General features: G+C 71.1%; 94 protein-coding genes and 4 pseudogenes (2 of these 98 cut by a window edge). 44 read left to right on the top strand and 54 right to left on the bottom strand.

Features of this window, described 5'->3' with window-relative positions; translation table 11 throughout:
• Together ACFY0P_RS33525 and ACFY0P_RS33520 are read left to right on the top strand one after the other, a co-directional pair.
• Nucleotides 1-286 carry the final stretch of a trans-aconitate methyltransferase gene (locus tag ACFY0P_RS33525; RefSeq protein ID WP_388921611.1) on the top strand. 737 nt of this gene lie to the left of the window's left edge, so 286 of the gene's 1,023 nt are visible here — the last part of the coding sequence; its start codon lies off the left edge, out of view; the stop codon is at nucleotides 284-286.
• Nucleotides 283-1,164, top strand: a pseudogene (locus tag ACFY0P_RS33520) (YbhN family protein); the annotation flags it as partial. The gene ACFY0P_RS33525 and the pseudogene ACFY0P_RS33520, both read left to right, overlap by 4 nt.
• Nucleotides 1,165-1,262: 98 nt before the next feature.
• Here the strand turns inward: ACFY0P_RS33520 and ACFY0P_RS33515 are convergent.
• The gene (locus ACFY0P_RS33515) at nucleotides 1,263-2,021 is read right to left on the bottom strand and encodes a creatininase family protein (protein WP_388921608.1); all 759 of its coding nucleotides are present in this window, start codon (nucleotides 2,019-2,021) and stop codon (nucleotides 1,263-1,265) included.
• A gap of 38 nt (nucleotides 2,022-2,059) precedes the next feature.
• Here ACFY0P_RS33515 and ribA point away from each other — a divergent pair, with 38 nt between their 5' ends.
• On the top strand, nucleotides 2,060-2,719 hold the full coding sequence (ribA, locus tag ACFY0P_RS33510; RefSeq protein WP_351500323.1) for a GTP cyclohydrolase II: 660 nt from the start codon (nucleotides 2,060-2,062) through the stop codon (nucleotides 2,717-2,719).
• A 166-nt stretch (nucleotides 2,720-2,885) separates the two neighbouring features.
• Nucleotides 2,886-3,340 (top strand): annotated as a pseudogene (locus tag ACFY0P_RS33505) (NAD(P)/FAD-dependent oxidoreductase); the annotation flags it as partial.
• Between the two features lie 142 nt (nucleotides 3,341-3,482).
• Here the strand turns inward: ACFY0P_RS33505 and ACFY0P_RS33500 are convergent.
• Nucleotides 3,483-4,706, bottom strand: a complete 1,224-nt coding sequence (locus tag ACFY0P_RS33500; protein WP_388921604.1) for a serine hydrolase domain-containing protein — start codon at nucleotides 4,704-4,706, stop codon at nucleotides 3,483-3,485.
• Nucleotides 4,707-5,177: 471 nt separating this feature from the next.
• On the opposite strand from ACFY0P_RS33500, the gene ACFY0P_RS33495 reads away from it, so the two are divergent.
• The 3 genes from ACFY0P_RS33495 to ACFY0P_RS33485 all read left to right on the top strand — a co-directional run bounded on the left by ACFY0P_RS33495 (nucleotide 5,178) and on the right by ACFY0P_RS33485 (nucleotide 6,517).
• Nucleotides 5,178-5,603, top strand: a complete 426-nt coding sequence (locus ACFY0P_RS33495) for a PPOX class F420-dependent oxidoreductase (protein ID WP_388921601.1) — start codon at nucleotides 5,178-5,180, stop codon at nucleotides 5,601-5,603.
• Nucleotides 5,604-5,719: 116 nt separating this feature from the next.
• Nucleotides 5,720-6,130 (top strand): VOC family protein, encoded by a 411-nt coding sequence (locus ACFY0P_RS33490; protein WP_388921598.1) that lies wholly within the window; start codon nucleotides 5,720-5,722, stop codon nucleotides 6,128-6,130.
• Nucleotides 6,131-6,175: 45 nt separating this feature from the next.
• Entirely contained in the window at nucleotides 6,176-6,517 is a 342-nt protein-coding gene (locus ACFY0P_RS33485) for a VOC family protein (protein WP_388921595.1), read from the top strand.
• Here ACFY0P_RS33485 and ACFY0P_RS33480 read toward each other — a convergent pair.
• From ACFY0P_RS33480 to ACFY0P_RS33470, 3 genes are all read right to left on the bottom strand, one after another.
• On the bottom strand, nucleotides 6,414-7,628 hold the full coding sequence (locus ACFY0P_RS33480) for a glycosyltransferase (RefSeq protein WP_388921592.1): 1,215 nt from the start codon (nucleotides 7,626-7,628) through the stop codon (nucleotides 6,414-6,416). The two genes, ACFY0P_RS33485 and ACFY0P_RS33480, sit on opposite strands and share 104 nt — an antisense overlap.
• Nucleotides 7,629-7,703: 75 nt before the next feature.
• Nucleotides 7,704-9,026 (bottom strand): nucleotide sugar dehydrogenase, encoded by a 1,323-nt coding sequence (locus ACFY0P_RS33475; RefSeq protein ID WP_388921589.1) that lies wholly within the window; start codon nucleotides 9,024-9,026, stop codon nucleotides 7,704-7,706.
• Nucleotides 9,027-9,115: 89 nt separating this feature from the next.
• A complete protein-coding gene (locus ACFY0P_RS33470; protein ID WP_388921586.1) occupies nucleotides 9,116-10,591 on the bottom strand; it encodes a glycosyltransferase family 4 protein in 1,476 nt (491 codons plus the stop codon).
• 38 nt (nucleotides 10,592-10,629) lie between these two features.
• On the opposite strand from ACFY0P_RS33470, the gene wecB reads away from it, so the two are divergent.
• From wecB to ACFY0P_RS33450, 4 genes are read left to right on the top strand one after another with little or no spacing between them, the layout of a single operon-like run.
• On the top strand, nucleotides 10,630-11,739 hold the full coding sequence (wecB, locus tag ACFY0P_RS33465; protein WP_388921583.1) for a non-hydrolyzing UDP-N-acetylglucosamine 2-epimerase: 1,110 nt from the start codon (nucleotides 10,630-10,632) through the stop codon (nucleotides 11,737-11,739).
• Nucleotides 11,736-12,386: a class I SAM-dependent methyltransferase gene (locus ACFY0P_RS33460; RefSeq protein WP_388921580.1), complete on the top strand. Its 651-nt coding sequence runs from the start codon at nucleotides 11,736-11,738 to the stop codon at nucleotides 12,384-12,386. Before wecB ends, ACFY0P_RS33460 begins: the two co-directional genes overlap by 4 nt.
• A complete protein-coding gene (locus ACFY0P_RS33455; RefSeq protein WP_388921577.1) occupies nucleotides 12,386-14,200 on the top strand; it encodes a hypothetical protein in 1,815 nt (604 codons plus the stop codon). Before ACFY0P_RS33460 ends, ACFY0P_RS33455 begins: the two co-directional genes overlap by 1 nt.
• A complete protein-coding gene (locus ACFY0P_RS33450; protein WP_388921574.1) occupies nucleotides 14,197-16,383 on the top strand; it encodes a glycosyltransferase in 2,187 nt (728 codons plus the stop codon). Before ACFY0P_RS33455 ends, ACFY0P_RS33450 begins: the two co-directional genes overlap by 4 nt.
• Nucleotides 16,384-16,425: 42 nt before the next feature.
• Here the strand turns inward: ACFY0P_RS33450 and ACFY0P_RS33445 are convergent, their stop codons facing one another.
• The 3 genes from ACFY0P_RS33445 to ACFY0P_RS33435 all read right to left on the bottom strand — a co-directional run bounded on the left by ACFY0P_RS33445 (nucleotide 16,426) and on the right by ACFY0P_RS33435 (nucleotide 19,919).
• Entirely contained in the window at nucleotides 16,426-17,427 is a 1,002-nt protein-coding gene (locus tag ACFY0P_RS33445) for an acyl-CoA desaturase (RefSeq protein WP_388921571.1), read from the bottom strand.
• Between the two features lie 245 nt (nucleotides 17,428-17,672).
• A complete protein-coding gene (locus ACFY0P_RS33440) occupies nucleotides 17,673-19,034 on the bottom strand; it encodes an MFS transporter (RefSeq protein ID WP_388921568.1) in 1,362 nt (453 codons plus the stop codon).
• A gap of 219 nt (nucleotides 19,035-19,253) precedes the next feature.
• Nucleotides 19,254-19,919 carry a TetR/AcrR family transcriptional regulator gene (locus ACFY0P_RS33435; protein ID WP_388921565.1) on the bottom strand — a complete coding sequence of 222 codons (666 nt, stop codon included), beginning with the start codon at nucleotides 19,917-19,919 and terminating at the stop codon, nucleotides 19,254-19,256.
• A gap of 162 nt (nucleotides 19,920-20,081) precedes the next feature.
• Here ACFY0P_RS33435 and ACFY0P_RS33430 point away from each other — a divergent pair, with 162 nt between their 5' ends.
• The 3 genes from ACFY0P_RS33430 (at nucleotide 20,082) to ACFY0P_RS33420 (ending at nucleotide 24,940) form a co-directional block, all read left to right on the top strand.
• Nucleotides 20,082-20,963, top strand: a complete 882-nt coding sequence (locus ACFY0P_RS33430) for a shikimate dehydrogenase (RefSeq protein WP_388921562.1) — start codon at nucleotides 20,082-20,084, stop codon at nucleotides 20,961-20,963.
• A gap of 109 nt (nucleotides 20,964-21,072) precedes the next feature.
• Nucleotides 21,073-22,890 carry a TIM barrel protein gene (locus tag ACFY0P_RS33425; RefSeq protein ID WP_388921559.1) on the top strand — a complete coding sequence of 606 codons (1,818 nt, stop codon included), beginning with the start codon at nucleotides 21,073-21,075 and terminating at the stop codon, nucleotides 22,888-22,890.
• A 175-nt stretch (nucleotides 22,891-23,065) separates the two neighbouring features.
• Nucleotides 23,066-24,940 (top strand): ArnT family glycosyltransferase, encoded by a 1,875-nt coding sequence (locus tag ACFY0P_RS33420; RefSeq protein ID WP_388921556.1) that lies wholly within the window; start codon nucleotides 23,066-23,068, stop codon nucleotides 24,938-24,940.
• A 55-nt stretch (nucleotides 24,941-24,995) separates the two neighbouring features.
• Here ACFY0P_RS33420 and ACFY0P_RS33415 read toward each other — a convergent pair whose 3' ends face one another.
• The 13 genes from ACFY0P_RS33415 to tkt form a co-directional block, all read right to left on the bottom strand.
• Nucleotides 24,996-27,887, bottom strand: coding sequence for a glycoside hydrolase family 2 TIM barrel-domain containing protein (locus tag ACFY0P_RS33415; protein WP_388921553.1), 2,892 nt, complete (start codon nucleotides 27,885-27,887; stop codon nucleotides 24,996-24,998).
• 36 nt (nucleotides 27,888-27,923) lie between these two features.
• Nucleotides 27,924-28,790: a carbohydrate ABC transporter permease gene (locus ACFY0P_RS33410; protein WP_388921550.1), complete on the bottom strand. Its 867-nt coding sequence runs from the start codon at nucleotides 28,788-28,790 to the stop codon at nucleotides 27,924-27,926.
• Nucleotides 28,787-29,752: a carbohydrate ABC transporter permease gene (locus ACFY0P_RS33405; protein ID WP_388921547.1), complete on the bottom strand. Its 966-nt coding sequence runs from the start codon at nucleotides 29,750-29,752 to the stop codon at nucleotides 28,787-28,789. The genes ACFY0P_RS33410 and ACFY0P_RS33405 overlap by 4 nt, the downstream gene beginning before the upstream one ends.
• Before the next feature lie 20 nt (nucleotides 29,753-29,772).
• Complete coding sequence (locus tag ACFY0P_RS33400) at nucleotides 29,773-31,038, bottom strand: ABC transporter substrate-binding protein (protein ID WP_388921544.1); 1,266 nt, start codon at nucleotides 31,036-31,038, stop codon at nucleotides 29,773-29,775.
• A 249-nt stretch (nucleotides 31,039-31,287) separates the two neighbouring features.
• Nucleotides 31,288-33,132, bottom strand: a complete 1,845-nt coding sequence (locus tag ACFY0P_RS33395) for a glycoside hydrolase (RefSeq protein ID WP_388921541.1) — start codon at nucleotides 33,130-33,132, stop codon at nucleotides 31,288-31,290.
• An 11-nt stretch (nucleotides 33,133-33,143) separates the two neighbouring features.
• Entirely contained in the window at nucleotides 33,144-34,388 is a 1,245-nt protein-coding gene (locus ACFY0P_RS33390; protein WP_388921538.1) for an ROK family protein, read from the bottom strand.
• Between the two features lie 216 nt (nucleotides 34,389-34,604).
• Nucleotides 34,605-35,198: a histidine phosphatase family protein gene (locus ACFY0P_RS33385; protein WP_388921535.1), complete on the bottom strand. Its 594-nt coding sequence runs from the start codon at nucleotides 35,196-35,198 to the stop codon at nucleotides 34,605-34,607.
• 7 nt (nucleotides 35,199-35,205) lie between these two features.
• Nucleotides 35,206-36,216, bottom strand: a complete 1,011-nt coding sequence (gene gnd / locus ACFY0P_RS33380) for a phosphogluconate dehydrogenase (NAD(+)-dependent, decarboxylating) (protein WP_388921532.1) — start codon at nucleotides 36,214-36,216, stop codon at nucleotides 35,206-35,208.
• Between the two features lie 46 nt (nucleotides 36,217-36,262).
• The gene (gene pgi, locus ACFY0P_RS33375) at nucleotides 36,263-37,903 is read right to left on the bottom strand and encodes a glucose-6-phosphate isomerase (RefSeq protein WP_388921529.1); all 1,641 of its coding nucleotides are present in this window, start codon (nucleotides 37,901-37,903) and stop codon (nucleotides 36,263-36,265) included.
• On the bottom strand, nucleotides 37,896-38,831 hold the full coding sequence (opcA, locus tag ACFY0P_RS33370) for a glucose-6-phosphate dehydrogenase assembly protein OpcA (RefSeq protein ID WP_388921526.1): 936 nt from the start codon (nucleotides 38,829-38,831) through the stop codon (nucleotides 37,896-37,898). Before opcA ends, pgi begins: the two co-directional genes overlap by 8 nt.
• On the bottom strand, nucleotides 38,828-40,396 hold the full coding sequence (zwf, locus tag ACFY0P_RS33365; RefSeq protein WP_388921523.1) for a glucose-6-phosphate dehydrogenase: 1,569 nt from the start codon (nucleotides 40,394-40,396) through the stop codon (nucleotides 38,828-38,830). The genes opcA and zwf overlap by 4 nt, the downstream gene beginning before the upstream one ends.
• Entirely contained in the window at nucleotides 40,396-41,538 is a 1,143-nt protein-coding gene (gene tal / locus ACFY0P_RS33360; protein ID WP_388921520.1) for a transaldolase, read from the bottom strand. Before tal ends, zwf begins: the two co-directional genes overlap by 1 nt.
• Nucleotides 41,539-41,570: 32 nt before the next feature.
• The gene (gene tkt / locus ACFY0P_RS33355) at nucleotides 41,571-43,661 is read right to left on the bottom strand and encodes a transketolase (protein WP_388921518.1); all 2,091 of its coding nucleotides are present in this window, start codon (nucleotides 43,659-43,661) and stop codon (nucleotides 41,571-41,573) included.
• A gap of 145 nt (nucleotides 43,662-43,806) precedes the next feature.
• Between tkt and ACFY0P_RS33350 the strand changes: the two genes are divergently transcribed.
• Nucleotides 43,807-44,703 carry a helix-turn-helix domain-containing protein gene (locus ACFY0P_RS33350; RefSeq protein WP_388921515.1) on the top strand — a complete coding sequence of 299 codons (897 nt, stop codon included), beginning with the start codon at nucleotides 43,807-43,809 and terminating at the stop codon, nucleotides 44,701-44,703.
• Nucleotides 44,704-45,073: 370 nt separating this feature from the next.
• Here the strand turns inward: ACFY0P_RS33350 and ACFY0P_RS33345 are convergent, their stop codons facing one another.
• Entirely contained in the window at nucleotides 45,074-46,027 is a 954-nt protein-coding gene (locus ACFY0P_RS33345) for an alpha/beta hydrolase (protein WP_388921512.1), read from the bottom strand.
• A gap of 48 nt (nucleotides 46,028-46,075) precedes the next feature.
• Here ACFY0P_RS33345 and ACFY0P_RS33340 point away from each other — a divergent pair, with 48 nt between their 5' ends.
• A complete protein-coding gene (locus tag ACFY0P_RS33340; RefSeq protein ID WP_388921509.1) occupies nucleotides 46,076-46,468 on the top strand; it encodes a MerR family transcriptional regulator in 393 nt (130 codons plus the stop codon).
• A gap of 248 nt (nucleotides 46,469-46,716) precedes the next feature.
• Here ACFY0P_RS33340 and ACFY0P_RS33335 read toward each other — a convergent pair whose 3' ends face one another.
• Both ACFY0P_RS33335 and ACFY0P_RS33330 read right to left on the bottom strand, forming a co-directional pair.
• Complete coding sequence (locus ACFY0P_RS33335) at nucleotides 46,717-48,126, bottom strand: glycoside hydrolase family 16 protein (RefSeq protein WP_388921506.1); 1,410 nt, start codon at nucleotides 48,124-48,126, stop codon at nucleotides 46,717-46,719.
• A 187-nt stretch (nucleotides 48,127-48,313) separates the two neighbouring features.
• On the bottom strand, nucleotides 48,314-49,561 hold the full coding sequence (locus ACFY0P_RS33330) for an Ig-like domain-containing protein (RefSeq protein WP_388921503.1): 1,248 nt from the start codon (nucleotides 49,559-49,561) through the stop codon (nucleotides 48,314-48,316).
• A gap of 319 nt (nucleotides 49,562-49,880) precedes the next feature.
• Between ACFY0P_RS33330 and ACFY0P_RS33325 the strand changes: the two genes are divergently transcribed.
• Nucleotides 49,881-52,550, top strand: a complete 2,670-nt coding sequence (locus ACFY0P_RS33325) for an FAD/NAD(P)-binding protein (RefSeq protein ID WP_388921500.1) — start codon at nucleotides 49,881-49,883, stop codon at nucleotides 52,548-52,550.
• Nucleotides 52,551-52,990: 440 nt separating this feature from the next.
• Nucleotides 52,991-53,182: pseudogene (locus ACFY0P_RS33320) on the top strand (Tat pathway signal sequence domain protein); the annotation flags it as partial.
• 188 nt (nucleotides 53,183-53,370) lie between these two features.
• Here the strand turns inward: ACFY0P_RS33320 and ACFY0P_RS33315 are convergent.
• The 3 genes from ACFY0P_RS33315 to ACFY0P_RS33305 are packed head-to-tail and all read right to left on the bottom strand — an operon-like array spanning nucleotide 53,371 to nucleotide 55,898.
• Complete coding sequence (locus tag ACFY0P_RS33315; RefSeq protein ID WP_388921497.1) at nucleotides 53,371-54,699, bottom strand: lanthionine synthetase LanC family protein; 1,329 nt, start codon at nucleotides 54,697-54,699, stop codon at nucleotides 53,371-53,373.
• Between the two features lie 9 nt (nucleotides 54,700-54,708).
• Nucleotides 54,709-55,482 carry an IclR family transcriptional regulator gene (locus tag ACFY0P_RS33310; RefSeq protein ID WP_388921494.1) on the bottom strand — a complete coding sequence of 258 codons (774 nt, stop codon included), beginning with the start codon at nucleotides 55,480-55,482 and terminating at the stop codon, nucleotides 54,709-54,711.
• On the bottom strand, nucleotides 55,479-55,898 hold the full coding sequence (locus tag ACFY0P_RS33305; RefSeq protein WP_388921691.1) for a MarR family winged helix-turn-helix transcriptional regulator: 420 nt from the start codon (nucleotides 55,896-55,898) through the stop codon (nucleotides 55,479-55,481). The genes ACFY0P_RS33310 and ACFY0P_RS33305 overlap by 4 nt, the downstream gene beginning before the upstream one ends.
• A 228-nt stretch (nucleotides 55,899-56,126) precedes the next feature.
• Between ACFY0P_RS33305 and ACFY0P_RS33300 the strand changes: the two genes are divergently transcribed.
• Genes ACFY0P_RS33300 through ACFY0P_RS33285 form a run of 4 tightly spaced genes read left to right on the top strand, consistent with a single transcriptional unit; the run spans nucleotide 56,127 to nucleotide 59,904 of the window.
• On the top strand, nucleotides 56,127-57,044 hold the full coding sequence (locus tag ACFY0P_RS33300; RefSeq protein ID WP_388921491.1) for an SDR family NAD(P)-dependent oxidoreductase: 918 nt from the start codon (nucleotides 56,127-56,129) through the stop codon (nucleotides 57,042-57,044).
• Nucleotides 57,044-57,919 carry an amidohydrolase family protein gene (locus tag ACFY0P_RS33295; protein ID WP_388921488.1) on the top strand — a complete coding sequence of 292 codons (876 nt, stop codon included), beginning with the start codon at nucleotides 57,044-57,046 and terminating at the stop codon, nucleotides 57,917-57,919. Before ACFY0P_RS33300 ends, ACFY0P_RS33295 begins: the two co-directional genes overlap by 1 nt.
• A 10-nt stretch (nucleotides 57,920-57,929) precedes the next feature.
• Complete coding sequence (locus tag ACFY0P_RS33290) at nucleotides 57,930-59,438, top strand: long-chain fatty acid--CoA ligase (protein WP_388921485.1); 1,509 nt, start codon at nucleotides 57,930-57,932, stop codon at nucleotides 59,436-59,438.
• Between the two features lie 10 nt (nucleotides 59,439-59,448).
• Nucleotides 59,449-59,904 (top strand): MaoC family dehydratase, encoded by a 456-nt coding sequence (locus ACFY0P_RS33285; protein WP_388921482.1) that lies wholly within the window; start codon nucleotides 59,449-59,451, stop codon nucleotides 59,902-59,904.
• Between the two features lie 106 nt (nucleotides 59,905-60,010).
• On the opposite strand, the gene ACFY0P_RS33280 is transcribed toward ACFY0P_RS33285, so the two are convergent.
• The 8 genes from ACFY0P_RS33280 to ACFY0P_RS33245 form a co-directional block, all read right to left on the bottom strand.
• On the bottom strand, nucleotides 60,011-61,678 hold the full coding sequence (locus ACFY0P_RS33280) for a PHP domain-containing protein (protein ID WP_388921479.1): 1,668 nt from the start codon (nucleotides 61,676-61,678) through the stop codon (nucleotides 60,011-60,013).
• 23 nt (nucleotides 61,679-61,701) lie between these two features.
• Complete coding sequence (locus ACFY0P_RS33275) at nucleotides 61,702-63,534, bottom strand: LamG-like jellyroll fold domain-containing protein (protein ID WP_388921476.1); 1,833 nt, start codon at nucleotides 63,532-63,534, stop codon at nucleotides 61,702-61,704.
• Between the two features lie 78 nt (nucleotides 63,535-63,612).
• Entirely contained in the window at nucleotides 63,613-66,609 is a 2,997-nt protein-coding gene (locus tag ACFY0P_RS33270) for a glycoside hydrolase family 2 TIM barrel-domain containing protein (RefSeq protein ID WP_388921473.1), read from the bottom strand.
• A gap of 17 nt (nucleotides 66,610-66,626) precedes the next feature.
• Complete coding sequence (locus ACFY0P_RS33265) at nucleotides 66,627-67,541, bottom strand: alkaline phosphatase family protein (RefSeq protein WP_388921688.1); 915 nt, start codon at nucleotides 67,539-67,541, stop codon at nucleotides 66,627-66,629.
• 139 nt (nucleotides 67,542-67,680) lie between these two features.
• On the bottom strand, nucleotides 67,681-68,550 hold the full coding sequence (locus ACFY0P_RS33260; protein ID WP_388921470.1) for a carbohydrate ABC transporter permease: 870 nt from the start codon (nucleotides 68,548-68,550) through the stop codon (nucleotides 67,681-67,683).
• Nucleotides 68,547-69,521 carry a carbohydrate ABC transporter permease gene (locus tag ACFY0P_RS33255; protein WP_388921685.1) on the bottom strand — a complete coding sequence of 325 codons (975 nt, stop codon included), beginning with the start codon at nucleotides 69,519-69,521 and terminating at the stop codon, nucleotides 68,547-68,549. Before ACFY0P_RS33255 ends, ACFY0P_RS33260 begins: the two co-directional genes overlap by 4 nt.
• 34 nt (nucleotides 69,522-69,555) lie before the next feature.
• A complete protein-coding gene (locus ACFY0P_RS33250) occupies nucleotides 69,556-70,833 on the bottom strand; it encodes an extracellular solute-binding protein (RefSeq protein ID WP_388921467.1) in 1,278 nt (425 codons plus the stop codon).
• Between the two features lie 133 nt (nucleotides 70,834-70,966).
• Complete coding sequence (locus ACFY0P_RS33245) at nucleotides 70,967-71,986, bottom strand: carbohydrate kinase family protein (protein WP_388921464.1); 1,020 nt, start codon at nucleotides 71,984-71,986, stop codon at nucleotides 70,967-70,969.
• Nucleotides 71,987-72,114: 128 nt separating this feature from the next.
• Between ACFY0P_RS33245 and ACFY0P_RS33240 the strand changes: the two genes are divergently transcribed.
• The 5 genes from ACFY0P_RS33240 (at nucleotide 72,115) to ACFY0P_RS33220 (ending at nucleotide 79,632) form a co-directional block, all read left to right on the top strand.
• The gene (locus ACFY0P_RS33240; protein WP_388921462.1) at nucleotides 72,115-72,879 is read left to right on the top strand and encodes a DeoR/GlpR family DNA-binding transcription regulator; all 765 of its coding nucleotides are present in this window, start codon (nucleotides 72,115-72,117) and stop codon (nucleotides 72,877-72,879) included.
• The gene (locus ACFY0P_RS33235; RefSeq protein ID WP_388921459.1) at nucleotides 72,876-74,216 is read left to right on the top strand and encodes a 6-phospho-beta-glucosidase; all 1,341 of its coding nucleotides are present in this window, start codon (nucleotides 72,876-72,878) and stop codon (nucleotides 74,214-74,216) included. Before ACFY0P_RS33240 ends, ACFY0P_RS33235 begins: the two co-directional genes overlap by 4 nt.
• Before the next feature lie 46 nt (nucleotides 74,217-74,262).
• A complete protein-coding gene (locus ACFY0P_RS33230) occupies nucleotides 74,263-77,307 on the top strand; it encodes an alpha-mannosidase (RefSeq protein WP_388921456.1) in 3,045 nt (1,014 codons plus the stop codon).
• 4 nt (nucleotides 77,308-77,311) lie between these two features.
• A complete protein-coding gene (locus ACFY0P_RS33225) occupies nucleotides 77,312-78,562 on the top strand; it encodes an alpha-L-fucosidase (protein ID WP_388921453.1) in 1,251 nt (416 codons plus the stop codon).
• Nucleotides 78,563-78,753: 191 nt separating this feature from the next.
• Nucleotides 78,754-79,632 (top strand): sulfotransferase family protein, encoded by an 879-nt coding sequence (locus ACFY0P_RS33220; protein ID WP_388921450.1) that lies wholly within the window; start codon nucleotides 78,754-78,756, stop codon nucleotides 79,630-79,632.
• A 40-nt stretch (nucleotides 79,633-79,672) separates the two neighbouring features.
• On the opposite strand, the gene ACFY0P_RS33215 is transcribed toward ACFY0P_RS33220, so the two are convergent.
• A complete protein-coding gene (locus ACFY0P_RS33215; RefSeq protein ID WP_388921447.1) occupies nucleotides 79,673-81,352 on the bottom strand; it encodes a carbohydrate binding domain-containing protein in 1,680 nt (559 codons plus the stop codon).
• Nucleotides 81,353-81,574: 222 nt separating this feature from the next.
• Nucleotides 81,575-82,696: an ATP-grasp domain-containing protein gene (locus ACFY0P_RS33210; protein WP_388921443.1), complete on the bottom strand. Its 1,122-nt coding sequence runs from the start codon at nucleotides 82,694-82,696 to the stop codon at nucleotides 81,575-81,577.
• Between the two features lie 358 nt (nucleotides 82,697-83,054).
• On the opposite strand from ACFY0P_RS33210, the gene ACFY0P_RS33205 reads away from it, so the two are divergent.
• Nucleotides 83,055-83,960, top strand: a complete 906-nt coding sequence (locus ACFY0P_RS33205) for a metallophosphoesterase family protein (RefSeq protein ID WP_388921440.1) — start codon at nucleotides 83,055-83,057, stop codon at nucleotides 83,958-83,960.
• Nucleotides 83,908-84,588, top strand: a complete 681-nt coding sequence (locus ACFY0P_RS33200; protein ID WP_388921437.1) for a 4'-phosphopantetheinyl transferase — start codon at nucleotides 83,908-83,910, stop codon at nucleotides 84,586-84,588. The genes ACFY0P_RS33205 and ACFY0P_RS33200 overlap by 53 nt, the downstream gene beginning before the upstream one ends.
• A gap of 14 nt (nucleotides 84,589-84,602) precedes the next feature.
• Here ACFY0P_RS33200 and ACFY0P_RS33195 read toward each other — a convergent pair whose 3' ends face one another.
• Nucleotides 84,603-84,830 carry a hypothetical protein gene (locus tag ACFY0P_RS33195; protein WP_382720123.1) on the bottom strand — a complete coding sequence of 76 codons (228 nt, stop codon included), beginning with the start codon at nucleotides 84,828-84,830 and terminating at the stop codon, nucleotides 84,603-84,605.
• 254 nt (nucleotides 84,831-85,084) lie between these two features.
• Here ACFY0P_RS33195 and ACFY0P_RS33190 point away from each other — a divergent pair, with 254 nt between their 5' ends.
• Nucleotides 85,085-86,095, top strand: a complete 1,011-nt coding sequence (locus ACFY0P_RS33190) for an alpha/beta fold hydrolase (protein WP_388921682.1) — start codon at nucleotides 85,085-85,087, stop codon at nucleotides 86,093-86,095.
• Nucleotides 86,096-86,109: 14 nt separating this feature from the next.
• Here ACFY0P_RS33190 and ACFY0P_RS33185 read toward each other — a convergent pair whose 3' ends face one another.
• Both ACFY0P_RS33185 and ACFY0P_RS33180 read right to left on the bottom strand, forming a co-directional pair.
• A complete protein-coding gene (locus ACFY0P_RS33185) occupies nucleotides 86,110-86,673 on the bottom strand; it encodes a M48 family metalloprotease (RefSeq protein WP_388921679.1) in 564 nt (187 codons plus the stop codon).
• A gap of 46 nt (nucleotides 86,674-86,719) precedes the next feature.
• Nucleotides 86,720-87,376, bottom strand: coding sequence for a helix-turn-helix domain-containing protein (locus ACFY0P_RS33180; RefSeq protein WP_388921434.1), 657 nt, complete (start codon nucleotides 87,374-87,376; stop codon nucleotides 86,720-86,722).
• A gap of 251 nt (nucleotides 87,377-87,627) precedes the next feature.
• Between ACFY0P_RS33180 and ACFY0P_RS33175 the strand changes: the two genes are divergently transcribed.
• A complete protein-coding gene (locus tag ACFY0P_RS33175) occupies nucleotides 87,628-88,296 on the top strand; it encodes a hypothetical protein (RefSeq protein WP_388921431.1) in 669 nt (222 codons plus the stop codon).
• Between the two features lie 90 nt (nucleotides 88,297-88,386).
• Here ACFY0P_RS33175 and ACFY0P_RS33170 read toward each other — a convergent pair whose 3' ends face one another.
• Nucleotides 88,387-89,166 carry a cache domain-containing protein gene (locus ACFY0P_RS33170; protein ID WP_388921428.1) on the bottom strand — a complete coding sequence of 260 codons (780 nt, stop codon included), beginning with the start codon at nucleotides 89,164-89,166 and terminating at the stop codon, nucleotides 88,387-88,389.
• A 38-nt stretch (nucleotides 89,167-89,204) separates the two neighbouring features.
• A complete protein-coding gene (locus ACFY0P_RS33165; RefSeq protein WP_388921425.1) occupies nucleotides 89,205-89,945 on the bottom strand; it encodes a FadR/GntR family transcriptional regulator in 741 nt (246 codons plus the stop codon).
• A gap of 123 nt (nucleotides 89,946-90,068) precedes the next feature.
• On the opposite strand from ACFY0P_RS33165, the gene ACFY0P_RS33160 reads away from it, so the two are divergent.
• The 10 genes from ACFY0P_RS33160 to ACFY0P_RS33115 all read left to right on the top strand — a co-directional run bounded on the left by ACFY0P_RS33160 (nucleotide 90,069) and on the right by ACFY0P_RS33115 (nucleotide 102,317).
• Complete coding sequence (locus tag ACFY0P_RS33160; protein WP_388921422.1) at nucleotides 90,069-91,100, top strand: ABC transporter ATP-binding protein; 1,032 nt, start codon at nucleotides 90,069-90,071, stop codon at nucleotides 91,098-91,100.
• Between the two features lie 51 nt (nucleotides 91,101-91,151).
• Nucleotides 91,152-92,345 (top strand): ABC transporter substrate-binding protein, encoded by a 1,194-nt coding sequence (locus ACFY0P_RS33155; RefSeq protein WP_388921419.1) that lies wholly within the window; start codon nucleotides 91,152-91,154, stop codon nucleotides 92,343-92,345.
• 3 nt (nucleotides 92,346-92,348) lie between these two features.
• Entirely contained in the window at nucleotides 92,349-93,212 is an 864-nt protein-coding gene (locus ACFY0P_RS33150) for an ABC transporter permease (protein ID WP_351716685.1), read from the top strand.
• Between the two features lie 28 nt (nucleotides 93,213-93,240).
• A complete protein-coding gene (locus ACFY0P_RS33145) occupies nucleotides 93,241-94,056 on the top strand; it encodes an ABC transporter permease (RefSeq protein WP_388921676.1) in 816 nt (271 codons plus the stop codon).
• 58 nt (nucleotides 94,057-94,114) lie between these two features.
• On the top strand, nucleotides 94,115-95,110 hold the full coding sequence (locus ACFY0P_RS33140; RefSeq protein ID WP_351496220.1) for a LacI family DNA-binding transcriptional regulator: 996 nt from the start codon (nucleotides 94,115-94,117) through the stop codon (nucleotides 95,108-95,110).
• Between the two features lie 141 nt (nucleotides 95,111-95,251).
• Nucleotides 95,252-96,604 carry an ABC transporter substrate-binding protein gene (locus ACFY0P_RS33135; RefSeq protein ID WP_388921415.1) on the top strand — a complete coding sequence of 451 codons (1,353 nt, stop codon included), beginning with the start codon at nucleotides 95,252-95,254 and terminating at the stop codon, nucleotides 96,602-96,604.
• A gap of 5 nt (nucleotides 96,605-96,609) precedes the next feature.
• On the top strand, nucleotides 96,610-97,566 hold the full coding sequence (locus ACFY0P_RS33130) for a carbohydrate ABC transporter permease (RefSeq protein WP_388921412.1): 957 nt from the start codon (nucleotides 96,610-96,612) through the stop codon (nucleotides 97,564-97,566).
• Nucleotides 97,563-98,444 carry a carbohydrate ABC transporter permease gene (locus ACFY0P_RS33125; protein WP_388921409.1) on the top strand — a complete coding sequence of 294 codons (882 nt, stop codon included), beginning with the start codon at nucleotides 97,563-97,565 and terminating at the stop codon, nucleotides 98,442-98,444. The genes ACFY0P_RS33130 and ACFY0P_RS33125 overlap by 4 nt, the downstream gene beginning before the upstream one ends.
• A gap of 32 nt (nucleotides 98,445-98,476) precedes the next feature.
• Nucleotides 98,477-100,084, top strand: a complete 1,608-nt coding sequence (locus tag ACFY0P_RS33120) for a glycoside hydrolase family 13 protein (RefSeq protein WP_388921406.1) — start codon at nucleotides 98,477-98,479, stop codon at nucleotides 100,082-100,084.
• Between the two features lie 88 nt (nucleotides 100,085-100,172).
• Nucleotides 100,173-102,317, top strand: a complete 2,145-nt coding sequence (locus ACFY0P_RS33115) for a discoidin domain-containing protein (protein ID WP_388921402.1) — start codon at nucleotides 100,173-100,175, stop codon at nucleotides 102,315-102,317.
• Here ACFY0P_RS33115 and ACFY0P_RS33110 read toward each other — a convergent pair.
• Genes ACFY0P_RS33110 through ACFY0P_RS33095 form a run of 4 tightly spaced genes read right to left on the bottom strand, consistent with a single transcriptional unit; the run spans nucleotide 102,286 to nucleotide 105,649 of the window.
• The gene (locus ACFY0P_RS33110; protein WP_388921399.1) at nucleotides 102,286-103,104 is read right to left on the bottom strand and encodes an ABC transporter ATP-binding protein; all 819 of its coding nucleotides are present in this window, start codon (nucleotides 103,102-103,104) and stop codon (nucleotides 102,286-102,288) included. The genes ACFY0P_RS33115 and ACFY0P_RS33110 overlap by 32 nt on opposite strands.
• 24 nt (nucleotides 103,105-103,128) lie before the next feature.
• Nucleotides 103,129-103,905 carry an ABC transporter permease gene (locus ACFY0P_RS33105; protein ID WP_388921396.1) on the bottom strand — a complete coding sequence of 259 codons (777 nt, stop codon included), beginning with the start codon at nucleotides 103,903-103,905 and terminating at the stop codon, nucleotides 103,129-103,131.
• Nucleotides 103,902-104,675: an ABC transporter permease gene (locus ACFY0P_RS33100; RefSeq protein WP_388921673.1), complete on the bottom strand. Its 774-nt coding sequence runs from the start codon at nucleotides 104,673-104,675 to the stop codon at nucleotides 103,902-103,904. The genes ACFY0P_RS33105 and ACFY0P_RS33100 overlap by 4 nt, the downstream gene beginning before the upstream one ends.
• Before the next feature lie 8 nt (nucleotides 104,676-104,683).
• The gene (locus ACFY0P_RS33095; protein ID WP_388921393.1) at nucleotides 104,684-105,649 is read right to left on the bottom strand and encodes an ABC transporter substrate-binding protein; all 966 of its coding nucleotides are present in this window, start codon (nucleotides 105,647-105,649) and stop codon (nucleotides 104,684-104,686) included.
• A 197-nt stretch (nucleotides 105,650-105,846) separates the two neighbouring features.
• On the opposite strand from ACFY0P_RS33095, the gene ACFY0P_RS33090 reads away from it, so the two are divergent.
• On the top strand, nucleotides 105,847-106,572 hold the full coding sequence (locus ACFY0P_RS33090) for a helix-turn-helix domain-containing protein (protein ID WP_388921390.1): 726 nt from the start codon (nucleotides 105,847-105,849) through the stop codon (nucleotides 106,570-106,572).
• On the opposite strand, the gene ACFY0P_RS33085 is transcribed toward ACFY0P_RS33090, so the two are convergent.
• The 4 genes from ACFY0P_RS33085 to ACFY0P_RS33070 all read right to left on the bottom strand — a co-directional run bounded on the left by ACFY0P_RS33085 (nucleotide 106,523) and on the right by ACFY0P_RS33070 (nucleotide 109,452).
• Complete coding sequence (locus ACFY0P_RS33085) at nucleotides 106,523-107,461, bottom strand: PDR/VanB family oxidoreductase (RefSeq protein ID WP_388921387.1); 939 nt, start codon at nucleotides 107,459-107,461, stop codon at nucleotides 106,523-106,525. The genes ACFY0P_RS33090 and ACFY0P_RS33085 overlap by 50 nt on opposite strands.
• Nucleotides 107,458-107,664 (bottom strand): hypothetical protein, encoded by a 207-nt coding sequence (locus ACFY0P_RS33080; protein ID WP_388921384.1) that lies wholly within the window; start codon nucleotides 107,662-107,664, stop codon nucleotides 107,458-107,460. Before ACFY0P_RS33080 ends, ACFY0P_RS33085 begins: the two co-directional genes overlap by 4 nt.
• The gene (locus ACFY0P_RS33075; protein WP_388921381.1) at nucleotides 107,661-108,725 is read right to left on the bottom strand and encodes a Rieske 2Fe-2S domain-containing protein; all 1,065 of its coding nucleotides are present in this window, start codon (nucleotides 108,723-108,725) and stop codon (nucleotides 107,661-107,663) included. The genes ACFY0P_RS33080 and ACFY0P_RS33075 overlap by 4 nt, the downstream gene beginning before the upstream one ends.
• A gap of 541 nt (nucleotides 108,726-109,266) precedes the next feature.
• Nucleotides 109,267-109,452 (bottom strand): hypothetical protein, encoded by a 186-nt coding sequence (locus tag ACFY0P_RS33070; protein WP_388921378.1) that lies wholly within the window; start codon nucleotides 109,450-109,452, stop codon nucleotides 109,267-109,269.
• Nucleotides 109,453-109,695: 243 nt separating this feature from the next.
• On the opposite strand from ACFY0P_RS33070, the gene ACFY0P_RS33065 reads away from it, so the two are divergent.
• On the top strand, nucleotides 109,696-109,893 hold the full coding sequence (locus ACFY0P_RS33065; protein ID WP_388921375.1) for a hypothetical protein: 198 nt from the start codon (nucleotides 109,696-109,698) through the stop codon (nucleotides 109,891-109,893).
• Between the two features lie 305 nt (nucleotides 109,894-110,198).
• A pseudogene (locus ACFY0P_RS33060) lies at nucleotides 110,199-110,329 on the top strand (IS30 family transposase); the annotation flags it as partial.
• Between the two features lie 410 nt (nucleotides 110,330-110,739).
• Here the strand turns inward: ACFY0P_RS33060 and ACFY0P_RS33055 are convergent.
• The 4 genes from ACFY0P_RS33055 to ACFY0P_RS33040 form a co-directional block, all read right to left on the bottom strand.
• A complete protein-coding gene (locus tag ACFY0P_RS33055; protein ID WP_388921372.1) occupies nucleotides 110,740-111,603 on the bottom strand; it encodes a class I SAM-dependent methyltransferase in 864 nt (287 codons plus the stop codon).
• Between the two features lie 98 nt (nucleotides 111,604-111,701).
• Nucleotides 111,702-112,532, bottom strand: coding sequence for an oxidoreductase (locus ACFY0P_RS33050; protein WP_388921370.1), 831 nt, complete (start codon nucleotides 112,530-112,532; stop codon nucleotides 111,702-111,704).
• 15 nt (nucleotides 112,533-112,547) lie between these two features.
• Entirely contained in the window at nucleotides 112,548-113,426 is an 879-nt protein-coding gene (locus ACFY0P_RS33045; RefSeq protein ID WP_388921367.1) for an NmrA family NAD(P)-binding protein, read from the bottom strand.
• A 131-nt stretch (nucleotides 113,427-113,557) separates the two neighbouring features.
• Nucleotides 113,558-114,353, bottom strand: partial view of an MFS transporter gene (locus ACFY0P_RS33040; RefSeq protein WP_388921364.1) — the 3' portion only. 635 nt of this gene lie beyond the right edge of the window; only the last 796 of its 1,431 coding nucleotides appear in the window; the start codon falls outside the window, past its right edge; its stop codon occupies nucleotides 113,558-113,560.

Here is a 114,353-nt window from a genome sequence, read left to right as displayed (position 1 = left end):
CGGCCCGGACTCCGTCACCGCCGCCTGCGAGGCGTTCTCCGACCGGGGCGCCACCGTCAAGGTGCACCCCAGCGCCTGGCGGCTCGGCCCCGACGAGAAGGCGCTCACCGAGCAGTGGCTGCGCGGCTGGGTCGGCGCGGCCGTCGAGGAGCGCCCCGAACTGGCCGAGCGCGCCGACGCCTATCTGGCCGAGCGGCTCGCCGCCAACGCGGCCGGTGAACTGCGGGTCGTCGTGCACCACAGTGACCTGCTCGCGCTCGCCCGGCCGACCGGAGGCACCTCATGAGCACCCCGACCCTGGTCCGGGAGACCGTGTCCGTCGCCCGGCCGGCCGTGCCCCGGCGCCTCAACCTCCGCGCCGTCCGCACCCACCTGGGCACGGTCGCAGGAGCCACCATCATCGCGGTGCTTCTCTGGCGGCTCGGCACCGGCGTCTTCCTCGACGGACTGCGCCGGATCGACACCCCGACGCTGGTCGCCGGCCTGGCGATCGGCGCGGTCACGACCGTACTGAGCGCCTGGCGCTGGCAGTTGGTGGCCCGCAGCCTCGGCCTCAGGCTGCCGCTCGGGCCCGCCGTCGGCGACTACTACCGGGCGCTGTTCCTGAACGCGGCGCTGCCCGGCGGGGTGCTCGGCGACGTGCACCGGGCGGTCCGGCACGGGCAGAGCGAGGGCGACATCGGGCGCGGGGTCCGCGCCGTCGTCCTCGAACGCACCGCGGGGCAGATCGCGTTGACGGTGTTCGGCGCGGGTGCGCTGCTGATCCTGCCCTCGCCGGTCCGCGACGAGGTGCGCAGCTTCGCCCCGCTGGCGGCGGCCGGGCTGGCCGGCGCGTGCGCGATCGTGGTCGCCCTCCGCATGAACAAGGCCCCGGGCAAGCGCGCCGGCGCCCTGCGCGCCACCCTCGGCGAGGCCCGCCGCGCGCTGCTGTCGCGGCGGAACGCGCCGGGCGTCGCGCTGTCCTCGGCGGCCATCCTCGCCGGGCACGTCGGGATGTTCGTGGTGGCCGCCCGGGTCGCAGGATCGGCCGCCTCCGTGGCGGCCCTCGTCCCGATCTCCGTCCTCGCCCTGGTCGCGATGGGCCTGCCGCTGAACGTCGGCGGCTGGGGCCCCCGGGAGGGCGTCACCGCCTGGGCGTTCGCCGCGGCCGGCCTCGGCGCGGACAGCGGGCTCGCCACCGCCGTCGTCTACGGCGTGCTCAGCTTCGTGGCGGCCCTGCCCGGTCTGGTGGTCCTGGTCGTCCGCTGGTACGCCGGACTGCGCTACTCCCGCCCGGCGGCGAGCAGTTCGAAAATCACGCCGAAGGAATCCGCGAGGCTCGACAGGAGCTCCTTCCCCTTTTCCGCCGACCCCAGGGAAGGGCGGCCGATGACGCCCGACTCGGTATAGGCGGACATTCCCAGGGTGAGGAGATGGCGACGGTCGTCAGCGGTGAAATCGGCAGACTCGTATCCAGGGCGGACCAATTCGGGATGAGCGTGCAGCAGAATGGAGGTCTCGATTTCTCCGGCATGCATGTCGGAGAGCGCCGAGGTCTCCACCCCGGCCCGCACCAGGGCTGCCTCCCAGTCCTCAGCGGCCGGGTACAGCGCCAGCCGCTCGCCCCGAGCGGACGCCTCCTGCACGACGTTGCCCAGCACGTAGTTGCCCCCGTGGCCGTTGACCACGACCAGCGCCTCGACGCCCGAGCGGCGCAGCGAGGCGGCGATGTCGTTCACCACCGCGTGCAGTGTCACCGCGGAGATGCTGACGGTCCCCGGCCAGGCCGCGTGCTCGTGCGAGCAGGAGACCGTCACCGGGGGGAGGAGGTGCACCGGGTACGCGGCGGCGATCTCCCGGGCGACGGCACAGGCGACGAGGGTGTCCGTCGCGAGCGGGAGGTAGGGGCCGTGCTGTTCGAAGCTCCCCACGGGAAGGACGGCGACCTGTGTTGAAACGCCCGCCCCCCTGGTCCGTACCTCTTCCGTGGTGTCCGTCGGCAACAAGCCGTACGCCGCCGCACGCGCGCCCGAACCACTCATCTTTTCACGGCCTTTCGTCTCTGCTTAGGAATCAGATCATGACAGAAAACATCGGCGTACTCGGCACAAAGTCCCCACGGCGTTCGGGCGTGGAACGCGTCGTGAATGCACCGCTGCCCACCGTGTACGGGAAATTCCAGGCGATCGGCTACCTGGACCACGACCGCGGTGACGAGCAAGTCGCCCTGGTCTACGGGGACATCGACAGCGACCGGGTGCTGACCCGGCTGCACTCCGAGTGCCTGACCGGGGACGCGTTCGGCTCCCAGCACTGCGAGTGCGGCGACCAGCTGGCCGCCGCACTGCGCGCGGTCGTCACCGAGGGCAGTGGCATCGTCGTCTACCTGCGGGGTCACGAGGGCCGCGGCATCGGCCTGCTCGCCAAGCTGCGGGCGATGGCCCTGCAGGCGGAGGGCCTCGACACGGTCGAGGCGAACCTCGCGCTCGGCCTGCCCGTGGACGCCCGCGACTACGGCGTCGCCGCCGGCATCCTGAGCGACCTCGGGGTGCGTTCGGTACGCCTGATGTCCAACAACCCGCGCAAACGCGAGTCCCTGGTACGGCACGGCATCGAGGTCGCCGAAACGGTCCCGCTGCTGATCGAGCCGTGCGAGAACAACATCACCTACCTGCGCACCAAGCGCGAGCGCCTCGACCACGTGCTGCCCCACCTGGACGCGGTGGCGCACTGGTCCTGAGGTACCGGGTAGGAACCCGCGGTGGTACCGCGCATCGGTACGGACCGGAATCTCTCCACCTCGAGGAGGTCGCCTCCTTCGAGGTCGGTGTCCGGCCGCCTGGAAAGACGTGCCAGGCCGGATGCTCACCTCGAAGGAGGCGGCAGGTTCCCCGCCGATCACCGCGCAATCGGTCCCGGGGCTGCCGCCGACGCTCCCCATGACGATCGACTTCACCACGAGCCTGTACTTCCACGCCGAGGGTCCCGGCCTGCTGCTCGGCATGTCGGACCCCGACGAACGCCGGGCTTCGCCACCGACACCACGACCGCCGGCTCCCCGCGCCTGTACGCGGCGATGGAACGCCGCGCCCCGGCCCTGCTGGACCTGCGCCGCACCGGCGGCTGGGCGGGCCTGTACGAGAACACCCCCGACCACAACGCCCTGATCGGCGAGGCGCCCTCGGTCTCCTGGTTCCTGTACGTCACCGGGTTCTCCGGCCACGGCTTCCTGCAGGCACCGGCGGTCGGCGAGGTGATCCGCGACCTGTACCTGGGCCGCGCGCCGCTCCTGGACGTCCGCCCGCTCGGCGCCGGCCGGTTCGCGGCCGACGCCCCCCGCCCGGAGGCCAACCTGGTCTGACCGGGCACCCGGTCGGGATCGCCCGGTCCAAAGTCGCCCGGTCCAAAGTCGCCCGGTCCAAAGTCGCCCGGTCCAAAGTCGCCCGGTCCGGGGTCGCTCGGCCCGGGGTCGCTCAGTCCGGGGTCGCTCGGCCCGGGGTCGCTCAGTCCAGGATCGTCTCGTGGACCAGCCGGCGCAGCTCCGGGAAGATCTTCAGGGTCCTCGGCCGGACCTGGGTGTGGAACTGCACGGTCAGGTCGTGAGTGGGGTCGACCCAGAACGCGGTGGTGGCCGCGCCGGTCCAGCCGTAGGCGCCGGGACTGCTCGGGGAGAGGGTGCGGTCCGGGTCGATCACCACGGAGACGCCGAGGCCGAAGCCGAGCCCGTCGTTGCCGGGTTCCTGGTGGACCGGGGCGCCGTAGGTCCGCAGATCGACCCCGCCGGGCAGGTGGTTGGTGGAGAGCAGCCCGACCGAGGCGGGGGACAGCAGCCGGACGCCGTCCAGTTCGCCGCCCCGGCGCAGCATCTCCATGAAACGGTGGTAGTCGTACGCCGTCGCCGCGAGGCCGCCGCTGCCGGACAGGAAGCGGGGGCGGCCGCGCAACGGCAGCCCGGGGATCGCCTCGATGGCACCGCCCTCCGTCTCGCCGTACAACTCGGAGAGCCGGTCGGCCTGTTCGGGCACGATGTGCAGGCCCGCGTCCGGCATGCCGAGCGGACGGAAGATCCGGTCCGCGAAGAACTCGTCGAGCCGCTGCCCGGAGACCACCTCGACGACCCGGCTGAGCACGTTGAAGCCGACGGAGTAGTTCCACTGGGTGCCCGGCTCGAACTGGAGCGGCATCCGGGCGTACACCGCCATCGCCTCGGCCAGGTTCGCGCCCGAGGGCACCGAGAACTCCAGGCCCGCCTCGCGGTACCGGGCGTCCACGGGGTGCGTGTGGTAGAAGGCGAAGGTCAACCCGGCGGTGTGGGTGAGCAGATGGCGGATCCGGATCGGGCCGTCGGCCGGCCGGGTCACCATGTCGTCCCCCGAACCGGAGACGTGGACCCGAGGGGCGGCGAACTCCGGCAGGAAGCGGTCGACCGGGTCGTCCAGCGACAGCAGCCCGTCCTCCACGAGGAGCAGTACGGCGACCGCGGTGACCGGCTTGGTCATGGAGTAGATCCGCCAGATGGTGTCCGCCTCGACCGGCAGTCCGGCCGCGCGGTCGCGGTGACCCTGGGTGGTGAGGTGGGCGACCCGGCCGCCGCGTGCCACCGCCACCAGGTAACCGGGCAGGCGCCCTTCGTCGACGTAGTGAGCGAAGTGCTGGTCGAGGCGGTCCAGCGCCTTCACGTCCAGCCCGACCTCACCGGGGTCGACTTCCTGTCGCAGCTGTGCCATCGCTCTCCTTGGGTCGTGTCGTCCGCGGTGCGGTCCGACCTCGGACCTCATCGTCGCGCAGGAAGAGGGGAACGGTCCCGCTCATCCACGTGTGGTGTGACGGACGCTATAGAAGAGACACCGGAAAGCGGACGCGACACCGTCCCCTTCACCACACCGTGCCGGTACCCGTGTACGGCGGCCCGGACGCGTCGTACGGCGCGCCGGCCACCGCGACCGAGGGCCGGAGCGGTGCGCCGGTGCACGGCGGTTCTACAGCCGGTACATGCCCGCGATGCCCCGTGCGGACTCCGGGGCGCACCCGGGTCGGCGCGGCGGCTTGTGCGCCCGGCGCGGCCGTACCGTGCCCGGCGGCCACCCTCCGCGCACGCCCGGTTCGGTGCGGCGCGGGCGTGCGAGGGCCGAGAGGTGCGGCAAGGGCGGGAAGCGGGGGCGGGAATGCGCGGCGGACGCGCCGGGGTTCCACCTGACATGACCCAGGACGCTCTTCTGAAGCTGCTCGCCGAAGGACACGACGGGGTGCTGGTCACCCTCAAGAGCGACGGCCGTCCCCAGCTGTCCAATGTCAACCACGCCTACTACCCCGACGAGCGCACGGTGCGCGTGTCGGTCACCGACGGCCGCGCCAAGACCCGCAACCTGCGCCGCGACCCCCGCGCCTCCTACCACGTGACCAGCCCCGACCGCTGGGCCTACACGGTCGCCGAGGGCACCGCCGAGCTGTCGCCGGTCGCCGAGGACCCGTACGACGCGACCGTCGAGGAGCTCATCCGCCTCTACCGCGACGTCCGCGGCGAGCACCCCGACTGGGACGACTACCGCGCCGCGATGGTCCGCGACCGCCGGCTGGTGCTGCGACTGCGGGTGGAGCGGGCGTACGGCATTCCGCGCCCCTGACGGAAGGGGTGCGGCCGGGCCTAGGACCTGTGATCCAGGGCGATCGGCCGATGGCCGCGTGCGCGCCGGGCACCTAGGCTGCCGAGGAGGAAACGGCAGCTAGGGAAGAGGTCACGATGTCCGTCAACGGCCGCAGTCACATCCGGATCGCCCGGCCCTCCCGGGACCTGGCGGCGGCCGAGCGGTTCTGGGTGCGGGGCCTGGGGCTCGGTGTGGTGTGGCAGGCCGAGGGCGGTCCTGAACCCGGCGAGCACGACCTGCTGATGATGGGCTGGCCGGACGCCGACTGGCATCTGGAGCTGGTGCACGAGCCCGCCCGGCCCGTCGAGCCGCGGCCCACCGAGGAGGACCTGCTGGTCGTCTACGTCGACGGGCCGGTGCCGGAGGACCTGGTCGCCCGGCTGGAGGAGCACGGCGGCAAGCGGGTGCCCTCGCCGAACCCGTACTGGAACCGGTGGGGCGTCACCGTCGAGGACCCGGACGGGTACCGGCTGGTGCTCTGCGAGCGGGGCTGGTCCAACGCGTGACGGAAGGTCCTTGCCGCCCGGCCCTCCCGGGGTTAGCCTCCGCGCGTGATCAATGGGGCACATGTGGTGATCTACACGCGCGACGCCGAGGCGGACCGGACCTTCCTCCGGGACGTGCTGGGCTGGCCGCATGTCGACGCCGGACACGGCTGGCTGATCTTCCGGCTGCCGCCGGCCGAGGTGGCTTGCCATCCGGCCGACGGCGAACCCTCGCACGAACTGATGCTGATGTGCGACGACCTGGATGAGACCGTCGCCGAACTCACCGCCAAGGGCGTGGAGTTCAGCCGACCCGTCCAGGTCGCGGCCTGGGGCCGGGTGACGGGCTTCCGGTTGCCGGGCGGAGGCGAGGTCGCCTTGTACGAGCCGCGTCACCCGCGCGCCTAGTACCGGCGTCCTCCCGCACCCAGGTCTCCAGCCAGTGCGTGAACTCGGCCGCCTTGTCCGGCCAGTTGAAGTGGGTGAGGGCCGCCTCGCGGCCGCGCTGCGCCGCGGTGTGGCGCAGGATCGCGTCGCCGCTCAGCCTGCGGATCGCCTCCGCCGCCGCCCGCGGATCCTCGTACGGGACGACGATTCCGCAGCCGTGCTGCTCCACCATCTCCGCGGCCAGCGGGGTCGGCGTGGTGATGACGGGGACGCCGTGGGCCATGTACTCGACGACCTTGGTGGGCCGGGAATGGCGGTAGTTGGGCTCGTCGTGGAGGAGGGAGAGGCCGGCCAGGGCGCCCGGGAACAGGGCGAGGGCCCGGTCGTTGGGCAGGAAGCCGTGCCAGCGCAGGACGCCGTCCCGGTCGGCGGCCGTGAGCGCGTCCCGGACGTCGGGGTCGGCCGCGCCGGCCACCTCGACACGCAGGCCGGGTCCCAGGTGCCGGGCCGTCTCTATCAGGTCCAGCGCGCCACGCGCCCGTGACAGGTGCCCCACGTAGACGACCCGTTCGCTGCCCGGCGGCTCCGGCGCCTCGGTCGGGGCGGTGGTGAAGTTCGGCACCACGGGGTGGGTGCGGCGGAACCGCTCCTGGTAGGCGTCCTCGGCGAGCAGCAGCCGCAGATGACGCTCCGCCAGCCGCTCCGCCGCGCGGACGCCGAGCCGCAGCGGCGGCCGCAGCGCCCCCGGCACCCAGCGCTTCATGGCGAGCGCGGCCGCGGTGTCCTCGTGGACGTCCCAGACGACCACCGGACCGGTTCCGGACCGCCGCCAGCGGCGCAGGGTGCCGGGGAGGGTCAGCAGCAGTTCCGGGTCGTGCAGCAGGATCACGTCCGCCTCGTGGCCGCGCCGGGCCAGCAGGGTCCGGGCCGCGCCCACGGCGGCGCGGCGGCTGCGGCCCGCGGCCCGCGGCAGGTCGATGCCTTCGAGGTCCGGGCGGGGCCGTACCTCGCGGGCCGAGAACGGCGCCGCGTAGACCACGTGGTGGCCGCGGTCCCGCAACGCGCTGATCTGCCGGTGCAGGATGCGCGCGTCCTCGGGGTGGTGGACGACGGTGACGACGAGTATCCGCATCTGAGCGCCTTTCGACTCCGCGGCCCGGAGCCCTTCGACTCCGAGCCACGGAAGGGGAGTTGCTCCACAGGTCGGCTACAGCACCTCGACGCCGGGCCGGAAGATCCGTCCCCGGGTGTCGAAGAGCAGGCGGGCCTCGTCGCCGAGGGCCGGGAGGTCGTACGCGGAGTGGTCCTGGAGCAGGATCGTCAGGTCGTGCGAGCGCACCGCCGCCATGACGTCGGTGACGCGCGGCACGGCCTCCCCGTCCACGAACCAGGCCGGTACGAACGGGTCGTGGAAGGCGATCTCGGCCTCCCGCTCGCGCAGCAGCCGGGCCACCGGCACCGCCGGCGCCTCGCGCTGGTCGGCGACGTCGGGCTTGTAGGTGACGCCGAGGAGCAGCACCCGGGAGCCGTGCAGCGCGCGGCCCTCGTGGTTGAGCAGGTCCTGGGCGCGCCGGACGACGTACTCCGGCATGTGCGCGTTGATCTCCCGGGCGAGTTCCACGAACCGGAACTCGTAGCCGATCGAACGCACCTTGTAGGAGAGGTAGTTGGGGTCGATCGGGATGCAGTGTCCGCCCACCCCGGCGCTCGGCCGGAACGGCTGGAAGCCGAACGGCTTGGTGCCCGCGCAGCGGATCGCGTCCCACACGTCGACACGCAACTCGCGGCAGAGGATGGCCAGTTCGTTGACCAGCGCGATGTTGACGTGCCGGTAGGTGTTCTCAAGGAGCTTGGCCATCTCGGCCTCGCGGGTGCCCTTCGCCTGCACGACCGTGTCGACGAGCTTGCCGTAGAAGGCGGCGGCCTTCGCCGCGCACGCCGGGGTGCAGCCGCCGACCACCTTGGGCGTCTGGCGCAGCCCGTGGGTGGTGTTGCCGGGGTCGATGCGCTCCGGCGAGAAGGCCAGCGCGAAGTCGTCGCCGGCCCGCAGCCCGGACTCCTCGAGGAGCGGTTTGACGATCTCCTCGGTGGTGCCCGGATAGGTGGTCGACTCCAGGACGACGAGCCGTCCGCGGCGCAGCCGGCCCGCCACCGCCCGCGCGGCGGAGGTCACCGCGCTCAGATCGGGGCCGCCGTCCTCGCTGAGCGGGGTCGGCACACAGATCACCACGGTCTGCGCCCGGGCCAGGCACTTGTCGTCGGTGTACGCGGTGAACCCGGCCGCCCGCATCCGGGCGACCTCCTCGTCGGAGACGTCGTCCACATGGGAGTGCCCGGCGTTGAGGCCCTCCACGACCCGTGGGTCGAGGTCGAGCCCGGCCACTCTCAGACCGACCAGCGACGCCTCCCGCGCGAGCGGGAGCCCGACGTAGCCGAGCCCGATGACGGCCAGTTCGAAACTGTCGGTCTGTTCCTCATCCCCGAGCGATGCGCTCGATTCCCCGAGCGGTACGGCCTTTTCGACCTGCATAGGGATTCACTCCGCCCTCGACGGCAGCAACGGCAGACGCCGTATGGATCCGAAGGGCCCGGACGGTGAGTGGTTCCGGGCGCGGGGCCTCAGACACAACCAAGAGCGCGATACGCCTCTCGGGTCGTGGCAGCGACCCTTTTCCAGGTGCGTTCACGCGCCACCAGCGCGTGGGCGGATGCTCCCCATTCATGCCGCCGTTTTCGACTGTAGAGCAATACTTCGAGAGCTTCTGCCCAAGCCTGCGGAGATTCAGGCGGGATTAGCCGCCCGTTCACTTCGTCTTTCACCAGTTCTCGCAGGGCTGTGAGATCACTGGCCGCCACGGGAAGACCGCTCGCCATCGCTTCGACCGGCTTGAGTGGGGTGACCAGATGGCAGACCCGTTCGTCGGTGCGCGGCACCGCGAAGACGTCCAGAACGGCGTGGTAGGACCGCACTTGGCGGTGCGGCACGCGGCCGGTGAACAGGGCCGCGCCGGAGTCCAGCCCGAGCCGTCCGGCCAGCGCCTGGAGCCTGCCGCGCTCGGGCCCGTCGCCCACGATCAGCAGCCGCAGCGGGACACCCCGACGGCGCAGTTCGGCACCCGCATGGAGCAATGTGCCGATTCCCTCGTGTGGAGTAAGGCTGCTCACGGTGCCCACCACGAAGTCGTCCGCCGCGATGCCGAGCCGGGCGCGCAACTCCGCCCCGTCCGGCGGCGGCGCGAGAAAGGCGTCGTCCACCGCGTTGGGCACGATCAGGACCCGCTCCTCGGGCACCCCGCGGCCCACGATCTCGGCCTTCATCGCCGCACCCAGCGTCAGCACCAGATCGGCCCCGCGCATGCAGTACGTCTCCAGGGCGCGCCGGGCGCGGTACGACGGGTCGTCCGCGCTGCGGCCGGGCGCCTGGGTCAGCCAGGTCTCCTCCAGGAACCCCCGCACCTCGTACACCACCGGCAGCCCATAGGTCTCCCGCAGGGCCAGCGCCACCCGCCCGTTGCCGTGGTCGGTGGCCGCGTGCAGCACGGCCGGCCGCAGCCGCTCCAGCAGGCGCCCGGCCAGCTCGGCGTTGCGGGCGAGGACGGCCCCCTGGCCGTAGGGCAGCCCGTACGGCAGCAGCCGGTGCTGCGGCACCCCGTTCACGATCTGCAACGGGCGGGCGTCCAGGACGCCCTGCGCCACCGGGAACCCGATACGGGTCACCACGTGCGGATCGAGCCCGGCGGCCCGCTGGGCCTCGGCGAGGGCCTGGGTGCGCACGGTGTAGCCGGCGTGTTTGAACGGCAGCCCGTTGGTGACCAGATGGAGCACCCGGCCCGGCTCGGGCCGCACCGCCCGCCCGGCGGGCGCCGGCACCCGGGCGGCGGACGGACCGGCGGTGGGCCCGGCCGTTCGGGCCCGGACGGCGAGCTGTCTCTCGACGGGCCGCAGCCCGCGCCGCACCCGCTCCGGCAGCAGCCGTACGCCGAGCAGCGCGGCCCGGGCGGGGTCGTGCCGCAACTCGCCCCAGGCGACGGATGCGGCCAAGCTGAGTGCACGGGGGATACGACGCGGCAGGTGCCGGGACGGACGTCTGGCCATGTCGCCAAGGTAGGCCGACAGAGCGGAGAACGTACGACATGAACGGCCGCGTACTCCATGTCGTAGGGACCAGGCCGAACTTCGTGAAGGCCGCGCCCGTGGTCGCCGCCCTGCGCGCGACCGGGCACGACCAGGTCCTGGTGCACACCGGTCAGCACTACGACGAACGGATGTCGCACATCTTCTTCCGGGAGCTGGGCCTGCCCGCCCCGGACACCGACCTCGGCGTCGGCTCCGGCAGCCACGCCCGGCAGACCGCCGACCTGCTGGTGGCCCTGGAGGGCGAGCTGCTCGCCCGCGCCCCGGCCCTGGTCGTCGTCTACGGCGATGTGAACTCCACCCTGGCAGCGGCCCTGGCAGCCGCCAAGCTGGGCATCCCCGTGGCCCACGTCGAGGCGGGCCTGCGCAGCTTCGACATGGCGATGCCGGAGGAGGTCAACCGGCGCCTGGTCGACCAGCTGGCCGAGCTGCTCTTCGTCACCAGCCCGGAAGCCGTCGGCCACCTCGCCCGCGAGGGCGTCGACCCGGGCCGGGTGCACTTCGTCGGCAACCCGATGATCGACACCCTGCTCACCCATCTGGAGCATTTCGACCCGGCCGCCGCCCGCGCCGCCCACGCACTGCCCGAGCGGTACGGCGTGGTCACCCTGCACCGCCCGGCCAACGTCGACGACCCCGAGGCCGCCGCGGCCGCCGCCCGCGCCCTCACCGAGGCGGCCGGCCACCTCGACCTCGCCGTGCCCCTGCACCCGCGCGGCCGGGAGGCGCTGCGCAGGGCGGGCCTCGCCGACGCGCCCGGCATCCACCTCCTCGATCCGCTCGGCTACGTCGAGTTCATGGGCCTGGTCCGCGGGGCCGCCGCCGTGATCACCGACTCGGGCGGCGTGCAGGAGGAGACCACCGTGCTCGGCGTGCCCTGCCTGACGCTGCGCACCACGACCGAACGCCCGGTCACCGTCACCCACGGCACCAACCGCCTGGTCCGGCACAGCGAACTGGTGCCCGCCCTGCGCAAGGTGCTCGACGGGCAGACGGCGGCCGACCCCGAGGGACCACCGCTGTGGGACGGCAAGGCCGGCCCCCGGATCGCCCGCGTGCTCACCGAGTGGCTGGAACGCCATGACCACCGAGTGGCTGGAGCGCCATGACTGACGCCACCCGTACCTACACCGCCGCCCCGCTCACCTACTGGGACACCCGGCACCGCGAACGCGACGACCTCGCCTCCGGCGGCCACATCGGCCTGGACCGGCCCGGCAACGAGATCTTTTACGCGATCCGGCTCGGCCAGCTCCTCACCCTGATAGGCGACCTGTCCAGCCCCGCCTCCCCGCTGTTCGTCCTCGACGCGGGCTGCGGCAAGGGGCACTTCGCCCGCTCCCTCGCCCGCTGCGGCCACCACGTGGACGCCTTCGACGCCAGCGAGGCGGCCGTCACCCACGCGCGGGCCGAGGGCGGCGGCCCCCGCTACGCCGTCGCCGGCCTCGACGAGTGGCGCAGTCCCTGGCTCTACGACGTGGTGCTCTGCGTGGACGTCCTCTTCCACCTCCTGGACGACGCGCAGTGGTCGGCGAGCCTGCGCAACCTGGCCTCACTCGTCCGGATCACCGGCCGGCTGATCGTCACCGACGAGAACACCGACGAACCCGTCCCGCGCGGCGACTACATCCTGCACCGGCCGATCGCCGCCTACCGCGAGGAACTCGATCCCCTGGGCCTGAGCCACACCCTCTTCCGGCCCTACGGCTTCCGCGAGAACCGGGTCGGCTTCCATGTCTTCACAAGGACCCGCTGATGCGCCTGACCGATCTGCTCCACCCGCACCTGGACGACGTGACCTCGGTCGTGGACGCGACGAGCGGCGGCCTGCGTCTGGACCCCTATCTGCACCTGCCGCCCGGCGTCGAGCTGCGGCGGCACCAGGAACCCGTCGGCGAAGGGGAGCTGATGCTCCTCTGCTACGGCCCCGACCTCGCCCTGCACGGCGCCGAGGCGGACTGCCTGGCCGCACTGGAACGGATGCGGTTCGGCGGCCGCGGCCTGATCGTCTTCGGCCACCCCGGCACCGACCTGCCCTACCACCGGCTCCTCGACGCCCTGGTGGCGCACCGCTGCCAGGTGCTGCACGCCGCCTCGCTCGGCTACACCCACCTGCACGCCGGCGCGGTGTTCGCGTGCACCGAGGAACTCCTGCCGCCGCACGACTGGTTCGGCCACCCGCTGCCGGCCGACGGCTTCGCCACCGCCCTCCGGATCGCCGACGAGTACGTCCTCGCCGACTTCGTCTCCCGCTCCCAGCGGGCCCGGCTGATCGACCTGGAGCGGGCCGCCGAGGAGACCGCCCGCGCCCTGGAGACCGCCCGCGAGGACGGCCTCGCCGAACGGCTCGCCGCCGCCGTGCGGGACAAGGAGCAGCTCACCACCGCGCTGCGCCGGGCCCGGGAGCGGACCGGCTTGCTGGAGGCGAGGGTGTCGATGCTGGAGGGCTCCACCTCGCTGCGGGTCGGCAAGGCACTGGTGTCGGCGGCCCGCTCCCCGAAGCGCCGCGCGGCCCGGCTGCCGGGCGAGCTGTACGGGCTGTGGCGGCAGCGGAAGGTCAAGGGCCGCCCAGCCGGCTCACGGGCCGCCGCCTCCGCCCCCGTGGCGGAGCCGCAGACCGACGACCGCTTCCACCTCTCCCACCGCGCCCTGTCCGTGGCGCCCCGCGACCGGCTGGTGATCACCGGCGTGCTCACCGACCGCACCGCGCAGGACTTCGCGGCGGACGCGGTGGTCAGCCGGGTGCTGCCGCACGACGGGCGGGTACTGCTCGAGCGCACCGACCCGGACGTCTTCCTCGTCCAGCTGAGCGCCTGCGTGGCCCATGAAGGCCCCTGGTCGCTCACCGGCACCGGAATCGCCCCCGACCTGGACCGCGGGCTGGCCGAACTGGTCTCCCAGGCAAGGGGGCTGGGCCGTACCGCGGTGCTGTGGCGGGACGGCCCGGCGTCGTCCGCCCCGGGCCTGTCCCTGCTGCCCTGGGACACCGTCCTCGACGGCGACACCGGGACCGCGCTCTGCCGCCTCGACCCGGTCACCGACGGGCGGGACCGGCTCCGGGACGTCTTCCTGCAGGACAGCACCCGGGTCCGGCTGGCCCGGCTCGCCGCACTCACCGGCGCCACCGACCCGCTCGCCGAACGCCGGATCGCCGTCCTCGCCGCGCCCCGGGACGCCACCGACGTGGCCCGGCTCGTCGCCCAGGCGCTCGGCCAGCTGCACCGGCCGGCCGAGGTGATCGTCGCCGACCCGGCGGGCCTCGCCCTCGACGAACTCACCGCCGCCTCGGTCGCCGTACACACCGGACCGCCCACCGCGCCCTGGGTCGCCGACTGGACGGACCTGACCGAGGACCGCCCGGACACCCTCCTCCTCGACCTGCTCTGCGCCCAGGAGTTCTCGGGCGCCGACGCGGTGGGCCACACCCCTGCCGCCGACGACTACGCCTTCGTACCGGCCCTGAAACCGTTGCTCGTGCGCCGGTCCCTCCTGGACACCGGCACCCCGCCGGACACCTGGTCGCGCGCCGGGCACCGCCTGTTCGCCGTGCGTGGAAAGGAACCGTCATGACCCGCACCCTGAGGGCGCTCGTCTACGGCGACGTGGACCTCAACCTCATCGACGGCTCCGCCGTCTGGGCCCAGTCGACGGTCCAGGCACTGTCCCGCGCGGGCTGCCGGACCCGCCTCGTCCTCAAGGCCCCGGTCGAGACGGGCAGGCTGACCGACCCCCTCGCAGGCCTGCCCGGGGTCACCGTGGTGCGGCCCTACGAGGAACACCTCGTCCCCGGCCAGGGCGCACACCCCCTCTCGCCCTTCCAGGCCTCGCAGTTGCTCGCCCGGCTGGACGCGGAAGAGCCCTGCGACCTGCTGGTGCTGCGCGGCCGGCGGCTGGTGAAGCAGATCGTCGGCGACGGCGCCTTCGACGGCCGGATCTGGGCCTACCTCACCGACATCCCGCAGTCTCCGGCGGAGATGACCGAGGAGGCCCGCGCCGACCTCGCCCGCATCGCGACCGCCTCCCGGCAACTCCTCTGTCAGACCGAGGAGTTGCGCTGCTTCCTGGAGGCCTGGGTGCCGGAGGCCTGCGGCCGGTCCGTGCTCAGCCCGCCGGCGGTGCCCGAGCCGGGCTTCCCGGTCCCGAAGCGGAACGGCCTGCACGATCCGGTACGCCTCGTCTACACCGGCAAGTTCGCGCCCCGCTGGAACACCCTGCCCATGACCCGGCTGCCCGCCATGCTGGCCGAACGCGGTATCAGGACCGAACTGCACGCCGTCGGCGACAAGATCCACAAGGACCCGGGCCACCCCGGCTTCGACACCGCCATGGCGGAGGCGCTGCGCACCACCCCCGAGGTCGTCCACCACGGCGGCGTGCCGCGCGAGGAGGCCATGCGCCTCGCCGCCGACTGCGACCTCGGCCTCGGCTGGCGCGACGCCTCCCTCGACGCCAGCCTCGAACTCTCCACCAAGGTCCTGGAGTTCGGCTCCCTCGGCCTGCCCGTCGTACTCAACCGGACCCCCGCCCACGAGGCCCTGCTCGGCGCCGACTACCCCCTGTTCGTACCGGGCGGCGCCGCCCTCGCGGACGCGGCGGACGCCGTCTCCCTCGCCGTACGCGACACCGCGGTCCGGCAGCTCGCCGCCGACCGGTGCGCGGCGGCCGCCCGGGAGTACACCATGGAGGCCGCGGCGGCCCGCTGGCGCGGCCACCTCGACCGCGCCTTTCCCGCCGCGCCCGCCGCCGTCGCCACCCGGGCCCGCCCGCTGCGGGTCGGCGTCGCCGGGCACGACCTGAAGTTCCTCACCCGCCTCCTCGACCACCTGCGGGCGCTGCCCGGCCTCGACGTCCGGATCGACGCCTGGCCCGCGCTCGCCCAGCACGACGCGGCCGCCAGCCGCGAACTCGCCGCCTGGGCCGACGTGGTGGTCGTCGAGTGGTGCGGCCCGGCGGCCGTCTGGTACAGCCGCCACAAGCGGCGCGGCAGCAGGCTGATCGTGCGCCTGCACCGCTTCGAACTCGACGCCGGATACCCGCGCCAGGTCGACATCGACGCCGTCGACCGGGTGGTGTGCGTCAGCCCGCACTACGCCCGCGCCACCCGCGACCGCACCGGCTGGCCCGCCGCGAAGATCACCACGATCGGCAACTGGGTCGACGTCGACCAGCTCGACCGGCCCAAGGCACCCGGCGCCCGCCACCGGCTCGGCATGATCGGCATCGCGCCCAGCCGCAAACGCCTCGACCTCGGCCTCGACGTCCTCGAGGAACTCCGGGCCCGCGACCGGCGCTGGCACCTCTCGGTCAAGTCCAAGCCGCCGTGGGAGTACTGGTGGATCTGGAACAAGCCCGAGGAACGCGAGCACTACGACGGGATCCTGCGCCGCATGCAGACCTCACCGCTCCTCGAAGGGGCCGTCGTCTTCGACCGGTTCGGCCCCGACGTGCCCAACTGGCTGCGCCGCATCGGCCATGTGCTCTCCACCAGCGACGACGAGAGCTTCCACCTCTCCCCGGCCGAGGGCATGGCCTCCGGCGCCGTACCCGCGCTGCTGCCGTGGCCGGGCGCGGACGAGATCTACGACCGGCGCTGGATCCACGACACCCCCGAGGCGATGGCCGACGCGATCGCCGGGCTCGCCGAGCAGGAGGACTGGGAGTCCGCCGGGGCGGCGGCCCGCGAACAGGTGCGGGAGGGGTTCTCGCTGGAGCGGGTGGCGAAGGAGTGGACGGAGCTGCTGGTGTCCGGCTGAGACCCGCGTCCTTCTCGCGGGTGACGCGCTGTCAGCGGGGCGTCAGGCCGCCGACTCCTGCCGTCCGGCCGGCTCGGGCAGCAGGCGGGCGCCGAGCCGGTCCGCGCTCGGCCAGCGGACGTCGTGGGCCCAGCCCAGCTTCTCGAAGATCCGGATCAGCCGTGCCGACGGGTCTATCTGGCCCGGCAGTACACCGTGGCGCGCGCCCGTGGGATCGGCGTGGTGCGAGTTGTGCCAGCTCTCGCCGAAGGACAGCAGGGCGAGCGGCCAGAAGTTGGTGGCCTTGTCCCGGCTGGCGAACGGGCGCCTGCCCGCGACGTGGCAGACCGAGTTCACCGACCAGGTCACGTGGTGCAGCAGCGCCATCCGCATCACGCCGGCCCAGAAGAACCCGGTCAGCGCACCGGCCCAGGTGCCGGTGACGAGCCCGCCGACCAGCGCGGGGGCCAGCAGCGAGACGACGGTCAGCGGCCCGAAGAGCCGGCCGACGATCCGCAGGTCGCGGTCGGCGTCGATGTCGGGCGCGAACCTGGCCCGGTTGCTCAGCTCGCGCTTGAGCATCCAGCCGATGTGCGCGTGGAGCAGCCCCTTGAGCAGCGCGCGCGTGTCGGTTCCGAAGCGCCAGGGCGAGTGCGGGTCGCCCTCGCGGTCGGCGAAGGCGTGGTGGCGGCGGTGGTTCGCCACCCACTGCACCGGCGAGCCCTCGATCCCCAGCGAGCCCGCGACCGCCAGAGCGATGCGCAGACCCCGCTTCGCCTTGAACGAGCGGTGCGTGAAGAGGCGGTGATAGCCGACCGTGAGGCCGAAGCCGGACACGAGGTAGGCGACCACGGCCATGGTGACGTCCAGCGCCGACAGGCCCCGCCCCCACAGCAGCGGCACCGCGACGACCAGGCAGATCAGCGGGCCGACCACGAAGATCCACATCGCGACGCCCGCCGCGGCGTTCTGCGGGGCGTCGAGCAGCGGCTTGACTCCGGCCGCGGTGTCGGCGTCGCCTTCGGCGACGGTCTGTTCAGGACGGTCAGCTGTGCTCGGGCTCATCGGTTCCCCGCCGTTGCTCGAGGTTGTCGGACACGGTGCCGGACCGACCTGGAGAGGCCGCGCGCGGGAGCGGTGGAGCGTGCTCGGCGGCCTACCGCCCACGATCGCACCGAACGGCATCCCCGCAGGTCGTCGCTCATGTCCAGGGTGTGAACGGCGTGGGACCAAATCTCCTTCAGGGGGATGGCGACGGTCCGCCCGGGCGCCGGCCCGGGCGGACGTGTGCCTGCTTCCCGGCCGCGGGCTCAGGCCGTCACGGTCTCCGGCCGCGACGCCTCGCCGGGGGTGCGGGACCCGAGGTCCTCGGTGGCCACCGTGTGGGTCTCGCGGGCGGACAGCGCGGCGATCACCGGCGGCACGCACAGCGCGGCCGTGAACAGCGCCACCGCCGACCAGTCGTCGCCGCCCGGACCCGCGATCCGCGCCGCGAAGGTCACCGCGAACCCGGCGACCGCGAACCCGATCTGGGTACCGATCGCCATGCCCGACAGCCGTACCCGGGTCGAGAACATCTCGCCGTAGAAGGAGGGCCAGACCCCGTTCGCCGCGCTGTAGACGACACCGAAGGCGACGATCCCGAGAATCATGATCAGCGGGTACGAGCCGGTGGAGATCGCCCACAGGTAGCCGAACATCGCCACCGCGCTGCCCACCGCACCGATGAGGTACACCGGCCGCCGGCCGATCCGGTCCGACAGCGTCGCCCACGCCGGGATCGCGCCCAGTGCCACCAGGTTCGCCAGCGCACCCACCCACAGCATCGACGTCTTCGACATCCCGACCGAGTCGCTCGTCGCGTACGCCAGCGCCCACACCGTGAAGATCGTGCTCACCGAGGCGATCAGCGCGCCCCCGATCACCCGCAGCACGTCCGCCCAGTGGTACCGCAGCAGCGTCACCAGCGGCAGCCGTACTACACCCTCGGTCGCCGCCTGCTCGGCGAAGGCCGGGGTCTCCTGGAGTTTGCGCCGGATGAACCAGCCGGTGACGGCCACCGCGACACTCAGCCAGAACGGCACCCGCCAGCCCCAGGACATCAGCTGGTCCTCGGGCAGCTGCGAGACCAGGAGGAAGACGAGGGTGGCGATCAGCTGGCCGCCCTGGGTGCCGCTGAGGGTGAAACTGGTGAAGAAGCCGCGCCGGTTCGGCGGCGCGTGTTCCAGGCTCATGGAACTCGCGCTGGCCTGCTCACCGGCGGCCGAGATCCCCTGGAGCACCCGGCACAGCACGAGCAGCACCGGGGCGAGGCCGCCCACCTGGGCACGGGTCGGCAGACAGCCGATCAGGAACGTCGACAGGCCCATCAGCAGCAGCGTGAAGACCATGATCTTCTTGCGGCCGATCCGGTCCCCGAAGTGTCCGAGGAACAGCGCGCCGACCGGCCGGGCCGCGTACGCGACACCGAAGGTGGCCAGCGACAGCAGGGTCGCGGTGGCCGGGTCCGAATCGTCGAAGAAGATCTTCGGGAAGATCAGCGCGGCCGCGCTGCCGTAGACGAAGAAGTCGTAGTACTCCAGGGCGCTGCCGATCCAGGCGGCCAGGGCGGCCTTCCTCGGCTGGCCACCGGGTGGAACGGCGGTGGCGGCGGACTGGGCGGGGACGGACACGGCGGTGCTCCTTCGGGAAACTCCAACGTAGGCGGAGTGAGCGGCGGGGGAGAAGGCCGGTTCCCAGGGATACGGGGTCGGCGGACCAGGGGCCGGGTGCTAATTAACCCACTGGGTAGTTAGTCGCGATGGCTACGGATGTTGCGCTCGCGTTTCCCCGGTGTCAAGAGGTCGTGCCGGTCCCGTCCGGTCCCGTCCGGTGTTCGCCGCCGGGCGCGGTCAGTCCGCCGCGCGCTCCGCGGTGAGGTAGGCGATCACCATGTCGCCGAGCATGGTCCGGTAGTGCGCGCGCTGCGCCGGGTCCACCAGGTCGCGGCCGAAGAGCGCGCCGAAGGTGTGCCGGTTCGCCACCCGGAAGAAGCAGAACGAGCTGATCAGCGCGTGCAGGTCGACGGCGTCCACGTCGGCCGTGAACAGGCCGGACTCCTGCCCGGCGGCCAGGATCCGGCGGATCACCTCGAGCGCCGGCGAGCCGATCCTGCCGAGCTTCTCGGAGGCCGCGATGTGCTCGGCGCCGTGGATGTTCTCGATGCTGACCAGCCGGATGAAGTCCGGGTGCTGCTCGTGGTGGTCGAAGGTCAGCTCGGCGAGCCGGCGGATCGCCGCGACCGGGTCCAGGTGCTCGACGTCCAGCTGCTGCTCGGCTTCGCGGATCACGCCGTACGCGCGCTCCAGGACCGCCGTGAACAGCTGCTCCTTGCCGCCGAAGTAGTAGTAGATCATCCGCTTCGTGGTGCGGGTACGGGCCGCGATCTCGTCCACGCGCGCCCCGTCGTAGCCGGCCCGGGCGAACTCCTGGGTGGCCACGTCGAGGATCTCGGCCTGGGTGCGCGCGGCGTCACGGAGCCGCCCGTTGGTCTGTGCCGGTTCGTCGACGCTGGTCATCGGGTTCCTATCGGTTCCTTCGCGGGGGAGGCCGGTGCGGAGATTGTAGAAGCCCGGGGCGGAGGTGTTGCCGACGAGGTCTTCCCCTGTCGTGGCCTCCGGTGTTATAGCTAACGTACTAGTTCGTACATTAACGTTTGCGATGCCGCTCTGGAGGGCCACGTGGCCAAGGACTCGTATCTCGTCGGGCTGATCGGTTCCGGTATCGGCCCGTCGCTCAGCCCCGCCCTGCACGAGCGCGAGGCCGACCGGCAGGGGCTGCGGTACCTGTACCGGCTGATCGACATCGACGTGCTCGGCGTTCCGCCGGAGGCCGTGGGGGAGCTGGTGCGGGCCGCGCGGGACCTCGGTTTCGACGGGCTGAACATCACGCACCCCTGCAAGCAGCTGGTCATCCCGCACCTCGACGCACTCGCCCCGCAGGCCGAGGCGCTCGGCGCGGTCAACACGGTGGTCTTCGAGGCCGACGGGAGGGCCGTCGGCCACAACACGGACGTCACCGGGTTCGCGGCGTCGTTCGCGCGCGGGCTGCGGGACGCTTCGCTGGAGAGGGTCGTACAGCTCGGTGCCGGGGGCGCCGGGGCCGCGGTCGCGCACGCGACGCTCACGCTGGGGGCCGAGCGGGTGACCGTTGTGGACGCGGTGGCCGAACGGGCGGCCGGGTTGGCCGAGCAGTTGTGCGGGCAGTTCGGGGCCGGCCGCGCGGTGGCCGCGGGCCTGGAGCGCCTGCCGGAATTGCTGGCCGGTGCGGACGGGCTCGTCCACGCGACGCCTACCGGGATGGCCGCGCATCCGGGGATTCCGGTGGCTGCGGAGTTGCTGCATCCGGGGCTGTGGGTGGCTGAGGTCGTGTACCGGCCACTGGAGACCGAACTGGTCCGTACCGCACGGGCGTTGGGGTGTGCCGTGCTGGACGGGGGTGGGATGGCGGTGTTCCAGGCCGTGGATGCGTTCCGGTTGTTCACGGGGAGGGAGCCGGACAGTGGTCGGATGCTTGCCGACATCGCGGAGTTGGGTGAGAGGTCGGCGGGGCAGGTTGTGTGACCGGTGCGGGCCGGTGGTGGCTGGTCGCGCCCACGCGGCGGCAGCCGCACATCGATACAGCCCCGCGCCCCTGAAGGGGCGCGTTGCAGTGGACGTAAGGAAAAGGGCCATGCGTACTTCCATCGCTACTGTCTCGCTCAGTGGGTCACTGACCGAGAAGCTCGCCGCTGCCTCCCGGGCCGGGTTCGACGGGGTCGAGATCTTCGAGAACGACCTGCTCGCCAGCCCGCTGTCTCCACGCGAGATACGGACTCGGTGCGCCGACCTCGGGCTGACCGTCGATCTCTACCAACCCATGCGGGACATCGAAGCCGTCCCGGAGGACGAGTTCGGGCGCAACCTCCGTCGCGCCCGGCACAAGTTCGAGCTCATGGGGGAACTGGGCGTCGACACCGTCCTCGTCTGCTCCTCCGTCGCCCCGCTCGCGATCGACGACGACGATCTCGCGGCCGAGCAGCTCTCCCGACTGGCGACGCTCGCCCAGGACTTCGGCATCCGCGTCGCCTACGAGGCGCTCGCCTGGGGGCGGCACGTGAGTACGTACGACCACGCCTGGCGGATCGTCGAGGCGGCCGGGCACCCGGCGCTCGGGACCTGTCTCGACAGCTTCCACATCCTCTCCCGCGGGACCGATCCCAAGGGCATCGAGGACATCCCCGGTGAGAAGATCTTCTTCCTCCAGCTGGCCGACGCGCCGTTGCTCGCGATGGACGTGCTCCAGTGGAGCCGGCACTACCGGTGCTTCCCCGGACAGGGCGGGTTCGACGTCGCCGGGCTCGTGCGGCACGTGCTGCGCGCGGGGTACGACGGGCCGCTCTCCCTCGAGGTCTTCAACGACGTCTTCCGGCAGGCCGAGGCCGGGCCGACCGCCGTCGACGCGCACCGTTCGCTCCTGGTGCTCCAGGAGACCGTCGGGGTGGGGGAGCTGCCCGCGCCGGTCGTGCCGACGGGACTCGCCTTCGCCGAACTCGTCACGCCGGACGCCGAACCCGTCTCGGCGCTGCTCGGCGCCCTCGGCTTCGCCCGCACCGCGCGTCATCGGAGCAAGCCCGTCGACTTGTGGGAGCGGGGAGAGGCCCGGATCCTGGTCAACACCGGGCCCGCCGCCCTCCCCCACTCTCGGCTTCGCTCGAGCGGGGGGACCCCCATCGACGGGACCGGGCTCGCGGCGATCGGGCTGGAGTCACCGGACCCGGTGGCCGCCGCCCGCCGTGCCGAGGCCCTGCTCGCCCCCGTGCTGCCCCGCCGCCGCGCCCCGCAGGACGCCCCGCTCGACGCGGTCGCCGCCCCCGACGGCACGGAACTGTTCTTCTGCGGCACCGGCCACGCCCACGAACTCCCCGACTGGCGGGCCGACTTCGCCGAGGTACCGCACGAACCGGTGCCGGGCCCGGCGCACATCGACCACCTCGCGCTCGTCCAGCCCTGGCACCAGTACGACGAGGCGACCCTCTTCCACCGCAGCGTCCTCGGCCTGCACGCCCAGGAGAGCGTCGACGTCGCCGACCCCTACGGGCTGCTGCGCTCCCGCGCCGTCACCAACGCCGACGGGAGCGTCCGGATCGCCCTCGGGGTCGGCGCGGCCCCGGCCGACGACACCCTGCACGCCCAGCACATCGCGCTGGCCGTCGAGGACGTGGTCGCCGCCGCCCGTGCCTTCCGGGCGGCCGGTGGCGGTCTGCTGCCCATCCCCGCCAACTACCACGACGACCTCGCCGCCCGGTACGAGTTCACCGACGGCGAGCTGGAGACGTACCGCGACCTCGGCATCCTCTACGACCGCGAGGCGGGCGGGGTCTTCCGGCACTGCTACACCCGGACGGTCGGACGGGTGTTCTTCGAACTGGTCGAGCGGGATCCCGGATATCGCGGATACGGCGCCCAGAACGCGCCGGTGCGCCTCGCGGCCCAGCATGCCGGGCGGTGAGACACGGGCAGGGTTCAGGATTCTTACAGCTTTCATGAGCGATACTCACGAACATCCTGAATGTTCCTTGACAACCCGGAAGTGACGTTCGCCGGAATCCAGTCGTCCTACAGGCCGTAGCACTCCAGGGCGTTCTGGAAGCCCTGGACACCGGGAGTCCTGGAGGCCGTCCGCGATGCCGAGCCCTGTCAGCGCCGAGCCGCTCGTCCGTGTCGAGGGGCCGCCACCCCCGCCGACCCGGGCGCGGGGCCGTACCCAGCGCTACGAGCGCCCGATCCTCGCCGGCATCGCCACCGTCGCCGCGCTGCTCTTCTTCTGGGGCATCTGGCACAGCGCGTACCACTCCTTCTACGCGAGCGCGGTCCGCAGCATGACCGACAACCCGGTCGCCTTCCTCTACGGCTCCTTCGACCCGGGCAACTCCATCACCCTGGACAAGCTGCCCGGCTTCCTGTGGCCGCAGGCCCTGTCGGCGCTGGTCCTCGGCTTCCACCCGTGGTCCCTGGTGGTCCCGCAGGCCCTGGAGGGCGTGGCCTCGGTGGTCCTGCTCCACGTGGTGGTACGGCGCTGGGCCGGCGTACCGGCCGGGCTGCTGGCCGCCGCCTTCCTCACCCTCACCCCGGTCACCGTGGGCCTCGGCCGCTCGGTCACCGAGGACGCGCCGTTCGTCCTGCTGTTGCTGCTGGCCGCCGAGGCCACCCAACGGGCCACCGCCCGCGCCCGGCTGCGCACCCTCGTCCTGGCGGGCGTCTGGGTCGGGGTGGCCTTCCAGTGCAAGATGCTGGAGGCCTGGGCGGTGCTGCCGGCGCTGGCCGTGACCTACCTGGTGGCCGCGCCGACCACGGTGCGCCGCCGGATCCGGGACCTCGCCGTCTCCGGGGCGGTCATGCTGGCGGTGTCCCTGTCCTGGATGCTGGCCGCCGGCCTCACCCCGGCCACCGCCCGCCCCTACCTCGACGGCACGACCGACAACTCGCCGATCGCCCTGGTCGTCGGCTACAACTTCCTGACCCGCTTCCAGGCGCTGGGCGTCGACGCGGCCGGCACCGGGAGCATCGTCGCCGACCGGGCGCACGGCAGGGCTTCGGCGGGGATGGGGGAGAGCGTCTGGAAGATGTTCAGCCCCGGCCTGGCCAGTCAGACGGGCTGGCTGTACCCGCTGGCGGCGCTGGGCCTGGCCGCCGGGCTGGTCGCGCTGTGGCGGCGCCGCCCGCGGCGCACCGATCCCTACCTGGCCGGGTACCTGCTGTGGAGCGTCTGGCTGGTGACGTTCTTCCTGGTCTTCAGCTTCGGCAGCGTGACCGGACACACCTACTACATGGGTGTGGTGGCGGTCGGCCTGTCGGCCCTGGCCGCGACGGCCGTGACCCGGGTGCGCCGCCGGAGCGTGCTGTGCGCGGTCCTCGCCGTCAACGTCGGCTGGTGCGCGGCCCTCACCCTGTACTACCCGCGCTTCTTCACCTGGTCGGTCGGCGTCGCCGCGGTCCTGGCGCTGCCGGCGCTGGTCCTCTTCGCCGTCGGCGGGTCACGTCCGCGCCGCACCGCGCTGGCCGTCGCCCTCGCCGCGGTCCTGGTCGTCCCCGCCGTCTGGTCCGGGTCCGCGATCTCCCTGCGCTACAACCAGCCCGGCGGCTTCGGCCGCATCGGCCCGGGAAGCATCGCCACCCGCAACGCCGCCTCCGCCCTCACCCCGGCCCAGCAGCGCGTCCTCGCCTACCTCACCGCCCACCGCGACGGCGCACGCTACCTGGCCGCCGTGCCCCGCTGGCAGATGGCGGCGCCGTACATCCTCTCGGACAACGCCGCCGTCCTCCCGCTCGGCGGCTTCACCGCCCATGTGCCGTACCCCGCACCCGGCACCTTCCACCACCTGATCGACACCGGCCGGCTCCGCTACGTCCTGCTCTCCGCGGCCGACCTCACCCACCGCGCCCGGGGCGCGAAGACCCCGGGCCGGGCCCTGGTCCGCTGGGCCATCGCCCACTGCTCACCGGTCCACGTCGCGCGCTACACCCTGTACCGCTGCGGGGCCGCCGGGCACGGCCGCTGAACGGGCCGAAGGCCCCGGACCACGCCCGGTCCGGGGCCTTCCAGGGCGGTGCGGATCAGCCGATGTCCGAGAACACGAAGGAGAACTCGGCCGGTCCGGCGTGGAGTTGGTACGGCGGCAGGACACCCGGTCCGCAGGACTGCGAGCCGATGCCGTGCTGGCCGTGGTCCAGGTTGACCCACACCCCCGCGGCGGAGCCGCTGTCGGATGCAGTGCCCGGGGTGAGATCGGTGCGGTGAGTGGCCGCGTCCAGCTGTTCGGTGGTCCAGCGGCGCGCCGTGAACCAGAACTCCGGGTCGCCCTCGATCCGCAGCCCGCCGATCTCCGCCCAACGGACGTCCGCGCGGGCGCCGTTCTCCTGAGGACGCAGGTACGGCGTCTGCAGGTCGTCCACCGTCGACTGCCAACGGCCCACCATCGAAGCCGCTTTGGTGTCCGGATACGCCTCGCCCGGTCCGCCGCCGAACCACTGCACACGGTCGGCCGACGACAGCCCGAAACGGACGCCGAGCCGGGGCAGCGGCACCGTCCAGTCGCCGTCGGGGGTCACGGAGACGGTGAGCCCGAGGCGGCTGCCGTCCGTGGTCCAGCGGTACACGGTCACCAGCCCGAACTCCCAGGCGGCGGGCGCCACCCGGGTGCGCACGGTCAGGGCGTCCGCGGCCGGCTCCACCCCGTCCAGGCGGTGCCGCATCCGGTGCAGACCGAACTTCCGCCACAGCGAGCCGTAGCGGATGTCGCTCTGCCAGGCGGCGCCGTCGTCGTTGTCGGTAGTCGCCCGCCACACGTCCAGCCGCAGTCCGGTCACCGCCACCGAACCGATGCTGCGCAGCGCGCCGCTGCGGGCGTCGAAGACGGCCGGGCCGAGGGTGATCAGCCCGTCGCCGGACATCTCCGGTCCGGCGGAGGCGGCGAAGGCCGGCAACTGCCGTCCCGAGACCGGGAACTGGCCCCAGCCCACCACATGGCCCCGCGGTCCCCAGGCGGTGTCGGCCGCCAGCACCGCCCGTACCGTCCACTGCGTCTCGCCGCTGCCCGTGGCGACCGGCGGCTCCGGCAGCTTCACCTCCGCCGACTCACCGGCCGCCAGGGCCGGTACGGCCAACGGGCCCGACTCGACGGTCTCGCCGCCGACCTGGTACGACCACTCGAAGTCCAGCGCGGACAGATCGGCGAAGTCGTACCTGTTGGTGACGTGTACGGTCCCGCTCGCGCCGTCGCCCTCGACGCTGACGGGCTCGATCACCTTCTTGTACTCCACCAGCCCGGGGGAGGGCTCCCGGTCGGGGAAGACCAGCCCGTCGCAGACGAAGTTCCCGTCGTGCAGCTCCTCGCCGAAGTCGCCGCCGTAGGCGTAGCCGTAGCGCTCGTCCTCGATGCCGTGGTCGATCCACTCCCAGATGAAGCCGCCCTGCAACCGGTCGTGCGACTCGAAGATCCGCTGGTAGTCGGCGAGGCCACCGGGACCGTTGCCCATCGCGTGCCCGTACTCGCAGAGGATGAAGGGGAGTTGGCGACGCCGGTGGGTGCCGCCGTCCAGTTTGCGGCCGATCCGCTCGACCTCGGCGTGGTCGGCGTACATCCGTGAATAGACGTCCGTGTCCCGGCAGTCGATGTCACCCTCGTAGTGCACGAGCCGAGACGCGTCCCGGCCGTGGATCCACTCGGCCATCGCGGTCAGGCCCCGGCCGGTGCCGGCCTCGTTGCCCAGGGACCAGATCACCACCGACGGGTGGTTCTTGTCGCGCTCGACCATCCGCGCGGCCCGGTCGAGCAGCGCCGGGGTCCAGCGGTCGTCGTCGACCGGGTTGTCCCGCCAGGCCTGCTCGGTGAAGCCGTGGGTCTCCAGGTCGCACTCGTCGATCACCCACAGCCCGTACTCGTCGCACAGGTCGAGGAAGGCCGGGTGCGGCGGGTAGTGGGAGGTGCGGACCGCGTTGATGTTGTACCGCTTCATCAGCAGCACGTCCGCGCGCATGGTCTCCAGGTCGAGGGCGCGGCCCTTCTCGGGGTGCCACTCGTGCCGGTTGACGCCCTTGAAGAGGACGGGCCGTCCGTTGACCTTGATCAGTCCGTCTTCGACGGCGACGGTCCGGAAGCCGATCCGCAACGGCACCCGCTCGCCCTCGGTGGCCAGCACCCCGTCGTACAGCCTCGGGGTCTCGGCCGTCCACGCTTCGACCGGGACGGTGACCGGCTCGCCGGTGGCGATGTCGATGCCCAGCTCCGGAACGCTGACCCTGCCGTCCACGTCGGAGTCGACGCGGAGTGTGCCCGTGCCGCGGACATGGTCGTAGGAGGCGTGCACGAAGAAGTCGAGGGCGCTGCCGGCCGGGCGGTGCAGCAGGGTCACGTCCCGGAAGATGCCGGGCAGCCACCACTGGTCCTGGTCCTCCAGGTAGGAGCCGGCCGACCACTGGTGGACGCGGACGGCGAGCACGTTGCCGGCCGGCTTCAGCAGATGGCCGACCGCGAACTCGTGCGGCAGCCGGGAGCCCTTGAACTCGCCGATGTCCGTGCCGTTCAGCCACACCCGGGCGCAGGACTCGACGCCGTCGAAGCGCAGGAGCGTGCCGCCGTCCGCCGGGTCCCAGTCCGCGGGCAGGTCGAAGAACCGCAGGTGGTCACCGGTGGGGTTCTCGGTCGGGACCCTGGGCGGGTCGACCGGGAACGGGTAGAGGTGGTTCGTGTAGATCGGTGCGCCATGCCCCTGGAGCACCCAGTGCCCCGGGACCGACACCTCCGCCCAGCCACCGGCGTCGTACCCAGGCTCGGCGAACGAGTCGTCCTCGGCGTCCGCCGTCGGCGACAGCCGGAAACGCCAACTGCCGTTCAGGGAGAGGGACATGGCGTCCGAGGTGGGGTACCAGGCGCGGGGCGGCAGGGCCCCGGAGCCCGGTGAGACGTCCTCGACGTAGTCGACAGCCGTGGCAGAGCGGAAAGACATCGGTCTCCAGGTCTTTCGAGGTGTGTCCGAGGCGGGTCAGCCCTTGATGCCGGTCTGCGCGATCCCCTGGACCAGCCAGCGCTGGAGGAAGAGGAACACGAACACCAGGGGCAGGATGGAGATGGCGGTCGCCATGAAGATCAGATGGAAGTTCACGGTCTGGTTGGTCATGAAGGAGGAGAGCGCGACCTGCACGGTCCAGGCATTCGGGTCCTGGCCGATGACCAGCGGCCACAGGAAGGCGTTCCAGCCGCTGATGAACGTGATCGTGGCTATCGCCGCGAAGAAGTTCAGCGAGTTGGGTACGACGATCCGCCAGTACGCGCCCCAGTAGCCGAGCCCGTCCACACGTGCCGCCTCCTCCAGTTCCTTGGGGAATCCCAGGAAGTACTGCCGGAAAAGGAAGCAGGTGAAACCACTGAACAGGCCCGGAACGATCATGCCGCGGTAGGTGTCGATCCAGCCGAGGGACGAGACCAGCACGAAGCTGGGCACGAAGGTGACAGCCGTGGGGACCATCAGGGTCGCCAGAACCGCGTAGAAGACCTTGTTGGCGTGCTTGTACGGGATGCGGGCGAGACCGTATCCCGCCATGGAGCAGAACAACAGGGTGCCGACGGTGCTCAGGACGGCGATCACCGTGGAGTTCCACATGGAGTGGGCGAACTCGACGGTGGGGTCGTCGAAGAGCTCGGAGATGTTGCCCCACTGGAAGGAGGGCAGCAGCTTCCAGTTCTCACCCGTGATCTCCGGGTCGGTGGAGAGCGAGTTGCGGACGATCAGGTAGAAGGGGATCAGGAAGAGGAAGGCGGCGACACAGACGGCGATGTACAGGCCGGTGTTGCCGAGGACGCCTCCGCGCTTCTTGCGGCCCTTGCGGACGTGCGGTGCGGTGACGGTCACTTTTCCTCCCCTCCGCCGAAGCCCATGATCTTGCCCTGGGCCAGGGTGACGATGCAGATCAGCACCGACAGGATGACCGCGCCCGCGCTGCCGGCGCCGTAGTCCTGATCGGTGCCCAAAGCCGTTTTGTACAGCTCCATGAGCGGAGTCTGCGCCCAGGTCGCCTTGGTCCCGATGATGTTGAAGAACTCGTCGAAGGCCTGGTAGGCGGCGATGAGCAGCAGCAGGATCACCGCGGTGGAGGTGGCGCGCAGTTGGGGCAGTGTGATGTACCGGAAGGTCTGCCAGCCCCGCTTGGCGCCGTCGATGGAGGCGGCCTCGTACAGCTCCGGCGGGATGTTCTGCAGCGCCGCCAGGAACAGGATCATGTAGAAGCCGGCCTGGATCCACAGCCGCAGGGTCACGATGACCAGCCAGTACCAGGGCGGGCTGGGGTTGGATATCCAGGACGTGTTGTCCACGCCGAACCAGCTCATGACGGTGTTCGCCAGACCGAACCGGACACCGTTGAAGATGGACATCTTCCAGATCAGCGCCGCGGCCACGTAGGAGACGGCGGTGGGCAGGAAGAACACCGACCGGAAGAACGCCCTCATGAAGCGCAGCTGGTTCACCAGGAGCGCGAGGCCCAGCGACAGCGCCCAGGTGGTCGGCACGATGAACGCGGCGAACACGGTGAACGTCACCAGCGAGGAGGGGAAGTTGCTGTTGGTCAGGATCTGCTTGTAGTTGTCGAAGCCGATGAAATGGCTCGGCGTGACGGTGTACCGGGCGTCGAAGAAGCTGAGCCAGAAGCTCCAGACGATCGGCACGAAGACGAAGATCACCAGGCCGATGAGGAACGGCCCCGTGAAGAGCCAGAAGTTGAGCGTCGGGTTGCCCCGCAGGCCCCGCCGCGGCCGGGCCGAAGAGGCCTTGGCCGGGGCGGGCTGGGCGACCCCGCGTGTGGTGGTGGTCGACATGTCGTGGACTTCCCGGCGGCCTATCCGAACAGCTTCTTGAGTTCGACGTCGACCTTCTTGTCGCAGGCGTCGAGCGCGGCCTCGGGGTCTCCGTTCTTGCGCACGGAGGAGGCGATCACGTCGTTGAAGGCGGTGATCATGGTCTGGTCGAAGCCGATGTTGTCGAAGTGGCCGTAGTCGGTGAAGAGCTTGACGCCCTCAGCGGGCAGGCCCGACTTCAGCTTGGTGGCCGACTGGGCTATCGAGGTGCGCGGCGGGATGTGGAAGCCGTACGACGTGGCCCAGTCCTCCTGGTACTGCTTCTGGTCGATCCACAGCCACTTGACGTACTCCTTGGCCGCGTCGACGTTCTTCCCCTTGGCGTTGACGAAGATCGACCAGCCGCCGTTGTAGACCGAGGGCTTGCCGGCGCTGCCGATCTTCGGGAACGGGAAGATGCCGAGGTCGTCGCCGAGCGCCTTCTGCATGGCCGGCATGGACCACATGCCGCCCCACTGGATGGCGCACAGGCCCTGGTTGAGCGAGGAGGGGTCCCAGAAGTCGGTCGGGGCGTCCAGCAGCACGTGGCCGCTGGTGAACAGGGTCCGGAGCTTCTTCAGGCCCTCGATGACGCCCGGGGTGTGGTAGGCGATCTGGTTCTTCGCGTCGAGGGTGTCGGCGCCGGCCGACCAGATCAGGGTGTTCTGGATCGCGGTGAAGTCGTTGCCGAGGAAGACGCCCTTGACCTTGCTCGTGGTGAGTTTGGCAGCGGCCTCGATCAGCTCGTCGAGCGTGGTCGGCACGTCGACCTTGGCCTTCTCCAGCATCGACTTGCGGTAGTAGAAGAACTGCGGGTCGTCGATCATCCGGATCCCGTAGATCTTGCCGTCGACCGTGTGGGAGTTGATGTCGTTCGGGTTGAAGTCGTCCTTGACCGGGTCGATGAGGTCGCTCAGGTCCGCCACCTGGCCGCTCTTGACGAGCTGCAGCTGCGGGTGGAACTCGAAGACGTCGGGGGCCTTCTTGGTGAGCAGGGCCGCGAAGAGCGCGGACTCGAAGTTGTTGCCCGTGATCCAGCTGGTGCTCACATCGGCCTTCTTGTAGGCCGCCGCGTACCGCTTGAGGGCCTGCTCGGTGCCCGCCTCGCCGTAGGCGTGGAAGTACTGGGTGAGCTGGGTGCCCGATCCGCTGCCCCCGCCTCTGCCGTTGTTGCTGCCGCACGCGGCCAGCGTGCCGGCGGCGGCCATGCCCGCGGCTGCCCGGAAGAGAGACCGGCGGGACCAGTTGTTGTTGCTGAGTGCCGACATGCTGACGTCCTTGTCTGTCGAGTGCGGCTGTGCCTCTACGGCCCGTGGGACCTCGGAACCAGATGGCTGAAAATGCGTCGCGGAGCGGGACGTTAACCTTCGGCTAACACTTCGGCAAGAGGTTGGACGAAGTCTGCGCGAAACGTTGTACCCGGTTCGGGATGGCGAACAGGGAGGAGAGCAGGGTGAGTTGAGGGCCGCCGGGCCAGGGAGCGGCCGGCGGCCCTCGGTCGGGGTGGCGCGGTGCGGTTACCGCCTGGTCCAGGCCTCGTTGCTGCCGCTGTTGCAGCTGTAGAGGATCACCTTGCTGCCGTCGGCGGTGGCCTGCCCGCTGACGTCCAGGCACTTGCCGGACGCCTCGCTGAGGATCTGCCCGTTGGCGTTCAGGAGCCAGCGCTGGCTTGCGTCACCGGTGGGGCCGGCGGTGGCCGTCAGACCGGAACCCGAGGCCGTCAGATAGCCGTTCGCGCCCTTCAGGGTGCCGTCCGCGTCGTACGACCAGGACTGGTCCGCCGCGCCCGTGCAGGTGGCGATCGCGGCCCCGGAGGCGCCCGCCGTCAGGCACTTGCCGGACTGCCTGCCCGCCAGCGCGCCGGTGACGGCCGAACTGTCGTGGCCCTTCTGGTCGAAGACGTACGTCGTGATCGAGCGGGCGGCGAGGGTGGCCGAGACCGTCCCCGCACTCACCGACGGTTTCGCCACGTCGGCCCAGTCCTCGGTGGCCGACGTCCGCACCGCCTCCCTGGCCCGTTTCGGCGCCGCGTTGTTGAAGTGCAGACTCAGCGGGGTGTCGGTCGTGTTGTGGTTGTTGACCACGACCACCCACCTCCCGCCGCTGTCGTACGCCGACACCTCGACCCCGTCCGGCGCCCCGGTCACGTTGTGCGCGACCGAGCCGGGTCTGACGAACTTGCTGTACTGGCCGAGCGCGTAGTACCGCTTGGTGAAGTACAGGGTCTGGTTGCCGTTCGTCGCGTAGTCGGGGTCGTAGTAGATCAGGCCGTCGTTCCAGCCGACGTCGTTCTTCGTGTACGGGTCGGTGCCGTAGCCGCTGGCCAGCGCCACCCACCACTGGAAGGCCGAGTCGTGGGCGCTCGCGAAGTCCTTGTAGATGATCCGGGACGTCAGCAGGGCGCTGTCGATGGACGGGTCGTACTCCTGGTTCCAGCCCGTCGAGCCCTTGCCGAAGCAGCAGATCTCGGTGGCCCAGGACTTCTGTCCGACGCTCCTCGACGTCTCGTAGACGTTGGCGAGTTGGCCGTCGTTCGGGTTGTTGTACGTGTGGTGGGCGAGCGCGGACACGTACTGGGCGGTGCCCGGCTGCGAGATCCACTGCGGGAGCTCGGAGACGAACTGGGTGGTCTGGCTGGACTCGTCGGCGATGATCGAGGTCTTCTGGTGCCGGGCCTGCTGCTCGGCGCCGAGCGCCCGCACGATGTCGTCGCGTTGGTCGACGGTGACCTTCATGCCCTCCTGGCCGCACGAACCGAAGTCGTTGTCCGGCTCGTTGAAGGGGCTGATGTAGTCCAGCTTCACGCCCTGCCCGGCGAAGTGCTGGGTGACGTCGGCGATGTACTTGGCGTAGTCGCCCTCGTTCTCCGGCTTCAACTGCCCGCCGCAGCTCTGCCCGTTGGTGGTCCACTGGGCGGGCGCGCTGTTGACGAAGCCGATCAGGTCCTCGACGCCGTACTTCGCGGCGTACTCGAGGAAGGTCCGACCGCCCTTGTCCTTGCTCCAGTCGTAGGAGCCGTCGGCGTTCAGGAAGTCCTCGGCGGCCCGGGCCGGAGTGGTGACCGCGACCCCGCCACCGCCGATGTTGTAGCGGTACGAGCTGAGGTCCAGGCCCTGCTTGGAGAAGAGCAGCTTCGCCACCCGGGCCTGCACCTTGGGGGAGAAGTGCTGGAGGTCGTTGACCCACCAGGCGCCCGAGGCGCCGATGTCGTCGATGGTCTGGGCGGCGTGCGGAGCGACCTCGGCGGCGGTGCCGGTCGCGGCCGAGGTGGGCGGGGCGGATATCAGGGGTCCGGCGACGGCCAGCGCGGCCGCGGCCGTCAGGAGGACCGATCTCCTGCGGTGGGGGTGAGACACGAGCATCCCTTCCGTCGTCATGAAGGTCGTGCGGTACGGCTCCTTGCGGGGGTGGTGCGTTTCGGTGCCCTCTGTCCCACGGCCTGCAGGGCGCCCTCCAGCGCGAAGGTGGCGGCGCCCAGGCAGACCGGGTCGGTGGGGACGGGGGAGAGGACGATCTCGGTGGCGGCGAACGGCCGCCTCAGCGCGTGCCGCCGGACGGCCTCGCGCACTTCGTCGAGCAGCGGTGTGCCCAGCTTCTTGGCGACCCAGCTGCTGAGCACGACCACCTCGGGGTTGTACAGGTTCACCAGGTCCGCGATGCCCGCGCCCAGGTAACGGGCCGTGTCCCGGACCACCTTGACGGCCACCGGATCGCCCGCGGCCACCCCGTCGGTCAGGGCGTCGATCGTGGCGGTCTGGTCCTCGGGGTGCAACAGCGTGGAGCGGGGGCTGAGCTCGCGCAGGTTGAGCATGATGCCGGGGGCGCCGACGTACGTCTCGACGCAGCCGTGGTTGCCGCAGTGGCACAGCCGGCCGTCCAGCACGAGCGTCGTATGGCCCCACTCGCCGGCGCTGTTGCTCACTCCGCGGTACAGCCCGCCGCCCAGCACCAGCCCGGCGCCGACCCCGGTGCCGAGGTTCACCACCACGGCGTCCTCGCGCCCGCGCGCCGCCCCGAACCACAGCTCGGCCACGGCACTCGCCCGCAGCGGGTTGTCGAGGTACAACGGATAGGCGATGTGCTCGGCGAGCAGGTCCAGCAACGGCACGTCGTGCCAGTCCCAGTTGGGCGCGTACTCGGCGATGCCGGTGGCCCGGTCCACCTGCCCCGGCACGCTCACCCCGACGCCCAGCACCCGCGCGCCCTCGATCCCGGCCTGGGCGACCACCGAGCCGACGGCCGTGGCGACGTGGGCGACGGCCTGCTGGGGCCGGCTCTCACCCGGGCGCATGTCCTCCACCGCGCGGGCCAGCACGTTCAGCCCCAGGTCGAACAACTCGACCCGGACGTACGTCTCCGCCATGTCGACGCCGATCAGGGCGCCGCCCGAGGAGTTGACGGCGACGAGTCCCCGGGGGCGGCCGCCCGCGGAGTCCTCGAAGCCGACCTCGGTGATCATCCGGAGGTCGAGCAGTTCGCCGACGAGGGTGGCGACCGTGGCCACGCTCAGCTCGGCGGCGGCCGCCAGCTCCTGCCGGGAGGTGGGGGACCGGGCGATGATCTGGCGCAGCACCTCGTAGCGGTTCGCGGTGCGGATGTCACGCGATGTGCGCTTCACGCGGTGCCCCTCCCATCCCGTCACGGCCGGGCCGGGGCCTACGACGGCACCGGCGCCGCGTCAGGCTATGGGCTTCACGGGACTTTCGACAAGGGGTTAGGAAAGGGGCCGTAGAAACATTCCCCGCTGTGGCGCCGGGAGAGCTGCCGGTGACTGCCCGGGGCCAACACGTGGAAACGGCCCGCCAGTTGCCACTGGCGGGCCGTCCATGATGCGTTACGGCTGCTTGTTCCACTCCGCGATCACGGGCCACCCGTGCTCGGTGGACAGCCGGCTGACGGTCCCGGTCGCCAGCTGGAACAGCCTGCCCTCGGCGGGCGGCAGCCCCAGGCGGCGGGCCGTCAGCACCCGCAGGAAGTGGGCGTGAGCCACCAGGATCACGTCACCCGTGCCGGTGTTGAGTGCCGTCTCGACCTTTCGGAGCACCCGGTCGGCCCGCTCGCCGATCTGCTCGGGTGACTCGCCGGGGTGGCCCTCGGGGCCCGGCGGGACGCCGTCGGTCCACAGGTACCAGTCGGGGCGGGTGCGGTGGATCTCCACCGTGGTGACGCCCTCGTAGCCGCCGTAGTCCCATTCGTGCAGGTCGGGGTCGGGCACGACGCCGGTCAGACCGGCCAGTTCGGCGGTGCGTATCGCGCGGTCCAGCGGGCTGGACAGAGCCAGTGCAAAGGTCCGGTCGGTGAGGAGCGGGGCGAGGGACTTGGCCTGTTCCTCGCCGTGCTGCGTGAGGGGCAGGTCGGTCCAGCTGGTGTGCTGGCCCGACACGCTCCACTCCGTCTCACCGTGGCGGACCAGGAGGAGGTCCCCCACGGCGCACCTACTTCGACTCGACGGCGTGGCCGCCGAACTGGTTGCGCAGCGCCGCGATCATCTTCATCTGCGGGGAGTCGTCCTGGCGGGACGCGAACCGGGCGAAGAGGGAGGCCGTGATCGCGGGCAGCGGCACCGCGTTGTCGATGGCCGCCTCGACGGTCCAGCGGCCCTCGCCGGAGTCCTGCGCGAAGCCCTTCAGCTTGTCCAGGTGCTCGTCGTCGTCCAGCGCGTTGACCGCGAGGTCGAGCAGCCAGGAACGGATGACGGTGCCCTCCTGCCAGGAGCGGAAGACCTCGCGGACGTTGTCCACGGACTTGACCTTCTCGAGAAGCTCCCAGCCCTCCGCATACGCCTGCATCATGGCGTACTCGATGCCGTTGTGGACCATCTTGGAGAAGTGCCCGGCGCCGACCCTGCCGGCGTGGACGTAGCCGTACGGGCCCTCCGGCTTGAGCGCTTCGAAGATCGGCTGCAGCCGCTCGACGTGCTGCTTGTCGCCGCCGACCATCAGGGCGTAGCCGTTCTGCAGGCCCCACACACCGCCGGAGACACCGGCGTCGACGAAGCCGATGCCCTTGATGCCGAGTTCGGCGGCGTGCTTCTCGTCGTCCGTCCAGCGGGAGTTGCCGCCGTCGACCACGGTGTCGCCCTCGGACAGCAGGTCCTTGAGCTCGTCGACGACGGACTGGGTGGCGTGGCCGGCCGGGACCATCACCCATACGGTGCGCGGGGCGTCGAGCTTCTCGACCAGTTCCTCGAGGGACTTGACGTCGGAGACGTCGGGGTTGCGGTCGTAGCCGATGACGGTGTGGCCTGCGCGGCGGATCCGCTCGCGCATGTTGCCGCCCATCTTGCCGAGGCCGATCAGTCCGAGCTGCATGACAGTCACTTTGCGTGATCCATTCGTGTGGTGTAAGTTACGGAGCTCGGCGTGTGAGAACCGAGCACGCTGCCGGGCAGGTTTCGACCCGGCTGGCGCTGATCGCGTAAGACCTGGCGGGAATGCTGTTTCCACCGGGCTGCGAGAGCCAGGAATCACCCTCGTTCGCGAGAGTGAGGATTCAATTCCTAAGCGTTCGGTACGCGGCCACGAGCCCGGCGGTGGAGGAATCCAGGCCGGGCACGTCGGCGCCCTCCGTCAGGGCGGGCTCGATGCGCTTGGCGAGCACCTTGCCCAGCTCCACGCCCCACTGGTCGAAGGAGTCGATGTTCCAGATCGCGCCCTGCACGAAGACCTTGTGCTCGTAGAGGGACACGAGCTGGCCGAGGACCGACGGGGTCAGCTCGCGGGCCAGGATCGTCGTGGTGGGGTGGTTGCCCCGGAAGGTGCGGTGCGCCACCTGCTCCTCGGCCACGCCTTCCGCGCGGACCTCGTCAGCGGTCTTGCCGAAGGCCAGCGCCTGGGTCTGGGCGAAGAAGTTCGCCATCAGCAGGTCGTGCTGTGCCTTGAGTTCACCGCTCAGCTCGGCGACCGGCTCGGCGAAGCCGATGAAGTCCGCCGGGATCAGCTTGGTGCCCTGGTGGATCAACTGGTAGTACGCGTGCTGCCCGTTGGTGCCCGGCGTGCCCCACACCACCGGACCGGTCTGCCACCGCACCGGCCGGCCGTCCCGGTCGACCGACTTGCCGTTGGACTCCATGTCCAGCTGCTGCAGGTAGGCGGTGAACTTGGACAGGTAGTGGCTGTACGGCAGCACCGCGTGCGACTGGGCGTCGTGGAAGTTGCCGTACCAGACGCCCAACAGCCCCAGCAGCAGCGGTGCGTTGGCCTCGGCGGGAGCGGTGCGGAAGTGCTCGTCGACCAGGTGGAAGCCGTCCAGCATCTCACGGAAGCGGTCCGGGCCGATCGCGATCATCAGCGAGAGGCCGATCGCCGAGTCGTACGAGTAACGGCCGCCGACCCAGTCCCAGAACTCGAACATGTTGTCCGGGTCGATGCCGAACTCCGTCACCTTGCCGGCGTTCGTGGACAGGGCCACGAAGTGCTTCGCGACGGCCTTCTCGTCGCCCCCCAGCCCGTCGAGCAGCCAGGTGCGCGCCGAGGTCGCGTTGGTGATGGTCTCGATCGTGGTGAACGTCTTCGACGCGACGATGAACAGCGTCTCCGCCGGGTCCAGGTCGCGGGTCGCCTCGTGCAGGTCGGCGCCGTCCACGTTGGACACGAAACGGAACGTCAAGTCCCGTGCCGTGAAGGCACGGAGGGCCTCGTAGGCCATCGCCGGGCCCAGGTCCGAGCCGCCGATGCCGATGTTGACGACGTTCCGGATCCGCTTGCCGGTGTGGCCGGTCCACTCGCCGGAGCGGACCCGCTCGGCGAAGCCGCCCATCTTGTCGAGCACGGCGTGCACCGCCGGGACGACGTTCACCCCGTCGACCTCGACCACCGCGTCGCGCGGGGCGCGCAGCGCGGTGTGCAGGACCGCCCGCCGCTCGGTGATGTTGATCTTCTCGCCGCGGAACATCGCGTCCCGCAGCCCGAACACGTCGGTGGCGGTGGCCAGTTCCTGGAGCAGGGCCAGGGTCTCGTCCGTGATCAGGTGCTTGCTGTAGTCGATGTGCAGGTCGCCGACCCGCACGACGTACCGCTCGGCGCGCGCCGGGTCGGCCGCGAACAGCTCACGCAGGACGGGCTGTCCCTCGGCCCGGTGGTCCTCCAGGGCGGCCCACTCGGGCCGCCGGGTGAGCTCGGGGGTGTCAGGCATGGGAAGCGGTCTCCTTGGTGCCCTCGCCCTGAAGGGCGACGGCGTACATCTCGTCGGCGTCGAGGCGGCGCAGTTCCTCGGCGATGAGTTCGGAGGTGGGGCGGACCTTCAGGGCGAGGGTGCGCGGCGGCTGGCCCGGCAGGGTCAGGGTGGCCAGCGGACCCTCGGGGCGGTCGATGACGATCTCGCCGCTCGCGGTGCCGAGCCGCACCTTGGTCACGACCGGGCCGGGGGAGACCACGCGGTCCACCTTGACCTTCAGCCGCGCCTCGAGCCAGCGGGCGAGGAGTTCGGCGCTGGGGTTGTCCGCCTCGGCCTCGACGGCCGCCGAGGTCACGTCGGCGCGTGCCTGGTCGAGGGCGGCGGCCAGCATCGACCGCCACAGGGTGAGCCGGGTCCAGGCCAGGTCGGTGTCACCGGGCGCGTAGTTGCGGGCGCGGGTCTCCAGGACCTGCATCGGCCGCTCGACCGCGTACAGGTCGGTGATCCGGCGCTGGGCGAGCGCGCCGAGCGGGTCCTTGGACGGCGTGTCCGGGGCCTCCACCGGCCACCACACGACCACCGGGGCGTCCGGCAGCAGCAGCGGCAGCACCACCGAGTCGGCGTGGTCGGAGACCTCGCCGTACGTGCGCAGCACGACCGTCTCGCCGGTGCCGGCCTCGGAGCCGACCCGGACCTCCGCGTCGAGGCGGGAGGTGGTGCGGTCGCGCAGCGTGCGGGCGTGCCGCTTGATGACGACCAGGGTGCGCGAGGGGTGCTCGTGCGAGGCCTCCTCGGCCGCCTTGATCGAGTCGTAGGCGTTCTCCTCGTCCGTGACGATCACCATCGTCAGGACCATGCCCACGGCGGGCGTGCCGATGGCGCGGCGGCCCTGCACCAGCGCCTTGTTGATCTTGCTTGCCGTGGTGTCGGTCAGGTCGATCTTCATGGCCTGCGCCAGCTCCGTCCGTCTCGTGCGAGCATCTCGTCGGCTTCCTGCGGTCCCCAGCTGCCCGACTCGTACTGTGCGGGCTTACCATGCTTTGCCCAGTACGTCTCGATCGGGTCGAGGATCTTCCAGGACTCTTCCACTTCCTGGTGACGAGGGAACAAATTCGCGTCGCCGAGCAGCACGTCCAGGATGAGCCGCTCGTACGCCTCCGGGCTGGACTCCGTGAACGACTCGCCGTACGCGAAGTCCATCGTCACGTCCCGGATCTCCATCGAGGTGCCCGGCACCTTGGAGCCGAACCGGACGGTCATGCCCTCGTCGGGCTGGACGCGGATGACGATCGCGTTCGCGCCGAGTTCCTCGGTGGCCGTGGAGTCGAAGGGGGAGTGCGGGGCCCGCTTGAAGACCACCGCGATCTCGGTGACCCGGCGGCCGAGCCGTTTGCCGGTGCGCAGGTAGAAGGGGACGCCCGCCCAGCGGCGGTTGTCGATGCCGAGCTTGACGGCCGCGTAGGTGTCGGTCTTCGACTTGGGGTCGATACCGTCCTCCTGGAGGTAGCCGATCACCTTCTCGCCGCCCTGCCAGCCCTCGGCGTACTGCCCGCGCACGGTGTGCCGGCCCAGGTCCTCCGGCAGCCGCACCGACTTCAGGACCTTCAGCTTCTCGGTGAGCAGCGCGTCCGCGTCGAACGCGATCGGCTCCTCCATGGCGGTGAGGGCCATCAGCTGGAGCAGGTGGTTCTGGATGACGTCACGGGCCGAGCCGATGCCGTCGTAGTACCCCGCACGGCCGCCGATGCCGATGTCCTCGGCCATCGTGATCTGCACGTGGTCGACGTACGACCGGTTCCAGATCGGCTCGTACATCTGGTTGGCGAAGCGCAGCGCCAGGATGTTCTGGACGGTCTCCTTGCCCAGGTAGTGGTCGATGCGGAACACCTGGTCCGGATCGAACACGTCGTGCACGACCGCGTTCAGGTCCTGCGCCGACGCCAGGTCGTGGCCGAACGGCTTCTCGATGACCGCCCGCCGCCAGGACCCGGCCGGCGGGGTCGCCAGGCCGACCTTCTTCAGCTGCTGCACGACCTTCGGGAAGAACTTCGGCGGCACCGAGAGGTAGAACGCGAAGTTGCCGCCGGTGCCCCGGGACGAGTCCAGCTCGTCGACGGCCGACCTGAGCTGCTTGAAGGCGGTGTCGTCGTCGAAGTCGCCGGGGATGAACCGCATGCCCTCGGCCAGCTGCTGCCAGACCTCCTCCTGGAACGGGGTCCGGGCGTGCTCGCGCACCGCGTCGTGGACGACCTGGGCGAAGTCCTGGTCCTCCCAGTCCCGGCGGGCGAAGCCCACGAGCGAGAAGCCCGGCGGCAGGAGACCGCGGTTGGCCAGGTCGTAGACGGCAGGCATCAGCTTCTTGCGGGACAGGTCGCCGGTCACCCCGAAGATGACCAGACCCGACGGCCCCGCGACCCGCGGCAGCCGCCGGTCGCGCGCGTCGCGCAACGGGTTGTCCCAGTCGGCGGCGGGCACCACCGGCACCCGCACCTCCTTGGCGGTCTCGCTCATTACGCCTCAACTCCCTTGCTGTCCAGGGACTTCGTGACGGCGTCCAGCAGCTCCTGCCAGGCCACCTCGAACTTGGCGACGCCCTCGTCCTCCAGCTTGCCCACGACCTCGTCGTAGGAGATGCCGAGCCGCTCCACCGCTTCCAGGTCCGCACGGGCCTGCGCGTAGCCGCCGGTCACCGTGTCGCCGTGGATGTCACCGTGGTCGGCGGTCGCGTTCAGCGTCGCCTCCGGCATGGTGTTGACGGTGCCGGGGGCCACCAGCTCGTCGACGTAGAGGGTGTCCTTGTAGGCCGGGTCCTTGACGCCGGTGGAGGCCCACAGCGGGCGCTGCTTGTTGGCGCCGGCCGTCGCCAGGGCCGTCCAGCGGTCGCCGGCGAAGACCTCCTCGTACGCCTCGTAGGCGAGCCGCGCGTTCGCCAGCGCCGCCTTGCCCTTCAGCGCGAGCGCCTCGTCCGTGCCGATGACCGTCAGCCGCTTGTCGATCTCGCTGTCCACGCGGGAGACGAAGAAGGAGGCCACGGAGTGGATCGTGGACAGATCCAGGCCCTTGGCGGCGGCCTGCTCCAGGCCGGCCAGGTAGGCGGCCATGACCGCGCGGTAGCGCTCCAGGGAGAAGATCAGCGTGACGTTGACGCTGATGCCCTCGGCGACGACCGCGGTGATCGCCGGGAGACCGGCCTCGGTGGCCGGGATCTTGATCATCACGTTGGGGCGGTCGACCAGCCAGAAGAGCTGCTTGGCCTCGGCGACGGTGGCGGCGGTGTCGTGGGCGAGGCGGGGGTCGACCTCGATGGACACCCGGCCGTCCGCGCCATGAGATACATCGTATACAGAATGCAGAATGTCCGCGGCGGCCCGCACGTCCTGCGTCGTCATCATCCGCACGGCCTCCTCGACCGTCACCCCCCGCACGGCCAGGTCGGCGAGCTGCTCCTCGTACCCCTCGCCGGAGCCGATGGCGGCCTGGAAGATCGACGGGTTCGTGGTCACGCCCACGACGTTGCGGTTCGCGACGAGCTCCGCGAGGTTGCCGGTGCTGATCCGCTTGCGCGACAGGTCGTCCAGCCAGATCGAGACGCCCTCGTCGGAGAGGCGCTTCAGTGCTCCCGCGGTGGCGGTTGCTTCGGTCACAGTGATCATCTTCCTCTACTGAACTGTTTCTGGCTGGCGGATCAGGCGGTACGGGCGGCCGTGAGCGACTCGCGGGCCGCCGCGGCCACGTGTTCGGCGGTGAAGCCGAACTCGGCGAACAGGGTCTTGGCGTCGGCGGAGGCGCCGAAGTGCTCCAGGGAGACGATCCGTCCGGCGTCGCCCACGAAGCGGTACCAGGTCAGGCCGATCCCGGCCTCCACGGCGACCCGCGCCTTCACGGCCGGCGGCAGCACGCTCTCGCGGTACTCGCGGGGCTGCTCCTCGAACCACTCCACGGACGGCATCGACACCACCCGGGTGCCGATCCCCTCGGCCTCCAGGAGGTCACGCGCCTCGACGGCGAGGTGCACCTCGGAACCGGTGGCGATCAGGACCACCTCCGGGGTCTCGGTCGACGACTCGCGCAGCACGTAGCCGCCCTTGGCCGCGTCCGGGTTCGGCGCGTACGTCGGCACGCCCTGGCGGGTCAGCGCGAGCCCGTGCGGGGCGGGGTGCGTGGCGTGCCTCTTCAGGATCTCGGCCCAGGCCGCCGCGGTCTCGTTGGCGTCGGCCGGGCGGACGACGTTCAGGCCCGGGATGGCGCGCAGCGCGGCCAGGTGCTCGACCGGCTGGTGGGTCGGGCCGTCCTCGCCGAGGCCGATGGAGTCGTGCGTCCAGACGTAGGTCACCGGGAGCTGCATGAGCGCCGACATGCGGACGGCGTTGCGCATGTAGTCGGAGAACACCAGGAAGGTGCCGCCGTAGATGCGGGTGTTGCCGTGCAGGGCGATGCCGTTCATCTCGGCGGCCATCGAGAACTCGCGGATGCCGAAGTGGACGGTACGGCCGTACGGGTTCGCCTCGGGCAGCGGGTTGCCCTCGGGCAGGAAGGAGGACTTCTTGTCGATGGTGGTGTTGTTCGAGCCCGCGAGGTCGGCGGAGCCGCCCCACAGTTCGGGCAGCACCGCGCCGAGCGCCTGGAGCACCTTGCCGGAGGCGGCACGGGTGGCGACCGCCTTGCCCTCCTCGAAGACGGGGATCTCGGCCTCCCAGCCCTCGGGGAGCTGGCCGGCGACGACCCGGTCGAAGAGCTGCGCGTGCTCCGCGTTTCCGGTGCGCCACTCGGCGATGCGCTTGTCCCAGGCCGCGTGGGCCTCGGCGCCCCGGTCCAGGGCCCGGTGGGTGTGGGCCAGGACGTCGGCGTCGACCTGGAAGCTCTGCTCCGGGTCGAAGCCGAGGAGGCGCTTGGTGGCGGCGACCTCGTCGGCGCCGAGCGCGGAGCCGTGCGAGGCCTCGGTGTTCCGCGCGTTCGGGGCGGGCCAGGCGATGATCGTCCGCATCGCGATGATCGAAGGCCGCCCGGTCTCGGCCTGGGCCGCCTTCAGGGCCGCGTACAGGGCGTGCACGTCGACGTCGCCCTCGGCGGTGGGCTCGATGCGCTGGGTGTGCCAGCCGTAGGCCTCGTACCGCTTGAGGACGTCCTCGGAGAACGCGGTCGCGGTGTCGCCCTCGATGGAGATGTGGTTGTCGTCGTAGACGAAGACCAGGTTGCCGAGCTTCTGGTGGCCGGCCAGCGAGGAGGCCTCGGCGGAGACGCCCTCCTCCAGGTCGCCGTCGGAGACGATCGCCCAGATGGTGTGGTCGAAGGGGGAGGTGCCCTCGGGGGCCTCCGGGTCGAAGAGGCCGCGCTCGTAGCGGGCGGCCATGGCCATGCCGACGGCGTTGGCGACGCCCTGGCCGAGGGGGCCGGTGGTGGTCTCGACGCCGGCGGTGTGGCCGTACTCCGGGTGGCCCGGCGTCTTCGAGCCGTGCGTCCGGAAGGCCTTGAGGTCCTCCAGCTCCAGTTCGTACCCGGCGAGGAACAGCTGGGTGTAGAGGGTGAGCGAGGTGTGCCCGGGGGAGAGGACGAAACGGTCCCGGCCGGTCCACTCGGGATCGGCCGGGTCGTGCCGCATCACCTTCTGAAAGATCGTGTACGCGGCCGGGGCCAGGCTCATCGCGGTGCCGGGGTGCCCGTTGCCGACCTGCTGCACGGCGTCGGCCGCGAGGATGCGCGCGGTGTCCACGGCACGCCGGTCGAGGTCGGTCCACTCGAAGCCGTCGTCGAAGCCTGCTGATGTCTGCGTGCTCATCTTCAAGAAGTCCTCGTTCGAAGCGTTCTGGCTGGCCTGACGCGTTCAAAAGTAAAAGTCTGACTTTTGGGAGGGAAGGTCGGGGTGTGTCAGCCTGTGGTGAAAGTGGGACACGGATCTTCGACAGGGACGGCACGAGAAGGACATGACGGACAGAACGCCCAACGGGGCAGGTGACGGTGACGGGATCAGAACCTTCCCCTTTCCGGTGGATCTGAGCGTCGGCGGCGTCGGCATCCAGGTCGGCCCGATGGGGACCGAACGCCGGTGGCACGCCGACGCCCCGCTGGAGCGCGTCCACCGCATCGACTTCCACGTGGTCATGCTCTTCACCGAGGGCCCGGTCCGCCACATGATCGACTTCGCCGGGTACGAGGCCCGGGCCGGCGACCTGCTCTGGATCCGCCCGGGCCAGGTGCACCGCTTCTCGCGGACCTGCGAGTACCGCGGAACCGTGCTGACCATGCAGCCCGGCTTCCTGCCCAGGGCCACCGTCGAGGCGACCGGCCTCTACCGCTACGACCTGCCGCCCCTGCTCCGCCCCGACGCCCTGCAACTGGCCGCGCTCCAGGCGTCGCTCGCCCACCTGCAACGCGAGTACGAGGACACCGAGACCCTCCCCCTGAGCCTGCACACCTCGGTGCTACGGCACTCCCTGACGGCGTTTCTCCTCCGCCTCGCCCACCTCGCGGCCAGCTCGGCGGAGGCGGCCCGCCGCCAGGCCGATACGACCTTCACCCTGTTCAGGGACGCGGTCGAGAAGGACTTCGCCACCAACCACAGCGTCAGCGCCTACGCCGACTCCCTCGGTTACTCCCGCCGCACCCTGGTCCGCGCGGTCCGCGCGGCGACCGGCGAGACCCCCAAGGGCTTCATCGACAAACGGGTCGTCCTGGAGGCCAAGCGTCTCCTGGCCCACACGGACCTCCCGATCGGCCGGGTCGGCGCGGCGGTCGGCTTCCCGGACGCGGCGAACTTCTCCAAGTTCTTCCACCTGCACACGGGCCAGACTCCGGTGGCGTTCCGGGCGGAGCTGCGCTGACAAGACGGTCTCGTGGCGGGCCGACGGGGACGGCAGTTTCTCCTCGGTGCAGGAACTCGTGCAGCAGCCGGTGCTGTCGAGTGATCCGATGCGTCACTTCACCTGGCGCCGGGACCAGCGGCACGGCGGGCGGTCGTTCGGGGAGCTTGCGGCGGCGACGGGCTGCGAGCCACTCGCCGGGCCCAGTTGCTGCACCTGTTGTGGTCCCGGCAGCTGGGAGTACTCCGCCGTTTCCCGGTGCCGGGACGCCTCGTTGGGCTGTCCGGGTGAATGCCCAGAGCATCGACCCGGCAGGAGCTCATCGCCGCGGTTCCCGTGCAGACCGGGTGCCTTTGAGCAGCAGATCAGAGGGTTTCGGCACCGCCCACCGTCACCGGGTGAACACCGTCGCCAGCGCGAGGGCCGCCTCACGCCGGGCTTTTCCGCTGTCGTCGAACGGGTGGCGGACGAACTCGTGGATCATCCCCGGATACCGGGACACCGTCACCGGGACGCCCGCCTTCTCCAGACGCCGCCCGTACTCCTCGCCCTCGTCGCGCAGCGCGTCGAACTCGGCGGTGACGATCAGCGCCGGCGGTAGACCGGTCAGGTCGGACGCCAGCAGCGGGGAGACGCGGGGGTCGAGCTTGTCCTGTTTGTCGGTGAGGTAGTTGTCCATGAACCAGTGCTGGGCGGCGCGGCTGACGTTGCCGAATCTCCCTGCGAAGGCCTGGATGCTGTGGTTGGTCCTGCGGAAGTCGACGTCCGGATAGATCAGCAGCTGGAAGACCAGTGCCGGTCCGCCGAGGTCGCGTGCGAGCCGTGCGACGACGGCCGCCAGGTTCCCGCCCGCGCTGTCGCCGCCAACCGCGATCCGCGCAGGGTCTCCACCGACATCGCCCGCGTGCTCGGCAACCCAGACCGTGGCGGCGAGGCAGGCCTCGGGTGCGGCGGGGAACTTGTGCTCGGGAGCCAGCGGGTATTCCACCGAGACCACGACACAGGTCGCGCCGTTGGCCAGGCTGCGGCACAGGCCGTCATGGGTGTCCAGGTCGCCCATGAGGAAACCGCCGCCGTGGAAGTACACCAGCACAGGGAAGGGGCCGGTGCCGCTGGGAGTGTAGACGCGCACCGGGATCGGACCGGCTTGGGTGGCGATCCGTCGGTCCTCGACCGCCGCAATGGGTTCCGGCTCGCCCAGGAGGGCGATCTGCCGACGCCAGCCCTGTCGGGCCTGCTCAGGGGTGAAGGTGTGCAACTCGCCGACGTTCGCGGCGGCCAGGCGGTCCAGGTAGGCCTGGACCTGCGGGTGCGGGGAGCCGAGTGGTGCTGTCGTGTCGGTCATGGGCTTATGCTCCGACTTGAAGCGAAGTTCAAGTCAAGGAGCGGTTTCGTGACCCTGCTCGATATCGCCGAGGTGGCCGAACGGTCCGGACTGGCGCCGTCGGCGCTGCGTTACTACGAACGGCGGGGCCTCATCGCCTCCGAGGGCCGCAACGGACTGCGCCGCACCTTCCGCTCCGAGGTGCTGGCCCGCCTGTCCCTGGTCGCGTGTGCCCGTGCCGCGGGTTTCACCCTCGCCGAGATCGCCCGGTTCGTGACCGCAACCCCCGACGACACCGAACTGCGCGTCCACTTGGCGGCCAAGGCCGAGCAGTTGGACGCCGAGATCGACCGGCTCACCCGTATGCGCGACAGTCTCCGCCACGCCGCCGTCTGCACCCGTTCCCCCCTGGTCGAGTGCCCCGATTTCAAGCAGGCCATCTCCGACGACCCGGCCGGCTGACACCAACTCCACGACCACGCACTGTGGATCGCGCAAGGACCCCAACCCCACGATCGAAGCAAGATCCAATGTGAATCGGCTACCGCGGATGCGAAGCACTGCGAATCTGCCGGCCAGGGCGCGACGGGACACGCGGCTCACGGGCCTGCCGTCACCGGAACAAAACCCGGTGACAGCAAGCCCGCCTCAGTGACGACTGTCGTGCTTCGGCTCGGCGTCCCTCCGGCGCCGTGTGCCCGACTCCCGTGTCAGTGGCCGAAGTCGAACCAGTTCAGGTTCACGAAGTCCGCCGACTGGCCGCTGCTGAAGGTCAGGTAGACGTCGTGGGTGCCCGTCACCGAGCTGATGTTGGCCGGGACCGTCGTCCAGGTCTGCCAGCCGCCGGTGTTGGCGACCGAGAAGCTGCCGATGGGGGAGTTGGAGGGGCTGTCGAGCCGGACCTGGACCAGGCCGCTCACCCCGGAGGCCGCGCCGCTCGCCACCCGCGCGTAGAACTGGGTGGCCGCCGTGGAGCCGAAGTTGACGCCCTTGTAGAGCGCCCAGTCGCCGTTGGCGACGTAGCCGATGTCCTGGCCGCCGCCGGTGTCGGTGGTGGTCTCGGCGGTGACTCCGGACTGGCTGTCGTAGGACTCGGCCTGGATGGCGCTGTACGCGTCCCGGTTGCCGGTCGGCGGGGTGGTGGTACCGCTCCCACCGGCCTGCAGGACCTGGACGTAGTCGACGACCATCGGGTGGCCGGACTCGGTGGCGCTGGTCGGACCGCCGCCGAACGCGTCCGGGAAGCCGCCGCCCATCGCCACGTTCAGGATGACGAAGAAACCGTGCTGAGTGGCGTTCGCCCAGGTGGTGGCGTCGACCTGACTGGACGTCACCGTCTGGTAGTTGACGCCGTCGACGTAGAAGCGGATCGCCTCGGGGCTCACCGAGCGGTCCCACTCCATCGTGTAGGTGTGGAAGCCGGACTGGCAGGTGGTGTTGGGGCAGGCGGTCGAATTGCCCAGGCCCGTCGTCTCGTTGCAGGGGCCGCCCGGGTTGGTGCCGCAGTGCATGGTCGCCCAGACCTTGTTCAGGCCCTGCACGTTCTCCATGATGTCCAGCTCGCCGACGCTCGGCCAGTTCTGGTAGTTGCCCCGGTAGGGCGCGCCCAGCATCCAGAACGCGGGCCAGTAGCCGTAGGCGGCCGTGCCGGTGACGTTCGGCATCTGGATGCGGGCCTCGACGCGCAGCTTGCCGCCGGCCGGGGGCTGGAAGTCGGTGCGCGTGGTCTCGATCCGGCCCGACGTCCAGTTGCCGGACGAGTCGCGGACCGGCGTGATCTTCAGGTTGCCGCTGCCGTCCAGGGCGACGTTGGTGGTGGACGACGTCATCGTCTCGACCTCGCCGGTGCCCCAGTTGGCGGCACCTCCGGGATAGGAAGTCCCGGTGTCGTACTGCCAGTTGGAGGTGTTGACGCCGGTGCCGGCGGTGCCGTTGAAGTCGTCGAGGAAGACCTGGCTCCAGCCGGACGGGACGGAGGGAGCCGAGGCGTTGGCGGGCAGGGTGGCGGTCGTGGCGCCCGCGACCGCCAGGCCCATGGTGGCGAGCGCGGCGAGGAGGGCGCGGCGGAAGGAACGCCGCCGTCTGTGGTCCGCGGGGGGTATACCGGAGGTTTCACTCATGGGGGTGCCTCTCGGGTACGGAGGGGTGCGCGGGTGTGTCTTCGAGAGCGCCGGGAGTGGCTGAGACGTGGTTGAGAGCGCTCTCAAAGTGGGCCCAATGTGCTCTCCGTGCCTGCGGCCGTCAAGAGTTAAAACAAAGAATCTCCTTGTTTCTCAAGGGAGTTCACGCTGTGAAGCCGGGCGCTCGCTAGACCGCGCTGCCGGCCTTCCAGTCCGCCCAGGACAGGTTCCAGCCGTTCAGGCCGTTGGAGGCCTCGACGGTCTTCTCGCCGGAGTTCTTGACGATCACCACGTCGCCGAGGATCGAGCTCTCGTAGAACTTGTAGCCGTCCACCGAGGAGTCGCTCGCGCCCTTGGCGTCGTGCAGGCCGACACAGCCGTGGCTGGTGTTCTCGTGGCCGAAGACCGAGGTGGACGCCCAGTAGTTGCCGTGCACGAAGGTGCCGGAGGTGGTCAGGCGCTGGGCGTGCGGGACGTCGGAGATGTCGTACTCGTCGCCGAGGCCGACCGTGGAGGACTCCATCCGGGTCTGCTTGAACCGCTCGCTGATCACCATGATCCCGGACCAGGTGGTGTGCTGGGCGTTCCCGCCGGAGACCGGGTACGTGGCGTACGTGGCACCGTCCCGCTTCACCACCATCTGCTTGGTCGACAGGTCGACGGTGGAGATCTGTTCGCGGCCGATGTGGAAGGTGACGTCCTTCGACTGCACGCCGTAGACGCCGTCAGAGCCTTCGACGTCCTTCAGCCGCAGACTGAGGGTGATCTTGGTGCCGGACGCCCAGTAGGTCTCCGGACGGAAGTCGAGCCGGGTGTCGCTGAACCAGTGCCCGACGATCTCGACCTCCGGCTCGGCGGTCACGGTGATCGCCCTCTGCACCGCCGCCCGGTCCGCGACCGCGTGCGTGAAGTTGATCGACACCGGCATGCCGACCCCGGAGGTGGAGTCCGCCTCGGGCGTGAAGTAGCCGACGAACGTCTCGCCGGGGGCCTTGGTGGTGAAGGTGGCCACCGTCTCGTCGGTCGCGCCCTGCGCCTTCGCCGTCACCGTGTACTTCGTGCCGGAGTACGGGTTCTTCGCCGACGTCCACTTCGTCCTCGCGTCGTTGAAGGTGCCCGACAGCGTCGACCCGTCGTTGCCCGCGACGGTCACGGAGACCAGCGTGCCGTCGGTCACCGTGACCTCGACCGGGGTGGTGAAGTCGGCCTTCTTGGTGCCGGAGACGGGCGTGACCGTGATCGTCGCCTTCTTGGTCGCGGACTTCGCGGAGGCCGTGGCACCCTTGCCGGCGGAGCCCGCCGAGGCGTCCGCGGAGGAACCGCATCCGGCCAGCGCGGCCCCCGCGGGCACCGCGCCGAGAGCGGCGAGGATCCCACGCCGGGACCACCTCCCCGACTGCCGTCCGGACTCGTTCGATATGTGCTGGACGCCCACGACACGCCTTCCTGACTTGCCCACTTGTGTCAGGGCATCCTGCGCCGGTTGTATGGGTGGTTCCTTTGAATCGCGGGGGTGCTCGCTGAGATTCCGATGAGGAGCGGGAAGATCACCCTGCGCAGTCACGGTCGGTCCCCGGCGGACCGGGGCGAGTCGGCCGGAACCCGGGTTGTCCTGCCCTCCGTTCGTGAACAGAGTATGAACGCCCGACCGGCGGCCTGAGTTTCCGGTGAGATCACCATCCCGGCCTGGCTTCCCCACCTACCCGATCGGAATAGTGAAGAAGCAGTAAAGCCGACCCCGCCGGAGGTATTCCGTGACCGACGTCCGCAAGCGGCACACCGTGGCCATCGTGGGAGCAGGCGCGGCGGGCACCCTCACCGCCGTCCAGCTCTGCGAGACGGCGCACCGCCGCCGGACTCCGCTCGACCTCGTCCTGATCGACCCGGCCCCGGAGGCGGGCAGGGGCACCGCCTACGCCACCCGCGACCCCCGGCACCGGCTCAACGTGCCCGCCGGCAACATGAGCGCCTACCCGGACGACCCCGGCCACTTCGTCCGCTGGCTCTGCCGGCACGGCGAACCCGCCGTCACCGGCGCCGACTTCGCCACCCGCTACCGCTACGGCGCCTACCTCGCCGACATCCTCGGCCAGGCCGTCGTCCGCGCCCACGGCACGGTCGCGGTACGCCGGCTGCGCACCCTCGCGGAGAGCTGTACCGGCACCCCCGACGGCCGGGTGGCACTCCACCTCGCCGACGGGGGACCCCTGGCGGTGGACAGCGCGGTCCTGGCCACCGGCCCCGCCGGAGCCACCGCCGGCTGGGCCCCGGCCGCCCTGCGCGCCTCGCCCCGGTTCGTCGCCACCCCGTGGGCACCGGAAGCCCTGGACCCCGTACGGGACAGCCCCGACGACGTCCTCCTGGTGGGCACCGGCCTGACCGCCGTCGACCTCGCCCTCACCCTCGACCGTCCCGGCCGCACCGTGCACGCGCTCTCCCGCAGCGGACTGCTGCCCCAGCCGCACGCCCTCGGCCCGGCCGGCGCCATGCCCGCCCCCGACGGCCTCGACGACACCTCGCTCGGCCGGCTCCGGCGCGCGGTCTACCGCCATGTGAGCCGCTCCGTGCGCACCCACGGCGACTGGCGCCCCGGCCTGGACAGCCTCCGCCCGCACACCGCCCGGCTGTGGCGCAGCCTCACCCCCGAGGAGCGCGAGGAGTTCCTGGCCCGCGAAGGCGCCCTGTGGAACACCCACCGCCACCGCATGGCCCCGGCCACCGCCGAACACGTCTCCCGCGCCCGCACCGCGCGGCGCCTGCACGTGCACACCGGAACGGTGGTGCGCGCCACGGACGCCGCAGCCGGTTCCGTCGTCGTCGAGCTGTCCAACGGGCAGGTGCTGCGCGTCGGCTGGGTGGTCGACTGCACCGGTCCGGGCCGCCGTCCCGACACGCCGCTGTGGCAGGCCCTGTTCACCGCCGGTCTGGCCGTCCCCGGCCCACTGGGCATGGGCGTGGCCACCCGCGACGGACAGCTCGCCGATGCCCGAGGCCGCGTCGCCGGCCCCCTGTTCACCCTCGGTGCCCCGCGCCGGGGCGAGTTGTGGGAAACCACGGCGATCCCCGAGATCCGCGTCCAGGCGGCCGAGCTGGCCCAGCGGCTGGTGCCGCTCCCGGAGCGCCGGCGGGGCTCGCGGCGGCCGGCCGACAGCCAGGGGCTGCCCCTGTCCACCCACGCCGAGGCGGCCGCCGCCTACCGCAGCGGCCTGGACCGGGTCCTCAAGGTGCGCTCCGGCGCCGAGGACGCCTTCGCCCGGGCGGTCGCCCTCGACCCCGGTTTCGCGCTCGGCCACGCGACTCTCGCCCTGCTGGGCCACGAGTGCGCCGCCGCCGTCGACGTGCCGCGCGCCCTCGCCGACGCCCAGCGCAGCGCCCGCGAACGCGCGGACGCGCGCGAGCGGTCCTTCGTGGACGTGATCACCCGCCGGATCACCGGTGACGACGGCGACGAGGCGCTCGTACGGCATCTGCGGGAGCACCGGTCGGACGCGCTGGCGCTCGCGGCAGCCGTGCCGACCATCGCGTTCTCCGGGGTCAGCGACCTGCAGGACGACGACGCCCTGCGGCTGCTCGACCTGACCTCGCCGGCCTACGACGGCCACTGGTTCCACACCTCGCTGCTGGCCTTCCTGCGCCAGGAGCAGGGGCGGCTGCACGAGGCGGGCGAACTGGCCCACCGCGCACTGGCCGCCGAGCCCGCCTCCGGGCACGCGGTGCACGCCCTGGCCCACGTCCACTACGAGTCCGGCGCGCACGAGGCGGGCCGGGACTGGCTCGACGGCTGGGTGTCCGGGCGGGGCCGGGGGGCGGTGCACCGGGCGCACTTCTCCTGGCACATCGCCCTGCACGAACTCGCCCTCGACGACCCGGCCGCCGTCCGCAGGCGGTGGTTCGCGCAGCTCGCGCCGGGCCGGGTGGTGAACGGGGTACGGGCCCTGGTCGACTCCGGGTCGCTGCTGTGGCGGGCCCGGGTGAGCGACAGCTGGCAGGGCGACCTCCCGGTCGCGGGGGTGCTGGAGGCGGTGGAACGCGACGTACTGGAGCGGCCGCAGACCGCGTTCACCGCCCTGCACGCGGCCGTCGCCCTCACCGCCGCCGGCGACCTGGCCGCGCTGCGCCGGCTGCGCGATCACGCAGCCGGCGCCGACGAGGTGCAGCGCGAGGTGGTCGCCCCGCTGTGCGAGGCGTTCGCGGCACTCGTCGAGGAGCGCTTCCAGGAGGCGGCCCGGGGACTCGACGCGCTGCTGCCGGTGCTGCGCCGGGTCGGCGGCAGCGCCGCCCAACGGGAGGTCGTGGAGGAGACCCTGCTGTACGCCCTGGTGTCGGACGGCCGTTGCGAGGCGGCCCGGCAACTGCTCGACGCCCGCCTCGACCGCACCCGTGCCCCGCGCGACCTGCGGCTGCGTGCGGGGCTGACCTCCTGAGCGGCCGGGGGATCCGGCGGACCAGGGCGGTGAGCTGTTACGGCGGGAGCTCCCCGGATTGGCCCACCCCGCTCACCGACCTGCTGCCCACCCTCGCCGGCCTCGCGGGCGCGCCCGCCCCCGCAGACGTCGACGGCCTGTCCGTCACGCCGCTCCTGCGCGGCTCCGCCGACGCCGCCCGCCACGACAGCCTGTACTTCTACCGCAACCACGACGGCGTCACCGCCCGCCGGAACGCCGCCGACCGGGGCCGTGGCGACCGGCTCGCCGAGGCGCTGCGGCACGGCGACCTCAAGGCGAGCCGGTTCGCGCCCGGCCGGAGCCGCCGTGCCCCGGACGACCAGTGGGACCTGGAGCTGTACGACCTCGCCCGGGACCCCGGCGAGGAGCACGACCTCGCCGCTGCCCGGCCGGCCCGGGCGGGCGCGCTGGTGAAGCCGATGCACGCCTCGTGGGCGCCGGTGTACCCGCGCAAGCCCTTCGGCGTGACCCTCGAAGTCCGCGGCTGGGGAGCGGAGTTCACGGTCACCGCCACGTTCGCCAGCGGCTCGGCGCGCTCCTGGGACGTCGCCCGGCTCACCCTCGACACCCCGACCGGCTGGACCGCCCACGCCGAGGACGCGGGCACCGCGCCCCGCCTGGACGCCGGCGAACGCTTCACGGTCCGCTGGCGCGTCACCCGCCCCCCAGGTCTCCACCGCGACGACGTTCACCTGCCGGGGCACCGCCCACCACGGGGACGACGAGGTGACCTACACGGCGACGGCGACGGCGACGGCCGGCTGATCCCACGCCTCAACGGGCCGCCGCGCAAGGCCTGTCACGACGACTGTCCGGCGCGCACCCGTGCGGGCACCGCCCACCACTGGTCCGGACGGTCCACGACCGGAGCGTCCGGACCGGTGTCGAGGTACCGGGCGAGGCGCAGCAGGTACGCGGCGATGCCGGCCGCACCCTGCATCCACGACGTGCCCGGCGGCAGCAGCGGGGTGGCGATGCGGTACTCCACGAAGCGCCAGCGGGCCCCGTCCCCGTCCCTGACCGCCCGCTCCACCAGCGCGTCGCCCATCCGCAGCGCGGCGCTCACCAGAGTGTCCGCCCGTGGTGTCCCCGCGCAGTCCTGCGCCGCGTCGAGGAGGACGTCCCCGACGCCCGCCGTCCCGCAGCAGCGGCCGTCGTTGTCCCAGAATCCGGGGCGCAGCCGCTCCGGCAGCCCCGAGGTGAGGATCGAGGTCAGGCAGCGCTGCCGCAGCTCTCCGACGTCATGCCCCGCCACCTCGGTGACGCCCGCGTGGGCGAGCGCCGTGAACAGGTGCGAGGTGCCCGCCGGGCCGTGGCACCAGGTGTACGTCACCGGTTCCACCTCCCGCCTCGACGGCGGGATCGTGTGCGGGACGACGAAGCCGCCGTCCGCGAGCGAGCCCATGGACAGGACATGGCGGGCCGCGTCCGCGGCGGCCGCGACGAAGTCCTCGCGGTGCGCCGCCACGCCCGCCACGGCCAGGGCGGCGCCCACCCCGGCGGCGCCGTGCGAGTAGTTCGGGGACCGCGACTCGCTGCTCGGCGAGATCCCCCAGTCCAGGCCCGCCGCTGTGCGGTCCGCCATCCGCAGCAGCGCCTCGCCGCCGGTCGTCGCGATCGGCTCCGCGTACTCGCCGCCCGCCCAGACCGCCGTCATGACCACGCCCGCGACGCCCATGATGATGTCGGTCAGGGGCGCGTCGGAATCCGGCACGAACGAGGTCGTGGTCCGCCAGCCGTCGGGGGTCGCGAGTTCGGCGAGCCGCCGCAGCACGACCGCCTCACTGCCCGGTTCGAGCAACCGCAGCGCCGTGGCGTGGCCCGCCAGGCCGAGGTAGAGCGAGGGCTCGGTCACGACGGGTGCCTGCGCCGACAGGCGGTGCACGATCCCGGCGGCCAGGGCTCGTTCCGGCCCGCTCAGCGGCCGGTACCGGGCGATCTCCGCCAGCACCGGGGCGAGTCCGGCGATCCCCGCGTACAGCGAGTCGCGGTCCTCCCCGGGGACCGGGTCAGGGCCGTCCTCCGGCACCTCTTCCGGCAGCCACGGACCCTCGTCCTGCCGTACCTGCCCCAGCACCCACGTCCAGGCGGCCTCGCCCAGCTCCCGGTACATCTCGCTCGCCGTCACCCGGACACGCTACACGGCCTGGCCCGTCGTCCGGTCCGGTTGCCAGCCCAGCGCCCGGGAGATCCCGCGGGCCGCCAGCCGCACCGCCGGGACCAGCACCGGCACCTGGGCGTCGGCCTCGGGCACCACCACCGAGACGGCCGCCACCACCTGCCCCGTCGCCCCGCGCACCGGAGCCGCCACCGACAGCGCGTCGTCGGTGACCTGACGGCTGCTCACCGCGGCACCCGTGCGCCGGACTTCGGCCAGGGAGCGCCGCAACCGGGCTGGATCCGTGACGGTGTACGGCGTGAAGGACGTCAACGGGCCTGCACAGTAGTCCTGTTGGAAGCCGGGCGGCTCGTGCGCGAGCAGGGCGAGCCCCACCCCGGTCGCGTGCAACGGCCAGCGGGCCCCGACCCGGATGTGCACGCCCACCGCCGACCGCCCCGACAGCCACTCGATGTACACGACGTCCGACCCGTCCCGCACCGCCAACTGCACGTTCTCGTGCGTCGCTTCGTACAGGTCCTCCAGGTACGGCAGCGCGATCTGGCGCAGCGCCAGGCCGCGCGGCGCCAGCGCGGCCAGTTCCCAGAGCCGCAGCCCCACGTGGTAGAGGCCGTCCGCGTCCCGTTCCAGCGCGCCCCACGCGGTGAGCGCGCCGACCAGGCGGTGCGCGGTGGTGAGGGTGAGCCCGGCCCGGCGGCTGATGTCCGTCAGGCTCAGCGCCGGATGTCCGTGGTCGAAGGCGGCCAGCACCGCGAGCAGCCGGTCGGGCGCGGAGCGGACGGTGGCGGTCATGGCCGGTCGGCGACGCGCAGCAGCAGGGTGTGGAGCGTCGCCCGCTCGGCGGGGTCCAGCGGGTCCAGCAGCTCGTTCGTCACCCGCTGGCCGGCCTCGTCGGTGTCCCGCAGGAACGCCCGGCCGGTCTCGGTGAGCACCACGATCCGGCTGCGGCGGTCGTCGGGGGAGGGGCGCCGCTCGGCGAAGCCCAGCTTCTCCAGGTCGTCGACCAGGCCGACGATCGCGCTCGGGTCGTAGCCGAGCCGGGTGCTCAGCTCCCGCTGGAGCGAGCCCTCCGAGCCGGCGAGGAACCGCAGCACCGCGTAGTGGCGCAGCCGCAGCCCCGACTCCTGCAGGAACGTGTTGAAGACCTGCCCCGAGCGCAGCCCCAGGCGGTACAGCAGGTAGCCCGTGTCCGCGTGCAGCCCGCGCATCCACGGCTCGTCCGCGTCGATCGAGGTCGGGTTCTCGGTGTGCTGGCGGGTGATGGCGTCTCCCAGGTCCGGGCCCCGGCGGCGGGGCGGTCTTTCGCACGGATTCCAGCATGAGGCACCCATGAGATGACAACAACTATTGACGACAACAATTATTGCTCTTAGCTTCGATCTCGAAAGCCGCAGGTGGCCTCCGGGCCGCCGCCGTCGTCTGTGAAGGGACCGACCGTGCCCACCATCGATCTCACCGGCAAGGCCGCCGTCGTCACCGGAAGCGGCCGGGGCCTCGGCCTCGCCTATGCCCACGCCCTGGCCGCCCACGGCGCCTCGGTGGTCGTCAACGACGTCGACGAGACCGTCGCCGAGCAGGCCGTGAAGTCCATCACCGCGGCCGGCGGCACCGCCGTCGCCGAGGTGGTCCCGGTCGGCACCGCCGAGGCCGCGGAACGCCTCGTGAACAGGGCGGTCCAGGAGTTCGGCCGGCTCGACATCCTGGTCACCAACGCGGGCATCCTGCGCGACAAGGTGCTGTGGAAGATGACCGACGACGACTTCGACGCGGTCGTCACCACCCACCTCAAGGGCACCTTCACCTGCGCCCGCGCCGCCGCCGTCCGGATGCGCGAGCAGGGCGAGGGCGGCACCCTGATCCTGGTCGGCTCCCCGGCCGGCCAGCGCGGCAACTTCGGCCAGACCAACTACGCCGCCGCCAAGGCCGGCATCGCCGCCATGGCCCGCACCTGGTCCATGGAGCTGGGCCGGGCGGGCATCACCGTCAACGCGATCGTCCCGGTGGCCGCCACCGCGATGACCGAGACCATCCCCGCCTTCGCCCCGTACATCGAGGCCATGAGGAACGGCGAGCCGCTCCCGGGCTTCCTGCGCAAGGGCGAGGGCTTCGGCACCCCCGAGGACTGCGCGGCCCTCGTCCCCTTCCTGGCCTCCGAGGCCGCCCGCTCGATCACCGGCCAGGCCATCGGCATCGGCGGGGACAAGGTGGCACTCTGGTCGCATCCGCAGGAGATCAGGGCGGCCTACGCCGACGGCGGCTGGACCCCGGACACCCTGGCCGACGCCTTCCCCACCTCGGTCGGCGCCGAACTCCAGACGGTCGGCATCCCGGCGCCCAAGCTTCCGGAGGCGTGATGGACCTGGCATCCCTCACCGCGATCGACGTCCACACGCACGCCGAGGTCTCCTCCCGGGGACACTCCTCCCTCGACGACGACCTGCACGACGCCTCCGCCGCCTACTTCAAGGTCGAGGGCAAGCGGAAGCCGACGATCGAGGAGACCGCGGCCTACTACCGGGAACGGAACATGGCCGCCGTGATCTTCACGGTGGACGCCGAGTCCGCCACCGGCACCGCGCCCGTCCCCAACGAGGAGGTCGCCGAGGCCGCGGCCGCCAACTCCGACGTCCTGATCCCCTTCGCCTCCGTCGACCCCTTCCGCGGCCGGGCGGGCATCAGGCAGGCCCGCCGCCTGGTCGAGGAGTACGGGGTGAAGGGCTTCAAGTTCCACCCCAGCATCCAGGGCTTCTTCCCGAACGACCGCGCGGTGGCCTACGGGCTCTACGAGGTGATCGAGGAGACCGGCACCATCGCCCTCTTCCACACCGGGCAGACCGGTATCGGCGCCGGTGTCCCGGGCGGCGGCGGGATCCGGCTGAAGTACAGCAACCCGCTGCACGTGGACGACGTGGCGGCGGACTTCCCGCACCTGAAGATCATCCTGGCGCACCCGTCCTTCCCCTGGCAGGACGAGGCCCTCGCCGTCGCCACCCACAAGCCGGGCGTCCACATCGACCTGTCCGGCTGGTCGCCCAAGTACTTCCCGCCGCAGCTGGTGCAGTACGCCAACACGCTGCTCAGGGACAAGGTGCTGTTCGGCTCCGACTTCCCCGTCCTCACCCCCGACCGGTGGCTCGCCGACTTCGCGAAGCTGCCGATCAAGGACGAGGTCCGGCCGAAGATCCTCAAGGAGAACGCCGCCCGCCTGCTCGGGCTGACCAAGCCATAAGGGGCCGCAGATGCGCAACGAGGGACTGGGATCGTGGCCCGCACGCCGGGCCCGCAAGACCCCGCACCGCACGGCACTGGTGTCCGGTGGGCAGTCGACCGACTACCGCGCCCTGCACGCACGCACCACCCGCCTGGCCCACGCCCTGCGCGCCCTGGGCATCCGCCGCGGCGACCGCATCGCGTACCTGGGCCCCAACCACCCCGCCTACCTGGAGACCCTGTTCGCGGCGGGCACCCTCGGCGCCGTCTTCGTCCCGCTCAACACCCGCCTGGCCGGCCCCGAGATCGCCTACCAGCTCGGCGACTCCGGCGCCAAGGCCCTCCTCTACGGCCCCTCCCACGCCGGTCTGGTCGCGGGCCTGCCCGGCACCACCGACGTCCGGACGTACGTCGAAGTCGGCCCGGAGTACGAGGAGTTGCTGGCAGCCGCGGCCGACGACCCGATCGACGAACCGGTCGCCCCCGACGACACCTGCATCATCATGTACACCTCGGGAACGACCGGCCGCCCCAAGGGCGCGATGCTCACGCACGCCAACCTGACCTGGAACGCGTTCAACGTCCTGGTCGACACCGACCTGATCGCCGACGAACGCGCCCTGGTCTCGGCCCCGCTGTTCCACACGGCGGGCCTCAACATGCTCGCCCTCCCGGTCCTCCTCAAGGGCGGGACCTGCGTCCTGGTGGAGTCCTTCGACCCGGCCGCGACCCTCGTCCTGATCGAACAGCACCGGATCACCTTCATGTTCGGGGTCCCCACCATGTTCGACCAGGTGGCCCGCCACCCCCGCTGGCCGGACGCCGACCTCTCGTCCCTGCGCATCCTCACCTGCGGCGGCTCCCCGGTCCCGACCCCGCTGATCGCCAGGTACCAGGAGAGAGGCCTGACGTTCCTCCAGGGCTACGGCATGACGGAGGCCTCGCCCGGCACCCTCTTCCTGGACGCCGAGCACGCGACCAGCAAGGCGGGCTCGGCGGGCGTGCCGCACTTCTTCAGCGACGTACGGGTGGTGCGGCCCGACCTGACCCCGGTGGACGTCGGCGAGCCCGGCGAGGTCATGGTCCGCGGACCCCATGTCATGCCCGGCTACTGGGGTCTGCCCGAGGAGACCGCGGCCTCCTTCGCGGACGGCTGGTTCCGCAGCGGGGACGCGGCCACGGTCGACGAGGACGGCTACGTCTTCATCGTCGACCGCCTCAAGGACATGATCATCTCCGGTGGTGAGAACGTCTACCCCGCCGAGATCGAGGACCTGCTCCTCACCCACCCCGACATCGTCGAGTGCGCGGTCATCGGCGTTCCGGACGACAAGTGGGGCGAGGTGCCGCGCGCCGTGGTCGTGCCCCGCGAGGGTGCCGTCCTCGACCCCGACGAGGTGCTCGCCTCACTCTCCGGGCGGCTCGCCAAGTACAAGCTCCCCAAGTCGGTGGTGCTCGCCGACGAACTCCCGCGCACCGCCTCCGGCAAGCTCCTCAAGGCCCGGGTGCGCAAGCGCTACGGCTCCGACTCCCAGTAAGGAAAACGACATGAGCGTCACGGTCAACGGCCTCGACGAACTGAAGAAGCTCGCGGGCAGCGACCTGGGCACCAGCGCCTGGATCGAGGTCACCCAGGACCGCATCGACACCTTCGCCGACGCCACCGGCGACCACCAGTGGATCCACGTCGACCCCGAGCGGGCGGCCGCGGGCCCCTTCGGTGCCCCGATCGCCCACGGCTACCTCACCCTGTCGTTGTTCATCCCCCTGTTCACCGAGCTGCTCGACGTCCAGGGCGTCACCACGAAGGTCAACTACGGCCTCAACAAGGTGCGTTTCCCCGCGCCGGTGAAGGTGGGCTCGCGGATCCGGCTGACCGCGAGGCTGGCGGAGGTCGAGGACGTGCCGGGCGGTGTGCAGATCGCCGTCGACGGGACGATCGAGATCGAGGGCGGGGCCAAGCCCGCCGCCGTACTGCAGAGCCTGTCGCGGTTCTACGCGTAGTGCCGCGGGCCGGTGGGGCACGACTGACCGCAGCCAGAACGTGCCCCGTAAGGGGCGCGGGGAACTGCGCGACCAGCCCCCACCGGCCCGCAGCCGAACCGGGTGCTCAGCTCACCACGTCCACGAAGATCGGGTTCGAGTAGAACCACGTGTCCGCCCACGGGTCGCCGTTGCCCGGCTCGTGCGGGATCGGGCCGTGCGGGTCGATCGCCGCGCCCAGGTAGCCCGTTCCGTTGCGTTTGCCGTCGCTGCCGCGCAGCCGGACGTAGAACGACTCGTCGCCCGCGGTGATGGGGATGCGCAGGGTGTAGGTGCCCTTGCGGCCGGAGACGTCCTTCGTCCGGACGACCTTGGTGTCGGGCGCCTGCCAGGTGTCGCGGTCGGTCACCGGGCCGCGCACCGCGCCCCGGATGAGGTCGACGTGCGCCAACTGGGGCAGGATGCCCTGTGCGTTGACCCGTGACGCGCTCGTCACCGTCACGTTCAGGGTGATCCGCTCGCCCTTGCGGACGCGCAGCCGTCCACCCAGCGTGACACCGGCGCCGTGGTCGCAGTCCCGCTTCAGCCGGACGTCGAGGCCGTCCAGCAGGTGCCCGTGGTCCAGCCAGACCCGGCCCGCGCGCAGGCCAGCCATCACCGCACGGTAGCCGTACCGGGTGACGCCGACGTGCGTACGGCTGAACTCGCCCGGCCAGAAGTCGCTGCCGGGCTGCGGGGTGTCGGTGTTCACCGGGTCGGGCAGCTTGCCGGTGTTGTCGAAGTTCTGCCCGGCCGGCCAGTCGCCGTTCCTCCAGGTGTCGAAGACCGTGCGGTGGTTGTCGGAGTTCGTGGTGATCGTGAAGAGGCGCCCCTCCGACAGCATCGCGTCCCAGAGGCCGCCGACCGTGGCCGTCGCCCAGTCGAAGCCGCCGTAGGTGAGGTACGCGTCGGCCGGGTAGCCCGCCCAGGACTGGGCGGAGGGCTTGTTCTCGTACTCGCCGCGGATCGAGGTGGCACCGCGCCAGCCCGGGATGGCGGCACCCTGGGCGCCGGGCGCGCCCTCCATGCCGATCATGATCTCGGAAGCCGCGTCCCGCCAGTTGCGCATCTCGTGCGGGGAGTCGATGCCGAGCCGCAGCGGGTGGTTGGCGAGGACGAGGACGTCGTCGACGTAGCCGGCGCGGCGCTGCTCGGCCAGCCACTGGATGGCCTTGACGGCGTGCGCCTCGTTGCGGGCGGTGTCGGCCGCACCCGCCGATCCCTCGGTGTAGCCCAGGAGCTTGCCGTCGTAGGCCAGCTCGAACTGCGTGAGCAGATCGGTCTCGTGCGGTCCTGGCGCGGCGAACACCGTGCAGTGCTCGGCGGCCGGGATGTACCACTCCAGGCCCTGGAAGATCAGCTGGCGGGGGTTCTCGGCACGCGCCTTGAGGATCTCCGAGTGCTCCGACTTCGCGCCGTAGTAGGCGTGCCCGAAGTTGGAGTGCTCGTTGAACACCATCCAGTCCAGGCCGTACTCGGCGGCTGCCTGGGCCTGCTGGGAGAACGTGTACTTGGCGTCGTGGCTGTACACGGAGTGGACGTGGTGGTCGCCGACCAGGTAGGCGAGACGGGGGTCCTCGCCGCCCAGGCCCCGGCCGGACGCGGCGGACGCGGGGGTCGCCGCCGACCCGAGCGCGAACGCGGCGCCGAACAGGCCCGCGCGGCGCAGGAGTCCGCGCCGGGACATGCCCTGGGCGTCCAGGTCGGCGGGGGAGACGGCAGGGTCGGCCCAGGTGGGCAGCTGCTGCTCGGTCATGAAGATGATCCTCGTAACGGGGGTCAGGCGGTCATGAAGGAGGAGACGGGCAGGGCCCGGGAGACGATCCGGACGTCGCCGAGGCGGCCGTACAGGATCTGGTCGATCTTGTCCGCGTACTCGTAGCCGCCGAGCAGCCAGGGCTTCCCGGACGAGGCGATGCCGACCGCGGCGGCGTGCGGGTTGCGGGCCACCGGGCAGCCCTGCACGTACATCGTGGTGTGCTTGCCGTCGTTGACGACGGCGACGTGCCACCAGATCTCCGGGTCGGTCTCGTCGCCCCAGTTGGTGGCCAGCTGCTGCTGGTTGAGCGGGTGGACGGCCCACTGCGGGCCGGGGCCGTCGGAGAGGGAGAGCGTGGCGAGCGGCTCGTCCGGGTCGTCGGTGACGGTGCCGACCGAGCCGTTGCGGCCGGTGCGGCTGACCAGCCCGGACCAGGCGTTGTGCGAGGAGTTCCAGTCCGCGGGCAGCCGGTAGAACGCCTCGATGGTGTAACCGTCCTCGAAGGTCGCCGAGTTGAGCGGTGCGCCGTCGACGGTGCGCAGGTAGGCGCCCTTCAGCGGTGACTTGAAGCCGGTGAACTCCAGGCTGCCGTGGCCCGGCTGGTCCGGGTGGTGGTCCGCCGACCAGCCGAGGGTGCCGCCGCCCACCGACACCACGGTGAGGTCGTTGCCGTTGCCGGACAGGTCACGGACCGTGCCGGAGACCGCCGAGTCGAACCGCCAGTAGGCGGCGGTGCCCCGGACCAGCAACTGCGAGGCGGGCCGCGCCGGGCGGACCGGCACCGGGTCGAAGCCGGCGAAGCGGTCCGCGAAGTCGATGTCGACGGAGAAGCGGTCCCCGTCACCGCTGAGCTCCATCTCCTGCCGCTCCAGCTCGTTCAGGCCCTTCTTGGCCCGGCCGAGGATCCACGGCGAGACCGTCTCCACGTCGATGACGTCGCGGTCCAGGTCGAAGTGGTAGAGGCGGATCATCGCCGCGCCGCCGAAGTACCGGTTCTGGTAGTTCGTCAGGTGCAGGTGCACGTCGTTGCCGGCCGCGTTCTTGCGGGTCGCGCGGCGGGCCGGCCAGTAGTGGCCGTTGAGGGTGAGGAAGATCTGGTCGTGCTCGTCGACCAGCTGGTCCCACAGCTGCTGCCCGTACGACGACAACTCGTCGTCGTCCACGACCAGTTCGTGCGTGGTGAGGATGACCGGCGCCTTCGGGTGCGCGGCGATGACGTCCTTCGCCCAGGCGTACCCCTTGGCCGACAGCCGCCAGTCCAGGGCCAGGACGAGCCACTCGCGCCCGGCCGCCTTGAACAGGTGGTAGGTGTTGTAGCCGTCCGCGGAGGCCCCGCCGAACGTCGGCTTGTCCGCGAAGCGCTGCGGCCCGAAGGCGTCCAGGTACGGCGTGGCACCGCGCTGGTCGTCCGTGGACGACCTGATGTCGTGGTTGCCGGCCAGCACGCTGTAGCCGACCCCGCGCCGGTCGAGGATCCCGAACGCCTTGCTGATCGCGGCGAACTCCTCCGCCGCACCGTTCTGGGTGAGGTCGCCGAGGTGGGACAGGAAGACGATGTTGTCGTCGGATTCGCCGCCGTGCTCGAGGAGGTAGCGCAGCGAGGCCTCGATGGGCGCCGGGTTGATGCTCGGCCCGTCGAAGAGGTACTGGGTGTCGGGCATCACCGCGAGGGTGAAGCGCCGGCTCTCCGGGTCGGGCCGCCGGCCGGAGCCGGAGGACGCCTCGGCGACGGTGGGCAGCGCGACCCCGGCGGTGGTGGCGGCGCCGAGGAGCGCGGTCGCCCGGAGGAAACTGCGGCGTCCGGCTCCGGCCTGCGCGGCCTCGCCCTGAGGGTGGTCATGCGAAGTACACACGTGTGCTCCGTGAGTAAGCAGAAGTGACGGCGAAGAGCGTGGGGGGATCTCGGAAGGCGGATCTCGGCAGTACGGATCTCAGAGGACGCGCAGGGTCCAGCTCCAGCGGTGGATGCCCGGTGCGACCAGGTAGGAGGGGAAGGTGTCGGGACCGCACGATGCCGTACCGAGGCCCCGGTGCGCGGCGTCGATGTGGACCACACAGCCGGCCCGCGGCACGAGTTCGTCGTGGTGCGTGACGGCGGTGAGGTCCTCGGCGCGGTAGCGGCTGACGGAGACCTGGCGGGGCTCGTCCAGCTCGACCGCGAGCCCGGTGGCGTCCGGCGCCGACAGCGTGAACCGCCGTACGCCGTGCCGGCCGCCGCTCTCCTGGGGCCGCAGATACGGGGTGAACAACTCGTCCACGGGCAGCGAGTGGTGGCCGACCGGGGCTCCGGCGGCACGGTCCGGGTACGACTCCCAGGGACCCTGACCGAACCACTCCAGCAGGTCGAGCCCGGCCACCGTCTCGAAGACCGAGCCGACCCGGGCCACGTCGTCGAACTCCTCGGGGAGTTCGGCCGACTCGTCGACCCGGACACCGCCCTCGACCGGCGTGAACTCCTGCCGGTGCCGCACGACGCCGACCGTGCCGGCGTACTCGGCGAGCACGGTCACCCTCCCCCAGCCTTCGGCCGGGGGCACCCCCATCTCGCTTCGCTCGCCGTCGCGGCGCACCGAGACCACCTTGCGCACCAGCCGGTCCAGGCCCCAGGCGCGCCAGCGCAGCGCCATCCCGCCCAGCTCGTCGTTGTCGGTGGGCGCCCGCCACAGCGACAGCGCCGGCGCGGCGGTCAGCAGCGGATGCAGCAGCAGTCCCTCGCCGTCCACCTCGACGGCGGGCCCCGCCGGCACCGGCGGCCCGAGCCGGTCCGCCGCCCGGAGCCGGATCTGCGGCGCGCAGATCTCCGTACCCGCCGGCGCCCACGCCTGGTCCTCGGCGACCGTCACCCGCAGCGTCAGCCACGCCTCACCGCCGTCCGCCGGTACCTCGAACGGCAGCGGTACGGCCGCCGTCTCGCCGGGACACAGCTCGGGCAGCTCGGCCGGGCCGGTCAGGGTACGGCCGTCGGCCAGCGCCAGTTCCCAGGTGCCGGCCAGCCAGTCGAAGCCCCGGAAGTGCTGGTGGTTGGCGAGCACGATGCCCTCGTGCCGGAAGCACCGGATGCGGACCGGCGCCGCGATCTCCCGGTGCTCGTACATCGCGGGCTTGGGGGTGCGGTCGGGGAAGACGATGCCGTCCGCGACGAACGCCCCGTCGTGCAGGGCCTCGCCGAAGTCGCCGCCGTACGCCCAGCGGTGGCCGGGCGCGGTGACACCGTTGTCGTACAGTCCGGCGCCCGTGCGCCCGACCGGTCTTCCGTCGCTCACCCGCTGGAGAATTCCGTGGTCCCAGAACTCCCAGATGAACCCGCCCTGAAGTCCCGGAGTGGACTCGATGGCGGCCCAGTGGTCGGCCAGCGTGCCGTTGCTGTTGCCCATCGCGTGGGAGTACTCGCACTGGATCAGGGGCTTGGTCTGCTCCCCGGACAGGGCGTGGGCGACGCAGTCCTCCAGCGGTGCGTACATCGGACAGGCGATGTCGGAGGCCACGTCCGGGTCGGCCCAGCCGCGCTTGGCCGCCCCCTCGTACTGGATCGGCCGGGTGGGGTCGTGCCGCCGCACCCAGCCCGCCGCCGCGTCGTGGTTCGCGCCGTAGTCGGACTCGTTGCCCAGCGACCAGATGATGACCGACGGGTGGTTCTTGTCGCGCAGGACCATGCGTGAGACCCGGTCCACGAAGGCGTTCAGGTAGCGCGGGTCGTCGGCGGTCTCGTGGGCGTGGTCGTGGGACTCGATGTCCGCCTCGTCGACGACGTAGAAGCCGAGCTCGTCGGCGATGTCGTACAGGGCCGGGTCGTTCGGGTAGTGCGAGGTGCGGATCGCGTTGAACCCGAACCGCTTCAGCACCACCAGGTCGGCGCGCATGTCGTCGTACGACACCGTCCGCCCGGTGAGCGGGTGGAAGTCGTGGCGGTTGACGCCCCGGATGAACACCCGCTCGCCGTTGACGAGCAGGTCCCGGCCGACGATCTCGACGTCCCGGAAGCCGACGCGGTGGTACGACGTGTCGGCGACCGTGCCGTCGGCGCGGTGCAGCCGGACGGTCAGCCCGTACAGCTCGGGCTGCTCCGCGTTCCAGGTGCGCACGTCCGGCACGACGGCGTGGATACGGGCCTCGCCGAGGAAGTCGGAGACCCGGTCGTCCTCGGTGTTGATCCGGTCGAACTCGGCGTCCTGCGCGAGGGGTTCGCCGTCGAGGTCGCCGGTGACGTACCAGCCGCCGGGCAGCGCCCGGTCGCCGGCGGCGTTGCGCACCTGGCAGTCCACACGCAGCTCGCCGTCCCGGCGGGCCCGCACGGTCACGTCCGCGAGCCGCAACGGGTCGGTCGCGTACAGCAGTACCGGGCGGGTGATCCCGCCGTGCCACCAGTGGTCCTGGTCCTCGATGTGCGAGGCGTCCGACCACTTGACGACGGTGAGCCTGAGCACCGACCGCGCGCCGGGGCGGACGGCGTCGGTCAGGTCGAACTCGGCGGCCAGGTGCGAGTCCTTGGAGACGCCCACCGGGCGCCCGTCGACGTGCACGAGGAGCACGCTCTCGGCGGCACCGACCTGGAGCACGATCCGGCGCCCGGCCCACTCGGCGGGCACGTCCAGCGCACGCTCGTAGACCCCCGTGGGGTTGGCGGCGGGGGAGTGCGGCGGGAACTCGCGGAACGGCATGGTGACGTTCGTGTACTGCGGCAGGTCGTCGGTGTCCTGCACGGTCCAGGCGCCGGGGACGTGTGCCGTGGACCAGGAGCCGCCGACCGGCGCGTCCGGAGCTGGCAGCAACTGGAAGGACCAGTCGCCGTCCAGGGGGAGTGCTCCGGCGCGCCGGTCGACGGCGTTCATGGGGAGCCGTCCCCAGGAGGTCACCTCGGGTGCCTCCCAGGGGCGGAGGGCGATCAGGGGATCGGCGGGCCGGGGCCCGGGGATCGACGGATCGTTCATCGGCGGATGGCTCCCTTTTACGGTGATGGGGGTGGCGTGGCGGGCCTGGGCAGGACGCGTCCTTCCCAGCCCCAGTCCGGGTCGACGGGGATGCCGAGCCGGTCCAGGACGGTGGGGGCGATGTCGACGAGGCGGGGCGAGTCGAGCCGCGTGCCGGCGGACGTGCCGGGCTCGGCGAGGATGACGAACACCTCGCGTTCGGCACGGGTGTCGCCGCCGTGGCCGCCGCTGTCGAGGTGCCCGTGGTCGGTGGTGACCAGGACGGTCCACCGCTCGCCGGAGCCGCGGGCCTCGACCGCCGCGAGCAGCCGCCCGAGGTGGGCGTCCTGGGCGAGCAGGGCGGCGTCGTAGGCGGGGGAGAGCGGGCCGGTGGCGTGGCCGGCCTCGTCGGTGGCGCCGAAGTACACGAACACCAGGTCCGGGTCGTGCTCGGTGAGCCAGCGGACGGCGGTGCGGGCGACGAGCTCGTCCGCGGTCGCGTAGCCGTCGGTCTCGCCGTCGTGGTGCACCCGCCGGCCGATGGCGGGGCCGAGGGTGCCGCGGTGGACCAGCTCCGGCCAGGACACCGCGGCCGCGGTGCGCAGGCCGGGACGGGCGGTGGCGGCGCGGGTGAGGAAGTCGGGGTGACGGGTGTAGTCGGCGCCGGCGAAGTCGTTGCCGGTGACCCCGTGCCGGTCCGGCCACACCCCGGTCAGCACGCTCGACCAGCCGGGGCCGGAGTCGGTGTAGGCCATGCTGGTGGACGGCCCGTCCGCGGCCCGGCCGTCCGCCTCGCCGTACGGCAGCAGGCTGGTGCCGTGGGCACCCGCGGTCATGAGGCCGTGCAGGACGGGCGCGTGGGCACCGGGCCGGGTCAGCCGGTCGTGGCGCAGCCCGTCCATGCCCACCACGAGCACCCGGTCGCGCCCGGCGCCGTCCGTCCCGGCGGACACGGCACGGCGCCGGGCGAAGGGCAGGCGGGCCGAGGGCCCCTTACCCTCCGCTCCTGGCGTCCGCCAGGCGTCGGCGTTCGTCACCGGATCCCTCCCTCTGTCTCGCGCGTACCGTGCGGGCCGGCCCGGCCCGCACGGGTCAGGTGCCCTGCACCGCGCCCTCGGTGGCGCCCGCGATGAAACCGCGGGCGAAGATGCTGAACACGATGACCAGCGGGAGCGCCGCCATCAGTACACCGGCCATGACCATGCTGTAGTCGGTGGTGTGGCCGACGTTGAGCTGGGCGAGCTCCACCTGGAGCGTCACATGGCCGGGGTTGGTGAGCACGACCAGCGGCCAGATGTAGTCGTTCCAGCAGTTGACGAAGGCGTAGATGGCGAGGAACGACAGCGCGGGCCTGATCATCGGCAGTGCGATGTTCCAGTACTGCCGGAAGAACCCGGCGCCGTCGATGCGCGCGGCGTCGAGGAGTTCGTCGGGCACGCCGTTCTGGATGTACTGGTGCAGCCAGAAGATGCCGAAGGCGTTGGCGAGGGACGGCAGGGCCAGCGCCTTGAGCATGCCCACCCAGCCGATCTTCGACATGAGGATGAACTGCGGCAGGATCGCCAGCTGCAGGGGCAGCATCATGAACAGCAGCAGCGTGCCGAAGAGCAGCTTGCGCCCGGGGAAGTCGAACTTGGCGAAGGTGAAGGCCGCCAGGGAGTCGACGAACAGCACCAGGACGGTGGTGACGGTCGCGACCATCACCGTGTTGAGCATCGACCCGAAGAAATCGATGGTGTTCAGCACATGCCGGATGTTCTCCAGCAGATGGGAGCCGAAGGTGAACTTCGGCGGGCTCTTGTAGATGTCCTGGGTGGTGTTGGTCGCCATGACGATCGTCCACGCGAAGGGGAAGACCGAGATCAGGACGGCCACGACGAGAATGATGTGCGCCGTCAGGCCCCTGGGGCGGCGCAGCCGTCTGCCGCCCGTGGCCGGCCGCGCGGTGTCCACTGCCGTCATACCTTCCTCCCTCGTGTGGTGATGCGCCAGTTGACGGCGACGAGGACGATGATCAGTACGAAGAAGGCCCACACGATGGCCGCGCCGTAGCCGTAGTCGTTGTTGAGGAAGGCCGACTGATAGAAGTACAGCAACGTGGTCAGACCCGCCTGGCCGGGGCCGCCGAGGTTCGCGTTGGCGGCGTTGCTGCCGAACAGGACCTGGGGTTCGCTGAAACTCTGCAGACCGTTGATGGTCGAGATGATGACGGTGAACAGGATGATCGGCCGCATGATCGGGATCGTGATCTGGAAGAACGTGCGGATGGGTCCCGCACCGTCCACCTTCGCCGCCTCGTAGATCGAGTTCGGGATCGCCTGCAGACCCGCCAGATAGATGATCATGTTGTAGCCGGTCCACTGCCAGGTCATCAGCAGCGCGATGACCAGCTTGATCAGCCACGGGTTGCTCAGCCAGGGAACCGGCGAGATGCCGACCATGCCCAGGATCGCGTTGACCAGACCGAAGTTGTTGCTGAACACAGCGCCGAAGAAGATCGCCACGGCGACGATCGAGGTGACGTTCGGGACGTACAGCGCGATGCGGTAGAAGCCCTTGAAGCGGCGCACCGAGTGCAGCAGCGTCGCCAGCATCAGGGCGCCGAAGAGGGTGGGCACGGTGGACAGCACCCAGATCACCAGGGTGTTGCGGATCGACAGCCAGAACACCGGGTCGTCCCACAGGAACCTGAACTGCTGCAGGCCCACGAACTGCATGGTGCCCATGCCGTCCCAGCGCTGGAAGGCCAGGTACAGCGAGTAGAAGACGGGGAAGAAGGAGAACGCGGCGAAGATCAGGTAGAACGGCGAGATCGCCAGGTACTGCCGCCAGTACGACAGCGGCCCGCGCCGCCTGGGCCGAGCGGAGCCCGCGGGCGGTGTGCGCCGTGGGCGGAACCGGGCCGGGACCGGCCCGCCGAGGCGCTGCGGCACCTCGGCGGAGCCGGTGACCGGAGGGGACGACACCTCAGCTCACCCCCTGCCGGCGGGCGATCTGCTTGGCCTGGCTGACCGCGTCCTTCCAGGCGTCGTCGGGCTTCTTGCCCTTGGCCTCGATGTTGGTCAGCTCCGTCTTGTAGGGGGCCATCACAGCGGCGTCGGCCGGAGCCTCGTACGCGAGCGGCACGGCCTTGGCGGCCGGCCCGAAGACGTCGATGATCTTCTGTCCGCCGAAGAAGGCGTCGGGGCCCGTCATGGCCGGCATGGTGTAGGCGGCCGGGGCGGCGGGGAAGATGGCGGCGTCGGTGAAGCCGCGGGCGTCGTTGGCGGGGCTGAGGATCCAGCTGATGATCTTGAACGCCTCTTCGGGGTTGCGGCACTGCTTGGGCAGGGCCAGGTAGGAGCCGCCCTGGTTGGCCGGTCCGACGGGCATCGCGCAGACCCGCCACTTGCCCTTGGTCTGCGGCGCGGCCTGCTCGATGTCCAGCGCGTGCCAGGCCGCGCCGAGCTCGGTGAGGAGGGTCTTGCCGATGGCGGCGTTCCAGGTGTTGTCGTTGATCTTGGCGTCGAGGCCGAGGGTGTAGGGGCGCACCGACGTGGTCCACGCGGCGCGGATGTGGTCCTGGTCGCCGATGAAGTGGTTGTTCTTGTCGATGAACCGCTGGGTGCCCTGACCGACGGTCATGTCGAACATGGAGCCGAGGTTGTTGACCAAGTAGGTGCCGGGGTTCTTCTTCTGCAGCTCAGTGCCGAGCGTGAAGTAGTCCTCCCAGGTCTTGACCAGGGCGGCGACCTTGTCGGGGTCGGTGGGCACCCCGGCCTTGGCGAAGAAGTCCTCGCGGTAGAACAGCGCGGTGGGGCCGATGTCGATCGGGAAGCCGATCTGCTTGCCGTCCTTGCTCTGGGCGAGCTTGGTCTTCCAGCCCAGGTACTGGGACGAGATCTTCTTGAAGCCGAGGTCGTTCAGGTCGAGGAAGCGGTCGGCGTTGGGCAGGAAGGACGCGATGTCCTCGCCCTTGATGCCGGTGATGTCCGGCACGGAGGTGCCCGCCGCGATGGTGGTGGTGAGCTTCTGCTTGAAGTCGCCGCCGATGGAGGCGGAGGTCAGCTTGACCGAGCTGCTGAAGTGGGTCTTCGCCTCCGCGACCACCTTGTCGCTGAGCGCGCCACCCCAGTACCACAAGGTGAGGTCCTTGCCGTTCTTGGTGCCGCCCGAGCCCGAGCTGCCGCCGCATGCGACGGTCAGTCCGGACGCGGCCGCGGTGAGCGCGGCGGCCTGGAGGAAGCCTCTACGTGAAAGGTCCACGGGTCACTCCTGTTGTTCCTGTTCGTGGTACTGAGGGGCGTGGTGCTGTGGGGCTCGGGGGGTGTGGGGGCTCGGCGCGTGGGGCTCTGGGCTGTGGATCGGGTTTTCGGATGCGGGCCGGGTGCGGGCCGGGTCAGTGCCGCCAGGCGGGCGGAGTGACGGGGGCGTGGTGCACCGGGGGGCCCACGTCCGCCGGCAGGCGGTCGGCGAGGAAGCCGTAGGTCTTCTTCAGCTCGGGATCGGTCAGTGAGCGCCACCAGCGGTCGACGCCGTACCAGCCGGGCGCCGCGAGGGCGCCGCCGTGGTGCTGGACGGACAGCCCGGCCGCGAGGACCGCGAACCGCAGCCGCTCGGCCAGCGGCCAGCCGCCGAGGGAGGCCGTGACGAAGCTCGCCCCGAACACGTCACCGGCGCCCGTGGCGTCCAGGACCTCGACGTCGAGGGCCGGGACCTCGGCGTACTCGCCGGTGGTCTGGTCGACGGCGACCGCGCCGTCCCCGCCCCGGGTGACGACCGCCACCGGCACCAGCTCCGCGAGCGTGCCGAGGGCCGCGACCGCGGTGTCGGTGCGGGTGTAGGCCATCGCCTCGGTCTCGTTCGGGAGGAAGGCGTGGCACAGGGCGAGCTGGTCGAGGAGGTCGCGGGACCACTCCTGGGTCGGGTCCCAGCCGACGTCGGCGTAGACGTGGGTGCCGTTCGCCGCCGCCTTGGCGATCCACTCGCGCGGCTCGGCCTCGATGTGCACGAGCGCCGTGCGCGCCTCGGGCGGGTCGCCCATCAGCGTGTCCTGCGAGTACGGGGGTTCCTGGCCGTGCGTGACGAGGGCCCGGTCGTGACCGGCGGCGAGCGAGACGGTGACGGGGGTGGGCCAGCCGTCCGCGGTGCGGGAGAGCGAGAGGTCGATGTCCTCCTGGTCGCACAGGACGTCCCGGCAGTACTCGCCGTAGAAGTCGTCCCCGAAGACCGTGGCCAGCGAGGTGCGCAGGCCGAAGCGGGACGCGGCCACCGCGAGGTTCGCGATGCCGCCGGGGCCGCAGCCCATGCCGGCCGTCCAGATCTCCTCGCCCGGCGTCGGCGGCTTGCCGAGCCCCGTGAGGACGAGGTCGTAGAAGAGCAGCCCGGTCAGCAGCACATCGGGCCTGTCGTCGTCCACGCGCGCAGCCTCTCGTCAAAACTCGTCATTTTCGATGACCGGAATCGTGCGCCGATCGAAGAGATTGGTCAATACCCGAGCAGAACTGAGCATGGATTTGATTGAAGATGACGAGTAGTGTTCGCCGCGTGCTGGCAGAACGACGACACCAACTCATCCTGCGGGCCCTGCGCGCCGGCGGCCCCGCTTCTGTGACCGACCTCTCCGAGCAGCTGAGCGTGAGTCCGGCCACCATCCGGCGCGACCTGGTCAAGCTGGAGGAGGACGGGCTGCTCACACGTGTCCACGGCGGCGCTGTCGTCGAGGAGGGCGACCAGCCCTTCGCCGAGGTCGCCGAGGTGCGGGTGGCCGAGAAGGACGCGATAGCCGCGTGCGCGGCGGCGCTGGTCAAGGACGGCCAGTCGGTGCTGCTCGACATCGGCACCACCGCCTTCCGGCTCGCCCGCCAGCTGCACGGCCGCCGCCTCACCGTCATCACCAGCAACCTGGTGGTCTACGAGGAACTCGCCGACGACGAGGGCATCGAGCTGGTGCTGCTCGGCGGCATGCTCCGCCGCGAGTACCGCTCCCTGGTCGGGTTCCTCACCGAGGACAACCTGCGTCAGCTGCACGCCGACTGGCTGTTCCTCGGGACCAGCGGGGTGCGCCCGGGCGGGCAGGTGATGGACACGACGGTCGTGGAGGTGCCGGTCAAGCGCGCCATGATCGGGGCGAGCGACAAGGTCGTGCTGCTCGCCGATGCCGCCAAGTTCCCGGGCACGGGCATGGCGAAGGTCTGCGGTCCCGGGGACCTGGACATGGTGGTGACCAACGCGCCGGTGGATCCGGCGACCCGAGCCGCCCTGGAGGAGGCCGGTGTCGAGGTGGTCCTGGCAGGAAAGGTTCAATCGTGAAACTGACGATTCTGGGCGGCGGCGGGTTCCGCGTGCCGCTCGTGTACGGCGCACTGCTGACGGACCGGGCCGAGGGGCGGGTCACCGAGGTCGTGCTGCACGATCTCGACGCCGGCCGGCTGTCCGCGGTCGCGCGGGTCCTGGCCGAACAGGCGGCCGGCGTCCCGGGCGCCCCCGCCGTGACCGCCACGACCGACCTGGACGAGGCCCTCACCGGCGCGGACTTCGTCTTCTCGGCGATCCGGGTGGGCGGCCTGGAGGGCAGGGCGAACGACGAGCGGGTGGCCCTGGCCGAAGGCGTCCTCGGCCAGGAGACGGTCGGCGCGGGCGGGATCGCCTACGGCCTGCGGACCGTGCCCGTCGCCGTCGACATCGCCCGGCGGGTCGCCCGGCTCGCCCCCGACGCCTGGGTCATCAACTTCACCAACCCCGCGGGCCTGGTCACCGAGGCCATGTCCCGCCACCTCGGCGACCGCGTCATCGGCATCTGCGACTCCCCGGTGGGTCTCGGCCGCCGGATCGCCCGGGTGCTCGGCGCGGCGAACCCGGGCGAGGCCTGGATCGACTACGTCGGCCTCAACCACCTCGGCTGGGTGCGCGGCCTGCACATCGCAGGACGCGACGAGCTCCCGCGCCTGCTCGCCGACCCCGACCTGCTCGGCTCCTTCGAGGAGGGCAAGCTCTTCGGCGTCGACTGGCTCCAGTCCCTCGGCGCCATCCCCAACGAATACCTGCACTACTACTACTTCAACCGCGAGGCCGTCCGGTCCTACCAGCAGGCCGAGAAGACCCGCGGCGCCTTCCTGCGCGACCAGCAGGCGCACTTCTACGAGGCGGTCACCGACCCGGGTGCCAGGGCCCTGGACGTCTGGGACCGCACCCGCGCCGAGCGCGAGGCCACCTACATGGCGGAGAACCGGGAGACGGCCGGCGCCGGCGAGCGCGACGCCGACGACCTCTCCGGCGGCTACGAGAAGGTCGCCCTCGCCCTGATGCGGGCCATCGCCCGCGACGAGCGCACCACCCTGATCCTCAACGTCCGCAACCGCGGCACCCTCTCGGTCCTCGACGGCGAGGCCGTCATCGAGGTGCCCTGCCTGGTCGACGCCAACGGCGCCCACCCGGTCGCCGTCGCCCCGCTGCCCGACCACGCCACCGGCCTCGTCTGCGCGGTCAAGGCCGTCGAGCGCGAGGTGCTCGCCGCGGCCGAGTCCGGATCCCGTACGACGGCCGTGAAGGCGTTCGCGCTGCACCCGCTGGTCGACTCGGTGAACGTCGCCCGGCGGCTGGTGGAGGGGTACACCGGGGTCCACCCGGGCCTCGCGTATCTTAAGTGACCAGCCGCTCGGAAAGCGCTTTCCAAACCTCTTCTGGAGACTTCCCATGCACGACGAACGCCGCCGGATCGAGGAGCGCGTAGAGCGCCTCCACAACCAGCGCATCAAGCCCGCGATCTACGCGGCCACCGTCCCCTTCGAGGTGTCCGCCTGGCAGGCCCCCGGGGAGCCGGTGCCCTTCGAGGAGGCCGCGGCCGCCGCCTACGAACCGTTCGCCATGGACACCCCGTGGGGCCCGCCCTGGGGCACCACCTGGTTCCGGATGCACGGCACGGTCCCCGAGGAGTTCGCGGGCCGCAGGGTCGAGGCCGTCATCGACCTCGGTTTCGTGGGCGACTGGCCGGGCAACCAGGCCGAGGCCCTGGTCCACCTCGCCGACGGGACCCCGCTGAAGGCGGTCAACCCGCTCAACCAGTACGTCCGGATCGCGAACCCGGCGACCGGCGGCGAGGTGATCGACTACCTGGTCGAGGCCGCCTCCAACCCCGACATCCTCGCCAACGACTTCGCGGCCCCGACCCCGCTCGGCGACGTGCTGACGGCCGGCGACAAGCCGCTCTACACCTTCAAGCGCGCCGACATCGCCGTCCTCGACGAGGACGTCTGGCACCTCGACCTGGACATCCAGGTGCTGCGCGAGCTGATGCTGGAGCTGGGTGAGCACGACCCGCGCCGGCACGAGATCGCGCACGCCCTCGACCACGCGATGGACCTGCTCGACCTGGACGACGTCTCCGGCTCGGCCGCCGCCGTCCGCGAGGCCCTGAAGCCCGCGCTGTCCAAGCCCGCGCACGCCAGCGCCCACCGCATCTCCGGCGTCGGCCACGCCCACATCGACTCGGCCTGGCTCTGGCCGATCCGCGAGACCAAGCGCAAGACCTCCCGGACCTTCTCCAACGTCACCTCCCTCGCAGAGGAGTACGAGGAGTTCGTCTTCGCCTGCTCGCAGGCCCAGCAGTACGAGTGGGTGCGCGACAACTACCCGCAGGTCTGGGCCCGGATCCAGGAGTCGGTCAAGAAGGGCCAGTGGGCGCCGGTCGGTGGCATGTGGGTGGAGTCCGACGGCAACCTGCCGGGCGGCGAGGCGGTCGCCCGCCAGTTCGTCCACGGCAAGCGGTTCTTCATGGAGCACTTCGGGGTCGAGACCAAGGGGGTGTGGCTGCCGGACTCCTTCGGCTACAACGCGGCCTACCCGCAGATCGCCAAGCTCGCCGGCAACGATTGGTTCCTCACCCAGAAGATCTCCTGGAACCAGACCAACAAGTTCCCCCACCACACGTTCTGGTGGGAGGGCATCGACGGCACCCGCATCTTCACCCACTTCCCGCCCGTCGACACCTACAACGCCCGCTTCAGCGGCGAGGAGATGTCTCGCGCGGTCCGCAACTACGCCGAGAAGGGCGGCGCCACCCGCTCGCTGGCCCCCTTCGGCTGGGGCGACGGCGGTGGCGGCCCCACCCGCGAGATCATGGAGCGGGCCCGCCGCCTGAAGGACCTGGAGGGCTCCCCGCGCGTCGAGGTCGAGCACCCGGACGCCTTCTTCGCCAAGGCCCGCGCCGAGTACGAGGACGCGCCGGTCTGGGTCGGCGAGCTCTACCTGGAGCTGCACCGCGCCACCTACACCTCGCAGGCCCGCACCAAGCAGGGCAACCGGCGCAGCGAGCACAAGCTCCGCGAGGCCGAGCTGTGGGCGACCACGGCCGCGCTGCACGCGCCCGGCTACCAGTACCCGCACGAGAAGCTCGACCGGCTCTGGAAGACGGTCCTGCTCCACCAGTTCCATGACATCCTGCCCGGCTCCTCGATCGCCTGGGTGCACCGCGAGGCCGAGGCCGAGTACGCCCGGGTCGCCGAGGAGCTGGAGGCGCTCACCACCGAGGCGGTCACCGCCCTGGGCGGCGGCACGGCCCGCGTCTTCAACACCAGCCCCTACGCCCGTACAGAGGTCGTCCGGGACGCCGCGGGCACGCCCCTGTACGTCGAGGTCCCCGCGGGCGGCAGCGCCCCGCTGACGGCCGCCGCCGAGGCCCCACGGCCGGTGACGGTCGACGGCCGTGTCATCGACAACGGTCTCGTCCGGGTGGAGATCGCCGAGGACGGCACCCTGTCGTCCGTGTACGACCACCGCGCGAACCGCGAGGTCCTCGCCGGGCAGGGCAACCTCCTGCGTCTCCACACCGACCTCCCGAACTACTGGGACGCCTGGGACGTCGACAAGCACTACAAGAACCGCTACACGGACCTGCTCGACCCCTCCGAGATCACCGTCGTCGACGCGGACCCGCTGCTCGGCTCGATCCGGATCACGCGCCCCTTCGGCAACGGCTCGACGATCACCCAGACGGTCACCGTCCGCGCGGGCAGCCCCCGGATCGACTTCGAGACGGACATCGACTGGCACGAGGCCGAGAAGTTCCTCAAGGCCGGCTTCCCGGTGGACATCCGCGCCGCGCACTCCTCCGCCGAGATCCAGTTCGGCCACGTCCAGCGGCCCACGCACACCAACACCAGCTGGGAGGCGGCCCGCTTCGAGGTCTCCGGCCACCGCTGGATGCATGTCGCGGAGCCCGGCTACGGCGTCGCCGTCATCAACGACTCGACGTACGGCCACGACGTCTCCCGCACGGTCCGCGAGGACGGCGGCACGACCACCACGGTCCGGCTCTCCCTGGTGCGCGCCCCGCGCGTCCCGGACCCGGGCGCCGACCAGGGCCGCCACCGCATCACCTACTCCCTGCTGCCCGGCGCCACCATCGGGGACGCCGTCGCCGAGGGCTACGCGCTCAACCTCCCGCTGCGGGTGGCCGACGCCGCGGGCGAGCCGCGGCCGGTCGTCTCGGTGGACGGCGAGGGCGTCACCGTCGAGGCCGTCAAGCTCGCCGACGACGCCTCCGGCGATGTCGTGGTCCGCCTCTACGAGTCCCGGGGCGGCCGCGCCCAGGGCGTCCTGCGCACCGGCTTCCCGCTGGCCGGCGCCCAGGTGACCGACCTCCTCGAGCGCCCCCTGGAGGACGCCGACGTGGACGGCGACACCGTCTCCGTCGCGCTGCGCCCCTTCCAGATCCTCACCCTCCGGCTGCAGAGGAGCTGACCGGATGGCCATGCAACCCTGGTTCACCGACGCCAAGCTGGGGATCTTCGTGCACTGGGGCATCTACGCCGTGGACGGGGTCCAGGAATCCTGGTCCTTCTACGACGACATCGTGCCGCACGAGCAGTACATGTCCCAGCTGGGCCGCTTCACCGGCGCCAAGTACGACCCGAAGGCGTGGGCGGACCTGTTCGCCCGCGCCGGTGCCAAGTACGCCGTGCTGACCAGCCGTCACCACGACGGAGTGGCCCTCTGGGACACCGCGTACGGCGACCTCAACCTCGGCCGGGACTACCTCGGCCCCTACGCCGAGGCCCTGCGCGCGCACGGCCTCAAGGTCGGCCTCTACTACTCGCACTCCGACTGGAACCACCCGGACTACGCCTCCACGCGCAAGCCGGGCCGCCCACCGGAGCTGGAGGACAACCGCTACTCGGAGGTGGCGGCCGAGGACGAGGACCTGGCCGCCTGGGAACGCTTCATCGCCTACCGGGACGGCCAGATCACGGAGCTGGCCTCCCGGTTCCGGCCGGACCTGATGTGGTTCGACGGGGAGTGGGACCGCAGCGAGGAGCAGTGGCGGATCCCCGAACTCGCCGCGCTGATCCGGTCGTACGTCCCGCACGTCGTCTTCAACGCGCGGATGCTCAGCGAGGGGGACTACGCGACCCCCGAGCAGGGCGCCCCCATCGTGCCGCCGGACGGCCCCTGGGAGCTGTGCCTGACGATCAACGACTCGTGGGGGTACCAGCACCACGACCACAACCACAAGTCCCTCGCCCAGCTGATCCGCTACTTCACCGAGACCATCGGGGGCGGCGGCAACCTGCTGCTCGACGTCGGCCCCATGGAGGACGGCACCATCCCGCAGCCGCAGGTGGAGCGGCTCGAAGGGCTGGGGGAGTGGATCCGCAGGCACGCGGAGGCGGTGTACGGGACCGGGCGCGGCCTGCCGGCCGGGCACCACTACGGCCCGAGCACCCTCTCCGCCGACCGGCGCACCCTCTACCTCACCCTGTTCGACGTCCCGCGCGCCGAGATCGGCGTCCGGGGCCTGGCGACCAGGGTGAACAGGGTCACCGTCCTCGGCACCGGCACCGAACTCGGCCACCGGGTGATCGGCGGGCTGCACGACGCCGTCGGCGTGCTGTGGATCGACCCGCCGGCCGCGGCCGACCTCGACCCGTACGCCACCGTGCTCGCCGTCGAACTGGACGGGGAGCTGGAGCTGTACCGCGGTTCCGGCCGGTTCTGAAACGGTTCGAGCCATAGGTCTGGATTTCTCATATGAAGAATTAAGAGAACGGTAAGTAGGCTGGTCACGGCGGCTTTTCGGGCCGCCGTGACCCTGTCGGTTTCCCTCTCGGACACCTTGAGTTCGCCTGACACCCCTGGGATGCGGGACGGCAGGGACGACAGAGAGGCATCACCGTGCGAGACCCGCGAATGTCAGCGATCGCCAAGGGGCTGAAGCGCCGGGGCCGGCTCATGGCACAGGCGGTGAGCCCGCCGCGCAAGACCCTGGACGCCATCCCGACGCAGCGCGCCGCCGAGCGGCCGAATCAGGCCTCCGGCGACGGCTACACGGCCCCGCTCGCCCCGCGCCTGGTGCAGTCCCCGGCCTTCGTGCTCTCCTCGGTGCGCTCCGGCTCCACACTGCTGCGGGTCCTGCTGAACAGCCACAGCCGCATCCGCGCCCCGCACGAGATGCACCTGCGCACGGTGCACGTCCGCATGTCCCGGGAGTTCACGGCGGACGCCATGCAGGAGCTCGCCCTCGACCGCGAGGAACTGGAGCACGTGCTGTGGGACCGGGTGCTGCACCTGGAGCTCAGCCGCAGCGGCAAGGACGTCATCGTCGACAAGACCCCGCCGAACACCCTCATCTGGCCGCGGCTGCACCGATGTTGGCCCGAGGCCCGGTTCATCCTGCTGCTGCGCCACCCCGGCGCCGTCATCCAGTCCCTGACCAGCCGCCGCGCCGACCCCGACCACGAGGCGATCCGCGCCGAGGTGCTGGGCTACGCGGAGAAGCTCGAAGAGGCCCGCCAGAGCCTCACCGGCGCCCATGTGATGACGTACGAGGAGCTCACCGCCGACCCGGAGCGGGTCACCCGCGGTCTGTGCGAGTACCTCGGTGTCCCGTGGGAGAGCCGCATGCTCGACTACGGCAGGCAGGACCACGGCACGTTCAGGCCGAAGCTCGGCGACTGGAGCAAGGAGATCAGGTCCGGCAGGATCCAGGCCGCCCGCCAGGCCGACCCGGCCGCCGAACTCCCGCCCCGGCTCGCCGGGATAGCGAAGGCGTGGGGGTACCCGGTCTAGGCACCCCCACGCCGACGGTTCCCGTTCGCTCGGCCTTCGCTCAGCCGGTGAAGCCCGCCGTGATCGAGGTGAACTGCCAGTCGCTCTGGCTGATGCCGGAGCAGTTGCTCACCACGCCACCGCCCGCGCAGCCGCGGTCCCGGTTCGCCGCCCAGAAGGCGAGCCGGGCGATGTGGTGCGAGTTCCCCCAGTCACGGATCTGCGTCCAGATCGCCGGGGTGGTGTTCTCCTGCTGGTCGGAGAGCCCGTTCATGCCGGAGATCCCGATGTGCGCGTAAGCCGTCGCGTCGTCCCAGCCGAACGTGGACTTCAGCTTGGTCTTCAGCCCCTCGGCCGCGGCCACGGTGTTGCCGTACATGTCGGAGCCGCCGCCGAAGTCGAACGGCATGATCGTGAAGACGTCGATGTCGGCGCCGATCGACTGAGCCTGCTCGATCAGCCGGTTGCCGTAGTACGTGGGGCCGGTGGTGGACGTCCCGAAGGTGACGATCGTCTTCAGGCCGGCGTTGTTGGCCTTGACCGTCTTGAGGGCGGTCAGGATCTTCGCCTGCACGGCCTCGTTCTCGAACTCGTCCGTGTTCTCGATGTCCATGTCGACGGACTTGAGACCGTAGGCGTCGATCACCTTCTGGATCGCCCCCGCCAGCGCACTCGCGGACGAGCAGTTGGCGCCGAGCTTGCTGCCCTGCCAGCCACCGAACGACGGGGTGACGTCACCACCGGCCGCCCGGATCTGGTTGATCGCGGTCTGGTCCGCGCCGCCGGTCAGCGCCCGGCTGCCGTCCCAGGCCGGGGTGCAGCCGCCCGAGTCAAGGACGAAGGCCATGGTGAAGTTCTTGATGCCGGTCGCGTTCATCACGGTCGTCGGGTTCGGCGGGTCGCCCCAGCCCTCGTACAGGTAGGGCGCGGCCTGCTTGAACCCGGTCCCGCCGCCGGTGCCCGCGCTCGTCGTCACGGACACGGAGTTGGACGCCGCCGACACGTTCCCGGCCGCGTCCCGCGCCTTCACCGTGAACGTGTACGCCGTACTGGCCGACAGCCCGCTCACTGTGGCGGAGGTTCCGGAGACGCTCGTCGCCAGGGTCGACCCGCGGTAGACGTCGTACGCCGCCACCCCGACGTTGTCCGTCGCGGCCGACCACGACAGGGACACGCTCGACGAGGTCTTCCCGGTGGAGGTGAGGTTCGTGGGCGCGGTGGGCGCCTGGGTGTCGGAGCTGCCGCCGGGCCCGTCGAGGCTGATGTCGTCGGCGTAGTACGTCCCCTGGGCGTACCACCCGTGGACGTAGATCTGGGCGCTGGTCTGCGAGGCCCCGGTGGTGAAGGAGACCGTCAGCTGGCTGTACTGGGACGCCGAGGTCGTCCAGGTGGACGCCCCGCCGGTCACCCCGAGGTAGACGTACGAGCCGCGGACCCAGCCGCTGAGCGAGTACGTCGTGTTGGGCTGCACGGCGACGGTCTGCGTGCACTGGGCGTTGTCACTGGAGCTCGCGGCCCCCGCGAGCGCCTTGGAGCCGCCGTGCACGGGCGAGGACACGACCGAACCGAGGTTCCCGGAGCAGGACCACGGCGAGAGACTCCCCGACTCGAAGCCGGGGTTGGACAGGATGTTGGCCGCCTGCGCGGTACCGGGCAGCGCGATGGCCCCGGCGAGCGCGAGAGCGGCGGACCCGAGCAGAGCGAATATCCGACGTCTGGAACGTCTGAGCGAGTTGCGCACACGATCTCCCTGAAGGAATGGGGGTGTTCGGGAGTGCACACAGGTGCAAGGGGGGTGCGCAACCAAGTTGGTATGGACCAATCCGCCTGTCAAGAAGGCAGACGTGAATTGGTCCATACCGGTGAGTCAAGGCGCCCCGACAGGGGCGCGGGGCTGTGTTCAATATGCGGCTCCGCCGCGTGGGCGCGACCAGCCACGGCGGCGCCGCACCCGGCCGACAACCTAGAGCGGCAGCACCGCAGCCGCAGCGTCAACCGACTCCACTTCCACAGGCAACGCCGGCGCCAACACCACGTCGGCCTCCTCACGCTGCACGGGAACCGACGGCAGAACAGGCTTCGGCCCGGACACTACCGCGTAGTCCTGCCCCAGGAACGGCGGCTCGATCACCCCGGGGTCCTCGCCCAGCGCCAACTGCACCGCCGCCCAGGGCGCGTTGACCCCGCAGAGCGACAGCTGGTGCAACCCTCCGGCCGGCCGCGTGTTGACGTCGAGCAGCACCGGCTGGTCGCCGTACATCCGGAACTGGATGTTGGACAGGTAGTGCAGCCCGAAGCCCTCGGCGATGATCCGCGCCGGCTTCAGCCACTGCTCGTCGAGGGTGAACCCGCGTCGGCGCCCCTTCTTGGTGCGGCCCACGGCCAGCCGGACCCGGTTGTCCGGCCCGGTGAGGCAGTCGACGGACACCTCCGGCTCCTCGAGCCGCGGCATCACCAGCCAGTCCACCGGCTGGTCGGCGCGGCGCAGCGCGTCCACGACCAGGTCGAGCTGGACGTACGGGCCGGGGAACCCGTTGAGGTGAAAGAGCGAGAAGGGGGCGCGCGTGATCACGCGGAAACCGACACCACCCGCACCGGCGGCCGGCTTGAAGCAGGCCTTGTGCCCGCCGGCCTCCAACTCCTCGACGGCGGCGACGAGCTCGTCCGCCGTACGGACCCGCGACCAGGGCGGTACCGGGACGCCCACCGAGCTCACCGCCTCGTACGCGGTCGCCTTGTCCTCGAAGACCGCGGTGCCCTCCGGCGTCGGCGCCAGCAGGGCCGTGCCGACCGCCTCGAAGTCGGCCCGGTGGGCCACGATCGCCGACTGGTGCAGCCGGGGCACGAAGACATCGATGCCACGGCGCTGGCACTGGTCGAGGGCGTACTCGACGTAGGCGGCCGGGGACAGGCCCTCCGGCTCCAGGTCGGCGGTGTCGGCGGCGGCCAGCACGGGGGAGTCGGCGTCACCGTGCGTCGCATGGATCTCGACCGCCCGGTCGCTGGGATTTCTCCGCAGCTGATCCATGAAGAACACGTTCTCCGCGTACGTGCGGTTGAGCCAGACGCGTACGCGAGAGCGCATTAAAGCCGCCTTTCGGGGTTTTCGGGCAGGGGTCAGCGGGCCCGTGCCCGGGCAGGGTGGTTGGAGGGACACCAAACCGCCCTGGGCGAAGGGAAGTTCGTGGCGGTGGTGTTGGGGGGATCATACGGCTTTCAAGGGGCCCCGCGTGCAACGCGAGTGTTACGGATTTCCCCGTACTGTCCACGCGCGTTTTCCTGCACCGTCCTCGCCGGTTTCCTTGACGGCCGGACGCCCGGCCCGACACCCGGCCGGACGCACGGCCCGAAGCCCGGCCCCCGCGCCCGGCCGGGTGCTCTTGTTCCCGGCCCCCGAAGTGTGTTGTGGTGGGTGCCGACGACATGATCGGAAGGGGTACGGGGTGGAGTCCACGGCCGGTGCCGGGCGGTTGCTGGCCATCAGCGACCTGCACATCTCGTACCCGGAGAACCGCGAGCTCGTCGAGAAGATGCGCCCGGAGACGGACGAGGACTGGCTGATCGTCGCCGGTGACATCGCGGAGACCGTCGCGGACATCCGCTGGGTGCTGGAGACCCTCGCCGGCCGCTTCCGCAAGGTGCTGTGGGCGCCCGGCAACCACGACCTGTGGACCCACCCCAAGGACCCGGTCGCCCTGCGCGGAGTCGCCCGCTACGAGCACCTCGTCGGCCTCTGCCGGGAACTCGGCGTGCTCACCCCCGAGGACCCGTATCCGGTCTGGGAGGGCGAGGGCGGTCCGGTCGTCGTGGCGCCGCTGTTCCTGCTCTACGACTACTCCTTCCTGCCGGCCGGCTGCGCCACCAAGGAGGAGGGCCTCGCCTACGCGCACGGCACCGGCATCGTCTGCAACGACGAGTACCTGCTGCACCCCGACCCGTACCCGACCCGCGAGGACTGGTGCCGGGCCCGGGTCGAGGAGACCGAGCGGCGGCTGGCGGAGCTGCCGGCGGAGCTGCCGACCGTGCTGGCGGGGCACTATCCGCTGGACCGGCACCCCACCGACGTGCTCTGGTACCCGGAGTTCGCCATGTGGTGCGGCACCACCCGCACCGCGGACTGGCACCGCCGGTTCCGCGTCGCGACCATGGTCTACGGTCATCTGCACATCCCCCGGACCACCTGGCTCGACGGCGTCCGCTTCGAAGAGGTCTCCGTGGGATATCCCCGCGAGTGGCGCAAGCGTTCCGGGGAACCGGGCCGGCTGCGCCGCATTCTGCCGATGGAGGTAGGAACCGGTGATCGAGGAGCTGCTCCCGGAGTCGGTGGTGGCCGTGGAGATGCTCGGTGACGAGGCGATCCGCGAGGCGCCCCTCTACCCCGAGGAGGCGGCGCTGGTCGCCCGGGCCGTGCCCAAGCGCCGCCGTGAGTTCGCCGCCGTGCGCGCCTGCGCCCGGAGCGCCATGGAGAAGCTCGGAGTCCCGCCGCAGCCCGTCGTGAGCGGCGAGCGCGGCGCCCCGCGCTGGCCGGCCGGGCTGGTCGGCAGCATGACCCACTGCGAGGGCTACTGCGCCGCCGCCCTGGTCCGCGCCACCGACCTGGCCTCCCTCGGTATAGACGCCGAACCGCACGCCGCGCTCCCCGAGGGCGTCGCCGAGACCGTGCTGCTGCCCGCCGAGCGGCAGCGGCTCGCCGTGCTCGCGGCCGAGCGGCCCGGCGTGCACTGGGACCGTCTGCTGTTCAGCGCCAAGGAATCCGTCTACAAGGCGTGGTTCCCCCTCACCGGGAAGTGGCTGGACTTCATGGAGGCCGACATCGAGCTCGTCCCGGAGCCCGGTGAGCGGCCGCACGGCATCCTGCGCGCCCGCCTCCTGGTCCCCGGGCCGGAGGTCGGCGGGCGGCGGCTGCAGCTCTTCGAGGGCCGCTGGAGCGTGGGGCACGGCATGCTGACCTCGACCGTGGTCGTGCCGCACTCCTGACGCACCGCGCGGGCTCAGGTGGGCGGGCACCAGTCGTGCAGCAGCCGGAAGAACGCCTCCTCGTTGCCCGCCAGGCCGGCTCCGGCCAGTGCCTGTTCGGCCTCGGCGAGCACGGCCGGCGGCACCACGAAGGGGCGCGGGGCGTCGGGCGGTCCGTCGAAGGCCGCGCGCACGGTGTGCAGCAGCCGCAGATAGGCCTGGACGGCGGCGCGTTCACGGTCGGTCAGTACGGCGGTGTGCATCGGTCGGCTCTCCCCGTCGGTCGTCGTGGTCACGCGCCCGGACGGCGCGGGCACACCGGGTGTGCGGTGCGCACCCCCCAGCTTGCCGTCCACCACTGACAACGCCCCCGCACCCGGCCCCGGTTCGCCCGCTTAGCGGAGGCGAAACCTCACCGAAACCCCATGGGGAAATGCCTTTCTACCCTGGAAGGAGAAGAATCCGGCCGGGCCGCAGCGCCCGGGACAACGGGGGAGGCCGAGCCGTGTCGGAAGCGATGCCCAGCCGTCCGCAGCGCACCGCGCACCTGCGCCCGGTGGGCGACGCGGAACTCGTGGCGCACCACCGGGTCGTGCACGGATACCGGCGTGCCTACCGCATCGCCGGCGACGGTCCCGCCCTGGTCCTCATCCACGGCATCGGGGACTCCTCGGCGACCTGGGCACGGCTCATCCCCGACCTCGCCCGCACCCACACCGTGATCGCCCCCGACCTGCTCGGCCACGGCGAGTCGGACAAGCCCCGGGCCGACTACTCGGTCGCCGCCTACGCCAACGGGGTGCGGGACCTGCTGACCACCCTGGGCATCGAGTCCGCGACCCTCGTCGGGCACTCGCTCGGCGGGGGAGTCGCGATGCAGTTCGCCTACCAGTTCCCCGAGCGCACCGAGCGGCTCATCCTGGTCAGCGCGGGCGGGGTGGGCCGCGAGGTCAACCCGGTGCTCCGGCTCGTCTCGCTGCCCGGTGCCCATCTGGCCCTGTCCGCGCTGCGGCTGCCCGGTATGCGCCTCCAAGTGGGCCTGGCCGTGCGCCTGCTGAAGCTCCTGGACACCGGCCTCGGCCAGGACGCCCCGGAACTGCTCACCCTGGTCGACGCGCTCCCCGACGAGACCTCCCGCAACGCCTTCATCCGCACCCTGCGCGCGGTCGTCGACTGGCGCGGCCAGGTCGTCACCATGCTGGACCGCTGCTATCTCACCGAGGGCATGCCGACCATGCTGCTGTGGGGCGACCGCGACAGCGTGGTCCCGGTACGGCACGCCCACCGCGCCCGCGAGGCGATGCCCGGCGCCCGGCTGGAGATCTTCGAGGGCGCCGGGCACTTCCCGTTCCACGCCGACCCGGCCCGGTTCGTGGCCCTGGTCCAGGAGTTCACGGCCGCCACCGCCCCGGCGGACTGGAGCCGTGAGCACTGGCGCGCCCTGCTCCTCGACGGCCGCCCCGGCACCGGCCACGGCCCGGCCGCGCAGCGGGACCTGCGCGAGGCGAGCGAACGCAGCGCCACCTGAGCCCGCGCCGCGGGTCACTTCCCCAGGTAGCCCAGCGACGCCTCGATGCGGCCCGCCACGTCGTGCCGCCGCACCGGCCCGCGCAGCGCCGAACCCGCGAGCCAGGTGCGGCACTTGCTGGCCAGCAGCAGCCCGAAGGTCTCCGCGTCCCGTTCCTCGGCCCGGTCGAAGCGGGTGCGGGCGGCCACCCGCTGGACGGCGGCCTGGAGCGCGGCCTGGTCGGCCTCGGTGCCCGCGTCGGAGCCGGTACCGGTGGCCGCGCCGAGGAGCCGCGCGGCCACTCCGACCCCCTCCACGTCATGGCCGCAGTGCTCGGCGTGCATGTGCCACAACTCGTGGCCGAGGATCACCAACTGGTGGTCGGGCACGGTGCGTTCCTCGACGACGACCAGGTCGCGGTCGGCCAGGTCGAGCCAGAGCCCGCTGGCCGTGCCGGGCGGGAAGACGGCCGTACGGAACTGGACGGGGCGGCCGCGGCGGCGGCCCAGCGCGTCGCACAGCGCGCGGTACAGCTCCTGCGGCGGGGCGGGCGTGGGCAGGGTCAGCTCCCCGACCAGCTCACCGCTCAGCCGACGCATGTCCCTGCCGATGCCCACTCTTCTCCCTCGGCTCACGACTCTCGGCTCACGACTCGGGTCGCTTGACGCTCTCCAGGAGCATGTCCAGCCATTCCGCGACCTTGTCCCGGTGCTGGTCGGTGGGCAGCTGGGCGGCCCGCCAGGCGATGCCGCGCACCCCGTGGTCCTGCAGCAGCCGCTCCAGCGGGTCCTCGGCGGCCTCGGCCGCGGCCCGCTCCCGGTCGGCCAGCTTCTGCAACAGCTCCTGCTCGACGCGCTGCAGGGCGCCGGCGAGGGCCTCGGGGTCCTCGGCGGTGAGGAACCCCGCGTGCACGCGGAAGAAGCGCTGGAGGGCGTCGCAGTGCTCCATGGTCGGCCGCCGGTCACCGTTGATGAGGGCGCCGGCCTGCTGCCGGGACATGCCCGCGCCGTCGGCGATCTCCTGCTGGGTGTGCTTGCGGCCGTTCGGCTTGAGCCGGGTGCGGCGCAGCAGGTCGAGGCGTTGCAGGAAGCGGGCCTGGACGTCGGGTTCACCCGCCGGACGGCCGGTCAGCAGGGCCCGGACGACGGGCTCGGGGACACCGCAGGCGTGGGAGAGGCGTCCGACGTGGAAGACCTGGGCGTGCGGGACGCCGAGCCGGTCGGCGAGCGCGGTGACGCGGTCGACGGCGGCCGGCAGCTGGGCGGTCGCCGTGGCGCCCGGATCCTCGTAGCCATCCGTCACCGACAGAACTCCTACGTCTCTCAGGGGAATCAGGGGCTTCTCACAAGCTGCGCCGTGAAGTGTCCGGCGCCGGCACGAACCCCCCGGAGATTAGCGGGTGATTCGAACTCACATCCAGGTCTAGCCACAACTGTGGCCAATTTCGGACGTCAACAGGCATGAAATGCCACGATAGTTGACATGACTCAGGGTGGGGCAGCAGGATCACATCGCCGCGAGAAGGCCGCATAGGCAAGAGGGGTGACCTCCCGATGGCATATCAGGCAGGTGGGCGGCGACCGGCGCCGCGGCCCGTCCCCGAAAGCCTTGAGGCCCAGGCGTACCTCCAGGACTACGCGCTACTGCTGGACGCCGTCCCCTTCCCGTCCCTGGTGGTGGACCACCGCTGGGACGTGGTGCTCGCCAACGGCGCGTTCGAGACACTTTTCCGGGCGGTCGCCCCGCATCCCACCGCGATGCCCGGGGACAACTTCCTGCGCTTCGTCCTGTTCCACCCGGATGCCGGGACGATTCTCGGCGCCCACGAGGCGGGCTGGTGCCTGCCGCTGCTGGCGCAGTTCAAGACCACCCTGGAGCAGTACGGCCACGATCACGAACTCCAGTCGATCCGCCGGGAGATCGCCCAGGACCCGATCATGGAGGCCGCCTTCCGGCAGGGCCTGCCGCACTGGCTGCGCGCGGTCGGCGAGGACGGCGCACAGCTCGACGGAGCCGTCCGGTCGCTGCTGCACCCGGACCCGCTGCTCGGCGCCACCGAGTGCCGGGTCGTCGGCGAAACCCCCAAGACCCTCAAGGACATGGGCTACGCGCGTTACACCCTGGTGCTGCGCGCCGTCCCCCGCCCCGCCGCCCCGCGCCGCTCCCGGCGGCCCGGCGGCCTGGGCGCCCATCTGACCGTCGTCCCGGCCCCCGAAGGCTGACCCGGCACCGTCGGCGTTCAGGTCGCCGACGGCGCCGGGCCGGACGCCGGCGAGGTCCCGGCCCTGCCTCGCCCCCGCCTCATCCCGGTCTCATCCGCCCGCCACGGCCAGGACCAGCGGCACACCCCGGCACGGCACCAGCCGAAGCCCGCCGAACGTTCCCGGCCGCCCGCTCTCCAGAACCGCCGCGAAGTCCGGCCCCTTGGCCAGCGAACCGGCCAGCTGCGCCGGGTCCGCCGACGCCGCCACCCGGCCCCTGGCGTTGACGAGCCGCGCGGGTCCGGGCAGTTCGCGCAGCAGCGGCAGCGCGGCCGCCTCGAAGTGCCGCAGGTACACGTCGGCCGCGGCCACGCCCAGGAACCGGCCGCCGACCTCCACCGGCGCGGACAGCGTGAGGCTGTACTCGTCCGAGCAGAGGTAGTCGACGTACGGCCCGGCCACCGCCCGCCGCCCGGTCTCCCGGGGCAGCGCGAACCAGTCCCAGTGCGTGTAGTCGGAGTAGGCCGAGGTGCGCGGGTCAAGGTCGAGGAGGAGCGGCCGTACGTCCCCGGAGGCGTCGCTCTGCCACCACTCCAGCCACGCCGGGACGTCGGCCAGCACCCCCGGCGCGGCCACGAATCCGACGCCGGAGACCAACTCCTGGCGGGCCAGGCGCAGGTGGAGCCCGGGGCGGAGCGCGGCCAGGTCCGCGGTCACCGGGCGGCGGCCCTCGGCGGCCACCCGGGCCAGCAGTGCGGTCGTGTCGGCGCGGGTGGCCGCGACGGCGTCGAACACCGCCTCCAGGGCGTGGCCGACCCGGGCGGCCACGTACTCCTCGGCGGCGTCGAGCGTGGCCGCCGCCGGACCGGAGGGGACGGTGCTGCGGCTCATGGTGCCCTCCAGCGGACGGGGGAGCGGGCGCGGCGCGGCTACAGGGCCAGCCGCAGGGCGATGAGCCGAGCCGTCGAGTCCCGTACGCACCGTTCGGCCAGCTCCCTGGCCGATGCGTGCGCCCCATCCTGCACGCCGGAGATTACGGACCGGTGACGGTCCGCCACCTCTTCACGATATTCGTCGTCGCCGAGCACAAGGCACAGCAGCGCCCCGATCTCCGTCTGGAGCGCGACCTGTTCCCGGGTGAGCCGGGCCGACTGGGCGGCGGCGGCCAGCTCCACGTGGAAGCGGCCGTACACCCGGCTGCGCGCCGCCGCGTCCGGCGCCGCGCGCAGCTCCTCGGTGGTCCGGCGGAGCTGGTCGAGGTCGTGGTCCTCGGTGCGCTGCGCGGCGAGGTCGGCGGCGGTGCCGGACAGGGCCGCCCAGTGGTCGCCGAGGTCCCGCAGCTCCTCGGGGCTCCAGCCGCGCAGGCGCTCCGTGAGCCGCTCCCGGTCGGGCACCGCGGGTGAGGACACGAAGCTGCCACCGCCCCGGCCCCGGCGGGTGACGACCAGACCCTGCTGGCGCAGTGCCATCAGCGCCTCGCGCAGGGTCACCGTGGACACCCCGAGCTGTCCGGCCAGCTCGGTCTCGCCGGGCAGCTGCTCGCCGTCGGCGAGCAGGCCGAGCTCGATGGCGTCGCCGATCCGGCGTACGACGGCGTCGACCCGGGCCCCGCTGTCCACCGGGGCGAAGACGGCCTTTCGGGCACCGCCGACCGTCTGGTGCTGTCTCACGGCCCACCACCCTATGCGTTGACCCAACCTTTACCTCGGAAGGGTCTTGAGATATGAACTATGGCTTCATATCTTTCCGGTCACCAGGTGCAACGCAAGAGAACGGCAGAGAGGTTCCCGCCCATGGAGGCCAGCGCGATCCGGTTGCGGGATCTGCGGAAGTCGTTCGGCGACACGAACGCCGTGGCCGGGGTCGACCTGGAGATCCGGGACGGCGAGTTCTTCTCGATGCTCGGCCCCTCCGGCTCCGGCAAGACCACCGTGCTGCGCCTGATCGCCGGGTTCGAGACCCCCACCTCGGGCACGATCGAACTCGCCGGTCAGGACGTCACCCGCCGCGCCCCCTTCGAACGGGACGTGCACACCGTCTTCCAGGACTACGCCCTGTTCCCGCACATGAGCGTCGAGCAGAACGTCGCCTACTCCCTCAAGGTCCGGGGCGTCCCCAAGGCCGAACGCCTGGTCCGGGCCCGCAAGGCCCTCGCCGAGGTCCGCCTCGACGGCTACGGCGCCCGCCGTCCGTCCCAGCTCTCCGGCGGCCAGCGCCAGCGCGTCGCCCTGGCCCGCGCCCTCGTCGGGCGCCCCCGCGTGCTGCTCCTCGACGAACCCCTCGGCGCCCTCGACCTCAAGCTGCGCGAGCAGATGCAGATCGAACTCAAGGCCCTGCAACGGGAGGTGGGCATCACCTTCGTCTTCGTCACCCACGACCAGGAGGAGGCCCTGACGATGAGCGACCGCGTCGCCGTCTTCCACCAGGGCCGCATCGAACAGGTCGGCACCCCCGCCGAGATCTACGAACGCCCCGCCACCGCCTTCGTCGCCTCCTTCGTCGGCACCTCGAACCTGCTCACCGGCGAGGCGGCCCTGCGCGTGCTCGGCGAGAGCGGCACCCACAGCATCCGTCCGGAGAAGATCCGGGTCCTCGACGAGACCGCCGCCCCGGACGCGGAAGGGCACGCCACCGCCCTCGGCACCGTCGCCGAGGTGGTCTACCTCGGCGACGCCACCCGCTTCCTGGTCGACCTGGACGGCGGCGGCCGGCTCACCGCGCTCCAGCAGAACCTCGACACCTCCGCCGCGGAGGTCGCCGCCTACCGCGGCACCCGCGTCCGGCTGCGCTGGCAGCGCCGGCACACCGTCCACGTCCCCGACTGACCCGTCGTCCCCCACGTCCGGATCCGCCGTCCCTCACGTATGGAGAACGCCGTGCGCCTCACCCGTCCCCTCACCGCGGCCGCCGCCGTCGCCGCGCTGCTGCTGGCCGCCACCGCCTGCGGCTCCTCCGGCTCCGGCTCCTCGACCGGCCTCAACCCGCCCGACCTCAAACCCCTGGCCAAGCTGGGCAGGTCCGAGGGCGAGGTCAACCTGATCGCCTGGGCCGGCTATGTCGAGGACGGCTCAGACGACCCCAAGGTGGACTGGGTCACCGACTTCGAGAAGCAGACCGGCTGCCAGGTCAACTCCAAGGTCGCCGCCAGCTCCGACGAGATGGTCAAGCTGATGAAGACCGGCCAGTACGACGCCGTCTCCGCCTCCGGTGACGCCTCCCTGCGGCTGATCGCCTCCGGCGACGCGGCCCCGGTCAACACGAAGCTCGTACCGAACTACAAGGACGTCTTCAGCGGCCTCAAGAACGGCGCCTGGAACTCGGTCAAGGGCCAGATGTACGGCATCCCGCACGGCCGCGGCGCCAACCTGCTGATGTACAACACCCAGAAGGTCAGCCCCGCGCCCACCTCCTGGTCGGCCGTCTTCGACGACGCCGGGAGGTACAAGGGCCATGTGACCGCGTACGACTCGCCGATCTACATCGCCGACGCGGCCCTGTACCTCAAGGCCACCAAGCCCGAGTTGAAGATCAAGGACCCCTACGCGCTCGACCAGAAGCAGTTCGACGCGGCCGTCGCCCTGCTGAAGCAGCAGAACGCGGACATCGGCGAGTACTGGAGCGACTACCTCAAGGAGATCTCCGCCTTCAAGAGCGGCGACTCCGTCATCGGCACCAGCTGGCAGGTCATCGCCAACCTGGCCGCCGACGAGGGCGCCAAGGTCAGGGCCTTCGTGCCCAAGGAGGGTTCCACCGGCTGGTCCGACACCTGGATGGTCTCCGCCAAGGCCAAACACCCCAACTGCGCCTACAAATGGCTGAACTGGATCGTCTCCCCGAAGGTCAACGCCGAGGTCGCCGAGTACTTCGGCGAGGCCCCGGCCAACGCCAAGGCCTGCGAGCTGACCAGCGACAAGAACTTCTGCACCACCTACCACGCGGCCGACGAGAGCTACTGGAAGAACATCGCCTTCTGGAACACGCCCATCGAGCAGTGCCTGGACGGCCGCACCGACGTCAAGTGCGTGCCGTACGCCAAGTGGGTGCAGGCCTGGACCGAGATCAAGGGCTGACCCATGGCCCTGCTCACCCGGACCGCGGGGGCGCTGCACCGGCGCCCCCGGCTCCGCCTCGCGCTGCTGCTGACCGCCCCGCTGCTGTGGCTGGCCGTGCTCTACCTCGGCTCGCTGGCCGTGCTGTTCGTCTCCGCGTTCTGGACGACGGACTCCTTCACCTCCGAGGTCGTCAAGGTCTGGTCGACCGACAACTTCCACGAGCTGTTCACCACGCCCGTGTTCCGGCAGGTGATCCTGCGCAGCGTCGGCGTCGCCCTCGCGGTGACCGCCCTGTGCGCGGTGCTCGCCTTCCCGGTCGCCTTCTACACCGCCCGGGTCGCCAAGCCGAGCCGGCGCCCGCTGCTCGTGGTCGCCATCCTCACGCCGCTGTGGGCGAGTTACCTGGTCAAGGTGTACGCGTGGCGGCTGATCCTGTCCGAGGGCGGGCTCGCCGACTGGCTGCTGAAGCCGTTCGGACTGAGCGGGCCGGGCTTCGGGCTGCCGGCCACCGTGCTGACGCTGACGTACCTGTGGCTGCCCTACATGATCCTGCCGATCCACACCGCGCTGGAGCAGCTGCCCGACAACCTCCTCGACGCGTCGGCCGACCTGGGCGCCCGTGCCGGGCGGACCTTCCGGTCCGTGGTGCTGCCGATGGTGCTGCCGTCGGTCGCCGCCGGATCGGTGTTCACGTTCTCGCTCAGCCTCGGCGACTACATCACCGTGCAGATCGTCGGCGGCAAGACCCAGCTCATCGGCAACCTCGTCTACGCCAACATCGAACTCAACCTGCCCATGGCCGCCGCCCTCGCCACCGTCCCGGTCGTCGTCATCGTGCTGTACCTGCTGGCGATGCGGCGGACGGGGGCGTTGAGCAGCCTCTGACAACAGGGTGCTATGTCACATGTCACACATGACACTCTCCCGGCCCGCCCGAGTCGCCCTGCGCCTCGCCGCCGGCCTCGGCTTCGCCGTGATCTACGTGCCGTTGCTGCTGGTCCTCGTCAACTCCCTCAACCCCGACCGCAGCGCGAGCTGGCCCCCACCCGGCCTGACCACCCGCTGGTGGTCGGCAGCCTGGCGCAGCTCCGGGGCCCGTGAGGCGTTGTGGACCTCGGTCAAGGCAGGACTCGGCGCCACCGCCATCGCCCTGGTGCTCGGCACCCTGGTCGCCTTCGCCGTCGCCCGGTACCGCTTCTTCGGGCGGGACGCGCTCTCCTTCGTGGTCGTGCTGCCGATCGCGCTGCCCGGCATCGTCACCGGCATCGCCCTCAACTCGGCGTTCAGCACGGTCCTGGAGCCACTCGGGGTCGGGCTCGGTCTGTTCACCGTGGTCGTCGGACACGCCACCTTCTGCGTGGTGATCGTCTTCAACAACGTCGTCGCCCGGCTGCGCCGCACCTCCGGCAGCTACGAGGAGGCGGCGGCCGACCTGGGCGCCGACACCTTCCGCGCCTTCGTCGACGTCACCTTCCCGCTGGTGCGTTCGGCGCTGCTGGCGGGCGGACTGCTCGCCTTCGCGCTCTCCTTCGACGAGATCGTGGTCACCACCTTCACCGCCGGACCGGGCGTCCAGACGCTGCCGCTGTGGATCTTCGACAACATGACCCGCCCGCAGCAGGCTCCGGTGGTGAACGTGGTGGCGGCGGTGCTCGTCCTGCTGTCCGTCGTCCCGATCTACGTCGCGCAACGGCTTTCGGCGGACACCGCGACCGCGAGCCGCGTCTGATCCCGCTTCCTGGACCGTTACGCAAACGGCTTGCGTAAATTACGCTACTCTTGCGTGCATGACGCGACGACTTGCGGAAGTTGCCAAGAAGGTCGGGGTCAGCGAGGCCACGGTCAGCCGGGTGCTCAACGGCAAGCCAGGGGTCTCCGAGGCGACCCGGCAGGCGGTGCTCTCGGCCCTCGACGTGCTCGGCTACGAGCGCCCCACCCAACTGCGCGGCGAGCGCGCCCGGCTTGTCGGTCTGGTCCTGCCCGAGCTGCAGAACCCCATCTTCCCGGCGTTCGCCGAAGTCATCGGCGGCGCCCTGGCCCAGCTCGGCCTCACGCCCGTGCTGTGCACGCAGACCAAGGGCGGGGTCTCCGAGGCGGACTACGTGGAGCTGCTGCTGCAACAGCAGGTCTCCGGCGTGGTGTTCGCCGGCGGGCTCTACGCCCAGGCCGAGGCGCCGCACGACCACTACCGGCTGCTCGCCGACCGCAACATCCCGGTGGTGCTGGTCAACGCGGCCATCGAGCACCTCGGCTTCCCGGGCGTGTCCTGCGACGACGCGGTGGCGGTGGAGCAGGCCTGGCGCCACCTCGCCTCCCTGGGGCACGAGCGCATCGGCCTGGTCCTCGGCCCCGGCGACCACGTGCCCTCGGCCCGGAAACTGGCGGCCGCGCGGGCGATCGGGGACGTGCCCGACGAGTTCGTGGCCCGTGCGATCTTCTCCATCGAGGGCGGCCACGCGGCTGCGTCCCGGCTGATCGACCGGGGCGTCACCGGCATCATCTGCGCGAGCGACCCGCTCGCTCTCGGTGCCGTCCGCGCGGCCCGCCGCAAGGGGTACGAGGTGCCCTCCCGGGTCTCGGTCGTCGGCTATGACGACTCGGCGTTCATGAACTGCACCGAGCCCCCGCTCACCACCGTCCGCCAGCCCATCGAGGCCATGGGCCGGGCCGCCGTCGAGCTGCTGAACGCCCAGATCGGCGGCACGGTCGTACCGGCGGAGGAGCTGCTGTTCGAGCCGGAGCTGGTCGTGAGGGGGTCGACCGCGCAAGCGCCGAAAGCCTGAGATCCAGCAGAGCCAGTCTGCTGTCGAATAATTACAGATTCTGCGTGACATCTTGCGCGGCGGTGCTGCCGGTGCTTGAGTGTGCGGCGCCCACCGGTCCCGGTGCGGCGCCCAACTGCTCCTGTTCTGGGGGGTCCACCGATGTCCAGCACCGGGTTCCGCCGTGCTCTCGTCGCGTTCGGCGTCTGTTCCTCGCTCGCGCTCTCCGCCACGGCCTGCGGGTCGGGCGACGACGACGCGGGCAGCGGCAAGACGCGTATCACCGTCAACTGCGAGCCGCCGAAGAGCGCCAAGGTCGACCGGTCGTTCTTCGAGCAGGACATCGCCGACTTCGAGAAGAAGAACCCGGACATCGACGTCGTCGCGCACGACGCGTTCCCCTGCCAGGATCCGAAGACCTTCGACGCCAAGCTCGCCGGCGGCCAGATGGAGGACGTGTTCTACACGTACTTCACCGACGCCAAGCACGTCGTGGACATCAACCAGGCGGCCGACCTCACGCCGTACCTCAAGGAGCTCAAGAGCTACGACACCATCCAGAAGCAGCTGCGGGACATCTACACCGTCGACGGCAAGGTCTACGGCATCCCGCGCACCGGCTACTCGATGGGCCTGATCTACAACCGCAAGCTCTTCCAGCAGGCCGGACTGGACCCCGACAAGCCGCCGACCACCTGGGACGAGGTCCGCGCCGACGCCAAGAAGATCGCCGCGCTCGGCAACGGCACCGTCGGGTACGCCGACTACAGCGCGCAGAACCAGGGCGGCTGGCACTTCACCGCGGAGATGTACTCGCAGGGCGGCGACGTGGTGTCGGCCGACGGCAAGTCGGCGACCGTCGACACCCCCGAGGGCCACGCCGTCCTGCAGAACCTGCACGACATGCGCTGGACGGACAACTCGATGGGCAGCAAGCAGCTGCTGATCATCAACGACGTGCAGCAGATGATGGGTTCGGGCAAGCTCGGCATGTACCTCTCGGCGCCGGACAACATCCCGATCCTGGTCAAGGAGAAGGGCGGCAACTACAAGGACCTCGCCCTCGGCCCGATGCCCGGCGGCAAGGGCACCCTCATCGGCGGCGACGGCTACATGTTCAACAAGAAGGACACCCCGGCCCAGATCCGCGCCGGCCTCAAGTGGCTCGACTCCATGTTCCTCACCCCCGGTGACGGCTTCCTCGGCGACTACGCCCGCGCCAAGAAGAACAACGCGCCCGTCGGCCTGCCCGAGCCGCGCCTGTTCACCGGCGCCGCCGACGCCAAGGACCAGGCGGTCAAGAAGGCCAACGCCAACGTGCCGGTCGAGAACTACCAGGCGTTCCTGGACGGCAACCAGTCCCTGCAGATGAAGATCGAGCCGCCGGACGCCCAGCAGATCTACTCCGTCCTCGACGGCACCGTCTCCGCCGTCCTCACCAAGAAGGACGCCGACATCGACCAGCTCCTCAAGGACGCCAACGACAAGATCGACGGCATCCTGGCCCGGGGCTGACCGCGATGACCAAGACGGCCGAGCACCGACCTGCCCCGGCGGCGGTCGGCGCCCGACAGACCCCGGCGCCGCCCCCGGCAGGGGACCGGAGGCGGCGCCGGACCATCGACCAGGCCCGTGCCTATGCCTTCCTGCTCGGCGGACTGATCTGCTTCGCCCTGTTCTCCTGGTACCCGGCGATCCGCGCGGTCGTGATCTCCTTCCAGAAGTACACGCCGGGCTCGTCCGCCGAGTGGGTCGGCACCGCCAACTTCACCCGGGTCCTGCACGACCCGGAGTTCTCGGCGGCCTGGCGGAACACCCTCACCTTCACGGTGCTGGCCCTCCTGATCGGCTTCGCGATCCCGTTCGTCCTCGCCCTGGTCCTCAACGAACTGCGGCACGCGAAGGCGTTCTTCCGGGTCGTGGTCTACCTTCCGGTGATGATCCCGCCGGTGGTCAGCGCCCTGCTGTGGAAGTGGTTCTACGACCCGGGCGCCGGCCTCGCCAACGAGACCCTGCGCTTCCTGCACCTGCCCACCTCGAACTGGACCAACGGCACCGGCACCGCGCTCGTCTCCCTGGTGATCGTGGCCACCTGGGCCAACATGGGCGGCACCGTCCTGATCTACCTGGCCGCCCTCCAGTCCATCCCCGGCGAGCTCTACGAGGCTGCCGAACTCGACGGTGCGCATCTCCTCCAGCGCATCCGGCACGTGACGATCCCTCAGACCCGGTTCGTCATCCTCATGCTGATGCTGCTTCAGATCATCGCGACCATGCAGGTGTTCACCGAACCGTTCGTGATCACGGGTGGCGGCCCGGAGAACGCCACGGTCACCGTGCTCTACCTGATCTACAAGTACGCCTTCCTCTACAACGACTTCGGCGGCGCCTGCGCGCTCAGCGTGATGCTCCTGGTGCTGCTCGGCATCTTCTCGGCCGTGTACCTGCGGCTGACCCGGTCCGGGGAGGACGGATGAGCAGCGCCACCCGCACCCTGATCTCCCCGGCGACCCTGGCCCGTCCGCGGGGGAGGGCGATCTACTGGAGCGTCTTCACCGGTGTCGTCGTCCTCTTCGCGCTCGCCTTCCTGTTCCCCGTGTACTGGATGGTGACCGGGGCGATGAAGTCGCCGGACGAGGTCGCCCAGACCCCGCCCACCATCATTCCCGAGCACTGGCACCTGTCCGGCTACACCGACGCCTGGGACCTGATGCAGCTCCCGGAGCACCTGTGGAACACGGTGGTGCAGGCGGCCGGCGCCTGGGCCTTCCAGCTGGTGTTCTGCACGGCCGCCGCCTACGCCCTGTCGAAGCTGAAGCCGGCCTTCGGCAAGGTGATCCTCGGCGGCATCCTGGCCACCCTGATGGTGCCGGCCCAGGCCCTGGTCGTACCCAAGTACCTGACCGCCGCCGACCTGCCGTTCATCCACACCAGCCTGCTCAACGACCCGCTCGGCATCTGGCTGCCGGCCGTCGCCAACGCCTTCAACCTCTACCTCCTCAAGCGGTTCTTCGACCAGTTGCCCCGCGACGTGCTGGAGGCCGCCGAGATCGACGGCGCCGGAAAGCTGCGCATCCTCTGGTCCGTGGTCCTGCCCATGTCCCGTCCGGTCCTCGGGGTCGTGTCGATCTTCGCCCTGGTCGCGGTCTGGCAGGACTTCCTGTGGCCGCTGATGGTCTTCTCCGACACCGACAAGCAGCCCATCAGCGTGGCCCTGGTCCAGCTGTCGCAGAACATCCAGCTCACCGTGCTCATCGCCGCGATGGTGATCGCCAGCATCCCGATGGTCGCGCTGTTCCTCGTCTTCCAGCGGCACATCATCGCCGGGATCAGCGCGGGCAGCACCAAGGGCTGACGGCCCTTCCTTCCGACAGAAAGGTTCGCCCAGTGGGACAGCCCAGCCATGCCCCGAAGGACCAGGACTGGTGGCGTTCGGCCGTCATCTACCAGGTGTACGTCCGCAGCTTCGCCGACAACGACGGCGACGGCACCGGCGACCTCGCGGGCGTCCGCGCCAGGCTGCCGTACCTCGCCGAACTCGGCGTGGACGCACTGTGGTTCAGCCCCTGGTACCCGTCACCCATGAAGGACGGCGGCTACGACGTCGCCGACTACCGGGCCATCGACCCGGCCTTCGGCACCCTCGCCGAGGCCGAGAAACTCATCGCGGAGGCGCGCGAGCTGGGCATCCGGACGATCGTCGACATCGTCCCCAACCACGTCTCCGACCAGCACCCCTGGTTCCAGGCCGCGCTGGCCGCCGGGCCGGGCAGCCCGGAGCGCGAACTGTTCCACTTCCGCCCCGGCCGCGGCCCGAACGGCGACCTCCCGCCCAACGACTGGCCCTCGCAGTTCGTCGGCTCCACCGAACCGGTCTGGACCCGGCTGCCCGACGGCGAGTGGTACCTGCATCTCTTCACGCCGGAACAGCCCGACCTCAACTGGGCCCACCCGGCCGTCCACCAGGAGCACGAGGACATCCTGCGCTTCTGGTTCGAGCGGGGCGTCGCGGGCGTCCGCATCGACTCGGCCGCCCTGCTCGCCAAGGACCCGGACCTGCCCGACCTGGCCTCGCACCCGCACCCCCACCCCTTCGTCGACCGCGACGAACTCCACGACATCTACCGCTCCTGGCGCGCGGTCGCCAACGCCTACGACGGCGTCTTCGTCGGCGAGGTCTGGCTCCCCGACGCCGAACGCTTCGCCCGCTACCTGCGCCCCGACGAACTCCACACCGCCTTCAACTTCTCCTTCCTGTCCTGCCCCTGGGACGCGGCCCGGCTGCGGAACTCGATCGACACCACCCTCGCCGAGCACGCCCCGGTCGGCGCCCCCGCCACCTGGGTGCTGTGCAACCACGACGTGACCCGCACGGCCACCCGGTACGGCCGTGAGGACACCGCCTTCGACTTCGCGGCCAAGGCCTTCGGCGTCCCGACGGACCTCGCCCTCGGCACCCGCCGGGCCCGCGCGGCCGCCCTGCTCTCCCTGGCCCTGCCCGGCGCGGTGTACATCTACCAGGGCGAGGAGCTGGGGCTGCCCGAGGCCGAGATCCCGGCCGACCGCATCCAGGACCCGATGTACTTCCGGTCCGGCGGCACCGACCCCGGCCGGGACGGCTGCCGGGTGCCGCTGCCCTGGGCGGCCGGGGCGCCGTACGCGGGCTTCGGCTCACGCGAGGAGCCGTGGCTGCCGCAGCCGGCCGGCTGGGCGTCGTACGCGGTCGACCGGCAGCAGGACGACGCCGACTCGATGCTCGCCCTCTACCGGCGCGCCGTCGCCCTGCGCCCGCGCTTCGGCGACGGGCCGCTGACCTGGCTGCCCGCCCCCGAGGGCGTCCTCGCCTTCACCCGCGCCGACGGCGTGACCTGCGTGGTCAACCTCGCCGCCACACCCGCCGAACTCCCCGCACACGCCCGGCTCCTGCTCAGCAGTGGCCCGCTGGACGACGCGGGCCGGCTGCCGCAGGACACGGCGGCCTGGCTGACGACCTGAGCCGCCGGTACCGCTCGCGCTATCCCCGTCCCCCCACACCCGAAGGGATCAGCACATGCAGCACACCACAGGCAGAGCTGTCAGGAGCATGCCAGCCGCGGCCGCTGCCGTGGCGCTCGCCGCGGGCATGCTCGTCGCCCTCGCGCCCGCCGCCCACGCGGCCGCGGGCGCGAGCCTCCCCTTCACCTCGGCCGAGGCGGAGGCGGCGACCACCACCGGCACCAGGATCGGCCCCGACTACACCCAGGGCACCCTCGCCTCCGAGGCCTCCGGCCGCCAGGCCGTGCGCCTCACCTCCGGGCAGCGGGTCGAGTTCACCGCACCCCAGGCGTCCAACGCCGTGAACCTCTCCTACAGCGTTCCCGACGGCCAGACCGGCACCCTGAACGTGTACGTCAACGGGGTCAAGCTCGCGAAGACCCTCGCAGTCACCTCCAAGTACTCCTACGTCGACACCGGCTGGATCGCGGGCGCCAAGCAGCACCACTTCTTCGACAACGCCCGGCTGCTGCTCGGCCGGAACATCCAGGCCGGTGACAAGGTCGCCTTCGAGTCCACCGGTACCCAAGTCACCGTGGACGTCGCCGACTTCGAGCAGGTGGCCGGGGCCGCCACGCAGCCCGCCGGGTCGGTCTCCGTGGTCTCCAAGGGCGCCGACCCCAGCGGCAACGGCGACTCCACCCAGGCCTTCCGGGACGCCATCTCCGCCGCCCAGGGCGGGACGGTGTGGATCCCGCCGGGCGACTACAGGCTGACGTCCTCCCTGAGCGGCGTACAGAACGTGACCCTGCTCGGCGCCGGCAGCTGGTACTCGGTCGTGCACACCTCCCGGTTCATCGACCAGTCCAGCTCCTCCGGGAACGTCCACATCAGCAACTTCGCGGTCATCGGCGAGGTCACCGAACGCGTCGACTCCAACCCGGACAACTTCGTCAACGGCTCGCTCGGCCCGAACAGTTCGGTCTCCGGCATGTGGATCCAGCACGTGAAGTGCGGGTTCTGGCTGACGGGCAACAACGACAACCTCGTCGTCGAGAACAACCGCATCCTCGACACCACCGCCGACGGCCTCAACCTCAACGGCAACGCCCACGGCGTCCAGGTCCGCAACAACTTCCTGCGCAACCAGGGCGACGACTCCCTCGCCATGTGGTCCCTGAACTCGCCCGACACCAACTCCGGCTTCACGAACAACACCATCTCCCAGCCGAACCTGGCCAACGGCATCGCCATCTACGGCGGCACCGACCTCTCGGTGAGGAACAACCTGATCTCCGACACCAACGCCCTCGGCAGCGGTATCGCCATCTCCAACCAGAAGTTCCTCGACCCGTTCGCCCCGCTGTCCGGCACCATCACGGTCGACGGCAACACCCTCGTGCGCACCGGCGCGATGAACCCCAACTGGAACCACCCGACGGGCGCGCTGCGCGTCGACTCCTACGACAGCGCCATCAACGCCACCGTCGACATCACCAACACCACGATCACCAACAGCCCCTACGGCGCCTTCGAGTTCGTCTCCGGCGGCGGACAGGGCTACCCGGTCCGGAACGTCAACGTGACCGGCGCGACCGTGCAGAACACCGGCACGGTCGTGGTCCAGGCCGAGGCGCAGGGCGCCGCCACCTTCCGCAACGTCACCGCCACCGGAGTCGGCGCGGCCGGCATCTACAACTGCCCCTACCCGGCGAACTCCGGCTCCTTCGCGCTCACCGACGGCGGCGGCAACTCCGGCTGGGCCGGCACCTGGTCGGACTGCTCCACCTGGCCGACGCCCGGACAGGGCAACCCCGACCCCGACCCGAACCGCAACCTCGCCAAGGGCCGCCCGGCGACCGCCACCGGCTCGCAGGACGTCTACACGCCCGGCAAGGCGGTCGACGGCGACGCGAACAGCTACTGGGAGTCCGCCAACAACGCCTTCCCGCAGTCGCTGACCGTCGACCTCGGCTCCTCCTACGCGGCCCGGCGTCTGGTGCTGAAGCTGCCTCCGTCCTCGGCCTGGGCCGCACGCACCCAGACCATCACCGTGCTCGGCAGCACCGACGGGTCGAACTACTCGACCGTGGTGGGCTCCACGGGCTACCGCTTCGACCCGGCGACGGGCAACACCGTCACCGTGCCGCTGCCCGGTTCCACCAACCTGCGCTACCTGCGGCTGACCGTCACCGCGAACAACGGCTGGCCGGCGGGCCAGTTCAGTGAAGTGGAGGCGTATCTGACTTCGTGACCGGGCCCTCCCCCCGGGGAACCCCGCGCTTCGCCGCCTGGATCTGCTCGTAGACGTGGGTCCGCAGTTCGGCGAAGCGCGGGGCGACCCGGGTGTGCAACTGGTCGCGCTCGTCCGGCAGATCGACCTTCAGCTGCTCCTGGACGACGGTCGGGGAGGCGGACAGGACGATCACCTGCCGGCCCAGGTAGACCGCCTCGTCGATGTCGTGGGTGACGAACAGGATCGTGATCCCGCGCTCCCGCCACAGCCTCCGGACCAGGTCCTCCAGATCGGCCCGGGTCTGGGCGTCGACGGCGGCGAACGGCTCGTCCATGAGCAGTACCCGGGGCTCGTAGGCGAGGGCGCGCGCGATCGCCACCCGCTGCTGCATGCCGCCCGAGAGCTGCCACGGGTAGGCGCCGGCGGCGTCCGCGAGACCGACCGAGCCGAGCGCGTCGACGACCAGCTCCTTGCGCCGCTCGCGCGGCAAGTGCTTCTGTTTCAGCGGGAGTTCGACGTTCTCGGCGACCCGCATCCAGGGGAACAGGCTGCGCCCGTACTCCTGGAACACGAAAGCCATCCCGGGCGGCGGCCCGGTCACCTTGCGCCCCTCCAGGAGGACTTCACCGCCGGTCGGGGTGAGCAGGCCGCCCATGCACTTCAGCAGGGTGGTCTTGCCGCAGCCCGACGGGCCGACCAGACAGACGAGTTCGCCCGCCTCCACGGTGAAGGTGAGATCCCGCACCGCCTCGACGCGGCGGCCGGATCCGTCGTAGACCTTCCTCAGGCCGCGTACGTCGAGCATGGACCGCCCCTTCGCGAGGATCATTCAGGACCGCCGGGTTGTCGCGCGCAGCCCGTGGTACCAGCCGAGCACCCGCCGCTCGACCACCTGGAAGACCACCGACAGCCCGAAGCCGAGCAGGCCCAGCAGCAGGATCCCGGTCCACATGTCGGGGATCGCGAACTCGCGCTGGAACTGCACGATGGAGAAACCGAGCCCGTTGCTGGCCGCGAACATCTCGCTGATGACCATCAGGATGATCCCGATCGACAGCGCCTGCCGCAGGCCCGCGAAGATCTGCGGACTCGCCGAACGCAGTACCAGCGTACGCAGCCGGGCCGCGCCCGTGATGCCGTAGGAACGGGCCGTCTCCGCCATCACCGGGTCGACCGCCCGCACGCCCTCGACCGTGTTCAGCAGGATCGGCCAGACGCAGCCGCCGGCGATCACGATGATCTTCATGCCGTCGCCGATGCCCGCGAACAGCATGATGACCGGGACGAGCACCGGCGGCGGCACCGCCCGCAGGAACTCCAGGACCGGTTCGCACACCGCCCGCACCCGCCGGTACGAGCCGATGACCGTGCCCAGGGCCACGCCCACGACGGCCGCCGTCGCGTATCCGGCGAGCAGCCGCAGCACGCTGCGCAGCAGGTCGTCGCGGAGCCGCTCACCGGTCCACACCTCCGGGAAGGTCTTCAGGATCGTGCGCAGGGGCGGCCAGTAGACGTTCGTGCTGCCGGCGGAGGCCAGCCACCACAGCGCGACCAGGACCGCGGGCAGGACGAGGACGTACCCGGCCTTCAGCAGTACGTTCCTCACACCGCCACCTCCCCGCGCACCGACTGGTGCCAGGCCAGCGCCCGCCGCTCAACCGACCGCGCGCCCACGTTGACGACCAGCCCCAGCAGGCCGGTCACCACGATCAGCGCGTACATGTCCGGCACCGCCTGCGAGGCCTGGGCCACCGCGATCTGCTGCCCCAACCCCGGTGCGCCGATGACCAGTTCGGCGGTGATGGTGAGGATCAGCGCGACCGCGGCGGCCAGCCGGACGCCGGTCATCACATACGGCAGGGCGGTCGGCCACAGCACGTGGCGGACCCGGGCCCAGGTGCCGAGCCCGTACGACCGTGCCGTCTCCTCGGCGACCGGGTCGACGTCCTGGACGCCGTACATCACCTGGATCAGCACCTGCCAGAAGGAGGCGTAGACGACGAGCAGGAGGACCGAGCGGAGTTCGGTGCCGTAGAGGAGGATCGCGAGGGGGATCAGAGCTACCGAGGGGATCGGGCGGAGGAACTCGATCGTGGAGGCGGTGGCCGCGCGCAGGTGCGGGACGACCGAGAGGACGACCCCGGCCACGATGCCGGCGCCGACCGCGACGGCCAGGCCCACCGCCCAGCCGGTGAGGGTGTCGCCGAGCGCCGACCAGAAGGCCCTGTCGGCGAGTTCGGTGCCGAGGGCGCGGGCGATCCGGCTGGTCGGCGGGAAGTAGTCCGCCTTGACCAGGCCGAGCCGCGGCACCGCCTCGCCGAGGGCGAGGAAGGCCACGAGCCCGGCCGCACCCAGCGCGGTGTTCAGACCCTTCACGGGTTTGGTCACGGCAGCAGCTTGTCCAGGTCGGGGGCCGTCTTGAAGAGGCCGTCCTGCTCGCTGAGCTTCTCCAGCGTCTCGATCGAGGAACGGTTCGCCTCGGCGGGCCACTTGGGCAGGGTCACCTTGGCCAGCACGTCCGCCGGGGTCTTGGTGTAGGTGGTGACGATCTGCCGGGCCTCGTCCGGGTGCGCGTCCGCGTAGGACAGCGACTCCGCGACGGCCTCCTGGAACTTCTTCACGACGGCCGGGTTCTTCTGCGCGTACGACGTCGACGTGAAGTACATGGCGACGGTGAGGTTCTGCGCCACGTCGACCAGCGGTGAGGCGATCTCGGTCGCGCCCTGGAGCTTCATCGTCGCAAGGGCCGGTTCGACGGCCATCGCCGCGTCGATCTGGCCCTTGTCGAGCGCGGCCGGCATCTGGTCGAAGGCGAGCTCGACGAAGTTCACCTTGTCCGGGTCACCGCCCGCCTTGCGCACGGACTCGCGCACGGCGGTCTCGTTGATGTTCTTCAGCGTGTTGACGGCGACCTTCTTGCCCTCCAGCTGCTTCGGCGACGTGATGCCGCTGCCCTTCTTCACGACCAGCCCGCCGAAGTCCTGGCCGGCCACGCCGGTCGAGGCCACGCCGTTGGCGATCGCCTGCACCGGGACGCCGTTGGACTGCGCGATCATCAGCGAGGTCACGTTGGAGAACCCGAACTGGAACTGACCACTCGTCACCCCCGGCACGATGGCCGCGCCGCCCTGCGCGAGGGTCGTCGACAGCTTCAGGCCGCGCTTGCCGAAGAAGCCCTCCTTCTGGCCGAGATAGAGGGGTGCCACGTCGACGATGGGGATGATCCCCACCTTGACGGTGGTGGTGCCGCCCGACGAGCCGGTGGTGGACGACGAGCCCCCGGAGGAGCCGCAGGCCGCCGTGGCGAGCAGGAAGGTGCCGGTCGCGAGACCGGCGAGCAGACGACGCATGGCTCCTCCTGTGCAGACAACGGTGTTCCGACAGGCTGTGCGCACTGCGCACAGTGGTGCTCGAGCGGGGGTGCTGAGCGGGACGGTAGAACCGGCCGGAGGAGCGGGTCAATGGGTTTGGCTGACAAAATTGTTGACAGTTATCGAACCGCGCTCTCACCGTGTTCGGGTGTCGGCCATGTCGGACCGGGGAGGCGATGACGCCTGTGAACGCCCGCGCACCGCACTTCGTGAGGTCCTTCGAGCGCGGCCTGGCCGTCATCCGCGCCTTCGACGCCGAGCATCCGGCGCGCACGCTCAGCGAGGTGGCCCGCGCCTGCGGTCTGACCCGCGCCGCCGCCCGCCGCCTGCTGCTCACGCTTGCGGACCTGGGCTACGTCCACTCGGACGGCCGCCTGTTCCGCCTCACCCCGCGCATCCTGGAACTCGGCTACGCCTACCTCTCCGGTCTCGACCTGCCGCGCCTCGCCGCCCCGCACCTGGAGCGACTCGCGGCCCTGGTGGGGGAGTCGGCCGCGCTGCTCGTCCTGGACGGGGACGTGGTGGTGTGCGTCGCCCAGGTGCCGGCCCGGCGGGTCATGGCGGCGGCCGTCGCGGTGGGGGCGCGCTTCCCGGCGCGCGGTACGGCGGTGGGAAGCGCGATGCTGGCCTGCGTATCGGAAGCCGAACGCGCCGAGGAGTACGTGCTGCTCGACGGCGACCCCGAGGACGGCGTGACGACGCTGGCCGCCCCGGTCCGGGACCGGAGCGGCCAGGTGGTGGCCGGGGTGAGCCTCGCGGTGCACTCCGGCCGGATGTCCGCCACGACGGTCCGCCGCGATCTGCTGCCGCGGCTCCGGGCGGCCGTGGCGGCGATCGAGGCGGACCTGCGGATCACAGATCCAGCACCAGGCGCGTCCCCCGGCACCGCGACACACAGATGAGCATGGTCTCCCCGGCCGCCCGCTCCTCCTCGGTGAGCACCGAGTCCCGGTGGTCCGGGTCGCCTTCGAGGACATCCGTCTCGCACGTCCCGCAGGTGCCCTCGGTGCAGGAGTAGAGCACCTCGACCCCGGCGGCCCGGACGGTGTCGAGCACGGAGACGCCGGGCGCGACGGTGAGGGTACGGCCGCTCTGCGCGAGGACGACCTCGAACTCCTGGTCTTCGCCCGCCTCTTGGGCCTTCGGCTGGAACCGCTCGATCCGCAGCACACCGGCCGGACAGCGCCCCTCCACCGCGTCCAGCAACGGCCCAGGACCGCAGCAGTACACGAGGGTGCCGTCCGGGATGTCGTCGAGTACGGCGGCCAGGTCCAGCAGTCCCGTCTCGTCCTGCGGGGCGACGGTGACCCGCTCGTCCCCGTACCGCGCCAACTCACCGGTGAACGCCATGGACCGACGGCTCCGGCCGCCGTACAGCAGCGTCCACTCGGCGCCCGCGGCCTCGGCGGCGGCGAGCATCGGCAGGATCGGGGTGATGCCGATGCCGCCCGCGACGAACCGGTAGCGGGGTGCGGGCTCGAGCCGGAAGTGGTTCCGCGGACCGCGCACCCGCACCTTGTCGCCGACGCCCACCTGCTCGTGGACGTGGGCGGATCCACCCCGCCCGTCCGGTTCCCTGAGCACCGCGATCCGCCAGCCGGACCGGTCCCCGGGATCCCCGCAGAGCGAGAACTGGCGCTCGAGGCCCGGCCCCAGCACGACGTCGACGTGCGCCCCCGGCTCCCAGCCCGGAAGATCCTCGCCGAAGGGGTGCCGAAGGGTGAGGGCGACGACACCGTCGGCCGCCGACTCCCTCTCGCTGACGACCAGTTCGGCTTCGTAGAGGCTCATGCGGTGCGCTCCGGGGGCTGGTGGCCTTCGGGGTGGCCGAGCATCCACTCCCACATCTCGACCGGGTCCTGGGCGGAGTGCTCGGCGCCGCAGTGACAGGTGCCGTGCAGGACGTCGGTGCCCGGCAGCCAGTCGATGCGGTAGATCTCACCGGTGGCACCAGTCGCACCCGACGCACCGGTCTCACTGGTCGGTGCGGTCACAGGACCTTCTCCACGGGCTTGTCGCCCTCCTCGACCAGCCGGGCGAGGATGCGGCGGGCGGCGAGGCCGCCGGTGTCGATGTTGATGCTCAGCTCCTGGTAGCCGGCCCGCTCCGAACCCAGCGTCCGCTGCAGGAGGTTGAGGGCGTTCACGTCCTGCATGACCACCGTGTGGTTGTTGCCCCGCAGGAACTCGGTGACCTCGGCGTCGTCGGTCGCCCAGTCCCGGGAGACCATCCAGAAGTCGTACACCTTGCCGTCCGAGGACGGGGTGATCGCATAGGTGATCTCGGTGTGGAAGCCGTTCGGGTCGCTGCCGTCGGCCTCCGGCCCCACGCCGACCGGCGCGATCCGGCTGTGCAGCAGATACAGGCAGGGCGCGTGGTACTCGATGTCCTGCCAGCGGGTGATCCGCCCCTCGATCCCGGTCGAACGGGCGTAGAACGGCGGGCACTCGGCGTCGTCCATGTGCCGGCTGACCCGCACGATCCCGGCGCCCTCGTCGACCTCGGTGGTGATCGGCGTCTCGGCGACCTCGGGGGTGCCTATGTAGCCGCCGTGCAGATAGGTCTCGTGGGACAGGTCGAGGAGGTTGTCGACGAGGAGGCCGTAGTCGGCGTCGATGGGTTCCATGCCCCGCACGGTCAGCCAGCCGGGGGAGTCGAGGTGCCGGGCCCGCGGGATGGTGTCCGCGTCGGCGAGCGCCGGGTCGCCGATCCACACCCACACCAGCGAGTCCTGCTCGACCACCGGGTAGGAGGTGACCCGGGCGGTGCGCGGAATGCGTTTCTGCCCCGGCACGTACACGCACGCGCCGGTCCGGTCGTAGGTGAAGCCGTGGTACCCGCACACGATCCGGTCGCCGTCGAGCCCGCTCTCCGACAGCGGGTAACGGCGGTGCACACAGCGGTCGCTGAGGGCGACGGGCGTGCCGTCCTCCTCCGCCCGGTAGAACACGAGGGGTTCCCCGAGGATCGTCCGCCCGAGCAGCTCACGCCCCACCTCCTGACTGTAGGCGGCGACGTACCACTGGTTCCTGGCGAAACTCGTCATGTGCGGCATGGCTGCGGCTCCCGTCGTTGGGTGATGGCGACATCGTCCGGAAAGGCGTCACCGCGCCGCAATAACTCTTCCGCCCCACGGAAGCAGATCGGTAAAACGCCTGTTCGGGGTACGTAGTCCCTCGGGGGGTTGAGTCGGGATGGGCTCGGGCCAACACGCGGCACTGTGTCTGCATCGCTGGGCTGCGTGTCCGCTTCAGGGTTGTCGACTTACGAAGCTAATCCTAATTGGGGCTCTTGTGGTGATTAAGCTTCCATAATTCGTTGGTACAGCGGCAGAAGTTGCGTCATCGCTGATCAGGCGTGCGCGTCGCCGTGAAATGAGGCCGTGGGGTCGAATCCGGGTCGAATTCGCCGCTCTTTGGGCCCTGGAGCGAATAAGTGCAGGCCAAGGGGGTGGCGGACCTATGTCTAGCGACTGTTTGAACCTGCCGGGCCAGGAGCAGCCCGGCTTGGGCTCGGGCCGTGGCCGTTTTTGATGGAGTGTCAGGTGGGTTGCGACGCAGGCGACAAGCCCGCTCATCGCGGACTTGGGTGCCGTCTCAAGAGCGTGGGTCGGTCAAACTGCCGTTCTCGGCGGGAGTCCAGTCGAGCGGGGCGCGGGTGACGCGTCGTCCCACCTCGTGGGCGCCGATGTCGACGCTGGTGAGCAAGAGGTTGCGGATCTTGGCGAGGAAGCAGCTGTCGAAGCTCGCCAGCGACAGGTCCGCGGGGACAGGGAGCGACATGACCTCCTCCATCCCGTTGGAAACGACCATCAACGGCCCCGTCCAGCAGGTGGTCGATATCGTCCCCCAGGTCCGATTCTGGCCCAAGTGGCATGTGCTGACCAGGTCCGTCACCGGGACCATCGACCGTCCCTTCCTCCCTGGCGACGAGTTCACCGAGTTCATCCGGACCGCGGACGGCACGGTGGAACTCGCCTGGAGGGTGGCGGAGCACGAGCATGGCAAGCGAGTCACGATCGGCTCGTGGATCTGCCCGGCTCCATCTCGTACACCTTCGAGGAGGTCCCCGAGGGCACCCTCTTTCGCCGAGTCGTCAACAGCACGGACGAGGCACCGAGCGGGGTGGTGACCGCAGACACGGAGACCGCTCCCGTGGCGAACCTGAAGGCCCTCGTGGAGGGCATCCTGGCTCAGGAAAAGAAGGGCCCGCAATTCCCGTAAAGCCGTCCGCGGGAGCAACCCCGCGTCGGCGGGGACGACGGAGACGAATTGCGGGAGTCACGGCAACTCCTCGACCGGGCTGCTCATGCCGACCACCCGGCAGCCATCGAGCACTTGGAAAGCCTTACAGCCCGGTAGCCTCAGCCCCCTGGCGTCGCCCGATCGCTGGCCGTGGAGTACTGACTGCCGCGAGACGCCGGTGCATCCGCGCCGGCCTCCGAATCCGTACGGCGGCGCTCATCGAGCCGTAACGGCGTATCCATCATCGGATGCGGCCTCGGGCTTCCTGGACTGCTCTGCTGTGAACTGATCTTTCTCGATGGGCGGCAGAGGATATCGAGCGGTCGCTGCCACCCTCAACAGCCGACCCCGGAAGAGCCTCGGTTGGAAGACGCCCGCCGAAGCCCTCAACGACCATTTACTATCGATGAAATGAGCCGGTGTTGCATCCACTTGTTGACGAGAGGTCGGGGCCGGCGTTGGCGGAGAAGAGACGGAAGAGCCGGCCCAGTTCTTTCGCGGTCGCGGCAGCCACCATGTCAGTGTCGGCGGGGTTGTTGTGCAAGCTGAGTCGCAGGTGCTCCACGTGGTCAAGGGCATGTTCGAGGAGCTCGGCGAGGTGGTTGTCGTACAGGCTGTAGATGATGGAGCTCCCGACGCTCGCCGGTGGCCAGGCCGAGGTTGCACAGCAGTCGCAGCCGGGTGGGAGCAGACGGACTGTTTCATGCCCACCGTGTCGGCGAGTGACCGGCCGCGCACAGCCCCTCCTGCTTTGAGCTGGCGACGGCTCAAGGACGAACCGACGATGGTGCGGTAGGCACCGATCCGGGCGTGGTCTTCGTGAGATCAGCGGAGACGGCAAATCATCTCGGTTGGAGCAAGGAAACCTTCCTGGATGTTCTGAAGCACTTTTGCGATCTTGGTCGGTGCGTCGGTGCCCATGGCCACGCTGATCGGGGCCGGAGGGGTGTCTCCGCCCGCCGGGTTGTGCGGCGTGCTGGTCCGGTGGAGGGCATCGACCGCGTCGCGAAGCGACTGGACGGCTTGTGAGCGGTGATCGTGCTCGGCGACGATGTCGAAGCCGGCCCTGCGCAGCAGTGACCGGTATTCCTCGGGGCGGGCCAGGAAGCCGTGTTCGGGCTCCGAGGCCCATGGCAGTGGGTAGCGGACGAGGGCGGGATCGCCGAGGAGCATGACGTCGTACACGATGAAGAGGCCCTCATCAGTCAGGACGCGGCTGATCTCGGTGAACAGGCGGGCTTTGTCCTCGATGTTCATGCCCACGTGCAGCATCCAGGCCCGGTCGAAGCTCGCCCGGGCAAAGGGCAGCGCGGTCACGTCACCCTGCTCAAAGCGTGCCCGGCTCGTGAGGCCCACACGGTCGGTGAGCCAGCGCGCGACGTCGACGTACTCCTCGGTGAGGTCTACGCCGGTGACGTCGGCGCCCGCGTGCTGGGCCAGGTGGCGGGCCGGACCGCCCAGGCCGCTTCCGACGTCAAGGACACGCAGGCCCGCTTTCAGCTCCAGGTGTTCAGTAAGCTCTCGCGTCGCCGCATGACCGCCGGTGTGGAACTCGTCCACGCCATGAAGGTCGTCGGTGGTGAGCGTGGCGTGGCCCGGGTAGAGGCGGTCGAGCGCTTCGTCGATCTTCCGACGCAGGTCGCCTTGCCGGTAATGGCGTGCTACAGCGGACGGCTGTGGTGCGGTCACGGTGACGTCCTTCAGGTCATGGGTGGTCCAGGCGCGATCGAAGCTTCTGCAGGGCATCGCACCGTGGTGCTGGAGAAGGCGGATCCGGCGGTGTCGTCCTAGTCGTGATCGGTGGAGAGGGCGACATGCCGCCAGGCGTCCATGTCCTTGCGGAAGGCGTCCAGTTTGGCGTCGAAGGCTTGCAGGGTGTCGGCTCCGAGGGGGAGGCGCAGGGGCGGTTCGGGGGCGGCGGCCATCTCGACGATCGCGCGGGCGGCCTTGGCCGGGTCGCCGGGCTGGGTGTGGTGCAGGTTCGCGGCGGCTGTGCGCATGGCGCCGACGGTGGGTGCGTAGTCGTCGATGGTGGCGGGGCCGGCGTGCAGGTTGGCGGGATCGAGGAAGTCGGTGCGGAAGAAGCCCGGTTCCACGAGGGTGACGTGGATGCCAAGGGGGGCCACTTCGGTGTGGAGGGTCTCGGTGAAGCCTTCGACGGCGAACTTCGTGGAGGCGTAGATGCCCCAGCCCGGCGCGGTGGCGAAGCCGACGATGGAGCTGATGTTGATGACGTGGCCGGAACGCTGACGCCGCAGTACCGGCAGTACGGCGCGTTGGACGGCGAGCGGGCCGAACACGTTGGTCTCGAACACCGCGCGGACCGCGGCGTCGTCGGACTCCTCGACGGCGGCGAGCAGTCCGGTGCCGGCGTTGTTGACCAGGACGTCGATCCGGCCGAACCGCTCGACCGCCGTGTCGACGGCCGTCTGGATGCTCTGCGGGTCGGTCACGTCCAGCGCCACGGCAAGCAGCGTGTCGCCGGCGTCGGGGAACTGCTCGCGGACGGTGTCGGGCTTCCTGGCGGTGGCGACCACCTGGTGGCCGGCCGCGAGGGCGGCACGGGTGATCTCCAGGCCGAAGCCCCGGGACGAGCCGGTGACGAACCAAACACTCATTGTCTTCTCCGGTGTTCAGATGGTGGTGGGCAGGGTGAAGGCCGCGCGGTTCTGCGCGATGAAGCCCTCGACGTCGAGGGGGTCGCTGCCGCCGATGGTCTTGACGAGGTCGTTGGTGCCGGCGAAGACGCCGTTGCGGTAGTCGACGGCCACGGCGAGCAGGTGCTGGACGAGGTGGTCGGGCGCGCCGCGCCCGCGCAGGATGGCGGCGAACTCGTCGAGTTCGATCGGCACGTAGGTGACCTTCCGGCCCAGCGCCCGTGACATCCTCTCGGCGATCTCGTGGTGGTCGAGCTCCTCGGCTCCGTAGAGCGGGTAGATCTGGCCGGCGTGCGGGGCGGGGTCCTCCAGGATGGCCGCGATCACTTTCGCCTGGTCGCTTTCGGCGATGGGGGCGTGGCGTCCGTCGGCGAACGGCAGGCGCAGTTCGCCGGTTCCGTCGGCCCAGGTGTCGATCAGCCACTGGGCGAAGAAGGTCGGGTGGAGGTGGGTGACCGGGACCGGGGCGTGGTCCAGGACGCGTTCGGCGACCCAGTGCTGGCGGGCCGCGTTGCTGGCGGTGTGGCGGCGGGCGGAGACCTGCGACATGTTCACGATCGCCTGGACCCCGTTCTCCTCCGCGGCCTGGGCCACGTTCGCGGTGGCGTCCATCAGGCCGGGACGGATCGGATAGGTGAAGTACAGGGCGTCGACCCCCTTCATCGCCGTGGCCAGGGAGTCCAGGTCGAGGACGTCGCCCTCCACGACATCCGCCCCGAGGGCGGCGAGCCGCTCGGCACGCCCATCCAGGCCCCGGACGAGGGCGCGGACGCGGTGTCCGCGCTGGAGGAGGAGTTCGGTGGTGTGGCGGCCGGTCTTGCCGGTGGCCCCGATCACGAGGAGGTTGCGTTCCATGAGGGTGATCTCCGTTTCTTGAGAGTGCGCTGGTGGGAGCTCCAGCGTCAGTCCTGCGCACGGGTGCCGCAGAAGATGGATGAGGTGGTGCGATGCCCGCCCGGCAGAGGGCGCTGGTTGCGCACCTGTGGTCAGGGGGTGTGGCGGGGCCGGAGGGCGAGCAGCGCGGTGGCCGCGGCGGTTCCGGCGCCGGCCTGGACCCACCAGGCGTGGTCGAAGCCGGTGGTCGTGGCCTGGGGAGTGAGGGCGACGAGCAGGGCCACGCCCACGGCGCTGCCGATCTGCCGGCTCATGTTGAGTACGGCGCTGCCGGTGGTGGCGCGTTCGGGGGCGAGGGTGCCGGCCGCGGCGAACAGCGGTGCCTGGGCCAGACCGCCGGCCAGGCCGACCAGGATCAGGCCCGGGAACATGCCGCCCCAGTAGTCCGGGGCGGTGTGCACGGCCGCCAGCCAGTACCCGGCGGCGAGCGCCATGGCCAGCGTGCCGGTCACGGCGGGGGCGGTGCGTCCGAAGCGGCTCTGCAAGGGACCGGCGTTCATGGCGAAGGCGATCGAGGCGAGGGGGGCCGGGGCGATGGAGACGCCCGCGCGCAGCGGGCTGAAGTGCCAGACCTCCTGCATGAACAGGGCGGTGCTGAGCAGGACGATGGCGAAGCCGGCGGAGAACAGGAACAGGGCCACGGTGGCGGCGGTGAACAGCCGACCGGCGAACAGCTGCTTCTCGATCACCGGCGCCTCGGCGCGCAGGGTCCGTTCGACGGTCGCGGCCCCGGCGAGGACGGCGGCGGCGAACAGGGACACGGTGCGGATGTCCGTCCAGCCCCACCCGGGTCCCTGGACGGTGGCCAGCACCAGCAGGCTCACCGCCAGCAGCAGCGCGAGGGCGGAGACCGCGTCCGGCAGGGCTGCGCCCTTGGGCTGACGCACC

The organism is Streptomyces sp. NPDC001714 (assembly GCF_042892755.1).
GTDB lineage: Bacteria > Actinomycetota > Actinomycetes > Streptomycetales > Streptomycetaceae > Streptomyces.
This window is presented reverse-complemented; position numbering and strand designations above follow the sequence as displayed.

Bases quoted from the DNA above. Each gene is read 5' to 3' on its own strand.
- ACFY0P_RS33310 (WP_388921494.1), bottom strand. From the start codon at position 55,482: ATGACCGCCACCGTCCGCTCCGCGCCCGACCGGCTGCTCGCGGTGCTG.
- ACFY0P_RS33175 (WP_388921431.1), top strand. From the start codon at position 87,628: ATGGCATATCAGGCAGGTGGGCGGCGACCGGCGCCGCGGCCCGTCCCC.
- ACFY0P_RS33305 (WP_388921691.1), bottom strand. From the start codon at position 55,898: ATGCGCGGGCTGCACGCGGACACGGGCTACCTGCTGTACCGCCTGGGG.
- ACFY0P_RS33285 (WP_388921482.1), top strand. From the start codon at position 59,449: ATGAGCGTCACGGTCAACGGCCTCGACGAACTGAAGAAGCTCGCGGGC.
- ACFY0P_RS33160 (WP_388921422.1), top strand. From the start codon at position 90,069: ATGGAGGCCAGCGCGATCCGGTTGCGGGATCTGCGGAAGTCGTTCGGC.
- ACFY0P_RS33270 (WP_388921473.1), bottom strand. From the start codon at position 66,609: ATGAACGATCCGTCGATCCCCGGGCCCCGGCCCGCCGATCCCCTGATC.
- zwf (WP_388921523.1), bottom strand. From the start codon at position 40,396: ATGAGCGAGACCGCCAAGGAGGTGCGGGTGCCGGTGGTGCCCGCCGCC.
- ACFY0P_RS33210 (WP_388921443.1), bottom strand. From the start codon at position 82,696: ATGCGCTCTCGCGTACGCGTCTGGCTCAACCGCACGTACGCGGAGAAC.
- ACFY0P_RS33460 (WP_388921580.1), top strand. From the start codon at position 11,736: ATGACTGACGCCACCCGTACCTACACCGCCGCCCCGCTCACCTACTGG.
- ACFY0P_RS33470 (WP_388921586.1), bottom strand. From the start codon at position 10,591: ATGGCCAGACGTCCGTCCCGGCACCTGCCGCGTCGTATCCCCCGTGCA.
- tal (WP_388921520.1), bottom strand. From the start codon at position 41,538: ATGATCACTGTGACCGAAGCAACCGCCACCGCGGGAGCACTGAAGCGC.
- ACFY0P_RS33190 (WP_388921682.1), top strand. From the start codon at position 85,085: ATGCCCAGCCGTCCGCAGCGCACCGCGCACCTGCGCCCGGTGGGCGAC.
- ACFY0P_RS33280 (WP_388921479.1), bottom strand. From the start codon at position 61,678: ATGACCGAGCAGCAGCTGCCCACCTGGGCCGACCCTGCCGTCTCCCCC.
- ACFY0P_RS33490 (WP_388921598.1), top strand. From the start codon at position 5,720: ATGTCCGTCAACGGCCGCAGTCACATCCGGATCGCCCGGCCCTCCCGG.
- ACFY0P_RS33405 (WP_388921547.1), bottom strand. From the start codon at position 29,752: ATGTCGACCACCACCACACGCGGGGTCGCCCAGCCCGCCCCGGCCAAG.
- ACFY0P_RS33095 (WP_388921393.1), bottom strand. From the start codon at position 105,649: ATGCGTCGTCTGCTCGCCGGTCTCGCGACCGGCACCTTCCTGCTCGCC.
- ACFY0P_RS33085 (WP_388921387.1), bottom strand. From the start codon at position 107,461: ATGAGCCTCTACGAAGCCGAACTGGTCGTCAGCGAGAGGGAGTCGGCG.
- ACFY0P_RS33185 (WP_388921679.1), bottom strand. From the start codon at position 86,673: ATGCGTCGGCTGAGCGGTGAGCTGGTCGGGGAGCTGACCCTGCCCACG.
- ACFY0P_RS33125 (WP_388921409.1), top strand. From the start codon at position 97,563: ATGAGCAGCGCCACCCGCACCCTGATCTCCCCGGCGACCCTGGCCCGT.
- ACFY0P_RS33455 (WP_388921577.1), top strand. From the start codon at position 12,386: ATGCGCCTGACCGATCTGCTCCACCCGCACCTGGACGACGTGACCTCG.
- ACFY0P_RS33090 (WP_388921390.1), top strand. From the start codon at position 105,847: ATGACGCCTGTGAACGCCCGCGCACCGCACTTCGTGAGGTCCTTCGAG.
- ACFY0P_RS33400 (WP_388921544.1), bottom strand. From the start codon at position 31,038: ATGTCGGCACTCAGCAACAACAACTGGTCCCGCCGGTCTCTCTTCCGG.
- ACFY0P_RS33450 (WP_388921574.1), top strand. From the start codon at position 14,197: ATGACCCGCACCCTGAGGGCGCTCGTCTACGGCGACGTGGACCTCAAC.
- ACFY0P_RS33395 (WP_388921541.1), bottom strand. From the start codon at position 33,132: ATGCTCGTGTCTCACCCCCACCGCAGGAGATCGGTCCTCCTGACGGCC.
- ACFY0P_RS33110 (WP_388921399.1), bottom strand. From the start codon at position 103,104: ATGCTCGACGTACGCGGCCTGAGGAAGGTCTACGACGGATCCGGCCGC.
- ACFY0P_RS33115 (WP_388921402.1), top strand. From the start codon at position 100,173: ATGCCAGCCGCGGCCGCTGCCGTGGCGCTCGCCGCGGGCATGCTCGTC.
- ACFY0P_RS33420 (WP_388921556.1), top strand. From the start codon at position 23,066: ATGCCGAGCCCTGTCAGCGCCGAGCCGCTCGTCCGTGTCGAGGGGCCG.
- ACFY0P_RS33170 (WP_388921428.1), bottom strand. From the start codon at position 89,166: ATGAGCCGCAGCACCGTCCCCTCCGGTCCGGCGGCGGCCACGCTCGAC.
- ACFY0P_RS33075 (WP_388921381.1), bottom strand. From the start codon at position 108,725: ATGCCGCACATGACGAGTTTCGCCAGGAACCAGTGGTACGTCGCCGCC.
- ACFY0P_RS33130 (WP_388921412.1), top strand. From the start codon at position 96,610: ATGACCAAGACGGCCGAGCACCGACCTGCCCCGGCGGCGGTCGGCGCC.
- pgi (WP_388921529.1), bottom strand. From the start codon at position 37,903: ATGCCTGACACCCCCGAGCTCACCCGGCGGCCCGAGTGGGCCGCCCTG.
- ACFY0P_RS33335 (WP_388921506.1), bottom strand. From the start codon at position 48,126: ATGAGTGAAACCTCCGGTATACCCCCCGCGGACCACAGACGGCGGCGT.
- ACFY0P_RS33145 (WP_388921676.1), top strand. From the start codon at position 93,241: ATGACACTCTCCCGGCCCGCCCGAGTCGCCCTGCGCCTCGCCGCCGGC.
- ACFY0P_RS33070 (WP_388921378.1), bottom strand. From the start codon at position 109,452: ATGTCGCTCCCTGTCCCCGCGGACCTGTCGCTGGCGAGCTTCGACAGC.
- ACFY0P_RS33495 (WP_388921601.1), top strand. From the start codon at position 5,178: ATGACCCAGGACGCTCTTCTGAAGCTGCTCGCCGAAGGACACGACGGG.
- wecB (WP_388921583.1), top strand. From the start codon at position 10,630: ATGAACGGCCGCGTACTCCATGTCGTAGGGACCAGGCCGAACTTCGTG.
- tkt (WP_388921518.1), bottom strand. From the start codon at position 43,661: ATGAGCACGCAGACATCAGCAGGCTTCGACGACGGCTTCGAGTGGACC.
- ACFY0P_RS33220 (WP_388921450.1), top strand. From the start codon at position 78,754: ATGTCAGCGATCGCCAAGGGGCTGAAGCGCCGGGGCCGGCTCATGGCA.
- ACFY0P_RS33150 (WP_351716685.1), top strand. From the start codon at position 92,349: ATGGCCCTGCTCACCCGGACCGCGGGGGCGCTGCACCGGCGCCCCCGG.
- ACFY0P_RS33260 (WP_388921470.1), bottom strand. From the start codon at position 68,550: ATGACGGCAGTGGACACCGCGCGGCCGGCCACGGGCGGCAGACGGCTG.
- ACFY0P_RS33445 (WP_388921571.1), bottom strand. From the start codon at position 17,427: ATGAGCCCGAGCACAGCTGACCGTCCTGAACAGACCGTCGCCGAAGGC.
- ACFY0P_RS33415 (WP_388921553.1), bottom strand. From the start codon at position 27,887: ATGTCTTTCCGCTCTGCCACGGCTGTCGACTACGTCGAGGACGTCTCA.
- ACFY0P_RS33345 (WP_388921512.1), bottom strand. From the start codon at position 46,027: ATGACCGACACGACAGCACCACTCGGCTCCCCGCACCCGCAGGTCCAG.
- ACFY0P_RS33480 (WP_388921592.1), bottom strand. From the start codon at position 7,628: ATGCGGATACTCGTCGTCACCGTCGTCCACCACCCCGAGGACGCGCGC.
- ACFY0P_RS33045 (WP_388921367.1), bottom strand. From the start codon at position 113,426: ATGGAACGCAACCTCCTCGTGATCGGGGCCACCGGCAAGACCGGCCGC.
- ACFY0P_RS33475 (WP_388921589.1), bottom strand. From the start codon at position 9,026: ATGCAGGTCGAAAAGGCCGTACCGCTCGGGGAATCGAGCGCATCGCTC.
- ACFY0P_RS33515 (WP_388921608.1), bottom strand. From the start codon at position 2,021: ATGAGTGGTTCGGGCGCGCGTGCGGCGGCGTACGGCTTGTTGCCGACG.
- ACFY0P_RS33135 (WP_388921415.1), top strand. From the start codon at position 95,252: ATGTCCAGCACCGGGTTCCGCCGTGCTCTCGTCGCGTTCGGCGTCTGT.
- ACFY0P_RS33500 (WP_388921604.1), bottom strand. From the start codon at position 4,706: ATGGCACAGCTGCGACAGGAAGTCGACCCCGGTGAGGTCGGGCTGGAC.
- ACFY0P_RS33225 (WP_388921453.1), top strand. From the start codon at position 77,312: ATGGCCATGCAACCCTGGTTCACCGACGCCAAGCTGGGGATCTTCGTG.
- ACFY0P_RS33295 (WP_388921488.1), top strand. From the start codon at position 57,044: ATGGACCTGGCATCCCTCACCGCGATCGACGTCCACACGCACGCCGAG.
- ACFY0P_RS33230 (WP_388921456.1), top strand. From the start codon at position 74,263: ATGCACGACGAACGCCGCCGGATCGAGGAGCGCGTAGAGCGCCTCCAC.
- opcA (WP_388921526.1), bottom strand. From the start codon at position 38,831: ATGAAGATCGACCTGACCGACACCACGGCAAGCAAGATCAACAAGGCG.
- ACFY0P_RS33290 (WP_388921485.1), top strand. From the start codon at position 57,930: ATGCGCAACGAGGGACTGGGATCGTGGCCCGCACGCCGGGCCCGCAAG.
- ACFY0P_RS33195 (WP_382720123.1), bottom strand. From the start codon at position 84,830: ATGCACACCGCCGTACTGACCGACCGTGAACGCGCCGCCGTCCAGGCC.
- ribA (WP_351500323.1), top strand. From the start codon at position 2,060: ATGACAGAAAACATCGGCGTACTCGGCACAAAGTCCCCACGGCGTTCG.
- ACFY0P_RS33435 (WP_388921565.1), bottom strand. From the start codon at position 19,919: ATGACCAGCGTCGACGAACCGGCACAGACCAACGGGCGGCTCCGTGAC.
- ACFY0P_RS33050 (WP_388921370.1), bottom strand. From the start codon at position 112,532: ATGAGTGTTTGGTTCGTCACCGGCTCGTCCCGGGGCTTCGGCCTGGAG.
- ACFY0P_RS33140 (WP_351496220.1), top strand. From the start codon at position 94,115: ATGACGCGACGACTTGCGGAAGTTGCCAAGAAGGTCGGGGTCAGCGAG.
- ACFY0P_RS33350 (WP_388921515.1), top strand. From the start codon at position 43,807: ATGACGGACAGAACGCCCAACGGGGCAGGTGACGGTGACGGGATCAGA.
- ACFY0P_RS33425 (WP_388921559.1), top strand. From the start codon at position 21,073: ATGCGTACTTCCATCGCTACTGTCTCGCTCAGTGGGTCACTGACCGAG.